This window comes from Clostridium sp. JS66 (assembly GCF_033561535.1).
Lineage (GTDB): Bacteria > Bacillota > Clostridia > Clostridiales > Clostridiaceae > Clostridium_AM > Clostridium_AM carboxidivorans.
In genome coordinates this window covers 5,248,111-5,363,453 of the sequence record NZ_CP131467.1, presented here as the reverse complement: position 1 = coordinate 5,363,453, position 115,343 = coordinate 5,248,111, and the positions used below count along the sequence as shown (strand labels likewise).

Annotated in this window: 108 protein-coding genes (2 of these 108 only partly in view); 106 read left to right on the top strand and 2 right to left on the bottom strand. The window is 28.7% G+C overall.

The window, feature by feature from the left end; all coding sequences use genetic code 11:
- The 79 genes from Q6H37_RS24855 to Q6H37_RS24465 form a co-directional block, all read left to right on the top strand.
- On the top strand, positions 1-573 hold the 3' portion of the coding sequence (locus Q6H37_RS24855) for a chemotaxis response regulator protein-glutamate methylesterase (protein WP_318737416.1). 504 nt of this gene lie to the left of the window's left edge; only the last 573 of its 1,077 coding nucleotides appear in the window; its start codon lies beyond the left edge, outside the window; its stop codon occupies positions 571-573.
- A 5-nt stretch (positions 574-578) separates the two neighbouring features.
- Positions 579-1,346: a protein-glutamate O-methyltransferase CheR gene (locus Q6H37_RS24850; RefSeq protein ID WP_318737414.1), complete on the top strand. Its 768-nt coding sequence runs from the start codon at positions 579-581 to the stop codon at positions 1,344-1,346.
- 12 nt (positions 1,347-1,358) lie between these two features.
- Positions 1,359-3,413, top strand: a complete 2,055-nt coding sequence (locus tag Q6H37_RS24845; protein WP_318737412.1) for a chemotaxis protein CheA — start codon at positions 1,359-1,361, stop codon at positions 3,411-3,413.
- Between the two features lie 16 nt (positions 3,414-3,429).
- On the top strand, positions 3,430-4,032 hold the full coding sequence (locus tag Q6H37_RS24840; RefSeq protein WP_318737411.1) for a chemotaxis protein CheC: 603 nt from the start codon (positions 3,430-3,432) through the stop codon (positions 4,030-4,032).
- A 39-nt stretch (positions 4,033-4,071) separates the two neighbouring features.
- Positions 4,072-4,431, top strand: coding sequence for a response regulator (locus tag Q6H37_RS24835; RefSeq protein ID WP_007059605.1), 360 nt, complete (start codon positions 4,072-4,074; stop codon positions 4,429-4,431).
- A gap of 286 nt (positions 4,432-4,717) precedes the next feature.
- A complete protein-coding gene (locus tag Q6H37_RS24830) occupies positions 4,718-5,116 on the top strand; it encodes a chemotaxis protein CheW (protein WP_034826194.1) in 399 nt (132 codons plus the stop codon).
- 30 nt (positions 5,117-5,146) lie between these two features.
- Positions 5,147-6,145, top strand: a complete 999-nt coding sequence (gene fliM / locus Q6H37_RS24825; RefSeq protein WP_318737409.1) for a flagellar motor switch protein FliM — start codon at positions 5,147-5,149, stop codon at positions 6,143-6,145.
- Complete coding sequence (fliY, locus tag Q6H37_RS24820; protein WP_318737407.1) at positions 6,138-7,361, top strand: flagellar motor switch phosphatase FliY; 1,224 nt, start codon at positions 6,138-6,140, stop codon at positions 7,359-7,361. The genes fliM and fliY overlap by 8 nt, the downstream gene beginning before the upstream one ends.
- Positions 7,362-7,585: 224 nt before the next feature.
- A complete protein-coding gene (locus Q6H37_RS24815; RefSeq protein WP_318737405.1) occupies positions 7,586-7,852 on the top strand; it encodes a flagellar biosynthesis anti-sigma factor FlgM in 267 nt (88 codons plus the stop codon).
- Positions 7,853-7,866: 14 nt separating this feature from the next.
- Positions 7,867-8,277: a flagellar protein FlgN gene (locus Q6H37_RS24810; RefSeq protein ID WP_318737403.1), complete on the top strand. Its 411-nt coding sequence runs from the start codon at positions 7,867-7,869 to the stop codon at positions 8,275-8,277.
- A gap of 12 nt (positions 8,278-8,289) precedes the next feature.
- Entirely contained in the window at positions 8,290-10,248 is a 1,959-nt protein-coding gene (flgK, locus tag Q6H37_RS24805) for a flagellar hook-associated protein FlgK (RefSeq protein ID WP_318737402.1), read from the top strand.
- 19 nt (positions 10,249-10,267) lie between these two features.
- Positions 10,268-11,614 carry a flagellar hook-associated protein FlgL gene (gene flgL / locus Q6H37_RS24800; protein ID WP_318737400.1) on the top strand — a complete coding sequence of 449 codons (1,347 nt, stop codon included), beginning with the start codon at positions 10,268-10,270 and terminating at the stop codon, positions 11,612-11,614.
- 32 nt (positions 11,615-11,646) lie between these two features.
- Positions 11,647-12,072, top strand: a complete 426-nt coding sequence (gene fliW / locus Q6H37_RS24795; RefSeq protein WP_318737399.1) for a flagellar assembly protein FliW — start codon at positions 11,647-11,649, stop codon at positions 12,070-12,072.
- Positions 12,073-12,145: 73 nt separating this feature from the next.
- Entirely contained in the window at positions 12,146-12,364 is a 219-nt protein-coding gene (gene csrA / locus Q6H37_RS24790; RefSeq protein WP_318737397.1) for a carbon storage regulator CsrA, read from the top strand.
- Positions 12,365-12,396: 32 nt separating this feature from the next.
- Complete coding sequence (locus tag Q6H37_RS24785; RefSeq protein ID WP_318737396.1) at positions 12,397-12,777, top strand: flagellar protein FlaG; 381 nt, start codon at positions 12,397-12,399, stop codon at positions 12,775-12,777.
- Positions 12,778-12,812: 35 nt separating this feature from the next.
- Complete coding sequence (locus tag Q6H37_RS24780) at positions 12,813-13,115, top strand: hypothetical protein (RefSeq protein WP_318737394.1); 303 nt, start codon at positions 12,813-12,815, stop codon at positions 13,113-13,115.
- Between the two features lie 113 nt (positions 13,116-13,228).
- Positions 13,229-13,615, top strand: coding sequence for a flagellar export chaperone FliS (gene fliS / locus Q6H37_RS24775; protein WP_318737393.1), 387 nt, complete (start codon positions 13,229-13,231; stop codon positions 13,613-13,615).
- A 65-nt stretch (positions 13,616-13,680) separates the two neighbouring features.
- Complete coding sequence (gene fliD / locus Q6H37_RS24770; protein WP_318737392.1) at positions 13,681-16,203, top strand: flagellar filament capping protein FliD; 2,523 nt, start codon at positions 13,681-13,683, stop codon at positions 16,201-16,203.
- A gap of 6 nt (positions 16,204-16,209) precedes the next feature.
- Entirely contained in the window at positions 16,210-16,554 is a 345-nt protein-coding gene (locus Q6H37_RS24765) for a flagellar protein FliT (protein ID WP_318737390.1), read from the top strand.
- 153 nt (positions 16,555-16,707) lie between these two features.
- Complete coding sequence (locus Q6H37_RS24760; protein WP_318737389.1) at positions 16,708-17,622, top strand: flagellin; 915 nt, start codon at positions 16,708-16,710, stop codon at positions 17,620-17,622.
- A 159-nt stretch (positions 17,623-17,781) separates the two neighbouring features.
- Positions 17,782-19,260, top strand: a complete 1,479-nt coding sequence (locus Q6H37_RS24755; RefSeq protein WP_318737388.1) for a glycosyltransferase — start codon at positions 17,782-17,784, stop codon at positions 19,258-19,260.
- A gap of 15 nt (positions 19,261-19,275) precedes the next feature.
- On the top strand, positions 19,276-21,225 hold the full coding sequence (locus tag Q6H37_RS24750) for a hypothetical protein (RefSeq protein WP_318737386.1): 1,950 nt from the start codon (positions 19,276-19,278) through the stop codon (positions 21,223-21,225).
- Between the two features lies 1 nt (position 21,226).
- A complete protein-coding gene (locus Q6H37_RS24745) occupies positions 21,227-24,289 on the top strand; it encodes a glycosyltransferase family 2 protein (protein WP_318737385.1) in 3,063 nt (1,020 codons plus the stop codon).
- Between the two features lie 189 nt (positions 24,290-24,478).
- Positions 24,479-25,813: a glycosyltransferase gene (locus Q6H37_RS24740; RefSeq protein ID WP_318737383.1), complete on the top strand. Its 1,335-nt coding sequence runs from the start codon at positions 24,479-24,481 to the stop codon at positions 25,811-25,813.
- 94 nt (positions 25,814-25,907) lie between these two features.
- Positions 25,908-27,872 carry a glycosyltransferase gene (locus Q6H37_RS24735; protein WP_318737382.1) on the top strand — a complete coding sequence of 655 codons (1,965 nt, stop codon included), beginning with the start codon at positions 25,908-25,910 and terminating at the stop codon, positions 27,870-27,872.
- Between the two features lie 14 nt (positions 27,873-27,886).
- Entirely contained in the window at positions 27,887-29,035 is a 1,149-nt protein-coding gene (locus Q6H37_RS24730) for a glycosyltransferase (protein WP_318737380.1), read from the top strand.
- A gap of 5 nt (positions 29,036-29,040) precedes the next feature.
- A complete protein-coding gene (locus Q6H37_RS24725; protein WP_318737378.1) occupies positions 29,041-30,081 on the top strand; it encodes a glycosyltransferase in 1,041 nt (346 codons plus the stop codon).
- A gap of 43 nt (positions 30,082-30,124) precedes the next feature.
- Entirely contained in the window at positions 30,125-32,335 is a 2,211-nt protein-coding gene (locus tag Q6H37_RS24720; RefSeq protein ID WP_318737376.1) for a hypothetical protein, read from the top strand.
- 16 nt (positions 32,336-32,351) lie between these two features.
- Positions 32,352-33,230, top strand: coding sequence for a class I SAM-dependent methyltransferase (locus tag Q6H37_RS24715; protein WP_318737375.1), 879 nt, complete (start codon positions 32,352-32,354; stop codon positions 33,228-33,230).
- A 29-nt stretch (positions 33,231-33,259) separates the two neighbouring features.
- Positions 33,260-35,002 (top strand): motility associated factor glycosyltransferase family protein, encoded by a 1,743-nt coding sequence (locus Q6H37_RS24710; RefSeq protein ID WP_318737373.1) that lies wholly within the window; start codon positions 33,260-33,262, stop codon positions 35,000-35,002.
- 137 nt (positions 35,003-35,139) lie between these two features.
- Complete coding sequence (locus Q6H37_RS24705) at positions 35,140-35,520, top strand: hypothetical protein (protein ID WP_318737371.1); 381 nt, start codon at positions 35,140-35,142, stop codon at positions 35,518-35,520.
- 76 nt (positions 35,521-35,596) lie between these two features.
- Positions 35,597-36,637 carry an SDR family NAD(P)-dependent oxidoreductase gene (locus tag Q6H37_RS24700; protein ID WP_318737369.1) on the top strand — a complete coding sequence of 347 codons (1,041 nt, stop codon included), beginning with the start codon at positions 35,597-35,599 and terminating at the stop codon, positions 36,635-36,637.
- Complete coding sequence (locus Q6H37_RS24695; RefSeq protein ID WP_318737367.1) at positions 36,637-37,650, top strand: ATP-grasp domain-containing protein; 1,014 nt, start codon at positions 36,637-36,639, stop codon at positions 37,648-37,650. Before Q6H37_RS24700 ends, Q6H37_RS24695 begins: the two co-directional genes overlap by 1 nt.
- A 67-nt stretch (positions 37,651-37,717) precedes the next feature.
- Positions 37,718-39,358: a glycosyltransferase family 2 protein gene (locus tag Q6H37_RS24690; RefSeq protein WP_318737366.1), complete on the top strand. Its 1,641-nt coding sequence runs from the start codon at positions 37,718-37,720 to the stop codon at positions 39,356-39,358.
- 48 nt (positions 39,359-39,406) lie between these two features.
- The gene (gene rfbF / locus Q6H37_RS24685) at positions 39,407-40,183 is read left to right on the top strand and encodes a glucose-1-phosphate cytidylyltransferase (protein WP_318737364.1); all 777 of its coding nucleotides are present in this window, start codon (positions 39,407-39,409) and stop codon (positions 40,181-40,183) included.
- A 4-nt stretch (positions 40,184-40,187) separates the two neighbouring features.
- Positions 40,188-41,273, top strand: a complete 1,086-nt coding sequence (gene rfbG / locus Q6H37_RS24680) for a CDP-glucose 4,6-dehydratase (protein WP_318737362.1) — start codon at positions 40,188-40,190, stop codon at positions 41,271-41,273.
- Positions 41,254-42,486, top strand: a complete 1,233-nt coding sequence (locus tag Q6H37_RS24675) for a class I SAM-dependent methyltransferase (protein WP_318737360.1) — start codon at positions 41,254-41,256, stop codon at positions 42,484-42,486. The genes rfbG and Q6H37_RS24675 overlap by 20 nt, the downstream gene beginning before the upstream one ends.
- The gene (rfbC, locus tag Q6H37_RS24670; protein WP_318737358.1) at positions 42,487-43,017 is read left to right on the top strand and encodes a dTDP-4-dehydrorhamnose 3,5-epimerase; all 531 of its coding nucleotides are present in this window, start codon (positions 42,487-42,489) and stop codon (positions 43,015-43,017) included.
- Positions 43,014-43,910, top strand: coding sequence for an NAD(P)-dependent oxidoreductase (locus Q6H37_RS24665; protein WP_318737356.1), 897 nt, complete (start codon positions 43,014-43,016; stop codon positions 43,908-43,910). The genes rfbC and Q6H37_RS24665 overlap by 4 nt, the downstream gene beginning before the upstream one ends.
- A gap of 6 nt (positions 43,911-43,916) precedes the next feature.
- Positions 43,917-45,092 (top strand): class I SAM-dependent methyltransferase, encoded by a 1,176-nt coding sequence (locus Q6H37_RS24660; protein ID WP_318737355.1) that lies wholly within the window; start codon positions 43,917-43,919, stop codon positions 45,090-45,092.
- A gap of 80 nt (positions 45,093-45,172) precedes the next feature.
- Entirely contained in the window at positions 45,173-45,835 is a 663-nt protein-coding gene (locus Q6H37_RS24655) for a hypothetical protein (RefSeq protein WP_318737353.1), read from the top strand.
- 71 nt (positions 45,836-45,906) lie between these two features.
- Positions 45,907-46,599 (top strand): HAD family hydrolase, encoded by a 693-nt coding sequence (locus tag Q6H37_RS24650; protein WP_318737352.1) that lies wholly within the window; start codon positions 45,907-45,909, stop codon positions 46,597-46,599.
- Between the two features lie 144 nt (positions 46,600-46,743).
- Positions 46,744-46,893: a hypothetical protein gene (locus tag Q6H37_RS24645; protein ID WP_318737351.1), complete on the top strand. Its 150-nt coding sequence runs from the start codon at positions 46,744-46,746 to the stop codon at positions 46,891-46,893.
- A gap of 15 nt (positions 46,894-46,908) precedes the next feature.
- The gene (locus Q6H37_RS24640; protein ID WP_318737350.1) at positions 46,909-48,201 is read left to right on the top strand and encodes a hypothetical protein; all 1,293 of its coding nucleotides are present in this window, start codon (positions 46,909-46,911) and stop codon (positions 48,199-48,201) included.
- 39 nt (positions 48,202-48,240) lie between these two features.
- A complete protein-coding gene (locus Q6H37_RS24635; protein WP_318737348.1) occupies positions 48,241-48,993 on the top strand; it encodes a glycosyltransferase family protein in 753 nt (250 codons plus the stop codon).
- A gap of 22 nt (positions 48,994-49,015) precedes the next feature.
- Positions 49,016-50,071: a pseudaminic acid synthase gene (gene pseI / locus Q6H37_RS24630; RefSeq protein ID WP_318737347.1), complete on the top strand. Its 1,056-nt coding sequence runs from the start codon at positions 49,016-49,018 to the stop codon at positions 50,069-50,071.
- Positions 50,072-50,182: 111 nt separating this feature from the next.
- The gene (locus tag Q6H37_RS24625; protein ID WP_318737346.1) at positions 50,183-50,998 is read left to right on the top strand and encodes a flagellin; all 816 of its coding nucleotides are present in this window, start codon (positions 50,183-50,185) and stop codon (positions 50,996-50,998) included.
- A 264-nt stretch (positions 50,999-51,262) separates the two neighbouring features.
- Positions 51,263-52,330, top strand: coding sequence for a mannose-1-phosphate guanylyltransferase (locus tag Q6H37_RS24620; RefSeq protein ID WP_318737344.1), 1,068 nt, complete (start codon positions 51,263-51,265; stop codon positions 52,328-52,330).
- Positions 52,331-52,410: 80 nt separating this feature from the next.
- Positions 52,411-53,484 carry a GDP-mannose 4,6-dehydratase gene (gene gmd / locus Q6H37_RS24615; RefSeq protein WP_318737342.1) on the top strand — a complete coding sequence of 358 codons (1,074 nt, stop codon included), beginning with the start codon at positions 52,411-52,413 and terminating at the stop codon, positions 53,482-53,484.
- A gap of 122 nt (positions 53,485-53,606) precedes the next feature.
- Complete coding sequence (gene fcl, locus Q6H37_RS24610) at positions 53,607-54,539, top strand: GDP-L-fucose synthase (protein ID WP_318737340.1); 933 nt, start codon at positions 53,607-53,609, stop codon at positions 54,537-54,539.
- Between the two features lie 14 nt (positions 54,540-54,553).
- On the top strand, positions 54,554-55,636 hold the full coding sequence (locus Q6H37_RS24605) for a nucleotidyltransferase family protein (protein ID WP_318737338.1): 1,083 nt from the start codon (positions 54,554-54,556) through the stop codon (positions 55,634-55,636).
- On the top strand, positions 55,626-56,330 hold the full coding sequence (locus tag Q6H37_RS24600; RefSeq protein WP_318737336.1) for an acylneuraminate cytidylyltransferase family protein: 705 nt from the start codon (positions 55,626-55,628) through the stop codon (positions 56,328-56,330). The genes Q6H37_RS24605 and Q6H37_RS24600 overlap by 11 nt, the downstream gene beginning before the upstream one ends.
- Positions 56,323-57,357, top strand: coding sequence for an N-acetylneuraminate synthase (gene neuB / locus Q6H37_RS24595; protein ID WP_318737334.1), 1,035 nt, complete (start codon positions 56,323-56,325; stop codon positions 57,355-57,357). The genes Q6H37_RS24600 and neuB overlap by 8 nt, the downstream gene beginning before the upstream one ends.
- A gap of 5 nt (positions 57,358-57,362) precedes the next feature.
- Positions 57,363-57,938 carry an HAD family hydrolase gene (locus Q6H37_RS24590; protein ID WP_318737333.1) on the top strand — a complete coding sequence of 192 codons (576 nt, stop codon included), beginning with the start codon at positions 57,363-57,365 and terminating at the stop codon, positions 57,936-57,938.
- Positions 57,938-58,624: a class I SAM-dependent methyltransferase gene (locus Q6H37_RS24585; RefSeq protein ID WP_318737332.1), complete on the top strand. Its 687-nt coding sequence runs from the start codon at positions 57,938-57,940 to the stop codon at positions 58,622-58,624. Before Q6H37_RS24590 ends, Q6H37_RS24585 begins: the two co-directional genes overlap by 1 nt.
- A gap of 147 nt (positions 58,625-58,771) precedes the next feature.
- A complete protein-coding gene (locus tag Q6H37_RS24580; protein ID WP_318737330.1) occupies positions 58,772-59,473 on the top strand; it encodes a TylF/MycF/NovP-related O-methyltransferase in 702 nt (233 codons plus the stop codon).
- A 24-nt stretch (positions 59,474-59,497) separates the two neighbouring features.
- On the top strand, positions 59,498-60,430 hold the full coding sequence (locus tag Q6H37_RS24575) for an ATP-grasp domain-containing protein (RefSeq protein WP_318737328.1): 933 nt from the start codon (positions 59,498-59,500) through the stop codon (positions 60,428-60,430).
- On the top strand, positions 60,427-61,416 hold the full coding sequence (locus Q6H37_RS24570) for a radical SAM protein (protein ID WP_318737326.1): 990 nt from the start codon (positions 60,427-60,429) through the stop codon (positions 61,414-61,416). Before Q6H37_RS24575 ends, Q6H37_RS24570 begins: the two co-directional genes overlap by 4 nt.
- Before the next feature lie 15 nt (positions 61,417-61,431).
- Complete coding sequence (gene neuC, locus Q6H37_RS24565) at positions 61,432-62,583, top strand: UDP-N-acetylglucosamine 2-epimerase (RefSeq protein ID WP_318737325.1); 1,152 nt, start codon at positions 61,432-61,434, stop codon at positions 62,581-62,583.
- A gap of 16 nt (positions 62,584-62,599) precedes the next feature.
- A complete protein-coding gene (locus tag Q6H37_RS24560; RefSeq protein WP_318737323.1) occupies positions 62,600-63,265 on the top strand; it encodes a PIG-L family deacetylase in 666 nt (221 codons plus the stop codon).
- An 11-nt stretch (positions 63,266-63,276) separates the two neighbouring features.
- Complete coding sequence (locus Q6H37_RS24555) at positions 63,277-63,915, top strand: acetyltransferase (protein WP_318737322.1); 639 nt, start codon at positions 63,277-63,279, stop codon at positions 63,913-63,915.
- 6 nt (positions 63,916-63,921) lie between these two features.
- Positions 63,922-64,914 (top strand): NAD-dependent 4,6-dehydratase LegB, encoded by a 993-nt coding sequence (locus Q6H37_RS24550; protein ID WP_318737320.1) that lies wholly within the window; start codon positions 63,922-63,924, stop codon positions 64,912-64,914.
- Positions 64,915-65,059: 145 nt separating this feature from the next.
- Positions 65,060-66,157, top strand: coding sequence for a LegC family aminotransferase (locus Q6H37_RS24545; RefSeq protein WP_318737318.1), 1,098 nt, complete (start codon positions 65,060-65,062; stop codon positions 66,155-66,157).
- A gap of 109 nt (positions 66,158-66,266) precedes the next feature.
- Positions 66,267-67,259 carry a radical SAM protein gene (locus tag Q6H37_RS24540; RefSeq protein WP_318737316.1) on the top strand — a complete coding sequence of 331 codons (993 nt, stop codon included), beginning with the start codon at positions 66,267-66,269 and terminating at the stop codon, positions 67,257-67,259.
- 246 nt (positions 67,260-67,505) lie between these two features.
- Positions 67,506-68,399: a CatB-related O-acetyltransferase gene (locus tag Q6H37_RS24535; RefSeq protein ID WP_318737315.1), complete on the top strand. Its 894-nt coding sequence runs from the start codon at positions 67,506-67,508 to the stop codon at positions 68,397-68,399.
- Positions 68,400-68,483: 84 nt separating this feature from the next.
- Positions 68,484-70,328 (top strand): hypothetical protein, encoded by a 1,845-nt coding sequence (locus tag Q6H37_RS24530; RefSeq protein ID WP_318737313.1) that lies wholly within the window; start codon positions 68,484-68,486, stop codon positions 70,326-70,328.
- Between the two features lie 278 nt (positions 70,329-70,606).
- Positions 70,607-71,533, top strand: a complete 927-nt coding sequence (locus Q6H37_RS24525) for an FkbM family methyltransferase (protein WP_318737311.1) — start codon at positions 70,607-70,609, stop codon at positions 71,531-71,533.
- A 65-nt stretch (positions 71,534-71,598) separates the two neighbouring features.
- Positions 71,599-72,843 carry a glycosyltransferase gene (locus Q6H37_RS24520; RefSeq protein WP_318737309.1) on the top strand — a complete coding sequence of 415 codons (1,245 nt, stop codon included), beginning with the start codon at positions 71,599-71,601 and terminating at the stop codon, positions 72,841-72,843.
- A gap of 41 nt (positions 72,844-72,884) precedes the next feature.
- Positions 72,885-74,357, top strand: coding sequence for a glycosyltransferase (locus Q6H37_RS24515; protein ID WP_318737308.1), 1,473 nt, complete (start codon positions 72,885-72,887; stop codon positions 74,355-74,357).
- A 26-nt stretch (positions 74,358-74,383) separates the two neighbouring features.
- Complete coding sequence (locus tag Q6H37_RS24510) at positions 74,384-75,340, top strand: methyltransferase domain-containing protein (protein WP_318737306.1); 957 nt, start codon at positions 74,384-74,386, stop codon at positions 75,338-75,340.
- A gap of 45 nt (positions 75,341-75,385) precedes the next feature.
- Positions 75,386-76,402: a glycosyltransferase gene (locus tag Q6H37_RS24505; RefSeq protein ID WP_318737304.1), complete on the top strand. Its 1,017-nt coding sequence runs from the start codon at positions 75,386-75,388 to the stop codon at positions 76,400-76,402.
- A gap of 14 nt (positions 76,403-76,416) precedes the next feature.
- Positions 76,417-77,616 carry a glycosyltransferase family 4 protein gene (locus Q6H37_RS24500; RefSeq protein WP_318737303.1) on the top strand — a complete coding sequence of 400 codons (1,200 nt, stop codon included), beginning with the start codon at positions 76,417-76,419 and terminating at the stop codon, positions 77,614-77,616.
- Between the two features lie 14 nt (positions 77,617-77,630).
- Positions 77,631-78,773 (top strand): glycosyltransferase family 4 protein, encoded by a 1,143-nt coding sequence (locus Q6H37_RS24495; protein ID WP_318737302.1) that lies wholly within the window; start codon positions 77,631-77,633, stop codon positions 78,771-78,773.
- Between the two features lie 403 nt (positions 78,774-79,176).
- Positions 79,177-79,377, top strand: coding sequence for a hypothetical protein (locus Q6H37_RS24490; protein WP_318737301.1), 201 nt, complete (start codon positions 79,177-79,179; stop codon positions 79,375-79,377).
- Positions 79,378-79,490: 113 nt separating this feature from the next.
- Positions 79,491-80,297, top strand: a complete 807-nt coding sequence (locus Q6H37_RS24485) for a flagellin (protein WP_318737299.1) — start codon at positions 79,491-79,493, stop codon at positions 80,295-80,297.
- Positions 80,298-80,487: 190 nt separating this feature from the next.
- A complete protein-coding gene (locus Q6H37_RS24480; protein WP_318737298.1) occupies positions 80,488-81,279 on the top strand; it encodes a flagellin in 792 nt (263 codons plus the stop codon).
- A 105-nt stretch (positions 81,280-81,384) separates the two neighbouring features.
- Complete coding sequence (locus Q6H37_RS24475; RefSeq protein WP_318737296.1) at positions 81,385-81,561, top strand: YjfB family protein; 177 nt, start codon at positions 81,385-81,387, stop codon at positions 81,559-81,561.
- Positions 81,562-81,780: 219 nt separating this feature from the next.
- Complete coding sequence (gene pseG, locus Q6H37_RS24470; protein WP_318737294.1) at positions 81,781-82,767, top strand: UDP-2,4-diacetamido-2,4,6-trideoxy-beta-L-altropyranose hydrolase; 987 nt, start codon at positions 81,781-81,783, stop codon at positions 82,765-82,767.
- Between the two features lie 77 nt (positions 82,768-82,844).
- Positions 82,845-83,852, top strand: coding sequence for a dTDP-glucose 4,6-dehydratase (locus tag Q6H37_RS24465; RefSeq protein WP_318737293.1), 1,008 nt, complete (start codon positions 82,845-82,847; stop codon positions 83,850-83,852).
- Positions 83,853-83,909: 57 nt separating this feature from the next.
- Here Q6H37_RS24465 and Q6H37_RS24460 read toward each other — a convergent pair whose 3' ends face one another.
- Complete coding sequence (locus Q6H37_RS24460) at positions 83,910-84,635, bottom strand: hypothetical protein (RefSeq protein WP_318737291.1); 726 nt, start codon at positions 84,633-84,635, stop codon at positions 83,910-83,912.
- A 418-nt stretch (positions 84,636-85,053) separates the two neighbouring features.
- Between Q6H37_RS24460 and Q6H37_RS24455 the strand changes: the two genes are divergently transcribed.
- Positions 85,054-86,115 (top strand): HD-GYP domain-containing protein, encoded by a 1,062-nt coding sequence (locus Q6H37_RS24455; protein ID WP_318737290.1) that lies wholly within the window; start codon positions 85,054-85,056, stop codon positions 86,113-86,115.
- A 76-nt stretch (positions 86,116-86,191) separates the two neighbouring features.
- Here the strand turns inward: Q6H37_RS24455 and Q6H37_RS24450 are convergent, their stop codons facing one another.
- The gene (locus Q6H37_RS24450; RefSeq protein WP_318737289.1) at positions 86,192-86,524 is read right to left on the bottom strand and encodes a single-stranded DNA-binding protein; all 333 of its coding nucleotides are present in this window, start codon (positions 86,522-86,524) and stop codon (positions 86,192-86,194) included.
- A 296-nt stretch (positions 86,525-86,820) separates the two neighbouring features.
- On the opposite strand from Q6H37_RS24450, the gene Q6H37_RS24445 reads away from it, so the two are divergent.
- The 26 genes from Q6H37_RS24445 to flhA all read left to right on the top strand — a co-directional run.
- Complete coding sequence (locus Q6H37_RS24445) at positions 86,821-87,159, top strand: hypothetical protein (protein ID WP_318737288.1); 339 nt, start codon at positions 86,821-86,823, stop codon at positions 87,157-87,159.
- A 184-nt stretch (positions 87,160-87,343) separates the two neighbouring features.
- Complete coding sequence (locus Q6H37_RS24440; protein ID WP_318737286.1) at positions 87,344-90,070, top strand: cell wall-binding repeat-containing protein; 2,727 nt, start codon at positions 87,344-87,346, stop codon at positions 90,068-90,070.
- A gap of 15 nt (positions 90,071-90,085) precedes the next feature.
- On the top strand, positions 90,086-92,329 hold the full coding sequence (locus Q6H37_RS24435; RefSeq protein ID WP_318737285.1) for a cell wall-binding repeat-containing protein: 2,244 nt from the start codon (positions 90,086-90,088) through the stop codon (positions 92,327-92,329).
- Between the two features lie 159 nt (positions 92,330-92,488).
- Positions 92,489-97,669: a DUF5050 domain-containing protein gene (locus tag Q6H37_RS24430; protein ID WP_318737284.1), complete on the top strand. Its 5,181-nt coding sequence runs from the start codon at positions 92,489-92,491 to the stop codon at positions 97,667-97,669.
- A 175-nt stretch (positions 97,670-97,844) separates the two neighbouring features.
- Positions 97,845-98,522 carry a hydrolase gene (locus Q6H37_RS24425; protein ID WP_318737283.1) on the top strand — a complete coding sequence of 226 codons (678 nt, stop codon included), beginning with the start codon at positions 97,845-97,847 and terminating at the stop codon, positions 98,520-98,522.
- Between the two features lie 202 nt (positions 98,523-98,724).
- On the top strand, positions 98,725-99,408 hold the full coding sequence (locus Q6H37_RS24420) for an Ig-like domain-containing protein (RefSeq protein ID WP_318737282.1): 684 nt from the start codon (positions 98,725-98,727) through the stop codon (positions 99,406-99,408).
- Between the two features lie 37 nt (positions 99,409-99,445).
- On the top strand, positions 99,446-100,303 hold the full coding sequence (locus Q6H37_RS24415; protein WP_318737281.1) for a flagellin: 858 nt from the start codon (positions 99,446-99,448) through the stop codon (positions 100,301-100,303).
- A gap of 420 nt (positions 100,304-100,723) precedes the next feature.
- On the top strand, positions 100,724-101,125 hold the full coding sequence (gene flgB / locus Q6H37_RS24410; RefSeq protein ID WP_318737279.1) for a flagellar basal body rod protein FlgB: 402 nt from the start codon (positions 100,724-100,726) through the stop codon (positions 101,123-101,125).
- 28 nt (positions 101,126-101,153) lie between these two features.
- Entirely contained in the window at positions 101,154-101,588 is a 435-nt protein-coding gene (gene flgC, locus Q6H37_RS24405) for a flagellar basal body rod protein FlgC (RefSeq protein ID WP_318737278.1), read from the top strand.
- An 11-nt stretch (positions 101,589-101,599) separates the two neighbouring features.
- Positions 101,600-101,911, top strand: coding sequence for a flagellar hook-basal body complex protein FliE (fliE, locus tag Q6H37_RS24400; RefSeq protein WP_318737277.1), 312 nt, complete (start codon positions 101,600-101,602; stop codon positions 101,909-101,911).
- A gap of 21 nt (positions 101,912-101,932) precedes the next feature.
- A complete protein-coding gene (fliF, locus tag Q6H37_RS24395) occupies positions 101,933-103,522 on the top strand; it encodes a flagellar basal-body MS-ring/collar protein FliF (protein ID WP_318737276.1) in 1,590 nt (529 codons plus the stop codon).
- Between the two features lie 6 nt (positions 103,523-103,528).
- Positions 103,529-104,545: a flagellar motor switch protein FliG gene (fliG, locus tag Q6H37_RS24390; protein ID WP_318737274.1), complete on the top strand. Its 1,017-nt coding sequence runs from the start codon at positions 103,529-103,531 to the stop codon at positions 104,543-104,545.
- The gene (locus Q6H37_RS24385) at positions 104,529-105,296 is read left to right on the top strand and encodes a flagellar assembly protein FliH (RefSeq protein WP_318737272.1); all 768 of its coding nucleotides are present in this window, start codon (positions 104,529-104,531) and stop codon (positions 105,294-105,296) included. The genes fliG and Q6H37_RS24385 overlap by 17 nt, the downstream gene beginning before the upstream one ends.
- 12 nt (positions 105,297-105,308) lie before the next feature.
- Positions 105,309-106,616 (top strand): flagellar protein export ATPase FliI, encoded by a 1,308-nt coding sequence (gene fliI, locus Q6H37_RS24380; protein ID WP_318737271.1) that lies wholly within the window; start codon positions 105,309-105,311, stop codon positions 106,614-106,616.
- 18 nt (positions 106,617-106,634) lie between these two features.
- Positions 106,635-107,072, top strand: coding sequence for a flagellar export protein FliJ (gene fliJ, locus Q6H37_RS24375; protein WP_318737270.1), 438 nt, complete (start codon positions 106,635-106,637; stop codon positions 107,070-107,072).
- Between the two features lie 5 nt (positions 107,073-107,077).
- Entirely contained in the window at positions 107,078-108,547 is a 1,470-nt protein-coding gene (locus Q6H37_RS24370) for a flagellar hook-length control protein FliK (protein ID WP_318737268.1), read from the top strand.
- A gap of 37 nt (positions 108,548-108,584) precedes the next feature.
- Entirely contained in the window at positions 108,585-109,292 is a 708-nt protein-coding gene (locus tag Q6H37_RS24365; protein WP_318737266.1) for a flagellar hook assembly protein FlgD, read from the top strand.
- A 20-nt stretch (positions 109,293-109,312) separates the two neighbouring features.
- On the top strand, positions 109,313-109,702 hold the full coding sequence (locus Q6H37_RS24360; RefSeq protein ID WP_318737265.1) for a TIGR02530 family flagellar biosynthesis protein: 390 nt from the start codon (positions 109,313-109,315) through the stop codon (positions 109,700-109,702).
- 82 nt (positions 109,703-109,784) lie between these two features.
- On the top strand, positions 109,785-110,837 hold the full coding sequence (locus Q6H37_RS24355) for a flagellar hook-basal body complex protein (protein ID WP_318737264.1): 1,053 nt from the start codon (positions 109,785-109,787) through the stop codon (positions 110,835-110,837).
- 120 nt (positions 110,838-110,957) lie between these two features.
- On the top strand, positions 110,958-111,173 hold the full coding sequence (locus Q6H37_RS24350) for a flagellar FlbD family protein (RefSeq protein WP_318737263.1): 216 nt from the start codon (positions 110,958-110,960) through the stop codon (positions 111,171-111,173).
- A 98-nt stretch (positions 111,174-111,271) separates the two neighbouring features.
- On the top strand, positions 111,272-111,793 hold the full coding sequence (fliL, locus tag Q6H37_RS24345) for a flagellar basal body-associated protein FliL (protein WP_318737261.1): 522 nt from the start codon (positions 111,272-111,274) through the stop codon (positions 111,791-111,793).
- Positions 111,794-111,825: 32 nt separating this feature from the next.
- Positions 111,826-112,182, top strand: coding sequence for a flagellar biosynthetic protein FliO (fliO, locus tag Q6H37_RS24340; protein WP_318737260.1), 357 nt, complete (start codon positions 111,826-111,828; stop codon positions 112,180-112,182).
- On the top strand, positions 112,175-112,951 hold the full coding sequence (gene fliP, locus Q6H37_RS24335) for a flagellar type III secretion system pore protein FliP (RefSeq protein WP_318737258.1): 777 nt from the start codon (positions 112,175-112,177) through the stop codon (positions 112,949-112,951). The genes fliO and fliP overlap by 8 nt, the downstream gene beginning before the upstream one ends.
- 10 nt (positions 112,952-112,961) lie before the next feature.
- On the top strand, positions 112,962-113,231 hold the full coding sequence (gene fliQ / locus Q6H37_RS24330; RefSeq protein WP_318737256.1) for a flagellar biosynthesis protein FliQ: 270 nt from the start codon (positions 112,962-112,964) through the stop codon (positions 113,229-113,231).
- 54 nt (positions 113,232-113,285) lie between these two features.
- Positions 113,286-115,115: a fused FliR family export protein/FlhB family type III secretion system protein gene (locus tag Q6H37_RS24325; RefSeq protein ID WP_318737254.1), complete on the top strand. Its 1,830-nt coding sequence runs from the start codon at positions 113,286-113,288 to the stop codon at positions 115,113-115,115.
- Between the two features lie 68 nt (positions 115,116-115,183).
- Positions 115,184-115,343 carry the 5' end (the start) of a flagellar biosynthesis protein FlhA gene (gene flhA, locus Q6H37_RS24320; protein ID WP_412523950.1) on the top strand. It continues 1,856 nt past the right edge of the window, so 160 of the gene's 2,016 nt are visible here — the first part of the coding sequence; it begins with the start codon at positions 115,184-115,186; the stop codon falls past the right edge of the window.

The following is a 115,343-nucleotide window of genomic DNA, read 5'->3' as shown; positions in this document are numbered from 1 at the left end:
AAAATTGAAGCAGTAGTTATAGGAGCATCTACTGGAGGACCAAAGGCAATATATACAGTAATTACAGCTTTGCCGGAAAATTTAGGAGTTCCTGTATTTGTTGTACAACACATGCCTGTGGGGTTTACTAAGGCTTTTTCAGAAAGACTTGATTCAAATAGTAAGATACACGTTGTAGAAGCGTCAGAAGGCATGAATATAAAAAAAGATACAGTATATGTAGCTCAAGGAGGATTTCATATGGAGGTAGGGGGAGATTGTAAAATACATTTAAACACTGAACCTCCTATATGGGGAGTACGCCCAGCAGTAGATAGATTATTTATTTCTGCATCAAAAGTATACGGTTCTCAAATTGTAAGTGTAGTACTTACTGGAATGGGAAAAGACGGTGCTGATGGAACAATAGAAATAAAAAAAGGGGGGGGTATAACTATAGCTGAGGACAAGTCAACTTGTACTATATATGGTATGCCTAAAGCAGCTTATGAAACAGGTATGGTGGATATAGTATTACCAATAGATAATGTAGCACATGAAATAATAACAGCAGTATCAGGAAATAGGAGGTAGATTTTATGGATATGGGCTATTTTGAAAAATGGGTGCTTAAAGAATTTAGTATAAACCTATCTGCCTATAAATCAAACCAGCTTCATAGAAGAATAAATAGTTTAATGTCAAGAGTAGGAGCAAGTTCCATAGAGCAGTACATAGAAATGCTAAAAAAAGATCCAGAACAAAAACAAAAGTTTTTAGACTTTATAACCATAAATGTTTCAGAGTTTTTTAGAAATCCCGAAATATTTGAAGAACTTAAGGATAAGCTTAAAAGTGAACTTTTAAGGAATAGCAGTTCTTTAAAAATATGGAGTGCAGCTTGTTCCATAGGCGCAGAACCTTATTCTATAGCAATGTACTTAGATGAAATTTCACCTACAGGAAGACATAAGATAATAGCAACAGATATAGATAATACTATAATTGAAAGAGCCAAAAGAGGCGAATATGTAGTTTCGGAAATAAAAAATGTAAAAAAGGAATATTTGGATAAATATTTTGCGAATCAGGGCGATAAATATATCATGAGTCCTAAAATAAAAAATATGGTAACTTTTAAAAAACATGATTTAATACTTGAAAACTATGATAGGGATTTTGATTTAATTGTATGTAGAAATGTGGTAATATATTTTAACCAGGATATAAAGGATAAAATATATAAAAAATTTAGCGAATCGTTAAAAAAAGGTGGACTACTATTTGTAGGAGCAACTGAAAGTATATACAATTATAGAGATTATGGATTTGAAAAAGCTTCTACATTTATATATAGAAAGCTGTAAGGAGGGGATAAAATGGACACTTCACAATATATGTCTATGTTTCTTGAAGAATCTATGGACAACTTACAAACATTAAATGAGTCACTACTTCAACTTGAACAGGAGCCAGAAAATATAGATAAACTAAATGAAATATTTAGAGTAGCTCATACAATAAAAGGTATGGCTGCTACTATGGGTTTTAATGAAATGGCAGAGCTCACTCACAAAATGGAGGATGTACTATCAGAATTTAGAGAAGGAAAGCTTAAGGTTACTCAAAAAGTTGTAACTGTGTTATTTAAATGTCTTGACACTTTGGAACAAATGGTTAACAATATATCTGATGGAGTTGAAGATGAAGTTTCAATTGTTGATATAATGAATGAGCTTGAAACAATTAAAGAATTTGCAGATGAAAATCCACAGATGGAAAGCAAACCTGAAGAACCTGTAAAGGAAGAGAGTGCTGCAGGTAAAAAAGTTAATATAGAGCTAAATGAATATGATATTAATGTAGTAAAGCAAGCAGAAGATAAAGGATTTAAATGTTATCAGATAAAAATATTTCTAAGTGAGAATACACTTTTAAAATCTGCTAGAGCTTTCCTTGTATTTAAAAATCTTGAGGATTTTGGAGAGATAATAAAATCTGTACCAAGTACAGAAGATATAGAAAATGAAAATTTTGATTTTGAAATAGATTTAATACTTTTATCTACTAAAGAAAAAGATGATGTAAGTAATAGTTTAATGAATATATCAGAGGTAGATAGGGTTAGCGTTACTGATGTAGATGTAAAACAGGAAAAAGCTAAGAGAATAGAGGAAAAATCTAAAGATGATGAGGTAAAAGCTAAAGCTCATGAACAAAAACCTGCAATACAGCCAAAACCAGCAGCAACAAATACACCAGCAAAGAGCGTAAAAGCACCTCATAAAGAAACAACACATAAAAAAGCTCATCAATCTGTAAGAGTAGATCTTGAAAGATTGGATAAGTTTATGAATATGGTTTCAGAACTAGTTATTCATAGAACAAGATTAGAGCAAATAAGTAGTAATTATAAATTTAATGATTTAAATGAAACTTTAGAGCAGGTAGCTAGAACTACATCAGATCTTCAAGATTTAGTTATGAAGATCAGAATGCTTCCAGTGGATACTGTATTTAATAGATTTCCAAGAATGATAAGAGATCTTTCTGTAGAATTAGATAAGGAAATGGAACTTATTATACAGGGTTCAGAAACTGAATTAGATAGAACCGTAATAGATGAAATAGGAGAACCTTTAATTCATTTATTAAGAAATGCAGCAGATCATGGTATTGAACCAAAGGAAGAGAGATTAGCTAAAGGTAAAAGTGAAGTTGGAAAAATAAAACTTATAGCTTATCAAGAAGGAACTAAAGCTGTAATAAAGGTAGAGGACGATGGATCTGGAGTACCTGTAGATAAAGTAAAAGCTAAAGCAGAAAGATTAGGAATAAATACAGAAGGAATGTCTGATAATGATATAAGAAATTTAATCTTTATGCAGGGCTTTAGTACTAATGAACAGGTTACGGATATTTCTGGTAGAGGAGTTGGTATGGATGTAGTAAAAACTAAGATATCGGCTCTTGGTGGTACCGTAGACTTAATAAGTGAAAAAGATAAAGGATCATCCTTTATAATAAGGCTTCCATTAACTCTTCAAATAATTCAAGCTTTACTTGTTAAGGTTGGAACTGAAACTATGGCTATATCATTAGGATATATAGATAGGGTTATAGATTATAGTGATGACTTAGTTAAAATGACTAATAATAAAGAAGTTATAATACACAATGGCAATGTAACACCTCTTGTAAGATTAAGTAATAGACTTAATTTAACTAAAGAGGATAGTGCTAAAAACTATATAGTAATAGTAAATGTTGGAGAAAAGACTGTAGGACTCATGGTAGATGGATTGTTTGGACAAAAGGAAATAGTTATAAAACCTCTTGGAAAAACACTTCAAGGACTAAAAGAATATATAGGAGCAACAATACTTGGAGACGGGTTAGTAACATTAATACTAGACGTTGCTGCTTTAGTGTAGGGAGGTAAAATAGTATATGAGCTATCAAGACATGACGCCATTACAGCTTGATGCACTAAGGGAAGTAGGAAATATAGGTACAGGAAATGCAGCTACAGCACTGTCACAACTTATAAATAGAAAAGTGGATATGACAGTTCCTGACATAAATATTGTACCTTTTGATGATATTTTTTCAAGTATAGGTGGAGACGAAATAGTTGTAGGAGTTATAGTGAGGGTTTTAGGTGAAGCACCGGGTAATATATTATTTGTATTTGAAAAAGATACTGCACTAAATTTGGTAGAAACTTTAACTGGTGAAAAAGAAGAATATTTAAGTGAAATGGGTAATTCTGTAATATGTGAAATAGGTAATATAATATCTAGTTCATATATGAATGCTATATCAAGATTTACTGGACTAGCTATAATGCCTTCTGTTCCAGCAGTAAGTTATGACATGCTAGGAGCAATACTTTCTACAACATTTATAGAATCAGGACAGTTTGATGATTATGTACTTGATATAGAAACTATGTTTATCCAGGGAGAATCTGAGATGGAAATAAGTGGACACTTTTATTATGTACCAATGCCTGGTTCACTTGAGAAAATGTTAAGTGCATTAGGAGTTTAAATAATAACAACAGGAGTAAATAGATTTGGAGGGAATAAAATGTCAAAAGTATTAATTGTTGATGATGCTGCTTTTATGAGAATGATGATAAAGGATATATTAGAAAAAAATGGATTTGAAGTAATAGGAGAAGGAAATAACGGTCTAAAAGCCGTAGAATTGTATAAAAAGGAAAGACCAGATGTAGTAACTATGGATATAACTATGCCAGATATGGATGGAATAGAAGCTGTAAAAGCAATAAAGGCATTCGATCCATCAGCTAAAATAATAATGTGTTCAGCTATGGGACAGCAGACAATGGTTATGGATGCAATAAAGGCAGGAGCAAAAGATTTTATTGTAAAGCCATTTCAACCAGATAGAGTACTAGAAGCTATCAAAAAAGTAATAGGATAAAAATGTAAATTTTAGTGACAGATGACAAATTAGGTTATCTGTCACTTATAGAATTGAGAATTGGAAATAAAAATTTAGCTAAAATTTATTTATGGCATATAAAGATATTATAAATTTAGACGAGAATTTATTGAGTGATATTAAATTTTATATTAAAGTTTGCATTAGTTCTCCATTCTAAATTTCCCATTCTCAATTGAGTTATGATGGAATTAAAATAAAGGGATGTTAAGAGTGCTGCAGTAAAAACAGTATTTTGCGGCAATTAACATGGAGGTGTTAAATGATGCAGGTTGTTGTATTTAAATTAAATAACGAACAGTTTGCAGTAGAAACTGCAAAGGTTCAAAGTATAAATGATGCTATGGAAATTACAAAAGTTCCAAAGGCACCAGGACATATAAAAGGACTCATAAATTTAAGAGGTAATGTGATATCACTTTTAGATATAAATCTTTTATTAGATGTATCAAAATCTGAAGAAAAACAAAATAATATAATTATCTTAGAAATGGAAGATGAATTAGTAGGAATAACAGTTGATCAAGTGGATGAAGTTTTAGAAGTGGAAGAAGGAATAATAGAAAAAATAAACGATGGTAAAAAAGCCTATATCGAAGGAGTTATAAATTTTAAAGATAGAATTGTAACACTTATAGATATAGATAAACTTCTTTCAAATTAGAAATTCTTTAATAGGAAATGAGGGAAGAGAATGGCAGATGTATTATCGCAGAGCGAGATAGATGCTCTTTTAGCTGCCTTGTCTGCTGGAGAATTAACTCCAGATGAAGTACCAAAAGAAGAAGAAAAGCAAAAGGTTAAGCCTTATGATTTTAGAAGTCCTCAAAAATTTTCAAAAGATCATATAAGGACGCTTGAACTTATTCATGATAACTATGCTAGAATAATTTCAAATTATTTAACTGCACAGGTAAGAAGTAATGTAAAAGTGAAAATAGAGTCTGTACAGCAAATAACTTACGAAGAGTTTATTCACTCTGTGCCAAATCCCACAATCCTTACTGTATTTAAAATGCCGCCTTTAAGTGGATCTGTATTATTTGAAACAAATCCACAGTTTTCTTTTGAAATAATAGATGTGCTTTTAGGTGGAAAAGGAACGGGAAAGTATAAAGCAAGAGAATTTACAGACATTGATAAAAACATTATGATGGTCATAAATACAGGTCTTATATCTAATTTGAAATTAGCCTGGGATGACGTGCTTGAAGTTAATACTGAAATAGAAGGATTAGAAACTAATCCAGCATTAAATCAGACTTTAGCACCAAATGAAGCAGTAGCCTTAATAACTTTTTCTGTAGAAATGGGCAAAAGCAGCACCTTTATTAATATATGTATACCTTATTTAAGTATAGAAAAAGTATTGGATAAGCTTGTAGTACAATATTGGTTCCAAGACAGTAATGATGAAGCAATATTAGAAGAATCTAGAGCAAAATTAAGACAAAGATTAAATATAGTAAATATGAGTCTTACTGCGGTGTTAGGTAATACAAATATTACTGTAGATGATTTCTTGAGATTAGGTGTAGGTGATGTGTTAACCTTGAATGATAAAGCAAATACGCCTATTAAGTTAATGGTGGAAGATAAGCCATATTGCTATGGAAAACCAGGAATATTGGGGAAAAATATGGGGGTTCAGATACTAGATATTATAGATAAGGATGTGGAAAATTATGAGTAATGGGTTTCTTTCACAAGAAGAAATAGATGCACTTTTAAATGGGGGAGGCGAAGACACACCACCTGAACCATCAGAAGAAATAAAAGCTTCAGGGGAAACACCAGAGACATCAGATGAAACAGAATTACCTGCATTAACGGATATAGAAAGAGACTTACTAGGAGAAATTGGTAATATATCTATGGGTTCTGCATCCACAGCACTTTCTACAATAATTAATCAACAGGTAAATATAACTACTCCAATAGTGAGTATAACTAGATTAAAGGATTTAAAAGATCAATTTGAAGTTCCAAATGTTGCTTTGGAAGTTAAGTATGTAAGCGGTATAGTTGGAGAAAATCTTCTTGTTATGAAAATTACAGATGCAGCTGTAATTGCAAACCTCATGATGGGTGGAGATGGAAAGGTAGAAGGTGATCCTAAGGAACTATCTGAAATAGAACTTAGTGCTGTATCGGAGGCCATGAACCAAATGATAGGTTCTGCAGCAACGTCTATGGCTACCATGTTTATGAGAGAAGTAAATATATCCCCACCTGTATCTACAATATGGAATGATTTGAAATCTCCTGTGGCTAAAGGTATATCGGAGGATGAACCAATAATTAAAGTTTCCTTTTCTTTAGCAATAGGTGATTTAGTAGATAGTACTATAATGCAAATATTGCCAATAGCTACGGCAAAAAAGATAGTATCAATAATGATGGGACAGGAATCTCCTGAGGGAGAAGCACCAGCTCAGTCAGAGCCGCAAGCAGCTTCACCACAGCCAGAACCAGTGTCACAACCGCAAGTACAGCAAAGTCAACCACAGCAGCCACAAGCGCAATATCAGGCACCACCACAGCAAACTATATATGAAAAACCTATAGAAGCACCAAGTGCTCCAAAGGTTGAAGTTAAGCAAGCAGCATTTCAGCCTTTAGCTCCTATAGGCCCAAGTGCAGAAATGCCTAAGAACATAGATTTAATATTAGATGTACCTTTAGACATATCTGTAGTACTAGGAAGAACGAAAAAGAATATAAAGGATATATTAAATTTAGGAACAGGATCTCTAATAGAGTTAGATAAATTGGCAGAAGAACCTGTAGAAATACTTGTAAATGGAAAAAGAGTAGCTTATGGTGAAGTAGTTGTAGTAGATGAAAACTTTGGTGTAAGAATTACAAGCATTATAAGTAGTGAAGAAAGAATTAAATCTTTAAAATAAGAGAAGCAGCCTTAAAAAGGCTGTTTTTGTTTTATTTTTAAATTTGAAATTTTAATAAAATTTATGTTCTCATTAAAGTAGTTAAAAAAAGGGATTTTGAAGTAAAAATAAAGGTTTTTCTTTTATTATCAGGTATAAACATTGGATTTTTATACCCGATAATACTATTAGCAATGCATAGAAGAGAAGTTGTTTCACTTGATAAATGTTAGGAGTGTATGATTATGAAAGTGAATGGAATTAATCCGAATAAAGTTATAAGTCTTTATTCAAAGCACAAAAAAACTATAGAAAAAAAGGATCAAGTTCAAAAGAATGATACTGTTCAGATATCCTCAATAGGTAAAAGTTTGAGCTCCTATTCATTAGATGATAAGTTCATAAATTCAAAAGAAAAAATAGACAGATTAACTAATGAAGTAAAAAATGGAACTTATAATATAGATTCAAAATTAGTTGCAGCAAAGATTATTGAAGAAATGAAAATGTAAAATGGAGGTATATGATGAACACATCTGAATTAAATTCAGTAATAAATGAAGAACATAAAGCACTTCAAACACTGCTATCTTGTTTAGATGAACAGTTTCAACATTTAACAAAAAGGGAAGTTTTTGCACTGGATGCTGTAAGAAGCAAGATAGAACAAAGTAGTAAAGTGCTGGCTTCCCTTGAAATGAAAAGAAGAAGTTTAACTCACGGTAAAGACATGAGTGAAATAGTTTTGGAGCTTAAGGATATAGAGCTTGAAAAGAACTATAGAAATATAAAAAAACTTTTGGACATGGTAGTTCTTCAAAAAGATACAAATGATGTTTTAATTAAGCAGCAGCTTGGGTTTACAACTCAAATGCTTAATTTTTTAAATCCTAATAAAGCACCTAAAACTTATAATTCGTATGGAAGAAGAAGATAGGGAGGAAATGTAATGTCTGGTTTATTTGGAACTTTAAATATATCAAAGAGTGGAATGTTTACACAGCAAAGGTGTATAGATGTAACATCGCACAATATAGCTAATGCTAACACAGATGGATATTCAAGACAGAGAGCGGAACTGCAAACTACAAAACCTTTTCCAATGCCTAGTGTAAATAATGCAGTAGGTCCAGGACAGTTAGGAACGGGTGTTCAAGTAATTACAATAGACAGAATAAGGGATAGTTTTCTCGATTATCAAATAAGAGTAGAAAAAGGCGTTGACGGTCAGTATAAAGGAAGAGATAAGTTTTTAAGTCAACTAGAAAATATAATGAATGAGCCTACAGATACTGGTATATCTAAGGATATAGGAAATTTCTTTGATGCATGGAATACGTTAGGAACAAATGCCAAGGAATCCAATTCAAGATCCATAGTAGCACAAAATACATTAACTCTTACTACTGATTTGAACCATACTTATGGTGAATTAGAAAAATTAAAAGAAAATACTCAAACTGTTATAAAGGATGATATTTTTGATATAAACAGTAAATTGAAACAAATAGATCAATTAAATCAAGAAATAATACAGGTTAGAGTGGCAGGAAATAATCCAAATGATTTAATGGATAGAAGAGATTTACTTTTAGATCAGTTGAGTGAAAAATTTGGAATAAATGTAGATAGGAAACAGCTTGAAGGAAACAATATAACAACATCTGATGATGCAAAGGCTAAACAACCAGGAGATGACGGAAGACCACCATTAGCTGCAGATGGTACCACTAATCTTAATCTTGTGCAAGCCACTTTTCCAGAACAAGCATGCAGATTTTCTTATATAGATAGCATACAACCAGCAGATGCAGCAAATGGGCAAAAGGCTGGTGACGCAGGAAAGTACACTGTAACTTATTATAAAAATGGAGATAAAACTAACAGCGATAATGCTGTAACTATAACTGTAGATATACAAGATAGTACAGATGCAAATGGAGTTAAAACTACTGCAGCAGATAAATATAAACAGTTAAATCAATGTAGAGTTTTATGGGCAGATAATAATGGAGTAGCGCTTAGTGTAGATACATCTTCTAAATCCCAAGGAGTAGTATCAGGTAATCTTCCAGCAGGAAGTTCAATAAAATTTGAAAATTTGAAAATGTTTCAGCCTCCTTCAGGAGAACTTAAAGGATATATGTCTGTCCAAAAGGATATAGATACTTATGAAGGACAATTAAATAAGTTTGCAAAAGCATTAGCCTTTGCAGTTAATGGTATAGAAAGTCAGGAAAAAAATGCAGTTGCAGATGCTACTGATAGTAAAGGCAATGTTGTTGAGGTAAATAACTTTTTCGTAAATGCAGATGCTCAAAAAAAGGGAGTATATACTGGCACGGATCTAAGTAAAATAGAAGATGCAGAAGCTGATATTACAGCAGGAAATATTACTATAAATCAAGCTATAATAGATGATCCTATGAAAATAAAGACTGCAGCTAAATATGATGGCAACAATAAGCCTTTAACGGGTGAAAGTGATGGAAATAGGGCTGTGGGGGTTGAAACTTTAAGAGATAGTCTTATGACTATTCAGAATATGGATCCAGATAATTCTACTAAAACTAAAAAATCAGATTTTCTTAATGATATATTTCAACTAAATTCTAAATTAGGGGTAAATACAATAATCAATAAAACTAATGGAATGACTTTAGACAGCTATTTTAAAGACACAGTGGATAGACTTGGAATTCAAGAACAGGAAGCAAAGAAGACTGTAACCAATCAAGCAAGTCTTCTAGCAGGTTTTACACAGTCTAGGGACTCTGTATCAGGAGTATCTCTAGATGAGGAAATGGCAAATTTAGTTCAATTTCAACACTGCTATCAAGCTAATGCCAAGCTTATATCTACTGTAGATCAGCTTCTAGATGTGGTAATAAATGGACTTAAGAAGTAAAAAAAAGAGGTGATATTTAATGAGAGTTACTAATAAAATGCTTGCAAATAATTATTTAACAGATATGACAACTAATTTAAATAATATGCAAACTATTCAACAGCAGTTGTCAACAGGAAAGAATTTCAGAAAACCTTCTGATGATCCTTTCAATGTAGCTAGAGCTATGCAAATGCATACAGCTATAGATGCAAATACACAATATAATAAAAATATAACTAATACTATAAATTGGTTAGACACTACAGATACTGCATTAAACCAATTGGGCAATGTATTTCAGGGTATGAGAGAAAGACTTGTATCATCAGGAGATGCAGCTTATGGTTCTAATGATAGAGCTAAAATAAAAGATGAAATAAATCAAAGAATAGGTCAAATATCTCAAATATTAAATACTACTTTTGCTGGAGAATATATTTTTGGAGGCACAAAGGGTGCCTCTAAACCAGTAGATGCAACTATGGATTCTTCATATGGAGAAGTAACTAATACTGTTGCTGGTGGAAAAGGTACTGTAGGTGGTAAATTTTATGGTTCTGGTAATGCCACATTTAAAATAGAAGTAGCAGAAGTAGATTCTTCAGGCAAAGTAACTAAAGTAAATGTGTCAAAAACTACTGCAAGTGGAACTGCTTCAGCATCTACAGTTTCACTTAATAAAGATAATAAATTTGATATAGGAAATGATTTAACTTTTTCTATAGAGACTAATACCAGTAATAAAGCCCCTACTATAGATCCTACCACCAAAAAGCAAACTGCACCAGGAAGTACATATACTTTTGACTGTACTTCTGTTGGAAATGTTCAGCTTATCTATTGTAAAGCTGATGGAACTGAATTAAATACAGATACTGTTAAATTAGATCCAAATTCTGAAGATGCTTTACAATTTAATATGATAGATACGAAAAGACAAACAGAAATATCTCAAGGAGTTTTAAGTGATTATAACGTTTCAGCTTCAGAAATAATAAAATATGGTGATGGAGATAATGATGATTTAAGAAGTTTGCTTTCTAGAATTGTAAACAATTTAGATGGAAAAGATGAAAATGGCGTTAGCAATGAAGATGCAGCTAATAAAGCGTTAGTTAATGAAGATTTGGCAGATTTAGATAAAGCTATTAAACAGACATTGAAAGTTCGTTCACAGGTAGGTGCAAAGCAAAATAGAATGGATAGTGCTAAAGAACAAAACGTTCAAGGAAACACTGATATGAATGATATACTTTCAAAAACAGAAGATATAGATGAAACACAGAAGGTTATGGAATTTGCTGTAGCACAAACTGTATATTTAGCATCATTGCAAACTAGTGCGAAAATATTACAGCCAACGCTTATGGATTATATGAGATAACATCTTATAACCTAAGAATAAGAGGTGTAAAAATGGAACTATCAACAAAGTATCATGGAATAAGGGAATATGATGAAAGTGATGTCATTACATTTGAAAAAGGAATTCCAGGTTTTGAACATTTAAAAAAATTCATTATTTTCCCGGTGGAAGAAAATGAAATGTTTAATGTACTTCATTCTGTAGAGGATGAAAATGCAGGTTTTATAGTAATTTCACCTTTTCTTTATATTAATGATTATGAATTTAATTTAGATGGTGCACAATTGGAAAGAATGCAAATTGAGAAAGAAAAAGAGGTTTTAGTTTTAAATATAGTAACTTTAAGTAAGAATGTTTCAGATATAACAATAAATTTAAAAGCGCCTATAGTAATAAATATAAAGAAGAAAACAGGAGAACAGATAATATTAGATAATCCTAAGTATAATATTAAGCATTTGTTGTTTGAAAAATAATTTAGATTTAAAATGGCATAATATATTTGAGAATTAACTTGAGAAATTTTAAAACTCCTGGGGAGATGATGCGATGTTAGTTATAAGTAGAAAAAGGGGAGAATCTATTTTAATTGGAGAAGATATAGAAATTACCATTGTAAAATTAGATGATAGTTCAGTTAAGCTCTCTATAGCAGCACCTAAAAATATAACTATTTTAAGAAAAGAATTATACAAGGAAGTAGAGCAAGAAAATAAAGAAGCAATGGTAGTAGACATAAATATACTTAAAAATTTAAAGAAAGAATAATTATATTAATGTAAAAAAAGGAGTGTTCGCACATGGAAGTTAATGTATTAAGTCAAGGAGGACAAAATATTATTACAGCAAACCCTTCAACACAATATCTAAATGATAATGTTAAAGTAGAAAATAGAGATAATATTTCTCAAGTAAATGTTGTTGAAAAAGTTAGTGAAACCAAAGAAACGAGAATAAATGAAGAAAAAGTAAAGAAATCTGTGGAAAGATTGAATAAATTGCTGGAAGATAGAGAAACGCATGTGGAATATGAGTTGATAGGAAAGACAAAACAAATTGGAATAAAGATAGTTAATAATGAAACAAAGGAAGTAATTAAGGAAGTGCCTCCTAAAAAGTTTGTAGAGATGATGGATAAACTATGTGAATTAGCAGGAGTAATGATTGATGAAAGGGGTTAATTCAACTTAAAATTTTATAATTAGGGGTGAGTTTTATGGAATTTAGATTGAATAAAATAGATCCTGAAGTTAGACAAAGAGTTAAAGAAACTACCAGTTCAGGTAAAATTCACAATAAGAGTAGTATATCTATAAGTAAAGATAACAAAGATAAAAAGAATGGAAACAGGAACAATTTTGCATCTGAACTTGAAAAGGAAAAGAAAAAAAAGGAAAAGAAGGTTTTATCAGTTGATGCAGTAAAGTTTGAGGAGGTAGAAGTGCCAGTATATAAAGAAGAACAAGAAGAACAATTAGCAGATGAATTGTCAGGTCATATTTTAGATGTGAGAAAATAATTTTAACTGAATAATTTCGATGAATATACGATAATTAGTTTATAGGATTAATAAATGTAGAAAAATATATAAAAAGTATTTGTTTTATTTTTACTAAAAGGAGTGAATTTTAAATGTATGCACAAAATGCGTATAACACATATAAAACTAATAGTGTGAATTTTGCATCTAAAGAACAATTATTGTTGATGCTTTTGGATGGTGCTGTTAAGTTTTGTAAAATAGCGAGACAAGCTATGGAGGAAAAAGACATACCTAAAGCACATGAGAATATAGTAAAAACTCAAGATATATTTTATGAACTTATGATAACTCTAGATACAACACAAACAGGAAGTTGGGGCGCTAATTTACTTGATATATATGATTTTATAATAAGAAGACTTAGAGATGCAAATACAAAAAAAGATATAACTATAATGGATGAAATTATACCCCTTGTAGAAAATATAAGAGATATGTGGAATGAAGCTTATAAGGTATCTAAAGTGGCAAAATAGGTAAGAACATTAAAATCAATTTTATTAATAATTTGTGTAATAAAAGAAAGGAGAGTGTGTAAAAATTGAGTAATATAAATAGAATAACTGGTCTTTCAGGATTTGACGTAGATGGTACTATACAAAAGCTTATGAAAGCTGAAAATGCTAAGGTAGATAAGGTTAAACAAGATAGGCAGATAATTCAATGGCAGCAGGATTTATATAGAGAACAAATTTCAAATATCAATACCTTTTCAAGTACCTACTTTGATGTTACAAAAGATACATATATTTTATCTCCAAATACCTTTTCTGTATCTTCTGTAACTGGTTCTGATACTACAGGAAAAATAAATGCAACAGCTACATCAGCTGCAAGAACAGGTACTTACAATATGACAGTTAACAATGTTGCAAAAGGAGCTAACATATCAGGTAAAACTGTAAATGTGGAACAAGGTGGTGCTATTGGTTTTTCAATAGTTGTAGATAGCAATAATAAAACTTTTCAAATAGATGGAAGTACAGTTACATTAGATGAAGGAAACTATAGTAATTTATCTCAAATGGCAGCAGCTTTAAATACTAAAATGGGAAGTGTTGCAGTAGGTTCAGGAAAGTTAAGTGATAATGCAGTAGCAGTAGTAAGTGGCGATGGGAAAAATATCCAATTTAATAAAAAGATAAAGATAGATACTACTAATAATACTATGACTCTTAATGTGGATGGTAAGAGCTATAATGCAATATTGCCAAATGGAAATTACTCCACTAGTGATATTGCAGGGATGATAAATGGACAATTATCAAATTTAAAATCTTCAGATGGAAGTAATACACCCTTTCCATCAGGAGTGGTATTGCAATCAACAGATGGACAGAATATAACCTTTATAAATAAATCTGATAATACTGCTCATGCTGGATCAGTAAGCATGGCAGCTGTACCAGCAGTTACAGTTACAAGTGGTGGTAGTAATACTGGAGTAACAGGAACTAAATTAAATTTTGGTACAAATAGCTTTGGATATGATAAGCAAATAATAACTGGTAAAAATGATACTTTCACTATAGGTGGAACTACAATAACTCTTGCTCAGAAGGATTATACAAGTTCGGGAACAAGTGATGCAGATATAACAACAGATTTAATTACACAAATAAATACGCAGCTGACAGCAGCTAGTGCAACTGTATCTGCAAGAGCTGCATTAGATGGTAGCAATGCAATTCAGTTAGTTTCAACTACTTCAGCTCAAATAGGATTGAGTGGTTCTGCTGCTAGTACGTTAGGTTTTGCTAGTGGTTCACAGTTAGCTCAATCTCAAAGTGATAGTATCAATAACCTTTTATCAGGTTCGGCAGATTTTACAATTAATGGTGTTGAATTCAAGTATGATTTTTCAAGAGCAGCAGATCCTTCAGATTCAACTACTGGCATTATAGGAGCTAAAGGTAGGAGCGTATCAAGCATAATGAGTGAAATTTCTACCAAAGCTAATGTGAATATTGGATATAGTGAGCTTACAAGAAACTTTACAATAGCAAGTAGAAACACAGGAGCAGATAAAAACTTTATAGCAAAAGATAACTCAGGGGCATTTATGAGTACTCTTTTTGGAGCTGGAACTGTGGATACAGCTGCCGCAACACCACCAGCTGGGATAACTACACAAAAAGCAGTAGATGGATCTTTTACAATAACAGAACCAGGTGGAGCAGCTACTACTGTTACAGAAGCCTTAAATAACTTTTCCATAGATGGTGTAACTTATAAAATAGACCCTAGTGCTGCTAATGGCGCAACATCAACATTAAATGTAGCACAAAATGTAGATGGCACCCTTAATAAAATAAAGGATTTTGTAAATAAATATAATGATTTGATAGGCAAAATAAATGCAAAGATAGATGAAAAGAGACAGTATAGTTACAAACCTTTAAGTGATGATGAAAAAAAATCTTTAAAGGATAGTGGACAAGAAGACAAGATAACAGAATTAGAAGGCAAGGCAAAAGAAGGTTTGTTAAAAAATGATTTAAGTCTTGAGAATATGGCCTCACAAATGAGAACAGCTTTTTATGATACAGTAAAGGATGCAGGAATAAATCTATACGATATAGGATTATCAACATCTGATGATACAACTCAAAGAGGAAAAATTGTAATTGATGAGGATAAGTTAAAACAAGCTTTGCAAACTGATAGTGATAAAATATCTAAATTATTCACACAAAAATCTACGTCTCAACCTTATTATAGTCCAGTTATGAGCAATAGTGATAGAGCAAAACGATATTCAGAAGAAGGAATATTCCAACGAATAAGCGATATAGTACAAGATAATGTAAGAATGTCAAGAGATGCTCAAGGAAATAAAGGTCTACTTATACAAAAGGCAGGAGTTCAAGGGGATATAACAGATACCAATGGCCTTTTACCTAAGGAATTACAAGAAAAAGATGATCTTATTAAGCAGCTTAATGATAAGCTGTCCGATAAGGAAGATCAATATTATAAGCAGTTTTCAGCTATGGAACAAGCCCTTGAAAAACTAAATTCTCAATCATCATGGTTGGCACAGCAGCTTGGTGGAGGTCAATAAAAATAGATGAATACTGAATTGGAAACTCTTTTAAATGAATATAGAGAGTATACCTTAAAGCTTATAAATATAGTAGAAGCAGAAACTTATGATGATATAGAAGGATTGCTTGAGAAAAGAGAAAATATAATTAATCAAATAAATGGTAATGAACATACAAAAGATGAATTCTCAGAAATAGCAAAAAAATTGCAGATTTTATTTTTACAAAAAAAATTAACAGATTTGATGCATGAAAAGAAAGTAAAAATAAGGAATGAACTTGACTTAATAGCTAAAAATAAGTTTGCAAGAAATAGTTATAATAAAAAATTCAGTGTAGATCCTCTATTTTTTAATAAAAAAATGTAAAAATTGTTTCATTAAGAAGCAAAAACAAAAAATATGAAAATTTTACTTAAAGCTATAAAGATAAAGAAATATAATCCGATATAACTAATGTAATAATTAAAAAATGAGTAAACAAGGATGTTTGCTTAATTTAAAAATCAAGGAGGAATAAAAATGATAATTAATCACAATTTAAACGCAATGAATGCTCACAGAAACATGGTAGCTAATACTACAACTGCAGGAAAATCAATGGAAAAATTAAGCTCAGGTTTAAGAATAAACAGAGCTGGAGATGACGCAGCAGGATTAGCAATATCAGAAAAAATGAGAGGACAAATTAAAGGTTTAGACCAGGCTTCAAGAAACGCTCAAGATGGTATTTCAATGATCCAAACAGCTGAAGGTGGATTAAACGAAACTCACTCAATTCTACAAAGAATGAGAGAATTGGCAACTCAATCAGCAAATGATACAAACGTGTCAATAGATAGAGATGCTATTCAAGGAGAAATTAATCAATTAAGTTCAGAAATAAGCAGAATAGGAAACACAACTGAATTCAATACTCAAAAGATATTAAATGGTGGATCTAATTCGGTTTCAGCTAAGACTTTATCAGCAACATTACAAATAGGAGCTAATGAAAGCCAGACATTTAAGGTTCAAATTAATGATATGAGATCTTTAGCATTAAAAATTACTACAACAACAGCAAGTACATCATTTGCAACAGGAGCAACTAACTTATTAACAGATAAAACAGGTACAGGTAATGAATATGCATTAAATGTAGGAAGTACAGCAGCAGCAGGAAATGCAATTACAGCAATAAATACAGCAATAAACACTGTATCATCAGAAAGAGCTAAACTTGGTGCATATCAAAACAGACTAGAACATACAATAAACAACTTAAATACAGCAAGTGAAAATTTAAGTGCATCAGAATCAAGAATAAGAGACGTAGATATGGCAAGCGAAATGATGAACTACACAAAGACAAATGTGTTAACTCAGGCTGCACAAGCTATGCTAGGTCAAGCAAACCAAACACCAAACCAAGTTCTTCAATTATTAAGAGGTTAATAGTAATAAAAATTATAAAAAAGGACATGCTTTATGCATGTCCTTTTTTATATGAAGTTTATTTAGATATTGATAAAAACATGTGAATAAAGAAAAAATATATAGATACGATACTTATAATGTATTATTAAATTAATTTAATATGAAAGTTGGATAATTATGAAAATAAGTGCATGTATTATAGCTAAAGATGAAGAAAGATATATAGAAAAATGCTTAAAGAGTTTGTATTATCTGGTTGAGAAAGAATTTGGGGAAATAATTTTTGTAGATACAGGTTCAAAAGATAAAACTGTAAAAATAGCAAGAAATTATACGGATAATATTTTTTTTTACCAATGGAATAATGATTTTGCAGCAGCTAGAAATTTCAGTATTACTAAAGCAAAAGGAGAATATGTTTTAATAATAGATGCGGATGAAGAAATAGAAGAGAATTCTTTGAAAAAAATAGTTGAAGTATTTAATGGTGATTATTATAAAAAATTTAATACTTTTACTTTTAAAGAAAAAAATTTTTCAGATGAATCTTTAAAAAACTTTGGAGTTTTTACAAGAAGGTTTATCTTTAAAAACTCAAAGGATTTTTTTTATACAGGAAAAATACATGAGCAGCCAAGCATTATGGAACCACATATGGATTTAGATGTAACTGTATTGCATTATGGATATATAATGGATGAAGAAACAAAAGAAAAGAAGTTTAAAAGAAATTCAGAAATCTTGGAAATGGAACTTCAAGATCACCCTGAAAACCTTTATTATAGATATCAATTAAGTGTGACGTATGAAATGCATGGAGAACTTGAAAAAGCTTTAGAACAGATAAAAATTGTTGTCAGCACAATTAATAATTTAAAATATAATAAATTATTTTTACTTTACTATAACACTGCAGCGAGAATATATAAATCTCTAAAATTATATGATGAGGCTATTGAACTTTGTAACAAAGGTTTAAAACATCAAGAAGATTTTATAGACTTAATCTATTGTTTAGCAGAGATCTTTTATACAGAAAAAAATTATGAAAAAGCTTTACAGTATTCAAATGAGTATATAAAATTACTAAATGAGCTTGAAAAACATCAAATTTTTCATGATACACGATTCTTATTTTATTCATTAGATTGTAAGAAAAAAATTCAAAGTATAACTGCAGTTTCTTCCTATAAATTAAAGAAAAAAGACATATTGTATATGATAGAAAATTGTGAGTTTGAAACTGTAGATAAAACTACAGCACAGTATATAATAGATGATTTAGTCTATTTTGTAGAAAATATTAATTTAAATGAAATAAATATAAGTAATATATATATATTGAAAAAAGCTATAGAGTTTATATTTCAAAGAACCTTAAATTCTAATCAGATAGAATGCTTAGATACAAGCAAATATTTAGAAATAATTGATAAGTATTTATGTTTGGGAAATTTTATGCTTGAAAGAAATCTAAGTTTAGTAAAAGAAGAAAAATCTTTTTTTATAGAAATGAAAAAGGTTTTTGATGCATTGCAAAAATTTGATTTACTTACTATGGTAAAGCTTATAAAAACAGCTGTAGAACTAAATAATAATATGGCTAGACCTATGGAAATATATTTGAAAAAGATACTAGAGGTTATGGGAAAATAGAAGGAGATTTATTTTATGGAAGAAGTAGAAATTTTAGAAAAAAAGTTGCAGCAAAACTCTGTAGATGCTAAAGCTATAGAAAAGTTAGCAGGTATATATTTATTTGATAAAAAGGATTGGAAAAAGGCAATATATTGGTATAAAAAATTAATTTCTATCATTCCAGATTATCCTTATGCAAATTATTACATGGCTGAGTGTTATTTAAATCTTGAAAATATAATTATGGCAAGAGAATATTTTGAAAAAGCCATGAATTTAAAGGAATATAGTGTTTCAGGGTTTAATAATTATGCACACCTTTTGAGTAAAATAGGGGAAAATAAAAAAGCAATTTACTATTTCAAAAAAGCAATTGAAGCTTCGGATAATAAGATTAACATATATAGTAATTTGTTATTAACTTTTAATTATGATTTTTTTTTAGAGGATAAGGAATTGTTTTTACAGCATTTAAATTTTGGAAAGTTATTAGGAGAAAAAGAGATAAGGTTTAATAGCAAAAATAAAAATTTAGATGTGAATAAAAAACTGAAAATAGGTTATGTATCATCAGATTTTAGAAAACATTCGGTTATGTATTTTATGGCAGCTCCGTTAGTTGCACAAGATAAGGATAATTTTGAAGTATACTGTTATTCAGATGTTTTAACGGAAGATAATATAACAGCATCTTTAAAATCTATTGTAAATGGCTGGAGAGAGATATCTTCAATACAAGATGATGAGGTTAAAGAGCTTATATTAAAGGATGATATTGATATATTAGTAGATTTAAATGCACATGCTGGAAGAAATAGATTAGATGTATTTGCCAAAAGAGCAGCACCTATACAAGTTACATGGATAGGATATCCTAATACTACAGGATTAAAAAATATGGATTACAGAATAACGGATAATTATGCAGATCCAGAAGGATTAACAGATGAATATTATAGTGAGAAGTTAATAAGAATGTCAAAAACATTTTTGTGTTATTCAGCAGCACAATGTCCAGATATAAATAAGGATATAGCTGCATTTAGAAATAAGAGGATAACCTTTGGGTGTTTTAATAATATGGCTAAAATAACAGAAGATATTATAAGAATATGGTGTGATATATTAAAAAAGGTGGATAAATCTGTACTAATGCTTAAAAATACTGCTTTTTTAGATGATGAAATAATAAGTTATACTAAAAATAGATTTCTAAGATATGGTGTAAAAGAAGATCAATTAAACTTCATAGAAAGAGATATAAAAGAAAAAGATCATATGAATAGATATAATGATGTTGATATTGCTTTAGATACATATCCTTATAATGGTACAACTACTACCTGTGAAGCTATGTATATGGGAGTTCCAGTTATAACTTTGGCTGGAAAAAGACATGCATCAAGAGTAGGAGTTAGTTTATTAACCAATGTGGGTTTAAGTGAGCTAATAGCATATAACGAAAAAGAATATATTGAAAAAGCTGTTTATCTGGCAAATGATGTAGAAAATTTAAAAAAAATAAAATTAAATTTAAGAAATAATATGAAAGAATCTCTTCTTATGCAAGGCGATAAATTTACAAGAGAATTAGAGAAGATGTATAGAGCTTTATGGAAGAATTACTGTGAAGATGAGAAAAAACAAAAGCTTAGTGAATTGGAAAATTATAAACAAAAGGCAAAGAAAGAAATACAAAAAGTTATAGAAGAAGGAAAAATAGAAGAAGCAAAATTGCTAATAAATGAATATGAAAGCATAGTAAAATATGATATTGAAATTTATTCTATGAAGTCAGTTATAGCTATTATGGAAGGAAAAATAGATTATGCTGAAAGTGTTATAAAAGAAGGACTTGATATAGATAATGAATACTATGATTTATTATGTAATATGGCATACGTTCAAGAGTTAAAAGGCAATGAGGAATTAAGCATTTATTATAAGAAAAAAAGTATCCAAATTGGGAATAATGGAGGATAGTATGGAAAATTTAAGCATAATTGTGAAGGAAGATTTAAAAGAAAATGTCTATAGATATATAGAAATTTTGAAACCACTCTTGGAAGATGGAAACACACAATTAGTTATAATAAATAATGAATATGAAAAATTAGAAATAGACTATGACTATATGATATATGAATTCAAAGAAAATTATAAAAAGTTTTATGAGTTTTGTGATTCAGTTTGTTTTAATAAGAATATAGCAATAATAGAAAGTGGTTTAGATTTAAAAGAAGATTTAATTATAAAAATAAAAAATCTTTTAGTCAAAAATAGTGATTTAAATATAAAGGTTTGTTTAAAAAAATACTATGAAGAAGAAAAATATTATATTCAAGATTTTACTATAATTTATAACATGGAAACATCAAAAGAAGAAAGATTAAATATAGAGATAAAAGATTTTGGACTTATAAATAGTGTAGAGAATTACTTAGAGAATAGTATAGGAAAATTTATAGAAAATAGAAAGTTTGGAGAATTATACTCATGGTATAAGAAGTATATTATAAATGATGAAAATATTACAATTTCTTTTTATAATTATCTAGAGCAGAATAAAGTTTCAATGAGTTCAGAGGATAAATATGAACTTGAAGAATATTTTATTAATGAAAACTTAGATAAAGGATATTGTAGTTATATAAATTTAAAAAACTTAATTGAAAATAATAAAAAAATATCTGCAGAGAATCTGAATTTTATAATTAAAGAAGCTAAATTTAATGAAGAAGATATTTATTTTGCTTATGCTATTTTGGATTTATTTAATAAAAATATATTTATTGAAGAAATATTTGAGATAATAAATTTAAATGTTATTGCAATTTATATGAAAAAGCTATTTGAAGAAGATAAAAGCTTCTATTTAAGAGTGTACGAATTTTTAGTATCTATAGAGTCTGATAAGAAAATTCTTGAAGCTAATAATAAAAATATATTAACATATATGAACATAATAGAGATATATAATGAAAATATATCAGGTGATTCAATTGATAAAGACAAAAAAGAAAAATTAGTACAACTATTTATAGATTATTCAAAGTATGGAGCCTATCTATTAAATGAAAATGTAGATATACCTGCTGATAAAAGAAGATTTTTAACTAAAATAAAAAATGCAACAGATTTTATAAATTTAAATAAAATTAAGGAAGCTATAGCTATTTTAAAAGAAAGTGCAGAAATTTATAATATAATGACTATGTCAACTCGTTATTATGTACAGAAAATAATATATGAAAATCAACTATACTCAAATAAACTTAGTATAACAATGATAGTAAAAAATGAAGAGAAAAATTTAGACCGATGTTTAAAAAGTATAAAACCATTATTAGATAACAATATGGCGGAGCTTATAATAGTAGATACAGGTTCAGAAGATAATACTGTAAAAATAGCTCAAAATTATACAGATAAGATATATTTTCACCAATGGAAGGGGAGTTTTTCAGAATCAAGGAACTGGAGTATTTCATTAGCAAATGGTGAATATGTATTTATTATGGATGCAGATTATGAAATAGATAAAAACAGTTTAAAAAAAATAATTCAATATTTTAATAGTAAATCGTATAAGCAATATAGTACATTTATAGTAAAGATAAAGGATTATAGTGATAATGAATGTGAAAAATTTAGTATATTACCACAGTATTTAATATTTAAAAATGAGTATAATTTCTATTATTTTGGTAAAGTTCACAATCAACCTAATTTTAAAATACCAGTAAGTGAGTTAGATGTGATGATATATCATTATGGATATATTATGAATACTAAAGAAGCAAGTGATAAAAAATTTAATAGAACAGCAAATCTATTAAAAAGAGAACTACAAAAATATCCCCAAAATGTATATTATAGATTTCAATTAACAAATAGTTATTCCATGTATGGAGATCATAAAGAAGCACTAAATCAATCAAAATTGTATATGAAAATTTTAGATAAAGAACCATTAAATTATGATTATATTATGTATTATATTGCTGCGGCCATAACACACTTTTCAAGTAAATTGTATGATAATGTAATAAAAATATGTGATGATATTTTAAGTTTAAATAATGATTTTATTGATGCGGTATTTTTTAAAGCTCAATCTCTTTTTTTGAAGAAAGATTATGAAGATTCAATAATATTTTATAAAAAGTACTTGAGATTACTTTATGATATAGATAAAAATCCTATAATTAATGATACAAAGTTACAAATATACAGCATAGATTCAGAAAATGTAGCGGAGGCAGATTTAGTGGTTTCTTATTTAAAACTTAATATGTATTCTGAGACTTTAAATTATATACTTACTAAGAATAAGGAAAAAGTAGTTCTTTATCAACATGCAGTTATAGAAGCATATATGAAACAAAAAAATTTCAAAGAACTAGCTTTATTTTATAAAAAATATATAAGTACTAATTTAGAAAAAGAAATGTATAATTTTCTTTATTACTTAAAAGAGCATGTTAAAAATATAAGTGATATAGAAAAGAAAGAAATTATAAAAGAATTTAATAAATTAAAAATGCCTAAGGAGCATTTAAGTTTAATTGAATTTGAAATGGAAGGAAAAGAGGAAAATTCATTAAAAGATACTATTAGATTTGTGGGGAATAATAATATAGAGAAAATGAATATTATGTTAGCTCAGAGAGTGTCCCAAGAGATAATTTTAGGTATATTTAATAATAATGTAAATTTAGACAATGAGGAAATAAATAATGTTAGAAAATGTATAAAGTATATACTAGATCAAACTCTTAATAAAAAGACAATTAGCGGATTAAACGAAGAACAGATATTAAATCTTACCTTTAAATATGTAGATTATAGTCTAGTATTATATGAAAAAGATAGAGTGAGATTAAATAAAAAAGAAATAATATTTATAGAAAATATACTTATATCATTTCAGTATATGCAAAATAAAGATTTAGTTGCTGCAGTTAGAGCAATTAAAAGTAGTGTAGAAGTAGAACCTAAGTTAGCAAAAGCTATGAAGTTGTATATTGATAGCATAATACCTTAAATTATTAATATTTTAGCAGAAGGCACAAGCTCAAGCTGTGCTCATGTAGTGAAAAATATAATGGCCAAATTTAAGAACAAATAAATATTAAAAATCATTATTAAAGTACTTTAACAATGCTAAGATTAAATATAATTACAAAAGTAAGTGTTTTGGGTATTGGGAATATTGAAAGGAATGGTGTGACAAATGCAGCAGGATTTTGAAATATTAAAGAAACAAATAAAATCACAGATATCTAATTTAATTAATGACAATAAATTAGAAGAAGCGAATTCTTTAATTAGTGAATATTTTAGCATAGTTAAAGAAGACATTGAAGTTTACTCTATGAAGGCAATAGTATTAATGTTAGAAAATAAGTTCCATGAAGCAGAGAAAGTATTAAAAATTGCAATTGCTATAGATAAATATAATTTTGATATAAACTATAATTTAGCTTATTTAAATGAAAAACTAAAAATGTATGACAAAGCCATATATTATTATGAAATAGCACTTTTGAATTGTAATGATAAAGATATAGAAAAACAAATAAATAATTCTATAAATTATATAAAAGATACTTATAAAATAGATATACATAAGAAAAAGATAGTTTTTTTTGTTAAGCAGGGAATGGATAGTTTTTTAAATGACATTATAAATGGAATATCAGACGAATACGAAACTAGAAAAATCATAGTTACAGAATATAATCATATAGATGAAGGAATGAAGTGGGCTGATATATGTTGGTTTGAATGGTGCGATGAACTTATCGGATATGGAAGTAGATTAGAATTGTCAAAGAAGAAAAAAATAATATGTAGAATTCATGGATATGAAGTATACACTGAGTTTATTAGAAATGTTAACTGGAAAAATGTAAATGAACTTATAATAGTAGCTCCTCATATAAGGAGGATATTTGAAGATAGCACTGAAGACATTGATAAAGGAAAATTAAAAATTAATACAGTTTTTTGTGGAGTTAATTTGGATGCATATCCAATAAATAATAAACAAAAAGGATTTAATCTAGGATACCTAGGATATATTAACTTTAAGAAAAATCTGCCATTAACTCTAGATATATTCAAAAAACTTCATGATATAGATAATAAATATAAATTATATTTTGCTGGGGAGTCTCAAGATGAGAGAACTTTTAGATATATTCAATATTTTGTAAAAGAGAATGAGTTATATAATAGTGTCCAATTTGATGGGTGGAAAGATGCTAAAAGTAAAATTGAATGGTTTAAAAAGATAAATTATATGGTTATATCAAGTATAGATGAAGGTCTATGCTATGCTGCTGCAGAATCAATGAGTAGTGGTGTAAAACCTATTTTACATAACTGCGAAGGTATAAAAGATCATTATCCGCAAAAGTATATTTTTAATAATGTTGAAGAAGCTGTAAGTATGATAATTTCTGATGAGTATAACTCAATAGAATACAGAAAATTTATACAAGATAATTATTCTTTGTCAAGAGAATATAATAACATAAGAGAAATTATTAAGAATTTGAAATAATGAAATAAATAAAAAATTTATATGAAAAGTAGGATAGTATATCAAGTGTTAAAATTAGTAAAATTGGAATAACTTGAAGAAAAGAGTTGAAAATGTGGATAAAAATATTGATGCAATGGAAGAGTACAAAAATAAAATAAAAGGGAAAATAGAACAGAACATAAATAGTGGTGAAATAAACGAGGCAAAACAGTTAATAGATGAATATGAAAAGATAGTAAATGGTGATATTGAACTTTATTCTATGAAAGCAATATTATATATAATGGAAAATAATTTGCTAGATGCAGAAGAAATCTTAAGAGAAGGTCTCTTGATAAACAGTGAATATTATGATTTATTGTGTAATATGTCTTATCTTCAAGAGATTAAAGGTAATAAGTCATTATCAGAGTACTTCAAGAGTGAGGCTGATAGTGTACTAAATAAGGATAAAGTAGATGAAAAGGTGTTAGAAGAATTTCAAATTAAAAAATTTAAATATAATTCAGAAGGAGAAAAAAGAAGTAATGCTCCCAGAGTACTAATTGGAAGTACAGTAAGGCAAAAAAAACTTATACTTAAAGAATTTTTGCAATCTTTATCAGAATTAAATATTCAAAATTATAATGTTGATTTTATGTTTTTTGATGATAATGAAAATGCTGAATCATCCCAATTATTAAGTAATTTCAAAATTGAAAATTGTAAAACTCAAATATTAAAAGGAGAAAAGAAGGGAAGATATGTTTGTAATGATGATACACATCATTGGAAAGAAGAACTAATATGGAAAGTGGCAGCTTATAAGGATAAAATAATCGACTATGCTAAAATGAATAATTATGATTATTTATTCTTAGTGGATTCTGATTTAGTACTTCATCCTGAAACACTAGAAAAGTTGCTTTTGGGTGATAAAGATATAATATCAGAAATTTTTTGGACTAAATGGGATGTAAAAGATGTCAATAAGCCTCAAGTTTGGGTTAGCGGAAATTATAATTTATATTATAAATCAGAGAATGAAATTTTGACTGAAAAAGAAATATACAGTAGAACAAATGGATTTATTAAGTGCATGAGAACTCCAGGAGTTTTTGAAGTTGGAGGATTAGGAGCCTGTACTTTAATTAACAAAAAAGCTTTATCTATGGGAGTATGCTATAAGAAATTAGATGATATAACATACAAAGGTGAAGATAGGCATTTTTGTATTAGGGCATTGAGGATGGGATTAAAGCTATATGTAGAAACCAGTATCCCAGCATATCATATTTATAGAGAAACATATTTAGATGGTGTTGAAGAATATAAGTATAAGAACAGAAAGTCAGCAATTTATAGTTATAATCAGTTCTCTAGAACTGCAGTGAAGTCACAAAATAATACTGTAACATTAGCTATGTTAGTAAAAAATGAGGCACACAGATATTTAGAAGAGGTTCTTACAAAAGCTTCAAAGTATGTTAATAAAGTTGTAATATTAGATGATGGAAGTACAGATAATACTGTGGAGGTATGTAAAAGAATTTTGAAAAATATTCCACATAGTATAGTTTTAAATAAGACATCTAATTTTAATAATGAAATAGTTTTAAGAAAGCAGTTATGGAATCTAGCTGTAGAAAGTAAATGTGATTGGATATTATGCCTTGATGCAGACGAAATGTTTGAAGATAGAGTTAACAAGGGAATAAGAAATCTTATTAATCAACCATATTATGATTATTTTGATTTTAGATTATATGATTTTTGGAATAAAGAGCATTATAGAGAAGATAAGTATTGGAGTGCACATAAACACTATAGAAGTTTTCTTATCAGATATCAACCTAATTTTAAATATATATGGAATGAAACACCTGTACACTGTGGAAGGTTTCCATTGAATATATATAATCTTCCTGGTGCAATAAGTGATTTAAGAATTAAACATTTAGGATGGGCAAATGAAAAAGAGAGAATTGAAAAATATAAAAGATATATGGAACATGATAAGGATTTTAGATATGGCATAAGGGAGCAGTATGAATCAATTCTAGATAAAAGTCCTAACTTAATTAAGTGGAAGGAATAACGAAGGAGGTTTAAATGAAGATATTAGTATTTCAGCATGATACTATTGCTATGGATTGTATAAATAACTTTAAAAATTTAGGTTATCAAGTGGTAGAAGGTCCAATACCTTACAAGTCTAATATAGCAAAAGTAACAGAGAAAATAAAAAATCACAATCCAAATTATGTATTTACTATAAATTTTTATGCTACTATATCAAATATATGTAAGAAATTGAATATAAAATACATATCCTGGACTGTGGATATACCTAATTATGATTTATATACAGAGCCAATTTTTAATGATACAAACAATATATTTATATTTGATGAAACTATAGTAGAAGAAATTAAAGGGTTGGGTGGAAAGAATGTAAGATACCTTCCACAAGCTGCATGTGTATCTAGATTGGACAAGGTATGCATTGATGAGGAAGATTTAAAAAGATATTCTTGTGATGCTAGTTTTGTAGGAGCAACTATTATAAATAATGAATTTAACTATATTAGTAACCTTATAGATGAAGAGCTTAAGGAGGAAATTTTTAAGATTTTTAGCATTCAAAGTATGGATATAAGTGTAGATAGAATAACAAGATTTATGAATGATGAACTAATAGAAAGATTGAAAGAACCTATTAATCATATTTTTAATGTAAAAACTGATTTTCTATCATTAAAAAGAAAAGAATACTTTATACTATCAAGAAAATTTGATGAAATGCAAAGACTTGATATGGCTGACTATTTATCAGATATATATAAATTTAAGGTTTATGGGGATGATGCTTGGGAGAAGGTACTAGGTAAAAAGGTTAACTATATGGGAAGTGCTGAGCATTATATAGAAATGCCTAAAGTTTTTAAAATTTCAAAAGTAAATATAAATCTGATGAGAATAAGCTTTGGAACAGGACTTCCAATGAGGGTTTTTGATATAATGGGAAGTGGTGGCTTTATGGCTACTAATTATAAAAAAGATATTATAAAGTTTTTTGATGATGGAAAAGATTTAGTTATATATAGGGATATAAAAGACTTAAAAGATATTATTCAGTACTATACTAATCATGAAGATGAAAGAAAGGAAATAGCTATGAGAGGGTATGAAAAAGTAAAACAACACCACAATTACGTGATTAGATTAAAGGCTATGATGGATATGGTAGAAGGAGTTTAATGGGGATGATAACTCTTTGTATGATAGTAAAAAATGAAGAAATAAATTTAAGGAAGTCTCTTAAGGCTGTATATCCTTTTATAGATGAAATAATAGTAGTAGACACAGGGTCTACAGATAAAACTAAAGATATAGCGAAAGGATTTACAGATAAAGTTTATGACTTTGAATGGTGTAATGATTTTGCAAAAGCTAGAAATTTTGCAATATCTAAGGCATCAAATGATTGGATATTAGTATTAGATGCAGATGAGGTAATTGTAGAGTTTTATAGTAATAGTATTTTAAAATTTATAGAGGATAAAAATAATTCTAAAGTTGTAGGGAGAATAAAAATTATAAATTTTCTAGATTGCAGCAGTAAAAATAAAACTCAGACAGAAAGATTAAGCAGATTATTCAATAAAAATTATTTTCATTATGAAGGTATTGTTCATGAACAAGTTACTGCATTAAGTGAAAAAGCTTATACTGTGATTCCAGTAGATATTGCTGTTAATCACTTTGGATATACTAAAGATGTGTTAAGGAAAACATCAAAATTACAAAGAAACATAGAACTATTAAAAAAGGCTGTAGAAAATAATCCTAAGGATTCATATTACTTGTATCAACTAGGTAAAAGCTATTATTTAAATAAACAGTACAATATTGCTTTGATAAATTTTAAAAAGGCACTAAAGTTTATAGACAACCCTAATTATGAATATGCAGAAGATTTAGTGGAAACCTATGGGTATTGTTTAGTTAATACAGAACAGTATTCAGAGGCTTTACATATAGAAAAATATAAAACTTATTACTTAAAATCTCCAGACTACAATTTTTTAATGGGACTTATTTATATGAATAATGGAAATTTTAAGGAGGCAATAAATAGTTTTCGCATATGTACAACTTATGAGGAGGGTAAAATAGAAGGAGTTACTTCATATTTACCTTATTATAATATAGGCGTAATATATGAATGTCTTGGAGAAAAAGATAAATCAGAAAATTATTATAAAATGTGTGGAAATTATGAGCTAGCTTTAAAAAGATTATGATTTATAATATTAATTTTACTAGAATCTAAATGGGAGAAATAATATGTGTGAAGTTCAAGATAAATTTGATAAGGCAATTAAATATGAAAAAAATGGGAACTTAGAATATGCAGAAGTTTTATTTAAAGAAATTATTGAAAAGCATAAAGATTATCATAATATAGATTTAGTTTATAATAAATTAGGAGTGTATTCATATAGCAAAAAACAATTTGAAGAAGCTATTAAATATTTAAAAGAATCGCTGAATATAAATCCAGACCTTTGTATAACATATAGACTTATTGGAATTGTTTATAAAAGTACAGAAGAATATGATAAGGCGATTGATAATTTTAAAATATATATTTGTAATGATAAAAAAAGTTTAGAAACAATATATGATATAATGTATTGTTATACAGAAATGTCACATTGGAATGAAGCTGCATATTGGGCCGAAAAGGTAACTAGTTTGGATGCTTCATATAAAAAAATAAATTTATACTTAGGAATCATAAATTACAATTTGGGAAATGTAAATAAAGCAGAGAATTTCTACAAAAATCAATTGAAAAAAGATCCTTGTTGTTTAAATACTCTTGATAAATATGCGGTTCTTTCAGCTAAAAGAGGAAAACATGAATGTGCTATAAAGTTATTAAAAAAGGCAGCTGAAAATGCAGGTGCAGAAAATTATAATTATTTCAGTGATTATTTACTTATGTTAAATTATAATATAGGTTCTAATTATGAGGATATTTATAATGAACATTTAAGATTTAGTAACTTAATAAATGAAAAGGTACGATTAGAATTTTCAAATAAGTTATTAATAAATAAAAAATTGAGAGTAGGGTATGTTTCAGGAGATTTTAAAGTGCATTCAGTAGCATACTTTGTGATTTCTCAATTACTATTATATAATAGAGAAAAATTTCAAGTATATTGCTATTCTGATTTAAAAAAGCCTGATATCGTAACAAATTTAATTCAATCTAATGTAGACTGTTTTAGAAATATTTCAAAACTAACTGATAAAGAAACTATAAGGGTAATAGAAAAAGATGAAATAGATATACTTATTGATATAGCTGGACATACAGGCGACAATAGATTACCAATATTTGCTGCAAAACCATCACCAATTCAGATTACTTGTATAGGCTATCCCAACACTACAGGATTGAAGAATATGGATTATAGATTAACTGATTGGTATTGCGACCCTGAAATATTAAATGATCAATATTATACTGAAAAGCTAATTAGAAAGAATAAAAGTTTCTTATGTTATAATAACTTTACTGATGCGCCAGAAGTACAAAAAGATAAACAAGATAACAATGAAATTATATTTTGCTCATTTAATAATAGTACTAAACTTACTGAAAGAATGATTGAAATTTGGAGTAAAATATTAATTAACGTAAAAAAATCTAAAATTATGCTTAAGTCTGACATCTACAAAGACAAAGAAATAGCAGAAGAAATAAAAGAAAAATTTTTGAAATTTGGTGTAAAAAAAGATAGAGTTGAGTTAATTGGAATTTACCCTGAAAATTATCAGCATTTAAATGCATATAATAAAGTAGATATAGCTCTTGACACTTTTCCTTATAATGGTACTACAACTACCTGTGAGGCTTTATATATGGGAGTACCTGTTATAACCTTAGCAGGAAAAATACATTTATCACGCGTTGGTGTTAGCATTCTTGCTAATATAGGTATGGAAAAATTTATAGCATATAATACAGAGGAATATATAGAAAAAGCTATTAAATTAGCAGAAGACAAAAAAGAATTAAAATATTTAAATGAAAACCTAAGAGGTATAATGATAAAATCTGATTTAATGGATGGAGCAAGATATGTTTCAGAGATAGAAGCAATATTTGCAAATTTATGGACAAAATATGTAAAAGATAAATTAGGAATTGAGACTTTTAAAACAGTAAAAAATATATCAATTACAATAAAAAATATTTTGTCGAAGATAAATAAGATAAAGAAAAATATTAGTGAAGGCTTTGACAGTTTAATACTAATAAATCTAATAAACGATTTACCAGAAAATATGGTGAAGTTAAATGAATATATGACTAATCTTAAAGTAGAAGATAATGAATATTATGAACTGATTGAGGCTATAAGCAAATCAATAATTTTATTGATAAAACTTGTTCAAACAGGAAGCTTTGTAGATGAAGTCAATAAAGTTATAGATAATATGATACTTCCAGCATTAAATAAATTGATTGTAAAGTTTTAGAAATGGGGGCATTTTTATGAATTATTCACAAAACCAATGTGCAAATTTATTATGTGAAATAGATTTAATTTTAAAAAAAATACAGGATTTATGTAGTAGTATAAAAAGCGATTTAGTAGCCAATACAATGAATGAATATAAACTTTTAGTAGATGAAATAGTAAATTTACAGCAAATCTATGAAGAAAAATATTTAAACGATATTTTTGATAATATACTATATAAAAATATTTATAATGTATTCGAAAATATACTAAAAGCTTATGAAGAAAGAAACAGGGAGAAATTATTATATGAATTACAAAATAATTTGGTAAATTGTTTAGTGAATTTAAAGGAAAATATAATTTTAGATCCTGTATTACAAAAAGACAGTAGAAAACTCCATATTGGTGGAAAGGAAAAAAAAGATGGTTGGGAAATTTTTGATGCTATAAAGGAAGAATATGTAGATCATCTTGGAAATGCAAAGGATTTATCAAAATTTAGAGATGATACATTTGATATAATATATGCATCTCATGTGGTGGAACACTTTGACTATAAGGATGAATTATTGCAGGTGCTAAAGGAATGGAAAAGGGTATTGAAACCTAATGGAAAGTTATACATTTCTGTACCTGATCTAGATATATTAGCGCAATTATTTTTATTAAAAGATATAGATATTAATTCACGATTTGAAATTATGAGAATAATATTTGGTGGTCATACAACAGATTATGATTATCACTATACAGGTCTTAATTTTGAATTTTTATACTCTTTTTTATATCAAACAGGATTTAAAAATATAAGAAGAGTAAATAAGTTTAGTATATTTAATGATACCAGTAATATGGAATTGACATCAATACCAATTAGCTTGAATGTTATTGCAGTTAAAGAACTGTAATTGAAAATATCATAATTTTGGAGGGTAAAATGAATAATCAATATTATATAGAAACTTCAAATGACGATAAGAGCATAATTAGAGTTGTGAATGAAGAAAGAAAAGTATATATAGGTAGCAAATATTCAGTAGAGCGAGATATAAATAAATTCATATATGATTTAGACAGTGTAAATGGAAATAATGTAATTATAGTATTTGGATTAGGTGCAGGGGAACATATAAGAGAATTGTTAAAAAATATAACAGATAATAATAAAATTATAATAGTAGAGCCAAGTACAGAAATAGTTAATTTATTTTCCAATATGGACAACTCAAAATATATACTTGAGGATAAAAGAATAAAAATATTTACTTACAATGAAAAAAGTATAGAAAAAGATTTAAATAATAGTATAGAAAGTTATGAAATAGATAATGTTAAATTTATAAGTTTTGCAAATTATGCATCTATATTTCAACATGAATTTAAACAGTTAAATACTTCTTTAAGAAAAATTACTCAAAATAAGAGAATAGGAAGAGATACTATTACTTTCTTTTCCAAAACATTATTTCAAAATTTTATAAAAAACATGAAGCAGTCAACAGGCTGTTGTGTTATAAATTCTTATAAGAATTTATTTCAAGGAAAACCTGCAGTTATTGTTTCAGCAGGACCTTCCTTGGAAAAAAACATACATTTATTAAAGGGGGTACAGGATAAATTTATTATAATATGTGGAGCTAGAACATTAAAAGCTTTAAAAAATGCAGATGTTACTCCAGACTTTGTTTGTGCAATAGATCCTCAAGATATTACTTATACTATTATGAAACATAATTTGGAACAAATGATACCTTTAGTATTTATGGATTCTGCTAATTATAAAATTGTTGAAGAATATAAAGGAAATAAAATATTATTTTGTAATGAGGGAATGGAAACCTATGTAGAAAGTATAGTTGGTAAAAAGGTAGATTCTCTACTTCAAGGTGGATCAGTAGCGCATGTGTGTATGGGATTAGCTGTTTACCTAGGGTGTAATCCTATTATATTCATAGGTCAAGATTTAGCTTATACGGGAGATAAGTTTCATGCACAAAGTGCTAAAGCTATGGAGAACCCACAAGATGTAGCTGTAGCATATTTGGAACAAAATAAGGATCTTTGGCTTAGTAGTGCAGATAGATATGTAAATGACATAAATGGGAAATTAGTACGTACAAGTATTCTTTTAAACTCTTACAGGGAAGAATTTGAGGAGCTTATAGAAAAATATAATAGTATAACATTTATAAATAGCACAGAAGGTGGAGCCCACATGAAAGGAACAGAAGTACTTTCTCTTAAAGATTCTATAGAGAAATATGCTAAGGGAAAAATAGATAAAAATATTAGTTTTGAAGATATAATAAAACATGAAACAGTTGAACATAATTTAAATATAATGAAGAATAATTTGATAAATATAAAAACATCCTGTGGAAAGGGTGTGGATTATGCTGAAAAAATGTACATGTATTACATAGGTAAAAAAGGAATAAACATAAATAAGATATTTGATGAATTAGATAAAGTGGATTTAGTTATAAATGATATACAAAAAATAGGAATTATAGCTTATTTATTAGGACCTTATATAGAAAAAGTTTTAAATGATGAGAGATATTCTGAAAAGATAAATGAGTCTGAAGTAGATGCTGGCAAAAGAATGGCAGAAAAAAGCAAAGCATTATATGATGCGATAATAAAAGCTGCAGAAGAAGCATTACAATATATGGATTAAATAATAAAACTATATAATCAGATGCTTACATTTAATAATAAAATTTATTATTCTAAATTGCTATTATTAATATAAGTTTTTTATAAAAAACTACGATAATTGTAAAAAGACGCTTATGCATTTTAGGAGGAATAAAAATGAATGAAGAATCTATAAGAGCAATAGAAGAGTATAAAGCTGTTCAAAGAGATACAATGCCAGTAGCTTCAGAATATATAGTAAAGCTTAAAAATGGTGTGAATATGGCAATTGAAAAATTTCAAATAGGAGAAAGTGAAGAAGGAATTAACTTATCTTCATATATAGAAGAAGGCTTACAATGGCTTATGAAAGTAGCTAATCTCACTAAGGATGTTCAATATGAAGAAATGAATGAAGTAATTATGTCAAAAAAGTTGGATATGTTTGTAGATGCATATGAAAGTAAAGATTACACTCTAATGGGTGATATTTTAGAATTTGAAATAAAGCCTTTATTGGAAGTATGGGAAAAGGTTATAAATGCTGTTAAGTGTTAGTGTAAAGGCCTCATACATTTTTGATGTGTGAGGTTTTTATTTTCATACAAAATATTTTTAATAAAGGAGAAGAGAAATGACCTATTATACAAACAAAAGAATTTTAATAATAGGTGGTACTGGTACCATAGGGCAAGGACTTGTAAAAGAACTTATAAAGCATAAACCTAAAGTTATAAGAATATTAAGTAGAGATGAATACAAACAATTTATAATGCAGAATGAGTACGGAAACGGTGGAATGTTTAGATTTTTTATTGGAGATGTAAGAGATTATGATAGAGTAGAAAGAGCTATGAGCGGCATTGATATAGTGTTTAATCTTGCGGCCATGAAGCATGTACCATCTTGCGAATATAATCCATCAGAAGCTATAAAAACTAATGTTAATGGTATGGAGAATGTAATAAAAGCAGCAGTATATAATAAAGTTAAGTGTGTTATATTTACTAGTTCAGATAAAGCTATAAATCCAACCAATTCCTATGGAGCTACAAAGCTTTTGGCAGAGAAATTAGTTCAGGCTGCTAATTACAGCAAAGGACCTGTGGAAACAAAATTTGTTGCTGTAAGATTTGGAAATGTAATGGGGTCTAGAGGATCAGTTATTCCATTATTTAAAAGACAAATATTAGAAAAAAGAAAAGTAACAGTTACAGATGAAAACATGAGCAGATTTATGATGACCTTGGAGCAGGCTGTAAAGCTTACTATAAAGGCTGCGGAGATATGTTATGGTGGAGAACTGTTCATATTAAAAATGCCTGTAGTTAGGTTGAAGCATTTGACAGAGATAATTATAGATGAGGTTTGTAAACAGTATAGTATAAATGTTGATAGTATAAAAGTAGAAAGTATAGGCTTGAGGCCAGGGGAAAGAATGTATGAAGAGCTTATGACAGAAGAAGAATCAGAATATGCTTATGATTTAGGAAATATGTATGCTGTAATACCAACCACCTTTAATAAAAGTGAATATGAAAAATTTTATAGGAATTTTAAGCATTCAATTAGAAAAAGTTATACTTCTAATGACATAGAACCGTTAGCAAAGAGTGAAACCAGAAAACTTTTATTGCAGGGATTAGATATAGATATTGAAAGGGGAATGCTGTAGTGAAGTTGCTTATAACAGCCATAGGGAAAAGAGTGCAGCTTATAAAGTATTTAAAGAAAAATTGTACTATAGTTGGGGTTGATGCAGGAGATAGTGCTCCTGCAGCTAACTTTGTAAATAAATTTTATAAGGTGCCTAGATTTAATGACCAAAATTATATGGATTATCTTTTAAATATATGCAAGAAAGAATCCATAGACCTATTAATACCACTTCATGAATATGAATTTGATATATTATGTGAAAATAGAAGTAAGTTAAAAAAGATAGGAACTACTTTGATGTTAAGTCATAAGAAAATAATAGATATATGTCAGAATAAATTAAATACCTATAGATTTTTTATGGAAAATGATATAGGATCACCAAGATCATATTCTGAAAATAAAATTTTAGAGGTTTTAGAAAATCCAAATAGTGAAGATAATGTAAAAAAGTTTTTAGAAAAAGAATTTAAGATGAGGTTTCCATTAATAGTTAAACCTATTAATGGTATGGGAAGTGAAGGAGTATTTAAAGTAAGAAATGTAAAGGAATTAAAATTTTTTATAGATTATATAGAAAATCCTATAATACAACAATACATAGGAGGTACAGAGTATACTATAGATGTACTTTGTGACTTAAAGGGGGATGCTATATCTATAGTACCTAGAGAAAGACTGGAAGTGCGATCAGGAGAAGTTTCTAAAACTAGAACTGTGATGCATAAAGAAATAATAGAAGAAACTTATAGGTTGATTAAAGCTCTGACTAAATCAGTTAGCAATGAGGAGAAGGTATCAGTTATAGGTCCATATACAATACAGTGTAAAGTTACAGAAGATAATAAAATAAAATTTATAGAAATAAACCCACGTTTTGGAGGGGGAGTGCCACTTACCTTTGAGTCAGGGGTGGATTATGGTAAGTATTTTAATATGATGGTAGATGGTGAAAAGATAGAACCTATAATAGGGCAATTTAAGGAGATGACTATGCTTAGATATGATGATGCGATATTTATTGGATAACTTATAATATAAGAAGGGTTAAATAGTCTATAAAAAATAAAGCTAATGAAGGAGAAAAATTGAATTTATGAATAAAGAGTTTACAAAGTATGATATTCAAATAAGAAACGAAATACAGTCTTTAATTAATTCGAGCAAATTGGATGAAGCATTGAAGTTAACTGTGAAATATGAAAACATAGTTGGTAAAAATTCGGAAATTTATTCTTTTAAGTCAATTATAGCCATAATGAAAAATAATCTATTTGAAGCAGAAAAACTATTAGAAGAAGGGTTAAATGAAAATGGTGATAATTTTGATTTGCTGTATAATAGAGCGTATTTATACCAGCGTTGCAATGAAAAATATCCAGCATTAATTTACTATAAGTGGTCATTAGAAAGAACTAATGATGAAGAAATGAAAGAGCAAATTAAGAATATAATATCTGAACTAGAAAATGAACTAATGGAAAATAAGGACTATAAGAATAAAGTAAAAAAAAGTGAAGTTAGATTTAGTGTGGTTATTCCAACAAGGCAAGGACATGAAGTGTTAAAGTATGCCATTCAAACTTGTATAAATCAAGACTTTGATAGTTATGAAATTATTGTTTGTGACAATTTTAGTAGTAGAGAAACAAAAGAAGTAGTGGATAGTTTCAATTGTAAAAGAATAAAATATATTCGTTCGACTAAACCTTTAAGTATGAGTGATAACTGGGAACTAGCTGTATCATACGCAAAAGGAGAATATATAATAGCCATAGGTGATGATGATGGTTTGCTTTTGCATGCATTAAAAGAGATAGATAAAATTATTAAAAGGACAAGTACTAAGGCAGTAAAATGGGATCAAGTCTCTTATTTTTGGTCAAGTTCTTCATTTAATAATAAAAAAGACATACTTAGTATACCATTTTCAAAAGTATTATTTGAACAGAATGCAATAGATGTCTTAAATGATGTAATTAATATAAGAGCTAATTATTCAGATCTTCCTATGATTTACAATTCTGCAATACATAGAGATCTATTAGGCTTATTAATTTATAAAACAGGACGTGTTTTTAAATCGGCAGTACTGGATGCATATTCAGGTTTTACATTTGGATATTTAGTTAAAAAATTTATAAGCACAAAAGTTCCTATGAGTATAGCAGGTGTTTCAGGAAAAAGTAATGGTGTAGCATGTGTTCATTCAACAGAATCCAATACTATAGCAAAAGAATTTATCCAACTTAATAATGAATCAGGATTAACGTTAAATGTTAAAGTGCCTAATTTATATTCATTTCTCACAGCTTGCTATTTAGGCAGTTTTTTTGATGCAAGAGATAACTTGTTCCCTAAGGATGAAATGATTATCTTTGATCCAAAGAAGCATATAATTGCCTATATGAATGAATTAATTGGAAAGACATGCAAAATGAAAGATGAATCTTTACGAAAAAGCAATTGGGAAGAAGGTTTAAAAATTATTCGTAATTTAGTTATAGAAGATAAAGAGCTTTTAGCTTGGTTTGATGACCAATATTATAATTATGCGGAAGAGTTTTTTAAAACAAACATAAAACTAAAGGAAGACGAGGTTGAAGTAACAGGCTTCAATAATATGTGTTTAACTTTGGATACAAAAGAGTTTTGTGTGAAAAATGTTTATGAAGCTGCAGAATTATGCGAGAAGATATTGGGGTACAAAAAATATGGTATTGATTGGTTGGAATAAATCAAATAGAAAAAAGGATGACTTAGTGAAAGGTAGTGTGAATTTATTATGAAAGCTGTTATACTAGCTGGTGGATATGGAACAAGAATTACTGAGGAAACAGAATTAAAACCAAAACCTATGATTGAAATAGGTGGATATCCAATATTGTGGCATATTATGAAGGAATATTCTTATTATGGAATAAATGATTTTATTATTTGTCTTGGATATAAAGGATATGCTATAAAAGAATATTTTGCAAATTATTTTCTTCATCAATCAGATGTAACTTTTGATATGGAAAATAATAAAATGGAAGTTCATAATAATCATTGTGAGCCATGGAAGGTGACACTTGTGGATACTGGAGAAGGTACTATGACTGGTGGTAGATTAAAAAGAGTAAAGGATTATATAGCAAATGAGACTTTTTGTTTTACCTATGGAGATGGAGTAAGTGATGTAAATATAGAAGAACTTATACAGTTTCATAATGAACAGAAAAAGTCTGGTGTAGTAGCAACATTAACAGCTGTTAACCCACCAGGACGTTATGGTGCGCTTGATTTAAAATACAGTAAAGTTAATGAATTTAAAGAAAAACCTCAAGGAGAGGATAGTTGGATTAATGGTGGTTATTTTGTATTAGAACCTGAGGTGATAAATTATATAAAGGGGGATGAAACTGCTTGGGAGTTAGAACCACTTGAAGCCATAGCAAAGGAAGATAAACTTTCAGCATTTAAACATTCTGGATTTTGGCTTCCTATGGATACTTTAAGGGATAAAATGAGGCTTGAAGATTTATGGAATTCAGCGCAAGCTCCATGGAAGGTGTGGTAATTGAATGAATTCATTTTGGAAAAATAAAAAAGTATTGATTACAGGACATACTGGTTTTAAAGGTAGTTGGTTAACTTTGTGGCTTTTAAATTTAGGAGCTAAAGTTATAGGGTATTCCTTAGAGCCACAATCAAAGCCTAATATGTTTCAAGTTATAAAAATGAAAAATGAGATACATTCCATTTATGGAGATATATGTAATGAAGAATATATACACCGTATAATAGAAAATTATGAACCGGACATAGTATTTCATTTAGCAGCGCAGCCTATTGTAAGGAAATCTTATGAACTTCCTATAGAAACATTTAAAGTGAACACAATAGGCACAGCTAATCTTTTAAATGCAGTGAGAAAATCGAGAAATGTAAGAGTAATCGTAAATATTACAAGTGACAAGTGTTATGAAAATAAGGAATGGATATGGGGATATAAGGAAAGTGATAGATTAGGTGGATATGATCCCTATAGTTGTAGTAAAGCATGTTCAGAGCTTATAACAAGTTCTTTTAGAAGTTCTTTTTTTCGAGAGAAAAGAATTGCATTGGCTACTGCAAGAGCTGGTAATGTAATTGGTGGTGGTGATTGGACTGAAGATAGAATCGTTCCAGATATAGTAAGAGCTTTAAGTGTGAATAAGTTACCTGTAATTAGGAATCCATATGCAATAAGACCTTGGCAGCATGTATTGGAACCTTTAAATGGATATATGCTATTAGCAGAAAAAATGTGGAATGAAGAAGATAGGTATACAGAAAGTTGGAATTTTGGGCCAGATGATAATCATATAATAAATGTTTCGGATTTAGTAAAAAAGTTAACACTTTTATGGGGGGATAAAAAAGATATCACTTATACATTTAGCAATAAACAACAACCGCATGAAGCACAAATATTAAAACTTGATAGTTCAAAGGCAAAATTTAAATTAGGCTGGTATCAGAGACTTAGTATGGATCAAACTTTAAATTGGACTATTAATTGGTATAAAGCATTTTATAGTAAAAATGATATGAAACTTTTTAGTATAAGACAAATACATGAATTTGAAAATTTGAGGAGAGATAAATATGATGACGAAAAAATGTAGATTTTGTGCAAATGAATTAAAACATTCTTTTGTAGATTTGGGAATGTCACCACTTTCTAATTCATATATAAAAGCTAGTAACTTGCAAAATAAAGAAAATTTTTATCCACTTCATACATATGTTTGTTCAAATTGCTTTTTAGCACAACTTGAAGAATTTGAATCACCAAAAGAAATTTTTTCGGATTATGCTTACTTTAGTTCTTATTCAAAAATTTGGCTTGAACATGTAGAACAATATACAAAAATGGTTATAGAAAGATTTGATTTAAATAAAAGTTCACAAATTGTTGAAGTAGCAAGTAATGATGGATATTTACTTCAATACTTTAAACAGCAAGGTTTTAATGTCCTGGGAATTGAACCAGCACAAAATGTAGCTGAAGTATCAAGAAATAAAGGAATAGATACTGTATCGAGATTTTTTGATATAAAGCTTGCTGAAGAATTACAAAAAAACAATAAGTTAGCAGATTTGCTTATAGGAAATAATGTGTTAGCACACGTACCAAATATAAATAACTTTGTTCAGGGGATGAAAATAGCGCTTAAACCTTATGGTGTAATAACTATGGAGTTTCCCCATTTATTACGGCTTATTGAACAAAATCAGTTTGATACGATATATCACGAACATTTTTCATATATTTCATTTATTACAGTAAAAAGGATCTTTGAAAGGCACGATTTGCAAATATTCGACGTAGAAGAATTAAAAACTCATGGAGGCTCTTTAAGAATATATGCAAAACACAAAGAAAATGAGGAATTGAAAGTAAGTAAAAGTGTAGATTCATTGTTAAATAAAGAAATCCTTTATGGGCTGAATAATATTGATACATATAACAAGTTTTCAAAAAATGTTATGAAAACAAAGCGAAATATATTAAAATGTTTAATACAATTAAAAGATAGTGGAAGTACTATAGTTGGATATGGTGCTCCAGCAAAGGGAAATACTCTTTTAAATTATTGTGGTATTGGTAATGATTTTCTAGATTATACTGTTGATATAAATCCACACAAACAAGGATTATATCTTCCAGGAACTCATATTCCAATATATCATCCAGAGAAGATAAAAGAAACAAAACCAGATTATGTTGTTATTCTTCCATGGAACTTGAAAGAAGAAATAACATCACAATTAAGTTTTATAAGAGAGTGGAATGGTAAGTTTATTGTTTTAATTCCAGATGTAGAGGTGTTTTAATTGATATTTGCAGAAACAAAATTAAAAGGAGCCTACAGCATTGAAATTGAAACAATAAGAGATGAAAGAGGTTTTTTTGCTCGTTCATGGTGTAAAGAAGAATTTGAAAAATATAATTTGGATAGTAATTTAGTTCAGTGTAATATATCTTTTAATAAGAAAAAAGGGACTCTAAGAGGAATGCATTATCAAAGGGAGCCTTATTCTGAAGTAAAAGTTGTAAGATGCACAAGAGGGGCAATATATGATGTAATCATTGATTTAAGAGAAAGTTCTCCTACATTTAAGAAGTGGTTTTCAATAGAACTTACAGAAGAGAATAGAAAAATGATATATATACCAAAGGGATTTGCTCATGGATTTCAGACTCTTTTTGATAATACAGAGGTGTTCTATCAGATGAGTGAGTTTTATAATTCTGAATTTGCTAGTGGGGTTAGATATAATGATAAAATATTTGATATAAATTGGCCTATAGAAAACATTACTATTTCTGATAAAGATAAAAAGTATGGTGATTTAAAGTTATGAAAAAAGTTTTAGTGACTGGTGCTAGTGGTTTCATAGGGTATAGAACTGTAAAAAGTTTGCTAAATAAGGGGTATGAGGTACATGCTATAGCTATGAATGGTGTTGCCATAGATAAAAGTATAAGATGGTATAATACAAATTTATTGAATAAAGAGGAAGTTTTTAATTTACTTAAAGAAATACAACCAGAGGCGATTATACATTTTGCATGGTATACTGTACCAGGAAAATATAATAATTCAAATGAAAATTTATTGTGGCTACAAGCTAGTATTGAGCTTTTAAAAGTTTTTAAGGAGTTTAATGGAAAAAGATTTATTTTCGCAGGGACGTGTGCTCAATATGATCTTGCGCATGGTTTTATGGATGAAAAGATAACTCCGTCTAAGCCAAATTCATTATATGGAATATGCAAACACAGTTTTGAAAATGTAGCTTTAGAATATTGTAATAAAAATCACTTATCTTTTGTTTCGGGAAGAATATTTTATCTTTATGGGGAAAGAGAATGTGAAGATAGAGTTATTCCTTATGTAATAAATAAACTGATGGATAATGAAATAGCATATTGTTCTCATGGAAATCAAATAAGAGATTTTATGTATATAGAAGACATAGCTAATGCATTTGTGGAAATTTTACATAGCAATGCAGAAGGAATAGTAAATGTAGGATCTGGTAAACCTGTAAGATTAAAAGACATATTTTTTGAAATAGGGAGACAATTAAATAAACCTGAACTTATACATTTAGGAGATGTAAATAGTTCATTTAATGAGCCAATTATGATAGTTGCAAACAATAATAGATTAAAGACAGAAACAAATTGGATTCAACGATATAGTTTACATAAAGGAATAGAGAAAACCATAAGTTGGTGGAAAAAAGGATGATTGAGTATGAATAATGTATGTCCTGTGTGTGGGTCAAGTTCTATCTTAAAGTTTTTAGAACAGGACAATGTACCTGTTCATCAAAACTATATTTTAAGAAATGTAGAAAAAGCTACTAATATCAAAAGAGGAAATCTTAGTATATATATGTGTAATAACTGTGGGTTTATATTTAATAAAGACTTTGATATAAATAAGTTAAATTATGGTTGTAATTATGATAATACTCAGGATTTGTCAGGTTTTTTTAAAGAGTATATAAAGAAAGAAATAGATTTTTTAACTAGCAATTTTGATATTAAAAATAGCACAGTTATAGAAGTTGGTTGTGGTAAAGGTAAGTTTTTAGAACAATTAGTTCAAAAAACAGGTTGTAAAGCCATAGGTTTTGATCCAAGTTATGAAGGAAAAAATAACTTATATGATGGAAAATTAAAATTTATTAAGGAATTTTATGACGGAAGGTTTTGTAATATAAAAGCGGATATTGTCATTTGTAGACATGTTATTGAGCATATACCAAAACCTTTAGAGATTTTAACAAGTATAAAAAAAGCTTTGAGAAATTCACAAAATGCCATAGTTTTTTTTGAAACACCTTCTGTTAAGTGGATATTGGAAGAAAATATTATTTATGATTTCTTTTATGAACATTGTTCCTATTTTGAAGATGTTTCAGTAAAAAAATCTTTAAATTTATCTGGCTTTAAAGTATTGAATGTTGTCAAAGAATTTAAAGGCCAATATATGTGGGTAATTGCTGGTTTAGATGAAAATTCAATGGAAAATAATTCTAAAGAGGGGATAGAAGAATTAAAGAAGTTGACATTTCAATATTCAGAAACTGTAAATAAGAATATTGAAATATTAAAAAATAAGATTGCAAGTTTAAGTATTCAAGGAAAAGTGGCAGTATGGGGAGCAGGTGCTAAGGGTGTTACTTTTATAAACCTAATTGATCCTAATAAAAAGTTAATTGATTCAGCAATTGATATAAATAAAAATAAGCAAGGATGTTATATTCCAGGTTCAGCCCATGAAATTGTAAGTTATGAACAAATAACTAAAAGAAATATTAAATATATTATTGTTATGAACCAGAACTATTATGAAGAGATAGATAACTTATTAATGGCCTCAAATATTAAAGTGAATTTAATTTCAGGTGAAAAGTTAATTTAAAAATAGAATTTTAAATTATATTTAAATTATGAAAATTATTAATGAAAGTTTTGATTTGGATTTATTGAGGAGGTGGTGAAATGATTTTGTCGTTACCTGAAAATGAGATGATTAATTATGTATTTTTACAGTTGAATCATTTTTTTCCAGATGGTAAGGAAATAAATAAACTGGATTATAAAAAGGACTTTACATTGTCTTTATATAGACTGGAAAATTGTTTTAAGCATATAAATAATAAAAATTATTGTATAGATGGAAAGACATATTTTAATTACTTACATTCAGATCAGTATGCTATGTTCATATGGTTTTTATCTAATACTATATGGAATGAAAAAAAGGACAGTATGTTATCCAATAAGCTGTTTTATCTAAACAAGATCTTTCATGGATTTAGCTGCATGTATGATACAAAGCTTCCAGATATTTTTATATTGTTTCATGCTGTAGGAACGGTACTTGGAAAAGCAGAGTATTCTAATTATTTTGTTGCAACACATGGATGTACTGTTGGTGCACATAATAATGTGTATCCTAAGATTGGAGAAAATGTGGCCATGCTAACTAATTCTTCAATAATCGGCGATTGTGTAATTGGTAATAATGTTTCTATTGGTGCACATACCAAGATTTATAATCAAAATATTAAGAATAATATAGTAGCTTTTACTACTGACAAAGGAGAAGTAAATTATAAATATAATAAGCATATTTGTTGGTCAGAGAAAAATTTTATATAGACAAATTAAATTTGTTTACTAAAGAGAGAAGTGTACAAAATACAATTTAGTGTGCGAAGAGTGTGAGGATTATGATAAAAACAATTATTTTTGATTTAGATGACACATTATATATAGAAAGAGATTTTGTATATGGAGCCTTTGAAAAGGTATGTGAATATTTAGCTTTAAAATTCAATAAAGATTACGAAAAGCTTTATAATAGTACTATAGATATTTTGAATATTCATGGTAGAGGAAAAGTTTTCAATATGTTATGTGATAAATATAATATAAAGGAAGATATAAGTGATTTGGTAGAAATCTATCGAAATGCAAAACCAAGCTTACGGCTTTATGAAGATGCATTATATTTTTTAAAAGAATGCAGTTTAGATAATAAAAAAGTCAAATTTAATTTAGGATTAATTACAGATGGAAAAGCTTCTGTTCAGTGGAATAAAATTAAAGCTTTAAAGCTGGAAAATTACATAGACAAAATAATAGTTACAGATGATTATGGAATTGACTATTGGAAGCCTAATGAGTTTGCTTACAGAGAAATGATGAAACATTTTAATTGTACAGCAGAAGAATGTATATATGTTGGAGACAATCCTAATAAAGATTTTATAGGTGCTAGAAAAGTTAATATGCATACCGTACGAATAATTCGAGATATAGGTGATCATATGAATACTTTTTTGGAGAAAACATATGAAGCAGATTTTAAGATTAAAAGTTTATATGAATTGAAAAATGTAATATATAAATGTAATATTTAGAATATAGCAAAACTAAAGATTATAAAGTGAAATATATTTTAAGAAATGTGCAGTTGTTAAATTGCACGTTTTATCTTTATTTAGAAATATTAATTATAAACGATATAATAACTAGCAATAATTTATAATGTTAAGGGGTAAAAAATGGACGAATTTTTTAAAATTGAAATGATGGCTACAGACATAGATATTATTTTAAATATAACAAATGAAGAATGGAAGTGTAATGCTAATTCTGCAGAACTTATAAAAAGTACTAATTCATTAATTAGTGCTTTAGTTAAGTTAAAATAGAATATAAAATTTATTTTGCCACAATATATTCAGAGTAATTTAATAGAATATATAGATGAATTAGTTAAATATTTTAAAAAGATAATTTATTGTTGTGAAATAAATGAAAATAATTTAATCGAAGATATATTTGAAAGTTATTTGATTCCAAGGTTCAGTGAATTTCGTAAAGGCATGGGAAACTCTTTCTTTAATATAACATCAATTAAAAAAGTTGTTATGGACATAGAGTGTCTATTAGCTAACATTGAAGAATTAATGGATTTACAAAGATGCAAAATAGTTGCCATTGTTAGCAACGATAACAAATTTCAAGGAAAGTACGTAAATGACATTCCTGTATTTGGACAAGACGAAATTCATTATGTGAACTATGATTATATGATAGTGTCAAATTGCTCTATGTTTGCACAAGATGAAAAAAGGGTTATTAATATTAATGACTATTTAAAAGACTATTATCACTATGAAGTTTTTAGAGCATATGCTAATTATTTCAACTGTAAAAAACCTTTTGAAGGGTTTATAACAGGGTTATCTTATGCGGAAGTTGGGATAGATGCAGCACAATTGCCTTATAATGTGGCAAATGTGGCTGTTTCGAGTCAAGACCTATTTTATGATTATCAATGGGCTAAGATGATATTAAATAATGATGAAATAGTGGATGATATTAAGTTTGCCATAATAGGATTGGGTTATTATAGCTTTGAATATGATCTTTCGAAAAGTAATTTTAAAAACCTTATATATAATTATTATCCGTTTTTTGGGATTACTAGAAATCATCCTTGTAGCAAGGAGATGGTTGATAATTATGATAAATTTGAACAAATGGCATCACAAATATTTAAAAAAGATTATAATATAATATTGCATAATTTTTTAGATAAACAAAATAAATCTTGGTGGAATAATATGATAAATGGAATTTTAGATGATGAAAAGGCAGAACAGTATAAATGGGTAGTAGAAAAAGATTGTAATAAGGATTATCCAGAAACTGTTAAGGAAAATACTAAGATACTTCAAGATTATATTTCACTACTTAAATCAAAAAAAATTACACCTATTATTGTTGCTTGTCCAACAAGCAGCTATTATTATGAAAAATTTTCTCCTAGAATTAAAGAAGAATTTGAGAAAATTATAAATAAAATAAAAGAAGAGTTTGATGTTGAAATATTGGATTATTTCGATTCTAAAATTTTTTTAAAGGAAGATTTTTATGATGTATCTCACTTAAATAAAAATGGTACTATGAAATTTACAAAATTATTAAAAGATAAATTAGAAAAATTGATTTAATTTATGTAAACAAATTTTATAATGTTGAAGGAGCCTGATATGAAAATATTATGCATAATACAAGCCCGTATGGGATCAGAAAGACTGCCAGGAAAGGTTATAAAACCTATAATGGATAAACCTATGATACTTTATACTTTAAATAGATTAAGTAAAAGTAAATATATAGATAAAGTTATCCTAGCTACATCAACAGAAGGCAGAGAAGAACCATTGGTAGATGTTGCGAAAAAGGATGGATATGAGGTTTTTAGAGGCCATGAAAGTAATGTGCTTAAAAGATATAAAGATGCATCAGATAAGTTTTGTGGAGATATAATCATAAGAGTTACAGGAGATTGTCCATTAATTGATGCTGAAATAGTAGATAATGTGATAACTTATTTTAAAATAAATAATTATGATTATGTAAGATTAGATGTGCCGGATACCTTTGCAAGAGGATTTGACGTGGAAATATTTACCAAATCTGTACTAGATAAAGTTGACAAGACAGTTAATAATATAAATGGAGATAAAACAAAAAATACAGAAGAAATTAATATGTATAAGGAACATGTTACTTATTATATTTATAAACACCCCGAAGAATTTAAAATAGGATATGTAAAGGGTAGTAATTTTTATAATAAAGACTACAGATTATGTGTAGATACAAAAGAAGATTTTAACTTGGTGGAAACTATATATAATAATTTTAAAAATGAATTTGTTTCTGCAAAAGAAATTGTGAAATTTTTGGATAGTAACCCTAAGATAGCTAGAATAAATGAAGATATAAAGCAAAAGTAAAGATATAAGCGGGAGGATCACCATGGATAAGGTCATAAACATAGGAAACAAAATAGTAGGAGAAGGCGGAAAGACTTTTATTATAGCAGAAATGTCAGCTAATCATAATCAGAATTTTAATAAAGCTGTAGAGATAATAAAAAGAGCAAAAGAAGCAGGAGCAGATGCCATAAAGTTACAAACCTATACACCAGATACTATAACTTTAGATTGCGATAATGAATATTTTCAAATAAAGCAAGGAACTATATGGGACGGAACTACTCTTCATAAACTGTACCAGAAAGCTTATACTCCATGGGAGTGGCAGCCAAGACTTAAAGAAGAAGCAGAAAAAGAAGGACTAATATGTTTTTCTTCACCTTTTGATAAAACAGCAGTAGATTTTCTAGAGAAAATGGATGTCCCTGCTTACAAAATAGCTTCCTTCGAAATTACTGATATACCATTTATAGAATATATAGCATCAAAGAACAAGCCTGTTATTATGTCTACAGGTATAGCAACTTTAGCAGATATTGAAGAAGCAATAAATGCTTGTAAAAGGATGGGAAACCAACAAATAATTCTTCTAAAATGCACCAGTGCTTATCCTGCACCCATGGATACAGTAAATTTAAAAACTATACCTAATATGGCAGAAACCTTTGGTGCAGTTGTGGGGTTATCAGATCATACCTTAGGAACTCATGTGTCAGCAGCATCCATAGCACTAGGTGCAAAGGTAATAGAGAAACACTTTACAATAAGTAGAAGCGAAGGAGGACCCGATGCAGCATTTTCCATGGAGCCAGCAGAATTTAAAGAAATGGTAAAAGGTATAAGAGATGTGGAAAAGGCATTAGGTATAGTAACTTATGATTTAACAGAAAAACAAAGGAGAAGTAGAGAACATTCACGTTCTTTATTTGTTGTAAAAGAGGTAAATAAAGGAGAGTTATTTACTGAAGAAAATGTGAAAAGCATAAGACCTGCTTTTGGAATGGAAACAAAATATTTTAAAGATGTCATTGGCAAAAAGGCTTCTATGGATATAAAAAAAGGAACTCCAATGACGTGGAATCTTATAGAAAAATAAAATTTAAGTTGTATGAAATTAACTTATGTGTAACTATATTCTTGAAATTTTATTTGTGATACAATGTAAATAAGTGAAAATGCAAATTTAAGTTAAGGTTAGGTGATTGATATGATAATAAATCATAACTTAAATGCTATGTATGCATTACATTGTATGAATAGAGCATATGAGGCAATTAGTAAAAATATGCTAAGGCTGTCATCAGGACTCAGAATAAATAGTGCAGCAGATGACCCTGCAGGTCTTGTTATTTCGGAGAAAATGAGAGCACAGATAAGAGGATTATCTCAAGCAGGAAGAAACATACAAGATGGCATTTCTATGATAAATACTGCAGATGGAGCGTTAAATGAAGTTCATTCGCTTTTACAAAGAGGAAGAGAGCTGAGTGTACAGGCGGCTAATGGTACTTTGTCTCCTCAAGATAAACAAAATATACAGCTTGAAATTAATGAAATAAATAAAGAGTTAGATAGTATATCTGGTAATACAGACTTTAATACAAATAAGCTTTTAAATGCTCCAGCTGGTGGCAAAAAAGTTATTTTACAGGCAGGAGCAAATGAAGGTCAGGCTATTTCTGTAGATTTGTGTAATGTTGGTAGTATAAACTTAGGTGTAGATTCTGCAGATGTAACGGTAGATGCTCAAGGTGCTATAACAAAATATGATAAAGCTATAGATACTGTTTCAAAATATAGATCTTATTTTGGTGCTATGCAAAATAGGTTGGGATATGCACTTGATGTAGTTAATAATTCAGAAGAAAACTTAACTGCTGCTGAGTCTAGAATAAGAGACCTAGACATTGCAAAAGAAATGATGGATTATGCTAAAAACAGTATTATATTTCAGGCTGCACAGGCAATGTTAGCTCAGGCGAATTTACAAGCTAAATCAGTATTGAAATTATTAGAATTTTAAATATGATTATATAGTAAATATGCAATATATATGTAGTTTAATGTATTGCATATTTTTGTTATTTCTAAAAATATTAATATATGAATTAATTTCTTATACACTATCTTTTTCTTTTATCAATTATAATTTTTCAAAAAATGAATTTAATATACATTCATAAGAAAAATATTATGTAATTTTAATGTAAAGTAACTTGGTTACATAAAGTTTCAAAATATGACTACGATAAAAATAGTAGTATAAATAGAATTATGGAGGGCAAATATGCTTTGTGCATTAATAATGGCAGGTGGCAAGGGAGAAAGATTCTGGCCACTTTCCACAGAAGAAAAACCTAAACAGTTTTTAAAGCTTTTAGGTAAAGATACTATGATACAAATGACTGTGAAAAGACTACAAAAAATACTACCTATAGATAGAATATTTGTAGTTACAGGTGAAAAGTATGTTGAACTATTAAAAGAACAGATTCCACAATTGCCGCAAACTAATATAATAGTGGAACCAGTTGGAAGAAATACAGCTCCTTGTGCAGCTCTTTCGGCCCTTGTAATAAAAAAATATTATGGAGATGCTTCTATAGTAGTAGTTCCTTCAGATCATCTTATAGTAGATGAAGAAAAATATTTAAAAATTATAAATGTAGGTGAGGATTTTGTTAATAAAAATTCAGATTCTATAGTTACGCTAGGAATAACTCCAGATAGAGCAGAAACAGGGTATGGATATATAAAAATTGATAAATATAATAATATAAACAATGTAGAGATCCATGAAGATATAAAAATTCATAAAGTAGAAAAGTTTGTAGAAAAACCTAGTATAGAAGTAGCTCAAGAATATCTCAGGGATGGTGACTACTTATGGAATAGTGGTATGTTTATATGGAAAGCTAACTATATTTTAAAGCTTACAAAAAAGTATTTAAAAAATACATATGAAGTATTAAATAAATTACAAGAAACATCCGGAAGTGAGTTTTATAAAGTATTGTCACAAAAGTATAAGGACGTTGATAATGTTTCTATAGATTATGGTATCATGGAAAATGCTGATAATATACATGTTATTCCAGCAGATTTTGGTTGGGACGATGTAGGTACATGGAAGTCAGTGGAAAGATATAGAGAAAAAGATTTAAATAATAATGTTCAGGTAGGAAATATAAAATATATAGATAGCTGCAATAATATAGTTATGGGAAAAAATAAACCTATTATAGTAGTTGGACTTAGTGATATACTTGTAGCTGAAACAGATGAAGTTATATTCATAGGAAAAAAAGAAAATATAGACAATATAAAAGAGATAAAAAATAAGGTAATTGAGTAGAAAACATATATATAGTTTAAAGGTGGCATATTTTTGTCTTAATAATTGATTCATGCCGCTTTAAATAGGAGGTTCACTGTATGAAAAAAGCTTTGATAACGGGAATAACAGGACAGGATGGGTCCTATTTAACAGAGTTTTTATTGGATAAAGGTTATGAGGTACATGGAATAATAAGAAGAGCCAGTACTTTTAATACTAAAAGGGTAGATCATTTGTTCGAAAATCCGGATATAGGAAATAAAACACTTTTTCTACATCATGGAGATTTAACGGATTCAAGTAATTTAAATAGATTAATAGAAAAAATCAACCCGGATGAAATATACAATCTTGGAGCTCAAAGTCATGTACAAGTTTCCTTCGAAGTACCTGAATATACAGCAGAAACAGATGCTGTAGGAGCTTTAAGAATATTGGATGCTATTAAAGAAATTGGAATTAAAAGTAAATTTTATCAAGCATCTACTTCCGAATTATTTGGAGGAATGCCAGGTACAGAACCTCAAAATGAAAATACTCCATTCTATCCAAGAAGTCCTTATGCAGCAGCTAAGCTTTATGCTTATTGGGTTACAGTAAACTATAGAGAAGCTTATGATATATTTGCATGCAATGGAATACTTTTTAATCATGAATCACCAAGAAGAGGTGAAACCTTTGTTACAAGAAAGATAACAAGAGCTGTGGCAAAAATAATAAAGGGAGTTCAAGACAAAGTATCTCTTGGAAATTTGGATGCAAAACGTGACTGGGGATTTGCTGGGGATTATGTAGAAGGAATGTGGCTTATGCTTCAGCAGAATAAACCAGATGATTATGTTCTTGCTACAGGAGAAACTCATACTGTAAGGGAATTTGCAGAACTTGCTTTTAAAGAAGTAGGAATGGAGATAGAATGGCAGGGAAAAGGTGTATATGAAAAGGGTGTAGATAAAAAAACAGGAAAAACTCTTGTGGATGTAAATCCAAGATACTTTAGACCAACAGAGGTTGAGTTGCTTTTAGGAGATCCAGCTAAAGCAAATGATAAATTAGCATGGGAACCAAGAACAAGCTTTGACGAATTAGTACATATAATGGTTGAAGCAGATGTTAAAGATATATGTGGAATAAATTTAAAACAATATAGAGAAGCAGCAAGTACCAAATAAGCATTACTAAGTATCAGATAAAGTTAAAATTTCATCTGATACTTAGAAATTTGTTTATAAATATTTTTAAATGAATTGGTAGTAAATATATTTAGTACCTTTATATTATTTGGGGGATTGTTATGAATAAAAATAGCAAAATATATGTAGTAGGACACAAAGGACTTGTTGGTTCTGCTATAGTTAGAAATTTACAAAAAAAAGAATGTTTAAATATAATAGGAAGAACTCACAAAGAATTAGATTTGACAAATCAAGCTGATGTGAGAAAGTTTTTTGAAGAAGAAAGACCTGAATATGTATTTTTAGCAGCAGCTAAAGTTGGTGGCATTAATGCAAATAATACATATCCAGCAGATTTTATATATGAAAATTTGATGATTCAAAATAATGTTATAAAAGCAGCTCACGATTTTAAGGTTAAGAAGTTGTTGTTTTTAGGAAGCTCTTGTATATATCCTAAAAATTGTCCTCAACCAATTAAAGAAGAGTACCTTCTATCAGGTTACTTAGAGCCTACAAATGAGGCTTATGCGTTGGCGAAGATTTCAGGACTAAAAATGTGCCAATTCTATAAAAAGCAGTATGGTGATAACTTTATAAGTGTTATGCCTACAAATTTGTACGGACCTAATGATAACTATGATTTAGAAACATCTCATGTATTGCCAGCCCTTATAAGAAAATTTCATGAGGCGAAAGTAAATAACAGTCCTTATGTAAAAGTTTGGGGAACTGGTAGGCCTTTAAGAGAATTTCTTCATGTGAATGATATGGCTGATGCTTGTGTGTTTTTGATGGAGAATTATGATGGAGATGAATTTTTTAATGTGGGTACGGGTAAAGAAGTTAGTATAAAAGAATTGGCCGAGATGATAAAAGAGATTGTGGATTATAAAGGTGAGATTAGATTTGATGAGAGTAAGCCTGATGGGACACCTAGGAAACTTTTGGATGTATCTAGACTAAAGGAAGTTGGATGGAGTTATAAGGTGGAACTTTATGATGGGGTAGAGAACACCTATAAGGATTATTTAAAACATTGTAAAGTATAGAAGGAAATGATGTTATGATAAATGATGTAGAAAAAATATTAGTTTATTCTGATTATTCGATAAACAAGTCTTTACAGATTTTAGATGAAGGGGCAAAAGGGATACTACTTGTAATAGATAATGATAAAAAATTAATAGGTACTATAACAGATGGTGACATAAGACGTGCTATATTAAAAGGAATATCACTAGATGAAAATATAGAAAAAATAATGCACAAAAATCCTATAAAAGTTAGACAAGGAACTCCAAGAGAAGAAGCAAAAGACATCTTAATAAAAAATGCAATAAAAGAACTACCAATAATTGATGAAAATGATAGAGTTACAGACATGATAACAATAAATGATATACTTCTTCCAAATGGAAAAGAAAACTTTGTTATAATAATGGCAGGAGGATTAGGAACAAGATTGCAGAATTTAACTAAAGAATTGCCTAAGCCTATGTTAAAGGTTGGAAATGACCCTATATTACAACATATTATTAACAATTTTAAGCAATATGGGTACAATAAAATTTTGTTATCAGTTAATTATAAATCACAAATAATAGAAAATTATTTTCAGGATGGCTTTGCACATGGAGTTAAAATAAATTATATAAAAGAAGCTAAGAGATTGGGTACAGCAGGAGGAATAAGACTTGCAGAATCTTATGTGAATAGTTCATTTTTTGTAATAAATGGAGATGTTTTTACTAATTTAAATGTAGAAAATATGATGGAATTTCATAAAAAAAATAATTTTCATATAACAATAGGTACTAGACGGCATTCTTTTCAAATACCATATGGTGTTATAGATACTTTAAAAGACAAAGTAATAACTGTTAAAGAAAAGCCCATAATGGATTACTTAATTAATGCTGGAGTTTATTGTTTGAAACCTGATGTGATAGAATTAATTCCTAAAGATGAATATTTTGAAATAACTGATTTAATTAATATATGTATAAAAGAAGGTTTACGGGTTGGAAGTTATGAAATAAAGGAGTATTGGATTGATATTGGGAGAATAGAAGATTACAATAAGGTTAATCAGGATGTGTATAAATTTATGTATGAAGACGAAATAGGTGATAGCTGTGATAAATAATAAAAAAGTATTAGCTATTATTCCAGCTAGGGGAAGTTCTAAAGGAATACCAAGAAAAAATGTTAAGAATATAAGTAGCAAGCCTCTTATAGCGTATACTATAGAAGAAACTTTTAAAAGTAAATATATAGATAAAGTTATAGTATCTACAGAAGATGCGGAAATAGCTAGTATTAGTAAAACTTATGGTGCGGAGATACCATTTTTAAGACCAAAGGACTTAGCTTTAGATACTACTCCAGGAATAGATCCTATAATTCATGCTGTAAATTGGTTTCAAGAAAAAGGTGAAATTTTTAATTTGGTAATGTGCATTCAATGTACTTCACCTTTGAGAAAATTTTGGCAGGTGGATGAAGCTATTGAAAAACTTATTAGGAAAAATGGCGATTCTATTGTTAGTGTATGTGAAAGTGAAGTAAGTCCTTACTGGATGAAAAAAATAGAGAATGGAATAATGAAAGATTTTTTAGATAATGTTCCTTTTTATGCAAGAAGACAAGATATACCTCAAGTTTATAGGCTTAACGGAGCAATATATATTGCTAAAACAGAAGTTTTGCTAAAAAATAAGAATTGGTATACAGAAAATACTTTGCCCTATGTGATGGATAAAAAATCTTCAATTGATATAGATGATATGATAGATTTTAAGTTTGTAGAGTTTCTTATGAGGGAGGGTAATAATGAGTAATGCTAAAATATTTTATGAAGGAACTTCATGTTTTATAATAGCAGAAGCAGGAGTAAATCATAATGGTGATATAAATATAGCACAAAGACTTGTAGATGCTGCTTTTGAAGCTGGGGCAGATGCAATAAAATTTCAAAGCTTTAAAGCAGAAAATCTAGTAACTAAGAATACACCAAAAGCAGGGTATCAAAAGGAAACTACAGGTAGTGGCAACCAATATGAAATGCTTAAGAGGTTAGAGTTATCTTATGAAGATCATATTATTTTAAAAAAATATTGTGAGCAAAAAGAAATAACTTTTATATCAACACCTTTTGATTTTGAAAGCGTAGATCTACTTGAAGAGCTAAATATTCCATTATATAAAATAAGTTCAGGTGATTTAACTAATATTCCTCTTTTAAAATATATAGCAAGATTAAATAAACCTATGATAGTATCAACAGGTATGGCTAATTTGGGAGAGGTGGAAATTGCTGTAGAAGCAATAAGAGAAATTGGAAATAATAAAATTGTCTTATTACATTGTACTTCAAATTATCCAACTGCATACGAAGAAGTAAATCTAAACGCAATGGTTACATTAAAAAATGCTTTTAAATTACCTATAGGATATTCAGACCACACAATAGGAACAGAAGTTCCTATTGGAGCAGTGGCTATGGGGGCGAAGATTATAGAAAAACATTTTACCTTGAACAAAGAAATGGAAGGACCTGACCATAGAGTATCTTTAAATCCAGAAGAACTTAAAGGTATGATAAGTAGTATTAGAAATATTGAAAAAGCTTTTGGCGATGGAATTAAAAAGTGTGGCAAGAATGAACAAAAAAGTAAGTTCGTTTCAAGAAAAAGTATTGTTGCAAGAAAAGATATAGAAGCTGGGCAAATAATTAAGGAAAATATGTTGGATTTTAAAAGGCCTGAGGGTGGAATATTACCCAAATATGTAGATTCAATAATTGGAAAAAAAGCTGTATATGATATACAGGAAGATTCATTAATTGAATGGGATAAAATTAGGTGATATTTGTGAAGAAAAATAAATGTATATTTTTAGACAGAGATGGAACTATAAATGTTTACAAATGTCTACTTAGTAATATAGAAGAGTTTCAACTAATTAAGAGAGCGGCAAAAGCAATAAGGCTTATAAATAGGAGCAAATATTTGTGTATAGTAGTATCAAATCAACCTGTTGTTGCAAGAAATTTGTGCACTTTAGAAGAAATGTGGAAAATTAATGATAAAATGAAAGAGATGCTGGCTAATGAAGGTGCGTACTTAGATGATATATTTATATGTCCTCATCACCCAGATGCAGGATATCCGGGTGAAAACAAGAAATACAAGATTAAATGTAATTGCAGAAAGCCAGATATAGGAATGATAGAAAGTGCAGAAGAAAAGTACAATATAAATTTAGCAAATTCGTACATAGTAGGAGATACTACTATAGATATAAAAACAGGGAAAAACTGTGGAATGAAAAGTATATTACTTAAAACTGGATTAGGTGGTAGAGATAAAGAATATGATATATGTCCACATTATGTTGCAAGTGATTTATATGAAGCAGTAAAAATAATTTTAGAAGGAGAAAAATAATGGAGTTTAAACAAGAAGAATGGAATAATTCGTATAAGAGTAAAGATAATTTTGTATTTTATCCTCATGAGGAGGTGATTAGATTTATATCTAAATACATAAAAAAAAGAGTAGGTATAAATAAATTTGTTACTATTAGTGATGCAAGAAAATGTTTAGACTTGGGATGTGGAATAGGAAGACATGTTATATATTTAGACGAAAATAATTTTGAAGCTTATGGTATAGATTTATCAGATGAAGCTATAAATTTTGCTAAGGAATGGTGTGAAAAGTTAAAAAAATATGAATTAAAAAATAGGATCAAGGTAGGAACTATAACTGATATGCCATATGAAGATGGCTATTTTGATTTTGTAGTTTCTCATGGGGTTTTAGACAGTATGCCATTTGATATTGCAGGAAAAGCTGTTGAGGAAACACATAGAGTTATTAAAAATGAAGGATTATTCTACTTCGATGTAGTATCAGGATGTGATTATGAACATTTTAGAGAATACGATGGTGAAGAAGTAGTAAATACTCAGCATGAAAATGGAACAACTCAATCTTATTTCAATTGGAATAAGATTGAGTTGTTGATTCAAGATAAATTTAAAATTAAAGAAGCCATTTTAATTCAAAGGGAATCTGTGATAAGTAGAAGTAAAAATTCAAGATATCATATCATAGCAGAAAAAATATAATGTTTTATAAATTTGCCTTAAACTGATTGTAACTATAGTTTATATACTAAGCAAATGATCTATAAATAGAAGATATTCTAATATAACATAATATTTATGTTTTTACACAATCTATATTCATGAAAATAATTAATAGGGGTAATGAATATGGATGAGTTGTTTTTAAAGTATGATTGTAAAATAGATATAAAATTGAATAATTTTGAAAAGTATATAAGAAGACAGTCTTTAGCTAGGTTATTAGCTAGATACGAATTATTTAAGTTAATAAAGAATGTTAAAGGATCAATTGTAGAGTGTGGGGTACACTATGGAGGAGGTGTAATGGCTTGGGCTAAATTATCTTCTGCTTTAGAGCCATATGCAATACATAGAAAAGTAATAGGTTTCGATACGTTTGAAGGCTTTCCAGAAGTATCAGTTGAAGATAAGGGTTTATATATAAATAGAAATTTAAAAAAAAATGGTCTAAGTACTGAATATAATGCCTATGATGAACTTTTAGAGATTATTGAAGAATATGATAAAAATAGATTCTTAAATGAATTTAATAAAATAGAATTAATAAAAGGTGATGCTATTGAAACAATATCTGAGTATATTAATAAAAATAAACACTTAATAGTGGCACTTCTATTTTTAGATTTCGATTTATATGAACCAACAAAAATAGCATTAGAAAATTTTCTCCCAAGAGTACCTAAAGGAGGCATAATAGCTTTTGATGAAATAAATAATCAATATTGGCCAGGAGAAACAATGGCTTTATTAGAAAAATTTTTAGGAGTAAATAGTTTACAAATAAAAAAATTTGAATTTGATCCTAATATAGCATATATTCAAATGTAAAATTATAAGAAGAGGAAATATAATATGAATGTATTGGTAGAAGGAATAGGAAGTATGGTGTTTGGAACCCAATTAAAGTTTTATAATGAGATGAAATGGAATTTAGTTGGGATAGATATTACAAATAAGTCTTTTGGCTTATATAAAGGTTTGAAACCATATATTGTACCTAAATATTCTGAAAAAGATTGCTTTAATAAAATAGAAAGCATAATCAAAAATGAAAAAATAGATTTAGTATTTCCAACTGTAAATGAAGGTTTATTAGAATGGAGTAAAAGAAAAAAGTATTTTAAAGATAAGTTTAATACAAATGTAATAATATCTAATGAAAAAGTGATAGATATTTGTACAGATAAATGGAAAACATATAATTTTTTTATTGAAAATAATATACCAACACCTCAAACATCTTTAGATTTAAAATTTCAATTGTTGAAACCTAGAATTGGCAGAGGAAGTTTTGGAATATATAGAAAGCAAGAAGTTAAAAATAATTTTGATATGAAAGAATATATTTCTCAGGAGATAGTTAGTGGAGATGAGTATACTATTGATGTTTTATGTGATTTTGAATCTAATCCTATATACATAATACCAAGAAAAAGAATTGATGTAGAATCAGGGGTTTCAACTAAAGGTGTTACAGTTAAAGACTTAAAAATGATAGATTATGTAAAGAAAATAATTCATTACTTAAAGCCAATAGGTATAATAAATATACAATGTTTTAAAGAAGAAAATAAAATTTGTTTTATAGAAATAAATCCAAGAATCGCTGGTGGAAGTTCATTGTCATTTTATTCATCAGATAATTGGTTTAAAGCAATTGAATGTTTTACAAGTAATAGAAAATATTTAGCGTACAAAATTACATATGATAAATATATGTTTAGATATTATGAAGATGTTATTGTGAACAAATGTAGTCTTATGAAGGGATGTAAAGGGGAATGATAGAATATAATTCAATAGATCAAGTTCCAATTTTTCCAAAGGCAATAAATTTAGAATTAACTAATCAATGTAATTTGAATTGTAAAATGTGTATTAATGGAAGCAAAAAATTTAGAAAAAAAGGATTTATGAGTAATGAACTTATAAATAAAGTATTAGAAGAAGTTATAGAAAATAAAAAAGATGTTATTAATGGAGTGGATATATGTGGAATTGGAGAACCTCTTTTACATAATGAAACGATAAATGTAGTTAATAAACTGAAATATTATGATATTAGAACAATTATGAATACAAATGGCGTTTTGTTAAATAAAGAAAATTCCAAAGAATTATTGAATAGCAATATAGATAAAATAATGATTTCACTAGATTCTATGAATAGAGAAACTTATAAAGAAGTAAAGGGAATAGATAAATTTGATAGTGTAATTGATAATATAACCAATTTATTGTTATTGAAAAAAGAAACTAATAGTAAAACAATTATACAAATCAATATGCTTAATTTAGGTAATAATTTTGACCAGATAAAAGATGCAGTAGTTTATTGGAATAAATTTTTAAACGACGACGATGTAGTATATTCAAGAGAAGTTAAAACTTTAGCAGGACAGGTCGATGATTATAGATGTACTGGAAATATTAGTTTAAAAGAATTTAAAGATAATTTAAGTAAACAAGGAGTTGCTACAAATAAATTTGTAGTGGAAAATTGGATAAATATATTAGAAAATATTAATTTAAATAAAAAATCACCTTGTAGACATTTATGGAATTACACAATGATTTTGTATAATGGTGATTTGAGTTTGTGTTGCATTGATTTTAATGGAAAATTAATTGTTGACAATATGAAAAATAAAACCATAAGAGAAATATGGAATGGTAAAAAGTATAATGATTATAGGAATATATTTATTAATATGAATTATGATAAATTAAAACTTTGTTTCAAGTGTAATGAATGGTATAAATGTACATAGGAAGAAGGTATTTTTATGAAGAAAGTATTAGCTGTTACAGGAATTCGATCTGAATACTTTATATTTCAACCTGTCTTTGAGGAATTATTGAAAATAGGAATAGAATTGAAAATAGTAGTTACTGGAACTCACTTGTCTCCGCTTCATGGTAGTACATATAAGTTTATAGAAAAAGATGATTATAATATAATAAAATTAGAAACACTGTTATCAACTGATTCTCTATCAGGCAGATCTAAGTCTCTTGGAATTCAGATAATGGGACTGACTGATATAGTTAATATAGAAAAACCAGATTGGCTTATGGTTTTGGGTGATAGAGAAGAAAGCATATCTACTGCAATTGTAGGCACATATTTAAATATTCCTGTTGCACATATATGTGGTGGTGATAGAGTTGTAGGTAATATTGATGATTCCATAAGACATGCGGTTACAAAACTTTCTCATTTACATTTTCCAACTACAGTAGAGAATGGTAATAGAATTTTAAAAATGGGTGAAGAACCTTGGAGAGTTAATGTAGTTGGTAACCCAGCACTAGATTCTATAAGAAAGCAACCTGATTTATCATATGAATATATAAATAGTAAGTTAAATACTGATTTAAGAGAAGATAAACCATTCATACTTTTGATAAAGCATCCTTTGAGTTCGGAAATGTCTCAAGCAGGCGAACAGATGGAGATAACTTTAGAGGCTGTTAGTGAATTAGGTTATGATACTATAATAACCTATCCTAATTCTGATGCTGGTGGATTTGAAATGATAAAAGTTATAAAAGAGTATGAAAAAAGGTTTAATTTTATAAAGGCTTTTGAAACATTGCCAAGAGACATATTTGTAAACTTACAAAGAAAAGCTGCTTTACTTTTAGGAAATTCTAGCTGTGGATTATTAGAAGCGCCATTTTTGGGTTTGCCTGTGGTTAATGTCGGAAATAGGCAAAAACAAAGACAGCATTCTGATAATATTATATTTGTTCAACATGATAAAGAACAAATAAAAAAAGCAATAAATAAATGCATTTTGGATAAGAATTATATAAATGCATGTAAGAATTGTAGTAATCCTTATGGAGATGGATTTAGTGGTAAAAGAATAGCTGAAATCATAAGTAAAACAAAAATAGACTATAAATTACTTAATAAACAAATTGTTTATTAAAAGGAGTTAATAAGTAATGAAGATATTAGTTGTATCAGTACATCCAGATGATGAAACTTTAGGATGTGGAGGTACTATGCTAAAACATTTAAAAAATAATGATGAGTTATATTGGATGATAGTTACTAAAGCAGATGAATCAATAGGATTTTCAAAAGAATTTATAAGTAAGAGAAGTAATCAAATAGAAAAAGTTACAAAAGAATATGGCTTTAAAAAGGTATATACACTGAATTATTTAGCAACTAAACTACAAACTATTGATTTTAGTAAACTTATAAATTCAGTTTCAAGAGTTATTAACGATATAAAACCAGAAATAATCTATATGAATAATAGATCAGATGTGCATACTGATCATCAAGTTACGGCTAAAGTTCTTATAAGTTGTACTAAAAGTTTTAGATATCCATTTATAAAGAAAATTCTAATGTATGAATGTATATCTGAAACAGAAATGTCACCTCCATTTTCTGAAAATATATTTATACCTAATGTCTATAGTGATATAACAAATTTTATTGATAAAAAGCTTGAAATTATGAATATTTATGAATCTGAGGTTCAAAAGCCACCACTACCAAGAAGCTTAGATAATATAAAAGCTCTTGCAAGATACAGAGGTGCATCCTGTGGTGTTGATTATGCTGAAGCTTTTATGTTAGTTAGAGAAAGATTTTAATTTGCAATTATATGAAAAAGATAGTTATTATAGGTGCTGGTGGACACTGCAAAGTAATTATAGATATTATAAAGAGTACAAATGAATATCAGATATTTGGTATTACTGATAAAGTTAATATGAAAAGTTTGCTTGATATCCCAATAATAGGTGACGATGATATATTACAAGACATTTATAGTAATGGAGTAGAATATGCGTTTATAGGTTTAGGTGCACTTGAGAATATAGATATAAGAAATTTTATATATACAAAATTAAAAAATATAGGCTTTAAATTGCCAATATTAATTCACAAAAATGCAGTTGTCTCACCTTATACGGAAATAGGTGAAGGAACTTGTGTTATGGCAGGAACCGTAATAAATCCTGGTACAGTTGTAGGTAGAAATTGTATAATAAATACAGGAAGTGTTATAGAACATGATTGCAATATAGGATATAATAGCCATATATCACCTAATGCTTCTATAGCAGGTGGTGTTACAATCGGATGTAATACCCATATAGGTATAGGAAGTTCAATCATACAGACAAAGAGTATAGGGAACAATGTGACTATAGGGGCTGGAACTGTAGTTATTGGTGATATACAGGATAATGCTGTGGCAGTTGGTATACCAGCTAAAGTAATAAGAATTAAGGAGTAATTAAATATGGATTTAAAAGGAAAAAAAGTATTAGTTACAGGTTCAGAAGGATTTATAGGTAGTCATCTAACAGAAAGATTGGTTGAATTAGGTGCGGATGTAACTGCTCTTGTTCAGTATAATTCCTTTAATAATTGGGGCTGGATAGATACTTTTGATAAGAATATAAAGAATAGTATTGAAGTAGTTACAGGAGATGTACGTGAATATGATGGAATGAAAAGAATAGTAAAAGGTCAGCAAGTGGTATTTCATTTAGCAGCACTTATTGCCATTCCATATTCTTATTTATCTCCTATGGCATATGTGAGAACTAATGTAGAAGGGACTACTAATGTGCTTGAGGCTTGTAGAGAATATGATGTAGAAAAGATAGTGCACACTTCAACTTCTGAAACTTATGGTACGGCTTTATATGTTCCTATTGATGAAAAGCATCCTATGCAGGGGCAATCTCCTTATTCTGCATCTAAGATAGGATCAGATAAAATAGCAGAAAGTTTTTATAAAAGTTTCAACTTACCTGTAGTTACTATAAGGCCTTTTAATACATATGGACCAAGACAGTCAGCAAGAGCTGTTATACCAACTATAATATCTCAAATAATATCAGGTAAAAATGAGATCAAACTAGGAAGTTTAACACCAACAAGAGATTTTAATTATGTAAAGGATATTGCAGAGGCATTTATTAAAATTGTAGAAAGTGATAAAACTATTGGAGAAGTTATAAATACAGGTTCTAATCATGAAATATCAATAGGAGATGCAGTAAAAAAAATTGTAAGAATTATAGGCAAAAATATAGAAATAACTTGTGACGAAGAAAGAATTAGGCCAGAAAATAGCGAAGTAAATAGATTATGGGCTGATAACACAAAAATTAAAGAGTTAACAAGCTGGAAGCCACAGTATAGCTTAGATGAAGGATTAAAAGAAACTATTGAGTGGATAGAACATAATATGCATTATTTTAAAACAGATATTTATAATGTTTAGAAGTATATATAGAATTGCTTCTAAACTTTTTGACATTTATTTTATTAAAAAGTAAATGTCGAAAAGTTTAATATGATTTGAAAGTATAATTTTTATAATAAGTATGTAAGTTTAATCAAATAAAACAAAAATTGGAGTTGATCACATGATACCTTTATGTATACCAGAAATCAAAGGAAATGAGTGGAGATATGTAAAAGAATGCTTAGATACCAATTGGGTATCTTCAGTTGGTTCTTATGTAGATAGATTTGAAAATGATTTTGCGAGATATGTAAAAGTAAAGAAAGCAGTAACTACAGTTAATGGAACTGCAGCTTTGGAACTTGCTCTTAGGACCCTTGGTATAGGCATGGGTGATGAGGTTATAGTTTCTTCTTTAACTTTTATAGCTCCTGTGAATAGCATTAGGTATGTTGGAGCAAAACCTGTATTTGTAGATGTTTGTATGGATACTTGGGTTATGGATACAGATAAGATAGAAAAGCTAATTACACCAAGAACAAAAGCTATTCTACCTATACATATTTATGGACATCCAGTAGATATGGATAAAGTTATGGATATAGCTCAAAAATATAATCTATATGTAATAGAGGATGCTACAGAAGCACTTGGCTCATTATATAAAGAAAAATCAGTTGGAACTATAGGTCATATAGGATGTTATTCTTTTAATGGTAATAAACTTATAACTACAGGTGCTGGAGGAATGCTTATAACTAATAATGAAAAGATAGGAGAAAGAGCAAAGTATTTATCAACTCAAACAAAGACTGTTTTAGATAATGGTTCTTTCTATCATGAAGAAATAGGATATAATTTTAGAATGTCTAATTTGCTTGCAGCTATGGGGTGTGCTCAACTTGAAAATATAGACGAATATATAAAAATTAAAATAAAAAATGCAAAATTATATAATGAATTTTTAAGAGATGTAAAAGGGATCACTTTGCCTGTAGAAAAAGAAAATGTTAGAAATGTTTATTGGTTATATTCAATTTTAGTTGAAGATGAGTATTCGTTAACAAGAGATCAATTAATTTCTAAATTGAAAGAAAATGGCATACAGTCTAGAACTTTTTTTATGGAAATACATAAAATGCCACCATACAAAAATTGTAAGTGTGGAGATATGCTAGTTACAAATAAGGTTTCTTTAAGAGGAATTAACCTTCCAAGTTCAGTAAGTTTAAAAGAGGAAGAAATAAAATTAATTTGTAATATTATTAAACAACAGTAGTTTTAAGGTTTTTTAAATATTATTGGTCAATAAATAAACTTAATCACATATGAAAAATTAAATAATATTATAAATACTATATTATTTTAAGTAAAGAGAGGTTCGAATTATGACTTTAAAAAGAATAAATCCTTTTAAACATATATACAAGGAATGTAATGGATTAACCAATTATGAAAAATATAATAATATCCCATATATGCCTAGATATATAGACATAGAATTAACAAATAATTGTAATTATAAATGTTTGATGTGCCCAGTGGGTACCTCTAGTATGATTAGGGAAAAAGGGAATATGAGTGATGAAACTTATAGTAAGATACTAGATGAAATTAAATATGATAAGATACCTTTAAGATTTATTAGGTGGGGAGAACCTTTATTACATCCAAAATTCTTTCAATACTTAAAAATGGCAAAGCAATTAGGAATAATGTGTCACTTAAATACTAATGGAAGTATAGTTAGTGAAGATATAGCAGAAAAAATTATTGATAGTAAATTGGACAGTATAAAGTTTTCATTTCAAGGAGTAGATAGAAAAAGTTATAAAGAAATGAGAAATAAAGATTACTTTAATCAATTGCTACAAAATATAAAAAAACTATATAAAATTAGAGAAAACAGAAAATATCCTTTTATACACATTTCTACAACTATAACATATGAATCAGCTAAACAAGTTGAAAATTTTAAAAATGAAGTTGGAGAATATTGTGATTTGGTTACAGTAGGTAGAACTATGTTGGAACGTATTGATGTTGAAAAAACACATATTAGTGATCAGGAAAAAAGTATGTTATTAGAATTAAAGCAACAAGAATCTTTAAAGAAAGTACATCTAAAATGCTGCCCGGAAGTTTTTGATAAATTATCAATAAATTGGGATGGAACTATTTCCGGGTGTTCTGGTGATTATGATAAAAATATGTTAGTTGGAGATATAAAAGAAAATTCGTTAATAGATATTTGGAATTCTAAATTGATGAATTATTATAGAAGGGTTTTAAGCGAGGGTAAGTATGATAGCTTGACATTATGTAAGAATTGTTACGATTATATGAGTATGCAAACTCCAGGAGTGCAAGATAATATTTGAAAAGATTAAGATAGTTTTGGAGTTGTATTTGGTAAACACTATTAGTTAGGAGTACATAAGAATATAAAAGATTAATTATATAATTGTGAATTTTAATTTTTAGAATTATCATGATCCAATAAACTATAAACTTTAATTGTTGGTGCTGATATTCTAAAAGGAAAATATATAGTAAGAAAATAAGATGTTAGGGAAATTAAGCATATTAAAGAGATTTAAACATTGTATTATTAGGGAGGGGTTCAAGTGTTTGAAGTTATATTAAGGAATATGTTAAAAATAGCAGATACTGTTAGAAACAAAAAAATTATAATATGGGGAACTGGCGAATGTGCTCAAATTACAACATTAATATGTAATATGTTAAAGTTAAATATAGAATACTATGTTGATAATGATAAAAGCAAATGGGATACAAAGCTAAATAATACTTATATAAAATCTCCAAAGTATATTTTGGATGATACAGATTACGTAATATTAATTTGTAGTATGTATTTTAATGAAATCAGTAGTCAAGTCCAGAGGGATTTAAAAAAATGTGATTACTATAGTGTATTTAACATTGAGAAGGTTTATAATAAGTCATATTTTAAAGTTGGGAAATATACATATGGATATAAAAAATGGAATTTTAAAGGAACCTATATTAAAGAAATTGGAGCCTTTTGTTCTATAGCTTGGAATGTTTTGCTAGTGGATAATCATCCCATGGGATGTATAACTACAAGCAATATTTTAAAGATTAGTAAAGAAGAGTATTCTGGGGAAGAAAAAGTTCCTGGAATTGTTAGCAAAGAGAAATTACCCAAAATAGATGAGTTAGGATCAATTGGTGTACCTAATATAATTATAGGAAATGATGTTTGGATAGCAGAGAATGTAATTATTTTTAACAATGTTAAAATTGGCAATGGTGCAATTATAGGGGCAGGCAGCATTGTTAAGAAGGATGTTCCTGACTATGCAATAGTAGTTTCAGCTCCAGCTAGAATAATAAGATATAGATTTAGTAGAGAAGAGATAGATATACTTAATAAAGTACAATGGTGGAATTGGTCTGACGAAAAAATATCAGAAAATATAAACCTGTTAGCAAATAAAGAAATGTTTTTTGAAAAATTTAAAAAGTTTTTATAAGTTTAATAAATGGGTGCAATTGTACATTAAAAGTAAAGTTTGAAAAAATAATATAATTTTAATAATAGAAGTTGGAGTGATATTTTGAAAATATTATTAGTTATGAGTAGGCCAGAACGTGAAGAATTTATAATGCAGAAGATAAAAAGCAGAATACATGAAATTGATAAATATATAGAAGTTAAGATATTATACAGGTTTTCACAAGATTTTTTGTTTAGGGTTTTACAATTTGAACCGAATGTCATAATGAGTCATCCTTTTAATGGACCTCATCATGCAGATATATATTATATAGTGAAATTTATTACTAAATGCAGTGTAATATGTTTCAGAACAGAAGGAATGTTGGATTTTAATTCACCAAATCATATAAAGTTGCATGTTGGAGAAGAAAATGAATATGATGAAAATTTAGTAGATTATGAGGTATTTTGGGGACCTAAAGTCGGGGAAAAATTGGGATCAGAATTGGTAAAACAGAAAAAATTATTATCTAAAAGTAAAATTGTAGTAACAGGATATCCAATGTATGAGAGATACTTTTTAGAAAATAAAGAGGAAGTTTCAGGATTATCTTCTGAAATAAAATCAAAAATACATAAATATAATAAAAAGAATATTCTCTTATTTGTAACGGGATTTCAAGGAATTGATGAAACTGAAGAATGCAAAAAGAATATCTGTAAAACAATTTCTAATTCTGAGGATGAATATAAAAAAGTATATAATGATCTTTTAATGACAATGAAAGAAGCAGAAGTTTGGAGAGAAAAGTTTAAACAAAGTGTAATAAATATTGCAAAAAATAACAAAGATACATTAATAATTGTAAAACTTCATCCTATAGAAATAAATATAATTAGTAGCTTAAATAAAGAACCTTTTAAAGAGTTAGGTGACTATAAAAATATTGTATATATAAAAGAACCATTACCAATGAATGAGTTATTATCTTATTGTGGAGTATTTTTTCATTTTGGTTCAACTTCTTTAATGGAAGCATATCTTTCAAAGGTACCATCAATTTATGTAACTTATAAGGATTTACACTATAGTAAGAAGTTTAACCTATTATTTTTCAAAAAGTTTCCAATTCCATCTACTGAGGAAATAGATGTTACTGAATTAGAAGCATTTTATTATGATTACATGAAAAATGGTATTGATTTTAAAAGATACAATGAGATGGATTTAGCAGCTTATGAATATTTTAATATTAAGAATAATGATAATAACTATAACCCATCTAAAGAAACAGCGAGTTTATTGGTTAATTGCGGAAAGATTAAAGAAAATGATACTATTGATGAAAGTAATAAGTATTTAAAAAGTTCAATAATAAACTGTGGCTTGGATTTTTTGAAAATATATTTTGAACTTTTTTTAAAAAGAATTAATTTGAAAGATTATTATAGTGCTTTAAAATATATCAATAATATAAATGTTATTACTAAATTAGCTAATTTAAATAATCAATACTTAAATTATTTTAAATTGGTTTTAAAAGACAATACAATACAATACAATGATAATGAATTTGAATATAACAAAGAGTGTTTAAATAATTATTTATTATTTAAAAAAGATTTAATTGAGGAGATTACAAGTTATAATAGCTTAAGAGTGCTTATATTTGGAAGTGGTAAATTTGGAAATGATATTTTAAAGTTAATAAAAACAATAAACAAATTTGATAATAAGCAAATAAATATAGTTGGATTTGTGGATAATAATAAAGAAAAGTGGGGAAAAAGTATTGAAAATATAAAAATACTTGAACCAGGTAATTATTTAAATATTATGGCTGATAAAATTATTATTGCATCACAATGGCATAAGGACATTGAGAAGCAATTATTTGAGTTAGGTTTACCAAAACAAAAGGTGTTAACTGCAAATTATAAAAAATCATTGCTAGATAATTAATTAAAATTAGTGAATTTTATTTGGAAGATATTATTTTTGAATAAGATGATATTAATCAAAAAATACTATTACTATGTTTGGAAGTTTCTCTCTTTTTATATTATTTTTGATATAAAAGAGAGAAGTTTTTGTTTAAGTTTAAAGTAATTTGGTTTTCTATTTATGTTTAAGAAAGTATAAAGAATGACGATATAGTTATTAAGGTTTTTTTAAGCCTTTAGAAACTTTTTTATTAGAAAAATTGTTAATATAATTTAATACAAGAGAGGAAAATGTATATGGAAAAAGTAATTTTATTTGGTGCCTCTACACTAGGAAAGGCTGCATATGAAATATTAAAGTACCAATATGACATAGTTGTTTTTTGTGATAATGATAAAGAAAAATGGGGAACTTTATTTTGTAATATATTAGTGGTTTCACCAGAAAAATTAGAACAACAATATTATAATAAAATTATAATAACGAGTATTTATCATGAAAGTATTGCCCGTCAGTTATGTGATAAGGGAATAAATGAGTATGAAATTTTTACGTATTCAGTTAAATCTGTAAATAATGAAGGTTATGACGAAGTATATTCTAATATATCTTACTCACAGGATGGGGAGGATATGATATTAAAATCTTTATTTGAAGGAATAAAGGATGGTTTTTATGTTGATATCGGTGCACATCATCCTGTAAGATTTTCCAACACACTTGTATTTTATAAAATGGGTTGGAATGGTATAAATATTGAGCCAGCTATAGGAAGTAAAAATATATTTGATAGATTAAGACCAAGAGATATAAATTTAGAAATTGGTATAAGTGAAAATGAAGGTGAACTTGACTACTATATATTTGATGAACCTGGATTAAATAGTTTTAATAAAGACTTATCTATCAATAGAGAAGAAACCACAACATATGAATTGTTAGAAATAAAAAAAATAAATGTGTATTCTTTAAAAAAAATATTTGAAAAGTATTTAAATAGAATTATTGACTTTATGAGTATTGATGTTGAAGGGTTGGAACTAGATGTTCTAAAATCAAATGACTGGAAAGAATATAGGCCTAAGATTTTATTAATTGAGGATTTAAATTTTGATTTTTCTAATGTTAGCAAAAATGAATTATATAACTTTATAATTAAGAATGGTTATGAGTTGATTGGAAGAGCCAATAGGACGGTTTTTTATAAAGATTCATTAAAGTAGAAAACATAATTAAGTTTGCATTAAAAAATTCATTCATTTTAGTATTAATAGAGAGGTGAGTTAAATTGGATTTAGCACCAATTATATTATTTTGCTATAATAGGCCTGAACATACGAAAAAAACAATTGAAGCTTTAAAAAAGAATAATCTGGCGAAAAATAGTGATTTACATATTTTCTTAGATGGCCCTAAAAGAGATGAAGATAAAGAAAAAATAAATGAGATTGAAAAATATATTAATGAAATAGAAGGTTTTAATAAATGTTATTTATATAAGTCCAATAATAATAAAGGTTTAGCTAATTCAGTAATAGATGGAGTAACACAAATAATTAATGAATGTGAAAAGGCAATAGTTTTAGAAGATGATATAGTCACATCTAAAAAATTTTTATTATTTATGAACGAAGCACTAAACTTTTATAAAAATGATACAAATATTTACTCTATATCTGGGTATAGTATACCAATTGATATACCAGAAAGTTATAAAGAAAGTGTCTACCTTTCATATAGATCTATGTCCGGGTCATGGTCGACGTGGAAAGATAGATGGAATAAAATTGATTGGGAAATTAAGGATTATGATGAATTTGTGAATAATTTAAGAAATGTAGATAACTTTAAACGTGGTGGAGATGATATGCCACAAATGCTTAAGATGCAAATTGAGGGAAAAATTGATTCATGGGCAATAAGATGGTGCTATAATCAATATAAGAATAGACAGTTTGCAGTTTTGCCAATAAAATCATTAGTAAGTAATATTGGATGGGATGGTTCAGGAACTCATAGTGATAAAACAAACAGATATGATAATGAATTGGATGAAGAGTATACATGGAGTTTTAAAAATGATTTGCAGGTTGATTCTGATATAGCTAATAGATTTAGAAAGTTTTATTCATTACAACTTCCAGAAGAAAAATTAAAAATGCAAAGAGAAGTAAATCTTTTTTTATTAAAATGGATTGATAGCTTAATTGAAAATAAATATATAAGTATGAAAATTAAAGAAAAATACAATGTTAACAGCATTTCAATATATGGATGTGGAACAATAGGTATTAGACTATATAGACAATTAAAAAAAGAAAACATTTTGAAGATTAATTGTTTTATAGATAAAAATACAAATCAAAACTTTAACGATATAAAATGCTTGAATGTAAATGAATATTTAAAAGAGTATACAATGAAAGAATTAATTATTGTTTCACCATTTTATTATTATGATGAGATATTGAAGAATATTATGGTAATTTCAAATAAAGTGAAAGTTGCTTCGATTGAAGAAGTTATTAAATAGTGTTGCAGTAATGTTTCTTGTTTAAAAAGAGGTGTGACAATATGAATAATTATAAAGAAAAAGTGGTAGTTTTTGGAGTGGGAGATTACTTTGTTAAATGTAAAAATATAATAGAAGGGGAATATAATATTATTGCTTTCACTGATAATGACATAAAAAAGCAAGGTGGAGTTTATGAAAATAAAGATATAATAGCACCACAAAAACTATTAGATTATGTATATGATAAGATTGTAATTACTAGTAGCTATGAAACTGAGATTGAACAACAATTAATAAAATTAGGAATAGAAAGTAAAAATATTGTTACTTCAGAAACAATATTAAAAAGAAATTTATTAAAAAATGAAAACTATATTATTATGGGGAAAGAAGTGGATAATTTTATTAAACGGATAAAATTATTATTTTGCATAGATACATTAAATGGTGGTGGGGCAGAGAAAGTAACTGTAAATTTACTAAATAATATAGACTATAATAAATATGAAGTAGAACTATTCGTTGTATTTCAAAATGGAATATATTTTAATGAAATAAATAAGCATGTAAAAATAAAGGTACTTATTGATGAAAGTGTTCCTATATGTTTGGCAGAAAATTTTATAAAGAGAACTAGTAACAAAGAACTATATAAGTACTTTATTAATAAAAGCTATGATGTTGAAGTTGCAAGTATAGAAGGAATAGCGACTAAAATAATATCAGGTTCTACAAATAAAAATTCAAGAAAAATAGCATGGTTACATTCTGACATAAAAAATTATAATATCACTTTAAAAAGATTCTTAAATATCAGAGAACAAGAAGAATGTTATAAGAAATTTAACACAATAGTAGTAGATTCCAAAGGTTGTAAAAAAAGTTTGTTAGATGTCTTCAATTTAAATGAAAATAACGTAAAGGTAGTTCCCACAATTATAGAAAGTGAAAATATAATAAGGTTAAGCAATGAACAAAATATAAGTTTTAATAAATTTACGTTTTGTTCAGTAGGGGCACTTACTCCAGTAAAAGGATTTGATAGATTAATTAATATTATTTATAGATTAGTTAAAGAAGGATTTGATTGTAACTTATTAATATTAGGGCAAGGAGAAGATGAAAATAAACTAAAAGAAATGGTAGGAAAATTGAATATAAAAGATAATGTGAGTTTTTTAGGTTTTGTGAGTAATCCGTATATTTATATAAAAGCTTGCAATGTATTTGTTTTATCCTCACTATCAGAAGGATTATCATCAGTTGTATGTGAAGCTTTGATATTAGGAAAGACAGTTATATCAACAGATTGTAGTGGTACAAGAGAATTACTTGGAGAGAGCTCTTATGGAATTGTAGCTGACAATTCTGAAGAAGGTTTATATGCCAATATGAAAAGAGTAATGAATGATAGCAGTGTAATAAGGTATTATGAAGAAATGGCTAAAGTGAGAACTGAACTATTTAAAAAAGAAAAAATTATAGCTGAAGTTGAGAAGATTATAGATAATGATAGAAAATTAAAAGCTTAATTAGTGAATTGTAGAGGAGGATTATTATGTATATAAATAATGGAATCGATTATATTAAATTTTTAAAAAAGAAGAATGTAATTATTTTTGGTGCAGGTGGACAGGGAAAGAGAATACAACATTCATTAGATATTAATGGAATTAAAGTCTTGAGCTTTTGTGATAATGACAAAGGTAAGGTGAATACAAAATTAAATGGCATAAATATTATAGATTTTAATCAATTAAGTTCTTTAGACTTAACGAATAAAATGATTGTTATCGCAAGCATATTCAGAAAAGAAATTGAAGAACAACTTATGGAAAATAATATTTTTAATTATATAGATTGGACTGAAATAGATTTTAGTGGAGTAAATGAATCATATTATGATGAAAATTATTTTAATTGGCAAAAAAGTATTGGTGAATTATCGGCGAAAGTAAGTGATTTGAAAAAGTATATTGGAGTAAATGATTGTGTATTAGATTTTGGCAGTGGTGGAGGATATTTTTTAAATAATATACAAGCTAAAGCGAAGATAGGAATAGAAATTAATGATTATGCACGAAAATTTGCTGAAGAAATGGGTGTAAATAGTGTAAAATATATTGAGAACATTGAAGATGATTTTGCGGATGTAATAATTTCGACAAGCACTTTGGGACATTTGGAGAATCCTCTAGGAATTTTAAAGGCCTTAAAAAATAAATTAAAAGCTGGTGGAAAAATAATAGTTCAAGTGCCACATCATTGTACGAATGAAAAATACCAAAAAAACGCTATAAATAATCAATTTTTTACATGGAATGAGTTAACTTTAGGAAATTTATTTAAACAAGCTGGATACTTTATATATCAAGTCGAAACAATATATTCAAAATGGCCAGATAACTACTTAGAAATGTATGAAAGAATGGGAAAAGAAGAATTCAATCAATTAAGCAAGTTAGTAGGAACTGTAGAAAAAGTAGCTAGTATTAGAATTATAGCATATAAATAAAAAGTTCTAAAATAAAGGAATGATTAAAATGAAGGTGATACAAGTTTGAATAAAGTTTTTTCTATAATAATTCCAACATATAATTGTTCAGAATTACTAAGAGTAACATTGGCATCTATTTTATCTCAAAGAAAAGAATTATTTGAATGCATAATAGTGGATGGAAAATCTACAAACAGCACTATGGATGTAATTTTAGAGTATAGTAATATGTATCCTGGTATAATTAAATTTATATCTGAGACTGATAATGGGATATATGATGCAATGAATAAAGGTATTGATTTAGCAACAGGTGAATACCTTTATTTTATAGGTGCAGGAGATATCTTAGTTGAAAATTGTCTTGAAAAGGTTAAAAATAAATTGAATTATAAATTAGAAATGATATATGGAAAAGTGTATTTTAATGATAAAGATAGAATCTATGGGCAAGAACTAGAAAAGCACCATATTATAAACTTTAATATATGCCACCAAGCTATTTTTTACAATAGGAATATATTTAGAATTCTTGGAAAATATAATTTGAGATATTCAGTCTATTCAGATGCGGAATTTAATCTGAGATGTTTTTCAAACAGTAGTATAAAGAAAGAATATATAAATGTTTTGATATGTAAGTATCTAGGTAATGGATTTAGTGAAAAAAATACAGATATAAGCTTCAAACAGGACTTTAATAAAATTATTTATAACTATTTTGGAAAAGGATATTTAAAAGAAGAATTTAATGATTTAATAAACATCAATCGAATAAATAAGAAGATAATTGGATGGAGTGCAAGTACAGGATATTATGAACTTGCTAGTAAATACAAATTAAATATTAATTATTTTGTAGATTCAGATATAAAAAAAAGGAATAATTGTGTAAATGGCATACCTATATATTCACCAGAAAAGTTAAAATTAGAAAATAAAGATGAAGTTTATATTTTAATTTTTAGTAATACATATTATTTTGAGATTAAGGCTTGGTTAGAATGTAATGGATTTAAGGAAAATGTTAATTATGTATATTGTTCTAAAAATTTTTTGGATTTGGTGCATTCAATATAAAGGAGGTGATTTAGTTGAAAATAGCTATGTTATTAGATAATCCGTTTACAGAGAAGTTACCGTATCCTAAAAGAGTTTACTATGAAGCAAAAAGCTTAGTTAATTTAGGACATGATGTAACAATATATTGTAAAAATGAGTTAGACCTGAATTTACCAAAAGATGAAGTTATGGATGGAATAGTTATAAGAAGATATTTTGATTATTTTTTAGGAACAAGTGTTTTAATTGATAAATACTTAGATGCACATATAAAGTTATATAATAGCATAAAAGAAGAATATGATGTTTATCATTGTCATGATACTAATACATGGCCTATAGGATACATATTAAGTAAAAGAGATAACGCAAAATTTATATGTGAAACTCATGAGTATTTTCCAGATTTTATTTGTAAGGAATGGCATATTGAAAACATACTTAAATATGAATTAAGCAAAAAACTTGTATTAGCTAGAGGAAATTATATTAGAATGGCAGATAAGGTAGTAGTAGTGAGCCAACCAACGGGTGATAAATTAAAAGAATTATATAAGTTACAGAATGAACCAGTAATAATATATAATACAAGACCACTAAAACATAAAGTTCATTCTGACAAAAACTATGAAATAGACAATATTGTTAGGAAAAAATATAGTATACAGGATAATGTGAAGATATTAATGTTCCAAGGTATTGTTGAGGTATCGAGGGGCATAGATGTGTTAGTTAAAATTATGAAATATATAAATAATGCAGTATTAATTATAGCTGGTGTTGACAGAAATAATTATGCAGATGAATTGAAGAATATAGCTATAAACGAGGGTATACTAGATAAGGTTATTTTTACAGGCTTTATGCCATCAGATGAACTATTGGAATATTCTATGTGTGCAGATGTGCTTTTATATTTTGGAAAACCTTTAGTGGAAAATATGGAATTAACTATACCAAATAAATTTTTTGACTATATTTTGGTTGGGAAACCAATGATTGTATCAGATTTGTATTCATTAAAGCAAATTGTTGAGAAATATGAAATAGGAGAAATAATAGATATACATAATGTTAATATACAAAATATTTCTTCTGTAGTGAATAATTTTTTAAATAATGATGAGAAGATAAAAGAATATAAATGTAATTTAGAATATGCTAGAAAAGTTTTTTCATGGGAAGAACAAGAAAAGAAGCTATTTAAAATGTATGATGAACTTAATTTATAAAAAGGTGGATGGATATGAATATATTACATATAACTACATTTTTACAAGGAGGAGCAGGTAGGATAGTAAGAGATTTAGCATGTCATCAAAAAACGAAAAATAATAATGTTTTTATAGTATCAAGTGAAACAGAAGAATCAGGATATTGTAATTATAAGGAATATATAGAAGAACTTTTAAATGCGGATATAAGTGTATTTAAATTTGATTCTACATTTAAAAGAGATATATACTTAAATCTAAATGTGGTAGAAAATGTTAGGAGAATTATAAAGGATAATGATATAGAAATAATTCATGCGCATGCAGCAGTACCTGCGTTTGTAGGTATTAATGCAAGACTAGGGACGAGCAAATATATACCAGTAGTACAGACTATGCATGGATGGGGGATAAATAAAAGTCCAGAACAAGAAAAAATGGATATAACAATTATGAATAGTCTTGATAAGGTGATTACAGTTTCAAAATCAGATAGAGAGAGGATTATAAGGAAAGGTGTTATTCCTAGTTTAATCAGTACGATATATAATGGCATAAATGATGAGTGTATAGATATAGAAGATGATTTGTCCAAAATATTTAGGAAACTAAAAAAATCAGGATACAAAATAGTAGGGTGTATAGGAACTATTTATAATAGAAAAAACCAAAAAATATTAATTGATGCAATAAGAATACTAAAAGATAATGGATATTCTAATGTTATAGGGGTATTTATAGGAGATGGAAGCGAAATAGAAAAATTAAATAAATTAGCTAGTGAATATAATATTAAAGAAAATATTATATTTTGTGGATATAGACCTAAAGCTGCAAATTATATAAAGTTCTTTGATTGTCTTTCATTACCATCTTTGAGTGAAGGATTTGGGTTAGTTATAATTGAAAGTTTTCGTGAAAAGACGCCTGTTATAGTAAGCGATATTGATGTATTCAAGGAAATTGTTAGGAATAAGGTTAATGGATATATGTTTAGCAGTAATAATGCTTATTCATTATATAATTATTTAAAATATGTCATTTTTGAAGCAACATTTGAGGAAAAAGACAGTATAATTAAACAGGCTTATAAGGATTTTGAGAATAAGTATAAAAAAGACGTTATGCTTAATGAGTATTTAAAATTATACATAGAATTGACGAGTTATAGCTAGAAAATAAATATTATATTAATCAGTTATAGTGTTGTAGATTACTCCTACATGACTTGCAGATGCTCGTAACAGTGTATATAAAAGTATAGATTATTATTATGATGTACCTATTATTGATATACAGGATTATGTGCATAGATATATAGGTAAAGAAAAATTTGCATATAATTAACAAAATAACTATTAAAAAGCAGATACAATAATAACAGGGTGTGAGTTTAATAATCCAGGTATTATAAGCTATGAAAAGGCAACTTTTTATGGTAACTGGAGAGAAGAAAATACAAATATATCGCAAATAGAGGTAGCAGCAGTTTCTGATACTGTTGGAGATTGCTTAGAGTTTAGCTTTAGTGGAAAATGTATTGCAATAACTACTTTCCTTTCACAGGAAAGTGGATGTATGGAAATAAATATAGATGGAGTAAATTATTTTCTAGATTTATATACTAATTTGCCACCTTATTTTTCTTCTGCAATAAATTTATTTAACTTAAAAGAAGGAAATCATAATATGATAATCAAAGTAAGCGATAGAAAGAATTCTGCTAGCAAAGGAAATAAAGTAACAGTAGGATCTTTTTTGGTAGATATGAGCTATTGAAATATAAAAAATAAGTTGCATTTTATAATGTAACTTATTTTTATTTATAAAGAACATGAAGATTTTACCGATAATAAGAATATATTGGTCAGATATGGAAAGAAGGTGAGTTAGTGTTTGTTGGAACTTTGAATGCTTTAGACTATGTTCATAGGTTAAATAAAAATAGTAAAAGGACTGGTGAGGTTTCAGAAAAGGTATCCTCAGGAAAAAGATTAAACAAGGCTGCTGATGATGCTGCAGGCGTTACTATTAGTGAAGGAATGAGGGCACAGATAAGAGGCTTGTCACAAGGTCAAAGAAATACTCAGGATGGAGTTTCTTTACTCCAAACTGCAGATGGTGCAATGCAGGAAATAAGTGATCAGATGAAAAGAATGAAGGAAATTTCTGTAGAAGCTGCTAATGGCACTTGTGTTGATGAGGATAGACAAAATATAGGAAAAGAGTTTGATGAATTAAAAAATGCTATACAGGGAATCGTAGATACTACTGAGTTTAATGGTATAAAGTTGTTAGATAAAAATAAGTCTTTAATTATTCAGACCAAGGATAATCCTTATATGGAGTATACTGTTAAATTGTATGATACTAATAATTCTACTACAGGTATAAATACTTTAAGTGTAAATACACAGGCAGGTGCATTTAATTCTATTTCTGAATTGGATAAGGCTATGGATATGGTAGCAAGTAATAGAGTGAAAGTTGGTATTGATCTTAACAACCTTCAGCATGAAATAAATGGTGCTAGTAATACGGAAATCAATACTACATCATCATTATCTATTATTGAAGATGCTAATATGGCAACATCTTTAATGGATTTAGTTAAGAATGAGGTTATTACAAATTACAGTCAATCCATGTTTACAACTGCAAATTCAAGTCCTAAGTATATAGCTCAACTTTTAAGCTAACTATAGTTAATTAAGATATATAACGTGCCAATTTTGTTCTTTTATAAAATTATATAAGAGAAAGTTTGTATGAATATTAGTTTGACATATAAAAGTAAGGTAATCCGTTATATAAAATATATTGTTAATAATTTTGTAAAATGCTATTATATAAAGTATAAATTAAAATAGTTTTAAGGTGGTGATTTATATGCAAATACAATCATACTCGACATCATACTACAATCAATCTATTGCTAATATGCAAAAAGCTATGCTGCGAATATCTACGGCTAGTAAGCTTAATAGTGCTGCTGATAATGCTGCTAATCTTGCTATATCGGAAAGTTTGCAGAGCCAAAGCAGAGGGTTGGATCAGGCAGTTAGAAATACTCAAGATTCTATTTCTTTATTAGATACAGCTGAAGGTTCAATGGGTAATAGTTCAGATGTTTTACAGCGAATGAGAGAATTAAGTGTACAAGCTAGTAATGGTACTTTAACTGATGAAGATCGTTCCAATATTCAACAGGAAATGGATCAATTGAAGGATCAATTAGATTCAAATGCAAAGAATACTCAGTTTAATGGTATATACACTAATAATGGAACATTGAGTAACTTTACAACACAAACAGGAGCAAATAATAAAGAAAATTTATCCATGTCTATAGGTAATGTTTCTAGTTCTGCATTAGGTGTCAATGCTAATGTTTCAACACAATCAGCAGCTTCAGATAGTTTGAAGAGTATTGATGATGCTATCAATAAACTTTCATCTTCACGTGGTGAAATTGGAGCAGTGACTAATAATCTTAGCTACAGTATGGACAATGCATCTCAAACATCACTAAATTATCAATCAGCTAATTCCAATTATAAAGATGCTGATATTGCCAAGGAAATAAGCTTATTTAATCAATCAAATATAGGATTATACTCCAACATAATGGCATTATCAAGTGGAATTCAGCAGCAAAATTTTATATCTACATTAGTATAGAAGAAAATTAAAGTGGAAAACTACTAATTTTAAATGTGAATTTTACAATTGTACAATACTTATAGTAAGGTATATGACAAAATAACTATAAGGGGAGGTATATTTATGGATATAGCATCATTATCAACAGTAATGAGTCAATCTAAAGCTATGGAGCAAGCAAGCATTTCAGTTATGAAAATTGCTATGAATACTAGCCAAGAAAATTTGCAAGGTGTGACAGATATGATTGAAGAAGCAGCTATTCCTGATTTAGGACAAAACCTAGATATAAGAGGGTAATATAATAAATAAAATTAATATGAGCTTATAGTGTTTTTATTTTCAAGCTCAGTATTGTAAATTTTTAATCAACTGCAGAACTAAGGTTTTGCAGTTTCTTTTATAGTATGCAGGAAAAATAACAAAGTAAAAAGGTTATATATTAAAAGTTAACATATGCTAGAATATATTAGTACATATAATTAAATTTAAAATGCCCGAGGTTGGTAGGTGAAACACATGAGAATTTGTATCAGAGCCGATGGTGGAAGTAATATAGGTATGGGACATATAATAAGGACCATTGTTTTAGCACAGGAGTTTAAAAATAGGGGTAATGAGGTGTTTTATGCATGTAAGGTAGACAAAACTTTAAGTGAAAAATATAAAGCTGGTATTGAAAAAATAAAAGAAGAGGGCTTTGAAGTTATAGAGCTAAATGAAAAAAGTTTAAAGAATGATATAAGAAATATAAATGCAGATTGCATAATTACAGATAGCTATGATGTAGATGAAGAATACTTTGATATTGTTAAAGAAAGCTTTAAAGTAAGTGGATGTTTAGATGATGAAAATATTTGCAAGTATTTTAATGTGGATTTTTTGATAAATCAAAATCCTTATGCTGAGACTTTAAACTATAAAGTTAATAGCTGTACAAAAATGTTATTGGGTACTAAATATGCTATTTTAAGAGATGAGTTTAGAAATGTTAAGAAAAAAAATATTAATAAATATATAAGAGATATAATGATTACTGTAGGTGGAAGTGATAACAATAATTTGAGTGAGAAAATTATAAAAAGCTTTAAAAATTTAAAAGAATGTAATATCCATCTAGTAGTTGGTAGCGGATTTAAATATAAGGATGAGTTAAAAAAATACGAAAGTAATAATATAAAGTTATATGAAAATGTAATTATGTCGAAATTAATGAAGAGATGTGATGTAGCTGTTTCTTCATGTGGAAGTACTTTGTATGAATTAGCTGCTTGTGGTACTCCTACTATAGGCATAGTTGTGGCAGATAACCAAGTTATGGCTGCAAAAGCTATGGATAAATTAGGAATAATAAAATATGAATCTATAGAGAATATAGATAAAACTTTAAAAACCTTAACAGAAGAAAAAAGAAAACAAATGAGTTCAATAGCTGTGAAGTTAGTTGATGTAAATGGATATAAAAATATAGTTAATAATATTCAAGAAATATTCCATACAATATAATACTTATAGCTTTTTAATAAATAAAAAGTGAAAAGATATTGTTTTTAATTGTGAATTCTAGAAAGGGGATTTAGTATATGAACATATTAGTTACAGGAGGAGCAGGCTTTATTGGACGCTGGGTGGTAAAAAAATTATTAGAAGATGAACACAATGTTATAGTGTTAGATAATTTATCCAATGGAAGAATGGAAAACATACATGAGTTTCAAGAAAATAAAAATTTTAAATTTATAAAAGGCGATATAAAGGATCAGGAAACTTTAAATGAGGTTTTCAAGGAAAAGTTTGATATAATATATCATCTTGCTGCATCTATAAATGTTCAAGATAGTATAGATGATCCAAGAACAACTTTTTTTAATGATACAGTAGGAACTTTTAACATACTTGAAAAAGCTAAAATACAGATGTTTGGAAAAAACGGAAAAATGGATGGAGCTGGTTGGGTATTGGATTCTAATGAAGATACATACCCTTGTAAAGTGGTATTTATGAGTACCTGCATGGTATATGATGTAGCCGGAGAAGCTGGGATAGATGAAAAGCATCCAGTAAAGCCAGTATCACCCTATGGAGGAAGTAAAATAGCAGCAGAAAATATGGTGCTTTCCTATTACAATGCATATAAGTTACCAACTGTAGTTATAAGACCATTTAATACATATGGACCATTCCAGAAAACTGGTGGAGAAGGTGGAGTAGTGGCCATATTTATAAATAATTCAATACATGGCAGGGATATTAATATATACGGATCTGGTGAACAGACAAGGGATCTTTTATATGTAAAAGATTGTGCAAGATTTATAGTAATGTCAGGTTATTTGGAGAAAGTTAATGGAGAAGTTGTTAATGCTGGAACTGGAAGAGATGTTACTATAAATGAATTGGCAAGAATTATTACAAAGGATAGAGTTAAAGTAAATCATATTAAACATATTCACCCTCAAAGTGAAATTATGAAGCTAAAATGTAAATATGATAAAGCTAAACAACTTATACATTGGGAGCCAGAGTATACCTTAGAGCAAGGAATAAAAGAGACTGAAATGTGGATAAAAGGTACTAAACTCTTAAAATAATAAATATAGAATAGAATTTAATAATTTATTTAAATTCTATTCTATAAATAGTAAAAGTTATACATAGGCATCTACTTTAGAGTTTTTAGAATCTTTTTTGTCAGCTTTTTCCTTAGAAACAATGCTTTTACTATTCTCTGATGTATTATCAGTTTCATTAGAAGATTTAGTTATTTTGTTTTGTGTAGTAGCTTTTGAGCCATTACTAATTTCTTTCATTTTAGATGAAATTTTTTCATCTAGTCCGTCTATGTTTATTGACAATTTATTCATTGTATTTATCTGACTTTTAGAATAAGTTCCTGTTTTTGGATCAGGTTCACTTAAAATAACATTAATTTGTTGAGACATATTAGACTTAATATTTCTCATTTTTGATAGCTCAGAAATGTTAGAAAAAATGTTTATTAATTTATTTGTTTGTTCTGAAGTTTCGTTATATTTATCATCATTTTTTGTTTCAGATGGATTCGCATCTTTTTTTTGTTCCTTGTCTTTTTCTTTCTTGTGAGTTAATTTTTCCATTTTAATTTTGGAAATTTCAGTATTTAGATCATTAAGTTGTTTATTTAAATCATTAATAGTAGATTGTTTGGTTTTATCATCTGTACCGTCAGCTTCAAGTTTTTTAATTCGATCCATTAATGTTTCCTTTTGTTTTTCCAAAGCTTCCATTACTTTATCGTTAGCACTAAGACTATTCTTTGGATTTTTTTTATTTAATTTGTTATTAGCCAATACACTATAATTTAGTGGTTTCGTTTGATTTGAAACTATATTCATTTAATCATCTCCAAAATAGTTTTTAATTATCATTATTTCCTTAAATTACTTATCGTTAAAAATATGGAAAACTTAAGGAGATTTAAGATGGTAAAATGTTTTATTGTAACTAGATTTATTAATATTTGATAGAAATTTATATATTGAATTTTTAACAATGAAATGTTAAACTCATAAAAATATGATAAACTTGAAGGTTATAAAATAAATGAGAAGATTTTGGAAACTATGGAATTAGTATTTTATAGTTTATTTTTGTTTAAATATGGTAAAATGTATATTGATAACAAAGCTTATATACGAGATTACTCTGTAAGTATTTTAGAAATATGTAATATTAATTTTGAATAGAGTTAAAGTTTTAGATGAGGTAGAGTATTATTTAATTTATTATAATTTAAACTTAGGAGTGAGTTGAATGAAGTTACAGCCTATTACTAAATTAAATGGTGATGAAATATTAGGAAAAAATATATTTACCAATGATGGTAGAATATTGCTTAAAGCAGGTGTTAAGCTCAATGGTGTCTATGTAAGAAAAATGTTGGAAATGGGAATTTTCTATGTATATGTTGAGGATGAAAGATTGTCAGATGTTAATGTAGAAGATGAAAAAATAAGCCGTTTAAAGCAAACGACTTTAGAAAATATGTCTAGGATAATGAAAAATACATCTATGGTATCAGATAAAAGGGTGATGAATGAGTATATAAAAGTTGTAGAAGATCTTATAAGTTACATACAAAGAGATGCAGATGTAAATCAGAGCTTGTATGATATTCAAACGTACAGCAATATTACTTATGTACACAGTATAGATGTATGTATTATGTCTACTTTTATAGGCACTGCCATGAAGCTGGATTCAAATTCCATTAAGGAATTAGGGGTTGCAGCTATTCTTCATGATATTGGAAAAATTGCATTACCTAAAAGTATATCAAATAAGGAAGGAAATTTTACAGAAGAAGAATTAAAACAATTTAAGGAACATCCTTATTTGGGAGCAACTATTTTAAAAAAGAATTTGAGAATATCAGATACTATAGTAAAAGCTGTTCAACAGCACCATGAGAGAATGGATGGTAAAGGATATCCTTATGGAATGGAAGGAAAATCTATATCAAAATTTGCACGCATAATTACTATAAGTGATGTTTACGATACTATAACTAATAGCAGGGAGTATAAAAAATCATTTACACCTAATGATGCTTATGAATTGATATTAGCAGGCAGTGGCACTATTTTTGATAAGGATATAGTAAAAATATTTAAAAAATCCTTTTCAGTATATCCACTTGGATGTTGTGTAAAATTGTCTGATGGTGTGGAAGGATATGTAGTAAGACAAAATGAAAATTTTCCGGATCGTCCTGTAATTAGAGTTATTTATGATAGCCAAACTAAAGAAGATATAGAACCTTATGAAATAGATTTGGTAAAAAATATAAGTTTGGTAATAAAGAGTATTGTATAAACTGCAATTCGCAGTTTAAGCAAATTGTGAAGTAATGTGCTCAAACTGCGAAAGCTAAATTAGTCATTAATTTTTATTACATGGCTTTATCTTTTTTACTTTCTAAGAATCTAATTGTATCTGCTTGAACCATGGTAAAAAATTTTTTTTCATTATTATTATCAGTATAACTTCCAGTGGTTATTTTTCCACTTATGCCCACCAATTTTCCTTTAGTAAGGTATGAATACATTTTATCAGGATGATCGCTCCAATAGGCTATATCAATGAAATCTGCATTATTTTCTTTATCCTTTGAAAAACTTCTGTTCACAGCTAATGTGAATTTTACAGCACCTCTTGAACTATTTTGTAATTTTATGATTTTAGAATCTCTAGTGAGTCTTCCTATAAGCATTACTTTATTCAATTTTTAAACCTCCCTATTACCTTTCTTGTAAATAATTATGTCCATGTATGGAAAGGTTAATCATAAGTGCAATATTATAAGAATGTATTTTATATAAATTTTGTGGAATATATGTAAAAATATTTATTAGATTACATTAATATGCATGACTTATTGAAAATAAATAAAATTTTTATTAAATAAATTATATTTATTTGACACATTTAATTGACATAGAGGTAAATTAGTTGATAAAATGAAATTAATAAAGTTTACTATTATATACTAAGTTAAGAATATAAAGGTGGTAATGGAATTTGGGTAATGAAGAAAAAATGTACATAGATAAACAACTTGTAGAGAAGGTAAGGAATGGTTTAAATACTATAAAAATGACAAGTAGAGAGAAGAGTATAAAAAAAGAAGCAGAAAGATTATTTAATATTTTAGAAGAAGAGTTAAGTATAAACACTCTATCTCTTGAAGAGAGAATATTGAAGAAAATGAGAGAAACTAAAACTACTGATCCGGATATGAATGCCAATTTGTATATTTTACATAGAAAGCTGGTAAATCACCAAATAACTGAAAAACAAGCTTTAGAGATGTTTGAGACATATGTTAAAATAGAACCTTATGATACTAAGATATTTTAAATAAAAAGTTTAAATCTAGGAGAAAATGCTGTGCATATTCCTAGATTTTTTTGATGGAATTTGTAACATGTGGTATAATTATCCTCTAAATAGTGATTAAGGATAATTAAACATTGTTCGATAATAATATAAACAAAGTATGTTTTTTACTATGAATTTATATTTTACATTTGGAGGAAAAAAAGTGATTAGGAGAAGGAAGAATATAGCCATTTTAATAATAACATTTGTTTTAGGTACTGCATTTCCGCATACAGTACAAGCATCATTCCCTACCATAAAAAGATTAGGAGGAACAGATAGATATGATACTTGTATTAAAGTAGCACAAGATGGATGGTCATCTTCTTATTATGCGGTAGTTGCCTGTGGAGAAAATTATCCAGATGCATTAAGTTCAGTTCCTCTTGCTAAAAAATATGATGCTCCGATACTTTTAACTTATAATAATTTTATGCCATCAAATGTTATGGATGAAATTAAACAGCTTCATGTTGGAAAAGTTTTTTTGATAGGTGGACAAGGGTCCATAAGCAGTTCTATAGAAACACAATTGCAAAATCAAGGAATACAAACTGAAAGATTAGCAGGGGCTGATAGATATGAAACTTCCGTAAAGGTAGCCGAAAAGTTTGGTAAAGTAGAAGCGCTTACAGTGGCTACAGGTGAAGATTATGCAGATGCTTTATCTATAGGACCTGCTGCTGCTGCTATGGGGATTCCTGTACTTTTAGTTCCTAAGAATTATGTTCCTGATGTAACAAAAAAGTACATAAGGAACTTAAATACAATAAAAAATAGTGAATATGACAATAGTACAAGTAGTAGTACTACTAAAAATTCAGGAACCTTTAGAGATTATCATGTTTTTGTAATGGGAGACAGTAGTGTAGTAACTGATAATGTAGTTAGTGAATTTGAAGGTGAAGGAAATAATGTGGAAAGAATTGAAGGAAAGGACAAATATTATAGAAACATAAATGCTATAGCTAGGTTTGTTCAAAAAGCAAGTAGTACAAGCACACAAAATAGAGATGACGATGATGATAATAATAAACAATCTCAATATTTTGTTAAAGGTGATATGCTAAGTCTTAATAATTTGTACTTAGCCTCAGGAGAAGGTTTTGCAGATGCACTATCTGGAGCGGCACTTGCAGCAAAGACAAAGTCTCCCATAATACTTTCTGGTTCTTCTAATTCAGCTTTAGTAAAAGATTTTATCTTAAGTAAAATTCCTAATTATGGAAGTGATTCTGTAAATCCTGAATATCTTACAGTTCTTGGAGGTGAAGGAGTAATGCCAGGAACTAAAGTGAGTGAAATATTTGGGAACATAGCTTTTGACAATGCAGTAGGATTTAAATCAGATTCCGATGCAGTTAAATTTCCAGATAAGGCTTTTGAAAAAGTTATAAGGGACAAACTAAATATCCATGATAGAAATATATATTTTTCAGATGTAAAAGGGATAACTTCTTTAGATCTTACTAATCAGAATATAGTAAGTATTTCAGGACTTGAAAACCTAGTTCATCTTAAAAGTTTAAATCTGAGCTATAACCAAATAAAAGATATAAGTCCTATTGTAAGATTAGATGAACTTGAAAATCTTAATTTAAGTCATAACAATATAGAAGATGTATCTTATATTTCAAATTTAGTAAATCTTAAAGAACTCAATTTGAGTGATAATAAGATATCTGATCTTGATCATTCAAGAAATATGTATAAAGAGGAAAATGAAACTGAATATGATGAAACTAGTGATAATGTTTTTAAGAAGTTAAATCATATTGTTTCTTTAGATTTAAGTAATAGCATTTTAGATGATTATTCTGGAAACAGAAATCAAATAACAAGCATTAGTAATTTAAAAGATATGACAAGTTTAGTATCTTTGAATTTAAATGGTAACGATGTTGGTAGTTTAAGTAGCCTGGAGAATCTAACTAATCTAACTACATTAAAATTAAGTTATGCTGATTTATCTGATTTGGATTTTATAGAAAAGCTGACAGGAATAACTTATTTAGATGTAAGTTATAATAGATCCATAACTAGTGATGATTTAAAGCCTTTGAAGAATTTAACTAATTTAAAGTATTTAAATATTAGTAACGATAGAATAGATGATGTGTCATCACTTAGTGGCCTTACTCATTTAACTACTCTTTATCTGGAGGATAATCCTATAAAAGACTATACTCCTATATTAGATATCTCAAAATCCTTATATTATAAAGATTTTGATGTGATGTCAGTTGTGGGAAGTACTTCTTATGACAAAGACACTACAATAGATGCTCAAATTAAAGATGAAATTTCAAATTTTCAAAGTATGTATAGCTATGGAGATTATACTAAGCTTAGGTATAGAAAACTTTATCGTGCATATGACTTAGGCACATATGATAGTCAATTGCAGGATCTCTACAGAAATAGAGATTGGATTACTTATGAAATATCTTTAGGTGGTATGAGTCAAGGAAATGTAGATAGTCTTAAAAATGAATTGGATAGCATTAGCTATAATGTAGAAGAAATGAGTAAGAAAGAGGCTATGAATAAAAAGGTTAAGGATTTGGAAGCACAACTTTCATCTACATCTAAACCTATAGAAAAAGAAAAACTGATAGGAAAAATAAATTATGCTTATGCAGATTACAGATATGACTATTATAGAAATTTAGTACAAAAATATAATAATGATATGGAAAAAATTAAAGAACAACTTCAAGAGACATCATATGAAACGCCAAATTATTCAAGTAACAAGGATATAAAAAATCTTCAACATTCACTTGATGAAATTCAAAAAGATAATGATTTGGCTTCAGAAAAAATAACAATGTATCAAAACTATAAAGATTTCTTTAATGCTGTAGATGCAGTCTTAGAAGAGATTTAGAGAGGAGTAGTAATATTGAAAAGCAAGAGATTGACTTTTATTGTAGCAGTTCTAGTAGCCGGTTTATGTTTTTCAGCTTTTAAGGTTAAAGCTGAGACTATAACAACCAGATATAATGGAATAGATAGATATGAGACTGCAGCTAAAGTTTGTCAGGATGGTTGGAAAAGTTCTCAGAATGTAGTTATAGTAAATGGAGAAAACTTTCCAGATGCTTTGGCAGCAGCTCCTTTAGCCAAAAAGAATGATGCACCCATTTTACTTACATCTAAAGATGTATTAAATCCTTATACTTCTGTAGAGATAAATAGATTAGGTGTGAAAAATGCATTTATAATTGGAGGCAGAGGAGTTATATCTCAAGCTATAGAAGATTCTTTAAAATCAAGAGGAATAAAAATTACAAGGTTAGGCGGCGTTGATAGATATGATACAGCAATACAGATAGCTGGAAAGCTTGGTAAATCTAATGAGGTTGCACTTATAAACAGCAATGATTTTAGAGATGGAATGTCTATTTCAGCTATAGCAGCAGCTAAGGGAATGGCAGTAATTCCTGTAGATACTTATAGTATGCCGGCTTCTGTAAGTAAATATCTTCAAGGATATAAAAAGGCAGATCAGATATATGTAGTAGGTGGACAAGATAAAATAAGTGATTCTGTAATATCAGGACTTCCTAATATAAAAAGAATAGGGGGTGGTGATATTTATAGTTCTAATATAGGTGTAGTAAATGCTTTTTTAGGAGAATTAAAGACAGATACTATATATATTTCATCCGCTAAAGATTTTCCAGATTCGTTAGGAGCTTCAGCACTTGCTCCAAAAACTACTTCGCCAATTATATTTGTGGATTCTCCTATGTCTTATGCTACACAGAGCTTTTTAAAATCTCATATAGTTAATAATATAAAAGTTCTAGGTGGACCAGGAGCAGTTAGCTATGAATCAGAGCAAATTGCTAAAAATTTACCAAGTGCAGTAGCTAGTATTGATAATATTACAGATACTATAGTTCAGAATGAAAAATATACACCAAAACCAACTATGATTATAACTGCTAGTGATGGAAGTAAAAAAGAAGTTAATGTGGATTGGAATCTTACTAAAATAAATACTTCTAAACCAGGAATATATACTTTTACAGGGACTATTCATGGTACTGATAAGACTGTGATTGCTACTCTTAGGGTTAAGCCAATACCTTATAAGATTGATGATTTAACAATGACAGCAAGCAGTAGACAGTTCTTTAATGTTCCGAGTACTATACAAGCTCAAATGACTGATGGAACAAAAACTCAAGTACCTGTTACATGGGATTATGGAAGCCAAAGTGGAAATAAACCAGGAGTATATATTTTTTATGGTACTGTTGATAACTATAGTAAAAAAGTTAAGCTTACTTTAACAGTTACTGATAATGGTACAAATTCAAAAGTTATAAAAACTATAAATAATATAAAGAGAACTGTAAGTGTTAAATCTAGCTTTACGTTACCATCAACGGTAACAGCTATAATGACTGATAATTCAACCCAAAGTGTGCCGGTAACCTGGGGAGCTGAAAATAAGTATGCTACTGGAGTGTATACTTATGAAGGAACTGTAAATGGATACAGCGGAAAAGTAGGTCTTATGCTGATAGTTACAGGAGAAGGAGGACAAGATCCAAATGATCCGAATTATCCTGATAATCCACCAGATCCTAATAATCCAGATGTAGCTGATTTAGGTGAATTAGAACCTATTATGCAGGATGAAAGCTATCCAACAGCAGTAAAAGATCCAACTACTGGGAAACAAGCAGCGGTAACCTGGACAGATGGAGTTGCTATTAATTCCACATTTGAAGATAAAGAATATTTAGATGATTGTAGAGTGGCTGAATTCACTTTAAATGGAGTTATTAATGGTGGCAAAAAAGTTAAGGCAACTATAGGGGTAATTCCAAGAATTCTTGCTATTAATGGAGATGGAACTACAGGTATAGATGGAAATAATACCAATTTGACCAGGGTAACTATAAATATTCAAAAAAGTAACTATCCAAATGGCGTATTTAATATGAATGATTTATCGACAAATATATATGCTGTTATAAATGGACCAAATGGAACAAGAGAACCAAAGAAATTACATGTTCTTCTTTGGAATCCGCCAGTTATAGACTTAACTAGTGCTAGTACTTATCATGTTACAGCAACTATAAAACATCTGAAGTCACCAGTGCAAGTTACAATAAAAGTTCAATAAAGGTTTAAAATTAATAAAAGAGCAGTTTTCTGCTCTTTTATACTAAAAATTTTATGATTTGTTACGAGTATAATAATATGGATATTTTGTTAGATACTTTCTGCTTTTTACATAATTCACTTAATATAAAACACAATGATGTATGGAGGTAATAAATATATGAAAAGGACTAAAATGTTGGTAATGACGGCAGCAATTGTGCTTGGACTAGGCACCAGTGTTTATGCTGCGCTGCCAGGTAATTCTATAGTAGTAGGAAATAATGTTTATGACGTAAGTTATTTTACAAATGATACCAGTGGTACTCATACAGCTCAAATAAATGATCAATTGGCTAATAATTTAGACAGAATATATTATGTAGATTCAACAGGTATAGCAAAAGATATATTTACAAATTCAACTGTTACTGATAGTCAAATAGCAGATAAAGTTGGAAATACATTAACTTATTATCCAGGAAATGGAACTACGGAAAAGATAGTTAGAGATGCAAGTGGTAATTTTACAACACCTGCTACAGCAAATGGAGGTTATGCTATAACACATGTTACTTATAAGTCGTTAGCTGGAGGATTGTATTTGTTTACCTGTCAGGTAAATCAGCTATCTGGAGTAACTGGTGCAGCATATTTCCAAGTTGGAAACAGTACTGTAACGCCACTAACAGATTTAGTTAGTTACATGGGGCAGCTTTCAGGTGGATCTAATGGATTGATACACATATATGCTAGTGATGGTACTACAGAGTTAGCAAATGGATATTTAAATTTGGTTACTAATGGAAGTGCATCAGGAGATGTAAATTTAACAATTAACTTGCAGTTGACTGGAAATTCAACAAATCTAGACGATTCAACTCAAGGAAGTAAACCTTACAATATAACAAATAATGGTTTTGCTGCTATGGATAAGGATGGAAAATGGATTTATTATAGTAATTCAGCTGATGGAAATAAACTTTACAGAAAAAGCGTAACTGGTACAAGTGATTTTTTAATTAGCAATGATAGTGTAAAGTTTATAAATGTAGTTGGAGATTGGGTGTATTATAGTAACTATAATGATGGTGGAAGAATTTATAAGGTACAAAAGGACGGAACTCAAAGACAAAAAGTTTCAAACGATATGGCAGCATATATAAATGTTGTAGGAGATTCAATATATTATATAAACCATAGTGATAGAGATAGAATATATGTACAGGATTCACAAGGAAAAAAACTACTTATAAATGACAAGGCATCTTATTTAAGCCTTGCAGACAGCTATTTGTTTTATGTTAATGCAGGAGATTCAAATAAACTATATAGTTATTATTTAAAAACTAATGGAACTAATTCAAAAGCATTGATAAGTACAATAAATACTAGATTTGTTAATGCTTGTAATGATTATTTAGTATTTTATACTGGATATAATGGAATACTGTACAGATCAACAAATGCACAGGGACAAATTCCAGTACCTATGACTGTAACTACAAATGTAGCTACAAAAAGTTCAAAAACTAGCGCGTATAAAGCATTAACAGAAAAACCTACAATTATATGTGCTACTGATGACAACAATATATACTATATAAGTAATGTTGATGGTAAAAAAATATATAAATTAGATACTACAGGAAATGGATATAAGGTTGTTGATGATTCAGCAGATTATATTAATATAATAGGTGATAGCCTGTATTATATGAAGGCTTCAAAAGTTTACGTTGCAGATAAAAATGGAGATGGAACTCAAAAGGGAGTTGCTATAACAAAGCCTAAGCTGGATAGTAAAGTAGTAACTATTAATCCTATACCAACTTTTACAACAGATGATATAACAAAGTTTAACTTCCCTGAAACTGTGTCATGCATAATGAGTGATGGAAGTCAGCAAACTTTAGTAGTTTCTTGGAATAAAACAATACCTAAGCCAGCAAAGGGAATTTATACTTTTAAAGGAACTATATTAGGATATGGAAATGCTGTTACATTAAGTGTAGCATTGGGTTCTGGAGCTATTGATGCTAGCAATGTAACAATTGTGAATAATATAGGAAGTAAAGATACAATTAGTATTAAAGGATTAACTGCTGGTGATGTAATAAATGTTTACAATAATGTTACTGATACAAAATCATTAAAAACTGCTACAGCAGATGCAAATGGAAATGTAAATATGACAGGGTTAAATCTTTCTCCTGATGGTGGAAATGTATATATTAGTTTGACTAAGGCAGGAAGATTAGAGGGAGATAAGATATCTGTTCAATATCAAGCAGAAGCGCCAGCAGGTTTTGCAGTAAATGCAGCTGATCAAAATGTAACTGGTTTAAAACCTGGAAAACAATATAAGGTTTATGTACAAGATGAAAATTCAGATGGAACTACACCTGCATTAAATGGGTTACAGATTACTGGTTATGCGGACAGCAATGGAAATCTAAACGTTCCTACTATGATAACTAAGATAGATGGAAATGCAAATTTGAAGCAGATGCTTAGAGTAGTTGCTTCTGGAACTGTAGATAGTGCGCCTTCGGCACCAATTGAAATAAGCAGAGCAGTAGTACCTGATTATGTGGCTATTGACTTAAATCTTGGAAGAATTACAGGAACTACTACCAACATGGTATTTACTTACAAGGATCCATCTACTGCAACAGCAGCTGATTGGAATAATCCTTGTCAAGCAGGATCTACACCAATTTCTTTGACTAGATCCTTACTGGTTGGAGTTAAAGTTTTAGCTAATGGCCCAGCACTTGAAAGTAAACCTGTATCTTATGGATTGTTCCCATTGCCTGTAATAACAGGAATAGAAAATGGAAAGACTTATACTACTAAGAATGATCCAGCAACTGGTGCTTCTTTATTCCCAACTGTAACTTGGAATAGTAATACTACAGATCCAAGTACTGGAAGTACGTTAAACTATACTGCAACTTTGACAAAAGATGGAGTTACACTTACTGCTCCAACACAATCTACTTTGGCAGATATAATAAAAGCAGCAGGAGATGGAAATTATGTTCTAAAAGTAACAGGAACAAAAACTGTTTCAACAATGAATCCATCTTCAGCAACAAATACCACTACCATTAAATTTACAGTAAGCTCAGCAGTACCTCAAACAGTAGATATAAGCTTTATTGAAAAAGGCGGAACTAATAGATGGACTGATGCTAGCCAAAATGCAGTAACTGCAGTAACATCAAGTGATATACCAACACTTTATCAGGCGACACCAACTTGGACAAACTTAGCAGGAACTACTGTTACTACAACTTTACAAAGATTGCCTTCCATACCTGCATCTGCAACTATGACAACAATTGATTGGAGTGGTGCTGCTAATGTAGCCTTCGTTCAAAATTCTACTATACAGCAGGATGGATACTATAAACTGACAGTTGTATCTAAGAGTACTGAAAATGGAGCAACTAATATGTCAACAAAGATATTTAGAGTTGATACAACGGATGTAGCAACTTTACCAACAGTTTCCAATATAACAGATGGTGCAGTTTATAACGGAACGAGTAAGATAGCAACAGAGGGAATCAAAATATCTGATTCATTACCTAATAGTACAGTAGCTACCTTAATGAAGGATGGTTATAAGACACCATATACTTCAGGTAAAGAAATAACTGTTAACGGAAATTACCAGTTAATATTGGATACAACAAACACTATAAATGGTGCAATTACGCATAAGCAGATAAACTTCAAGGTAGATGGAGCCAATACTGATCCAACACAAACTCCACCACAAGCACCAACTGGAGTAACATTTACATTTAATCCTGATGGTACTGCACAGCTTGGAGGTGTTGATACTAGTGAAGAGTACAGTGTAAACAATGGACAGAGCTGGACACCAGTAACATCATCGACTACACAATTAATTACATCAACTAGTGAATTGAATTCTCTGAACAATGCAAGTACTACTAGTGTACAGGTAAGGTATAAAGTAAATGGAAGTACACCAGCTTCTAATGCAAAGGTTATTAATTTAAATTCTTCACCATCAACACCAACATTTGCTTTTGCATTTACAAATGATTATGCAAATCATAAACTAGTTGGAACATTGTCCGGAACTGGTATTGAAAATGCACAATATAGTATAGATGGTGGATTAACATGGAAGACTTTGGATACAGGAAATGTTCTCAAATCAGGAGATGCAGAGCTTGTAAATACTACTAATGGAGTGTGGGTTAGAACAAAGGCTACTGGTACAACAAAGGCTTCTAATATTGAGAAGATAGCTGTAAGTCAGGCTTCAGCACCAATTGTAAATTCAACAGTTACATCTACAGCAACACAGACTACAGTTAAGTTAAGCAGTCTTCAGACAGGTCTGGAATACAGAGTTAAAACTGCTAATACAACAGGTAACTGGACTGCTTTTGATGTCGATAAAACAGCTTCAGTACTAGTAACACAAGCTGGTTCTATAGAAGTAAGAAACCAAGCAGTAGGTACTGCAGCACCAGGATACTCAACAACTATAGCAATACAGGCAGCGCCAGGTGCAGCAATAGATTATAACAGTGAACAGATAACAGGTGTTAATACAAGCATGCAGTGGTCAGCAGATGGAAATACATGGACACCAGTTACTGGTACTACTCTAGATCTTAAGGCTAACAGCTTGATACCAGATTATGGTTCACCAGCTAAAGATGTGTATATAACCTATGTACCAACAGGAGCGGCTGTAGGATTAACGCAGCATTTAGTAATTAATCCACGTCAGCAGGATATAGTTACTACTAATATAAAAGCATCTTTAAATACATCAACTAATATAGTTTCAATTTCTGGCTTAAATGCTAGTCAGGTAAATGCATATGATGTATTAACTTCAACAGATTCAGGAACTACTTTCTCAACTTCAAGTATTCCAATAACTACTACTAATGCAGGTGGAGTTGGAAATATAGGTATAACAGGTACAGTAAATAGAATCGAAATAAGACTAAAGGCTACAGGCACTGCTTCAGCAAGTAAATATACAGCTCCTATTACTGTTACCACAGCATCAGCTCAAGCAACAGGAACTATAACTCTTGGTTCTATAGTTGATAATGATACTGTAACAGTTGCTGGTATACAGTTTAAAAAAGCAGCAGCTAATAGTGGGACTAATTTTCTTGATGCATCAGGATTAGCTACGGCTATTAATAACAATGTATCTACTGTTACTGCAACTGTTTCAGGATCAACAATAACAATAACAGCAAAAACAGCAGGTGCAGATGGAAATGGTATAACCTTATCAACTTCAACATCAGCAGTAACTTTATCAGGAGCAAACTTAACAGGAGGACAATAATTTTTAAAGGCTTATATAGTTTGAGTTATAAAAAGTAAAACTATAAAGTGTTTTAGATGTAAAGATCAAACTATAACTAAGGACAAGAGGAGGAGGGAAATACCTTCCTCCTTGATTTTAAAATTTAAATAGTAAAATAAAGTTTGAGTTTATCTATAAGAAGGAGGAAACTAAATTGATAAAAAAACTTAAAAAGTATATGTTAATACTTTTTTCCATGTTTATATTAATAGCTTTTAATAGTAATGGAGTTTTAGCTGCTGGGGATAATGTTTTAGATATGGGAACTAGAACAATAACTGATACAAATAAAACTTGGACAATTACCTTTAATAACACTATAGATTTCAATTCTACAGAAGGTAACATACAAATAAAGGATCTTACTAGTGGTAATAATCTTTCAATAAATCCGGTACAGGGAGATAATGCAGCAATTGTTAAAGTTGGTGCTCCTTCCGGAGGTTATACAGTAGGACATACTTATCAAATAAGTTTAAATAAAAATATAAAATTAGCTAATGGAGGTTTGTTAGCGAGAAATATTACACTTAATTTTATAGTTGCATCAAAAGGTACTAGTGAATGTACTATATCTGCAAATGTCATGGTATCACCAGCTATTAGTATTTTTAAACAAGTAACTATAACTTCTACAAACTTGCCAAATGCAAAAAAATATAAAGTTGAGGGTAACAATAATTTAGTTGATATAGGTAAATCTATGTTTTCCGTAATAGGTAAAAATACTGTTAAAGTTTATATATGTGATTCCACAGGAAACGTACTTGGAACAGCAGATATGGATGTTTCAAGTACTAAAAGTAATATGAGTTTAAACTTGCAGCAGTAAAGATATATGATAGGTAAAGTTTATTTGAAAGTTGATAGTTAAAGATGATTTTTGTAATTCATTAAACAAAAAAACAGTTGTAGGTTAGAATAAAAATTCTTGCCTACTATTTTTTATTGATTTGTAAATATAGTAATGCTATAAAGAAATAACTATATATTAACGATAATAAATAAGTAGTACTTAAAAGGAGGAAGAAAAATTGAAAAAGATTATGAAAAGGGTCGTTTTAGTTTTGTCTTTTGTGATGATCTGTTATGTTTCTTATGGTGCTTTAAGTGTTTCAGCAGCAGAAGATTTTAATGATATGGGAAATAGAGCTATAAGTGATGTAAACAAAGTTTGGACATTAAAATTTAGAACGCCAGTAGATATTAGTTCCTTAAATAATAGCATTAGAGTTGAAGATCTTACAGATGGAAGTGCTGTTAGCGTAAGTATTTCAGCAGGAGAGGATGAGAACTCAGCAAAGGTTAATCCACCTTCTGTAGGTTATAAAGTGGCACATAGTTATAAGTTAACTATAGATAAAAATGTTAAATCTAAAAAGGGAGAAAATTTGCCAAGATCTGCTGTGTTGGAATTTAATTTAACATCTAAGGATAATAATAATTATAATGTTTTATCAAATGTTGAGGTTGCATCGGGTTTTTCCATGATAAAAAAAATAACTATAGTTGATACAAATTTGCCTTCTGTTTCTAAATGTAAAATTGAAGGTAGCAACAATTTTTTTGATGTTGGAAAAACTGTAGGTTTATTTACAGCACAAAATACTGTAAAAGTTTATTTATATGATAATAAGGAGAATTTACTTGGAACTTCTATATTAAATGTAGACTCTACACAAAATAACATTAATATAAAGGTAACATTAGCAAACTAAAAATAAAAATTAATTTATATGATTTGGAGTGAATGGTATGAGATTAAATCATAATTCAGCATCGCTAAATGTGTATACAACTTATTCAAAATCGTTAAAGGATCAAAGTGTTGCGTTAGGGAGAATATCTTCAGGATACAAGGTAAATAATGCTAAGGATAGTCCTAATGGTATTGCTGATAGTGAAAGAATTAGGATGCAAATTAGAGGGCTTCAAGCAGCATCAAAAAACTCTCAAGATGGTATTAGTATGCTTCAAACAGCTGAGAGTGGATTAGATAATATGGGTTCAATAATTCAAAGAGTAAGGGAACTTGTAATACAATCTGGAAGCGCAAATACTCCACAAGACAGACAAATTATGCAAAATGAAATTGATCAGATGATAGATGGGATGGATAACATATCTAATAATACTGAATTTAATGGAAATAAGCTTTTGAGTCAGGAGAAAGATTTAGAAATGGTTGTTGGTGCTAATGTAGGAGAGAATATAATTATACCACAAAAAGATTTAACTTCTAATAATTTAAAAACTTTAGATGGCAAAAGTTTATCACAATTGAAATCTGGAGAATTATACAACATAACAGATGGTAATCACATTAATGATGCTTTAAATATTCTAGACGAGTCTTTGAATAGTATACTTTCTGTAAGAAGTCAGTATGGAGCACTAGAGAATAGATTTCAAGAAAGTTTTAGTGATGCAACCGAAATATCTGATAAGCTTGAGTCTGCAGATAGTGGGATTCGTGATGCTGATGTTGCAGAGGAAATGATTAATTATACCAAGTCAAGTATATTGGTTCAAGCAGGAAATGCTATGATGGTTCAAACAAATAAGTTACCACAAGATGCATTAAGGATACTTGAAAATGTACGAAGCAGATAGTACAAGAAACAGTACCAAATTTAGATGAAATTAAATTTGGTACTGTTTTTTTGTTAAAAACTGAGTATTAATGCTATTTATTTTGAAAATTTTACAAAATTAAACTTACATAAAGTTGTATTTAAAATCATATAGTAAAACATACCTTGATATTGTATAATAATAAGGACAAAATAGTATTATTTAAATTAAATTTTTAAATTTTAGGATAAATGATAAAAAACATTAATGTGTTTTTAAATGGAATTAAAACATTATGCTAAAAATAATAAAAAAATTACAAGAAATTTTTAAAAAATTAACATTTTTTTTTAATTTTATGGTAAAATAGTTTATATTGAGTTGGTTTTAATGTAAAATAAAATTATATTAAAATTATAGGAAGTTTGCAGAAATTTATATGAAAATGGGGGATTGAAGTTGAACATAGGGAGTATTTCTAAGGATCAGGAAGTTTATAATTTGATAAAAAAAGGGCTAGATGCTTCCACAGAAAGAAGTAAGGCAATATCTGATAATATTGCCAACATAAATACAAAAGGATATAAAAGAAAATATGTAACTTTTGAAGAATCTTTGCAAAGCAATATGGATGATTTAGATTTGAAAACTACAGATGATAAACATATTAAGTTACAAGAAAATTATGGAGAAATAAATACAAAGACAGATAACTCTACTAGCATGAATGAAGATGGAAATAATGTGGATATAGAAAACGAAAAAACTAATCAGGCTGCAAATACACTTATGTATATGGCTTTATTAAATCAGGCTAATAATAGATTAACTTCAGAAAGATATGTTATCAGTGGAAAATAATTTTAATAGCTAAGAAAGGAGAATTTTTATGATTAAAGCATTTAATAACTTAAGGATAAGTGCCAGTGGACTTTCAGCAGAAAGACTTAGGATGGATACGATAGCTTCTAATATAGCTAATGTAGATACTACTAGAGGTGCTAATGGACAACCTTATAGAAGAAAAATTGCGGTTTTTCAAGAAAATTTAAATACTCAACTAAATAAGCAGAATGGACAGTATGAACAAACTCCTCTTGGAGTAAAAGCTGTTGGAATTGTGGATGATCAGTCTCCGCTTAGAAGAGTTTATGATCCATCTAATCCTGATGCGGATGCTCAAGGATATGTATCTAAACCTAATGTAAATGTACTAAATGAAATGGCAGATATGATGGTAGCTACAAGAGCTTATGAAGCTAATATAGATGCTATTAGTTCTGAAAAGACTATGTTTTCAAAAGCTCTAGAAATTGGAAGGTAGGGTAAATTATTATGAGAATAAATGAATTTGTTCCTGATAGTAAAATTTTTCAGGGAATTGGAATTGCCAATAATGATAAAAACGGAAATACAGAAAACCAATCAATTGGATTTGGAGAATTTTTAAAAGGAAAATTGGATGAAGTAAATGCTCAGCAAATAAAATCAGAAAATACTACTGAAAGCTTTATAAAAGGTGATGAAACAAATATACATAAAGTTATGTTGGATACTGAAGAAGCAAAGATGTCATTAGAACTTGCAGTCCAGATTAGGAATAAGTTCGTGGAGGCCTATCAGGAATTAAATAGGACACAGTTATAGTAGGTAAGGAGTGCTAAGTTAATGGGTAAGCTATCACAAATTTTTAAAAATTTAATAGAAAAATGGAAGGGCTTGAGTAAAAAAAAGAAGATAGCTTTTGGAATAATTTTCACAGCAGTTATAGGTGCTTTAATATATCTAGGCATATACTTTGGTTCAACAAAATATGATGTTTTATTTTCTAATATGAGTTCTACAGATTCTGCAGCAGTTTATAAACAACTGCAAGCTGATAAGGTTGATGCAAAAGTTCAAGGCAATTCTATATTAGTACCTAAGGGTCAAGTTGATAAATTAAGAATGCAGATGTTGTCAGAAGTTAATATGACTAATGGAAGCCAAGGGTTTGAACTTTTAGATAAAACAAAATTAGGATCTACAGATGCGGAAATGAAAATAAATTATCAAAGAGCACTTCAAGGAGAGCTAGAGAGAACCATAAAAGGTCTTCCAGAAATACAAAATGCTAGAGTAAGTCTCGTACTTCCAGATGATACACAATTTGTTAAAGACACTCAGCCAGGAAGTGCTTCTGTAACTTTGCAGATGAAACAAGGACAAAAGTTAAATTCTGATCAAGTAAAAGCTTTAGTGGCTTTAATATCAGGAAGTGTTAAGAATGTACCTAAGGAAAATGTACAAATAATTGATGATAAGTTAACTTTACTTTCAAAAGATCTTTTTAATGATAAAAAGGATATAACTACTGATTCTACCACTTCGGCAGAAAAGCAACAGGAGCTACAACAGCAATATGAAAAAGAATTAGAAAAGAAACTTTCCAATATGCTGGAAGCTGTGTATGGTAAGGATAAGGTTAAAGTTAAAGTTAATGCTGATTTGGATTTCGATGCTGTACAGCAGGATTCCACTACATATGATCCCAAAAGTGTTGTAGTAAGCGAACATAATGTAAAAGATACATCTACAGGTGGACAAGGAACTGCAGCATCAAGTAGTCCTGTAGACAATAATATGAGTAATACTACAACTACTAATACTGGAAATGGTTCATCAACACATGATGAAAGTACTAAAAATTATGATGTATCAGAAGTAAAACAAAAAACTATAAAGGCACCAGGTGCAGTTAAAAGATTAACAGCATCAGTAGCTTTAGATGGAAATGTAGATCCTACTACTAAAACTTCTATAAGTAATCTGGCAGTATCAGCTATAGGTTATGATGCTAAAAGAGGAGATACTATAAATGTAGAGGGTATTCCTTTTGATACTACATTAAAGGATCAAGCTAAAAAAGATTTGGATGCTATGAGTAAAGCAGCTGATCAAGCTAAGAAAACTAAAACTTATATAATGTTTGGAATTTTAGCAGCAGTAATTCTTGGTGCAGCAGTAGCTCTATTCTTATGGAGAAGAAAGAAAAGAGAAGAGGAAGAGGATTTATTTGATGATGAAACTGGCGGAATTGATGTAATTGTAGGAGATGAAATGGAACCTACAAAACAACAATTTAAATTTAAGCCTGTAGATTTTGAAGAAGAAAATGAACAAACACATATGGAAAATGAAATAAAGAATTATGCAAAGGAAAAGCCAGAGCAAGTTGCAGATATTGTAAAATCATGGCTAGCAGAAGATGAGAGGTGATAAAATTTGGCTAAAGAAAATGAAAAGTTAACAGGTGTTCAAAAAGCAGCCATATTATTTATAACCCTTGGTCCAGAGGCTTCTGCAGGAATAATTAAGAAATTACCAGAGTCGGAAATACAAAAAATAACCTATGAAATAGCTAATATAGCATCAGTTAAGTCCGAACAGAAACAGGATATACTTGCAGAGTTTATAGAAATGAATAAGGCTAAAGATTACCTGACTGAAGGTGGAATGGATTATGCTAAAAACCTTTTATCCAAAGCGTTAGGTAGTCAAAGGGCTATGGAAATATTGGACAAGGTTACAGAAGCTACACAGCAATTTAGGCCTTTTGCAATAGCTAGAAAGGCAGATGCTCATCAACTTTTAAATATAATAACTAATGAGCATCCGCAAACTATTGCTCTTATACTATGTTATCTTCAATCAGATAAATCAGGGCAAATACTATCTGCATTGCCAGAAGATGTACAAGCAGAGGTTGCTTATAGAATAGCTACAATGAGTAATACATCTCCAGTAGTGGTAAAGGAAATTGAAAAAGTTTTGGATGGTAAGTTATCTTCAGTAGTTAAATCTGATATGAAGGTAATTGGTGGAGTTCAAACTATAGTAGATATACTTAACCAAGTTGATAGAACTACAGAGAAAAATATTACTGAAGGTCTTGAGAAAGAAGATGCTGAATTGGCAGAAAAAGTTAAAGAGTCTATGTTTGTATTTGAAGACATTATTACTCTTGATGATGTTTCTATCCAAAGAGTTCTTAGAGAAGTTGAAAATAAAGAACTTGGATTGGCACTTAAGGGTTGTTCAGAGGAAGTTGCAGATGCTATTTTTAGAAATCAATCTAAGAGGGCAGCAGCTGCTTTAAAAGAAGATATAGAATTCCTTGGACCAGTAAGACTTATGGATGTGGAAAAAGCTCAGCAGAGAATTGTAAGCATTATAAGAAGATTAGACGAAGCTGGAGAGATAGTAATATCAAGAGGTGGAGAAGATGCAATCATCGTATAGGATTATTAAAAATACCAGCGTAGATGAAGAAGGCTTAAAAAAAATAGTAACAGAGTTTGAAACAAAAGAAGAAGTTGAACAAAGAAATTTGGCAGAAACTAATGCTAAAACATTTATAGATAGTTATGAAAATTTGGCTAGAACTATGTTGGAAAATGCTAGAAAACAAAGCGAGGATCTACTTTCAAATGCTTTTATAGAAGCAGAAAGGTTAGAAAAAGAAGCTTACGAGAAAGGCTATAATGAAGGAATAAAAAAGGGATATGATGATGGATTTAATAAGTCTTATGAAGATGGTTACAAAAAAAATTTAGAAAAAGCTCAAGCAGAAGGACAATTGATAAAGAATAATGCTGATAATATATTAAGGACTTGTAAAGAAGAAAAAGATATATATTTAAAAGAAAAAGAACAAGAAATAAGAAATTTGATAGTAAATTGTGTAGAAGCTGTTTTAAAGAGAGAAACTAAAGAAAAAACAGCATTAAATGATGTAATCTTCGAGGCTTTATCCACAGTAAAAAATACCAAAACTTTCATAATAAAAAGTAATGAAATCTATTGTGAAGAGTTAAAAAATAAAGTAGAATTATGGAAAGAGCAACTTCCATTTAGAGGCGATATTTTCATTATTCCAGATAAAGATGTAGAAATTGGCAAAGCCATTATTGAAAGAGAAAATGGGAAAATTGTGGTTGATGTGAGTATAGCTATGGAAAAGATAAAAGAAATAGTGCTTAAAGACCAGTAGGTGGGTGTTTTTATGATTGATATAAACTTTAATTCCTTGAACAAAAAATTGGAAGAAACGGATTTTAATTATTCAGAGGGAATTGTAAGTAAGGTTATAGGACTTACAATAGAGGTAGAAGGAATAAAGTCATTTGTTGGTGAAGTTTGCACAATATATAATGAAAAAAACCGTCCTGTTACTTGTGAGGTTGTTGGCTTTAGAGAAAAAAATGTTATATTAATGCCTTTAGGAGAGTTGATAGGGATTGCACCTGGATGTAGAGTTGTACCTGAAGGAATACCTTTAAGTGTGAAATGTTCAGATGAACTTTTTGGAAAAGTTTTAGATGGACTTGGACAACCTTTAGATGGAGAAGAGATAGGTATAGGAACTGTATATCCCCTAGATACTGAACCACCTGATCCTTTAAAAAGAAGAAGAATAAAGGATGTTATACCTACGGGAATTCGTGCTATTGATGGCTTTATAACTTGTGGGGAAGGACAAAGAATTGGTATTTTTGCAGGTAGTGGTGTAGGAAAAAGTACAACTCTTGGTATGATTGCAAGGTATGCAGAAGCTGATGTCAATGTAATTGCTCTTATAGGTGAAAGAGGAAGAGAAGTTAAAGACTTTATAGAAAAAGACTTAGGTGAAGAAGGTATGAAAAAATCTATAATTGTATGTGCAACTTCGGACAAGCCTGCTTTAGTAAGACTTAAAGGCGCTTTTACTGCTACAGCCATTGCAGAGTATTTCAGGGATAGAGGTAACAAAGTAATACTTATGATGGATTCTGTAACCAGATTTGCTATGGCGCAAAGAGAAATAGGACTTGCTATAGGAGAGCCACCAGCAACAAAGGGATATACACCTTCTGTTTTTGCAATGCTTCCTAGACTTATGGAGAGAGCAGGAATGTCAGATAAGGGTTCAATTACTGCTTTTTATACAGTACTAGTAGATGGTGACGATTTCAATGAACCTATAGCAGATGCTGTAAGAGGTATATTAGATGGGCATATTGTGCTATCTCGTGCTTTAGCTGCTAAAAACCATTATCCGGCTATAGATATACTCAGTAGTATAAGTAGACTTATGTCTGAAGTGGCAGAGGATGAGCATAAAAAAGCAGCATCCTTTGCTAGAGACCTTCTTGCAACTTATAAGAATTCTGAGGATTTGATAAATATTGGAGCTTATGTAAAAGGTAGTAATAAAAAAGTAGATACTTCAATTCAGTATTATGATGACATAATAGGCTACTTAAAACAGGGGATGAAAGAACATACAACCTTTTCAGAAAGTGTAGAAAGTTTAAAAAATATTTTTCAATAAAGGCTAAGGGGGGATTTTATGAGTAAGTACAATTTTAGATTACAAAAGCTTTTAGATATCAGGCTGGATAAGGAAGAAGAAAGTAAAAGAAATTTTACTGAAGCTCAAAATGAGAAATTAAAAGTTGAGTCAAAATTAGAAGAGCTTAATGCAAACTATGAAAAGTATAGGAATATTCACAGCAGTGAATCAGCTATAAAACGTAGAATAACTCATATATATTTAAATGCGATAAACTATAGTATTAATGAAGCTTCAGAAGAGCTTAAACAAAAGGAAAAAGTTTTAGAAGATAAAAGGTATGACTTAAAGCAAAAGCAGATTGACAGAAAGACAGTCGAAATACTTAAAGAAAAGGGTGAAACAGCATTTTTAAGAGAGCAAAATCTTATAGAGCAGAGAAACAATGATGAATTTGCACTATATGGATTTATAAGAAATCATGAAAGGAGGTGAAAAAAATGAATACAAGTATGAATGTTTTGAGTGTGGTAAGCAATACTAATAGCGCTAGTAATAACGTTAATTACAAAAGTGATACTTCAAATGGCAATAACACATTTAATGATGTCTTATCTAAAACAAATTCAGTAAGACAGGATACTCAAACTTCCAATAAAAATGATAAGTCTCAGGATTTAAAAGATTCTAAATTTGAAATTTCTGAGGAAACTAAAAGTGCTTTAAAGGAAGCAGGTTTGTCTGATAAAGATATAGAAAATATTAAGTCACCAGATGATTTGAAAAATGTTATAGTAGAAAAAATACTAAACAAAGATTCAAATAGTAAAATAGATTCAGATAAGTTACTAATGCTTTTAGCATCCCTTTTAAAAATAGATACCAAAGATTTGCAAAATTTAAAAGAAAGTACTATATCTGACATAAAAGATGCTGTAAATTCTGCTATTAAAGCAATAGGAAATGAAGGTAAAAATCTTACTGGAGATAAGCTTTCACAAATTTTAAATTCTGTTGGAGATAAATTTAAGGAAGCTTTGGATAAAAATCTTTCAAAAGTGCAAGATCCAACAGTAAAATTACTTTTAACAAAGGAAGTAATGTCTCAAGTAGAAAAAGAAGTAATACCACAAATAACCGAAAATTTAAGTAAAACTAGCGTGTCTACAGCTTCACAAGATATTGTAAGTAAACTTCAACAAGAGCTAAAAGCTGCTTTAAATGCAAGCTTAAATGGTGTAAATTCGCAAAAAAATGTAAATAAGAACAGTGAAATTAATACTTCAGATTTTAAAGAAACTTATAAAGAAATTTCAAATGATAAAAATGCTTATCAAACATCTGTTAGCAGTAAGGAGCAAAATCAAAACACTGATGAAAATTATTCTTCTTCAAATAAGGAAGCATCAAAAGAAGATAACTTTTTAAAATCTCTTACTAGTGATGGAAACAAAGAAGATAAAATTTCAAAAGCTACAAATTTTATGACTCAATTTAATAATATAAATAAAAATATTAAAGTAGAAGATGTAGCTGACATGGTAATAAACAAAAATAATATGGCTAATGATGTAATAAAAACTATAAAATACATGGAAACTAATAATATAAAGAATTTAACAGTAAAAATTGCACCGAAGGAATTGGGTGAAGTTATTATAAAGCTTACTATGGAAGGCGGAGTTATGAAAGCATCCATTGGTGCTTCAAATAAGGAAGCCTTTAACATATTAAATTCAAATATGTCAGATATGACACAAAAACTTCAAAATAATGATACAAAAATTAATAGTCTTTCTTTAAATATTTATAATGAAGATACTACTTTCTTTAAAGATGGTTCAAATCAAGGCAATAATGGAAATGGTAAAAACCATAAAAAGTCTAAGAGTATAAGTGGTATAGAAGAAATAGCAAATGAAGTAGAAGATCAAAATGAAATAGACAGCAATTTAAATATTTTAGCATAGTAAAGGCTTAATTTTTTAAAAGTTAGGAGGTAAAGTTATGGCTGGAGTAAATACTGCTACAAATTCTAGTGATGTTAATAAAGCTAGTGATAGTAATGCTACTAAAACTTCAAAAGGCACTAGAATAGTAAAAAAAGGTCAGGATATGGATAAAAATGCATTTTTTAAAATATTGGCTGCAGAATTATCAAATCAGGACCCTTCAAATGCTAAAGATGGTACTGAATATGTATCACAAATGGCACAGTTTTCAAGCTTGGAACAAATGGTTAATTTAAACACTACTATGAAGCTTACAGGAGCTAATAATTTAATAGGTAAAACTGTAAATTTAAATAAACTTGATCCAAATGGTAAGTTTTATACTGGATTAGTAACAAGTGTAGTCAAAAGTGGAGATACTGTACAGTTAAATGTATTAGTAGGAAAAACAAAGGATAAAGACGGAAACGAAGTTCCTGACATCGAAAAATTTGATATTGAAAATGTGACTGAAATAGATGATGCAGGTAGTATAAATAATTATACAAACACTATAAACAACACTAATGAATTTTTAGGGGCATCAGCTTTAATAGGTAAAACAGTAGAACTAAGCGAAAAAGATAGTAATAGTAAAAATTATGTTGGAGTAGTAAAAGCAGTATCAAGAGCTGATGGTGGAATAAAGGTAACTGTAGATATAGGAAATAATCAAACAAAAGATTTTCAGTATGATGAAATAACTGATGTAAAGTCAAGCTAGCTTTTAGGAAGAGTGATATTATGGGATATAGAGTTATTAATGGTAAGCTTTGTCTAATTCAGGATTTTCAAAGTTATAACAGCAGCAATAAAAAAGTTAAAGAAAATAGTAATACTTCTTTTAAAGATTTATTAAATAACAAAATAGACAATAAGGAAAGCTTTGTTATATCCAATCACGCAGCTGAAAGGCTTAAGGAAAGAAACATAAATTTTGATGAAAATGATATGAAAAATATAAATGAAGGTATTAATAAGGCAGAACAAAAAGGAAGCAAGGAAACTCTAATTCTTTATAAGGATACAGCTCTTATAACTTCAATAAAAAATAGAACTATTATTACAGCAATGGCTAAGGAAAATAGTAAAAACAATGTTTTTACAAATATTGATAGTGTAGTTATATTATAAAGGCAGGACCTTAATAAGGATGTCTAACTTTGTGGAATGACTGAAGCAAAGTAAAATAAATAAATTTAGGAGGTAGAAATTTATGTTACCATCCATGTTCTCAGGAATAAGTGGATTAAAAGTTAATCAAAGAAAATTAGATGTAATAGGTAATAATATAGCAAATTCAAGTACTACAGCGTATAAAGGCCAAAGAGCAAGATTTGAAGATATGGTAAGCCAGAATATGGCAGCAGCTACAGGAGCAAGTTCAAAGTTAGGTGGTACTAATCCAAGACAGGTTGGTCTTGGCGTTCAATTGGCAGGCATAGATACTTCTACTTCTCAAGGAAGTATGCAGCCAACTTCAAATCCTCTTGATGCAGCAATAGATGGAGAGGGATATTTTATTGTAGGAACAGGTGCTGTACCTGATGGTGATACTAGTGGAGCAGCAGCGGCTGCACCAGGTACGATTACTGTTACTGATGATGCAAACCATGCTATGTCAGGTACTGGAGTTACTGCCAGTTTTACAAGAGATGGTTCATTTACATTAGATACCCAAGGAAGTTTGTTAACATCTGATGGATTAAGAGTATATGGATATGCAAACAATAATGTTACTATAAATTATGCTGATGGTAAAGCAAATCCTAAAGTCCCATTTACAGGTACGTATACTCCAGATTCTACTACAGGGCAAACAGTTACAGAAATCAAAGGTGATGTATTAGTTCCATTAGTTATACCAGAGTCTTTGACAGATGATAGTGGTGCTAGTCATAGAATAAAGTCATATTCTATAGGATCAGATGGAACAATTACTGCTACATTAGATACTGGTACAGCAGTTCTTGGGCAAATAGCTATGGCTTCTTTTAAAAATCCTGCTGGACTTTCAAAGCTAGGTAAAAATCTATATCAAACATCACCAAATTCAGGAGATCCAGTTGTAAGAAGTTTTTTGGGTTCAACTAATGATAATAGTGCAGGTTATGGAGATGTGCGTCAAGGAATGCTTGAAATGTCAAATGTAGATTTAGCAGAAGAATTCACTAATATGATAATAGCTAACAGAGCTTTTCAAGCTAATGGAAAAATAATAACTACTGGAGATGAAATATTACAAGATTTAGTTAATTTGAAGAGATAGCTTTTATTTAGTTGAGAATGGATAATTGAGAGTTGAGAGTTTAATAATAATTTAGAATAAAAAAATCATTAACTCTCAACTTTCCACTTTCAACTCTCAATTTAAAAGAGGAGGTTTTATATGATAAAGCTTACAGGACTTGATAATAAACCTTTTGTTGTTAATGCCGATCAAATAGAAAAACTAGATCAAATACCAGAAAGTGTCATAACATTAGTTAATGGTAGGAAATACTTGGTTAAAGAATCTAATGATGAGATTATTGAAAAGGTTATTCAATATAAAAGAAAAATATTTTTAGGTGATGTGAAACAACCTTCTGAAAAAATATTCTAATTTACGTAGGTAGTTAAACTAGGCTTCACTTCACGTTTATTGGTTAACATTATAAATTTTAAAAGTTGACTAATATGTAGCGAAAAGGAGAAAGTAAAATGGAAAACAAAACAGAAAAAAAAGGTGGAAACAAGATAAAACTTATAGCAATAGGATTAGTAGCATTAATAATTGTAGGTGCAGGTGGATACTTTGGATACGCTAAGTTTGCAAAGGATAAAGGAACACAAAAATCAGTAACACCAGCAGTTCAAACAACACAAACAACAGCACAGGCAAAGACAACACAAAATCAAAGTTATTTAGAGCAAATAGTTTCAGAAAAAAATATAGGACTAGATGAATGTTTGGTTAATTTGGCAGATGAAGATGGGAAAAGATATGTAAAGACTAAGATTTTTGTGGGATATGATAAAAATTCAAGTTTGGAAACTGAACTAACAGAGAAAAAGCCATTAATAAGAGATGCAGTTATAAGTGTACTTAGAAGCAAAAAAGCGGCTGAAATAACACCAAAAAATATGGATAGTCTAAAAATGGAACTTATTCAAAAAATAAATCCTTTGCTTAAAAAAGGTCAGATTAACAATGTTTACTTTAGTGATCTTTTGGTTCAATAGGTTTTGTAAAGTTTTAAAGAATGGAGAATTATATGGATTTACAATTTTGGGTAATGCTTTTTAAAATAATAATATGTTTACCTTTTGTGCTTATACTTATATACATATCTGCTAAATTTGGAGGGAATAAGCTCCAAAATATTCAAAATGGAAAATATATAAAAATTTTAGAAAGAACACCTATATCAAAAGAAAATTCTCTATTGGTGGTTAAGATTGGAGATAAAGGTTATGTATTGTCGTCTACTGTAGGTAAGATAAGTATAATTTCAGAGCTTAATAAAGATGAAATTTCAAATATAGAAGCCTCAAAAACTATACCTCAGTATGCTGATTTTAAGGATTTTTATAGAAAACTTAAATTTAAAAAGGAAGATAAAGATGAATAAAAACAGAAGTAAAGTTATAATAAGTGCTTTAGTTTTAGGATTTATATTTTTGATATTTGCTGCATCTAAGGTTTATGCAGCTCCAGAGGCTTTTCCTATACCAAAGGTAAATATTTCAGTAGATAATGCAAGTACCCCTCAACAGTATGTTGGAAATATAAAATTGCTTATAATGCTTACAATTCTTACAATTTTACCTTCTTTTGTTATGATGATGACAAGCTTTGTAAGAATTATAGTAGTATTTGGATTTTTAAGAGGCGCTATGGGAACACAGCAAGCTCCTCCAAATCAAATATTAATAGGACTAGCACTATTTTTAACAGTATTTATTATGCAGCCAGTTTACAGTAAAGTTAATAATAATGCTATTCAACCATATATGCAGAATAAAATAACACAGGAACAAGCTATAGATGAAGGGGCAAAACCTTTAAGAGAATTTATGCTTAAATATACTTACAAGAAAGACTTTCAACTATTTATAGATACAGCAAAGGTAAATTATAAGGTTACAAAAGATAATGCACCACTTTATGTAGTAGTACCTGCTTTTATGATAAGTGAGCTTAAAACTGCTTTTCAAATAGGATTTATGATCTATATACCATTTATGATAATAGATTTAGTTGTAGCTAGTATTCTTATGTCAATGGGTATGCTTATGCTTCCTCCAGTTATGGTATCGCTGCCTTTTAAGCTATTACTATTTGTAATGGTAGATGGGTGGTATTTGTTGGTAAAATCTTTGGTTTCGAGTTTTTCGTGAGGTGAGCTAAATGAGTGAAAATATGGTAATAGGTATTATAAAGGATGCAATACAGACAGGACTTATAGTATCAGCACCTATTTTAATAATTTCAATAATAGTAGGACTTATTATAAGTATATTTCAGGCTACTACTCAGATACAGGAACAAACATTGACTTTTGTACCAAAGCTTATTGCAGTAGCAGTAGTTGGACTTCTTACAGGAAGCTGGATGCTTCATCAATTAATTAATTTTACAGAAAGAATATTTACATATATAGCACATATTACACAATAAAATTAAAAGTTATTTATAGTAAAGAATCTCAGTTAAAAATGTTGGGAGGAGATTTTGGTAGATACTTTATATTTTACGGCATTAATACTTATAAGTATTAGAATGTTTTGTTTTTTTGTGGTAGTTCCCATATTTTTTCCAAGTGGAACTCCACCTACGGTTAAGGTGGGTATAACCTTAATTATGGCATACATATTGATACCTGGTGTTGATTATACAGGGATCAACAATATAAATAATAATTTACCGTTTATTATAAACTGTATGAATGAAGCAGTTGCAGGATTTACATTGGGTTTTATAACAAATATATGCTTTAATAGTGTTCGTTTTGCTGGCAGTATCATGGATATGCAGGTTGGATTTTCAATGATGTCAATGTTTGACCCAACATCAAGCAGCAACACTACCTTTATAGAACATGTATTATATTGGTTTAGTATGGTAGTTTTTTTTATAGTAGATGGACACCATATGCTTATAAAAGCTTTAATGGAAAGCTTTAAAGTTATAAAGTTAGGAAATTTTTTCTTAAATCAAAATTCAATAAACTTGATAATAAGAGTGTTTATTGAGTATTTTGAAATAGCAGTGAAAATAGCAATACCTATAGTATTGATAATTCTTATAACAGATATAACCATGGGACTTGTTTCTAGAACAGTTCCACAGTTGAACGTAATGATACTTGGAGTACCAATAAAAATACTTGTAGGACTTGGAGCATTTTGCTTTGCACTTCCTATATTTTTAAAAATGATAGAAAACTCTTTTTATGGAATTCAAGATGCTATAAATGGATTTTATAAAACTATACCTCTACTTATAATATTCGCATCTGATGATAAAACTGAAGAAGCTACACCGAGAAAAAAGAGTGATGCTAGAAAAAAAGGACAAGTGGCTAAAAGTAAAGAAATAGCCTTAGCACTTACTTTACTTACTTGTACTATAGTTATGGCAGCTTTAGGTGGTTATGTTGGTAATGGCCTTAAAAGTACATTGATAGTTTTTTTAAATAATTATTTAACTATGTCATTAAGTTATGATAGTGTACAAAAAATATTTTTTATAGTTGTATGGAGAATAGGAATAATATTTCTTCCGGTAGTGCTTCCAATTATGCTTATGGGAGTATTAGCAAATTTTCTTCAAACAGGAGCTCTTATTACCTCAGAACCATTAAAGCCTGATTTTTCAAAGCTAAATCCTATAAATGGATTTAAAAGAATGTTTTCTATGAGGACAGTTATGGAACTTTTTAAGGATTTAGCTATGGTATCAATAGTGGGTTTTGTAGGTTATAAATTTGTAAAGGATAATTATGGATACATACTTACTTTAGGAAGTCTTAATTCACAAGCGGTAGCAGGTGCAGTAAGTAAACTTACAATTAATATATTTTTTAGAATAACTATATTAATGATTATTATTGCAATAATAGATTATGTTTATCAGAAATTTCAATATAATAAGGACTTAAAAATGTCAAAACAGGAAGTAAAGGAAGAATATAAACAAGATGAAGGAGATCCTCAAATTAAAGGAAAAATAAAGCAAAAGCAGAGGGAAATGGCTACTAGAAGAATGATGCAGGAGATTCCTAAGGCTACAGTAGTTGTTACAAACCCTACACACATAGCTGTAGCACTTAAATATGAGGAAGGATTAAATGCTCCAGTGGTAGCTGCCAAGGGAGTAGATAGAGTTGCATTAAAAATAAAAGAAATAGCTAAAGAAAATGATGTTCCCATAATTGAAAATAAACCGCTTGCAAGGCTTATGTACAGTGAAGTTGAATTAGATGAGGAAATTCCAATGGACATGTATGAAGCTGTAGCAGAAATATTAGCATTAGTATATAAAATTAAAGAACGTAAGTAAAACACAGGGGTGGTATTTTGGAAAATAGTAAAAAAAGATTTAATATAAAAGACAACGTAGATATAATAATGGCTTTTGTAGTTATATCTGTGGTAATGATGATCATAATACCATTACCTGCAGGAGTACTAGATATACTTATAGCATTTAATATTACTGTATCCGTAGTAATTATACTTTTAACAATGTTTACCACAGAGGTTTTACAGTTTTCTGTATTTCCAACAT

What these genes read in the sequence shown, in the direction of transcription:
- Q6H37_RS24850 (WP_318737414.1), top strand. Translation starts at nt 579, where the DNA reads ATGGATATGGGCTATTTTGAAAAATGGGTGCTTAAAGAATTTAGTATA.
- Q6H37_RS24845 (WP_318737412.1), top strand. Translation starts at nt 1,359, where the DNA reads ATGGACACTTCACAATATATGTCTATGTTTCTTGAAGAATCTATGGAC.
- Q6H37_RS24840 (WP_318737411.1), top strand. Translation starts at nt 3,430, where the DNA reads ATGAGCTATCAAGACATGACGCCATTACAGCTTGATGCACTAAGGGAA.
- Q6H37_RS24835 (WP_007059605.1), top strand. Translation starts at nt 4,072, where the DNA reads ATGTCAAAAGTATTAATTGTTGATGATGCTGCTTTTATGAGAATGATG.
- Q6H37_RS24830 (WP_034826194.1), top strand. Translation starts at nt 4,718, where the DNA reads ATGCAGGTTGTTGTATTTAAATTAAATAACGAACAGTTTGCAGTAGAA.
- fliM (WP_318737409.1), top strand. Translation starts at nt 5,147, where the DNA reads ATGGCAGATGTATTATCGCAGAGCGAGATAGATGCTCTTTTAGCTGCC.
- fliY (WP_318737407.1), top strand. Translation starts at nt 6,138, where the DNA reads ATGAGTAATGGGTTTCTTTCACAAGAAGAAATAGATGCACTTTTAAAT.
- Q6H37_RS24815 (WP_318737405.1), top strand. Translation starts at nt 7,586, where the DNA reads ATGAAAGTGAATGGAATTAATCCGAATAAAGTTATAAGTCTTTATTCA.
- Q6H37_RS24810 (WP_318737403.1), top strand. Translation starts at nt 7,867, where the DNA reads ATGAACACATCTGAATTAAATTCAGTAATAAATGAAGAACATAAAGCA.
- flgK (WP_318737402.1), top strand. Translation starts at nt 8,290, where the DNA reads ATGTCTGGTTTATTTGGAACTTTAAATATATCAAAGAGTGGAATGTTT.
- flgL (WP_318737400.1), top strand. Translation starts at nt 10,268, where the DNA reads ATGAGAGTTACTAATAAAATGCTTGCAAATAATTATTTAACAGATATG.
- fliW (WP_318737399.1), top strand. Translation starts at nt 11,647, where the DNA reads ATGGAACTATCAACAAAGTATCATGGAATAAGGGAATATGATGAAAGT.
- csrA (WP_318737397.1), top strand. Translation starts at nt 12,146, where the DNA reads ATGTTAGTTATAAGTAGAAAAAGGGGAGAATCTATTTTAATTGGAGAA.
- Q6H37_RS24785 (WP_318737396.1), top strand. Translation starts at nt 12,397, where the DNA reads ATGGAAGTTAATGTATTAAGTCAAGGAGGACAAAATATTATTACAGCA.
- Q6H37_RS24780 (WP_318737394.1), top strand. Translation starts at nt 12,813, where the DNA reads ATGGAATTTAGATTGAATAAAATAGATCCTGAAGTTAGACAAAGAGTT.
- fliS (WP_318737393.1), top strand. Translation starts at nt 13,229, where the DNA reads ATGTATGCACAAAATGCGTATAACACATATAAAACTAATAGTGTGAAT.
- Q6H37_RS24765 (WP_318737390.1), top strand. Translation starts at nt 16,210, where the DNA reads ATGAATACTGAATTGGAAACTCTTTTAAATGAATATAGAGAGTATACC.
- Q6H37_RS24760 (WP_318737389.1), top strand. Translation starts at nt 16,708, where the DNA reads ATGATAATTAATCACAATTTAAACGCAATGAATGCTCACAGAAACATG.
- Q6H37_RS24755 (WP_318737388.1), top strand. Translation starts at nt 17,782, where the DNA reads ATGAAAATAAGTGCATGTATTATAGCTAAAGATGAAGAAAGATATATA.
- Q6H37_RS24750 (WP_318737386.1), top strand. Translation starts at nt 19,276, where the DNA reads ATGGAAGAAGTAGAAATTTTAGAAAAAAAGTTGCAGCAAAACTCTGTA.
- Q6H37_RS24745 (WP_318737385.1), top strand. Translation starts at nt 21,227, where the DNA reads ATGGAAAATTTAAGCATAATTGTGAAGGAAGATTTAAAAGAAAATGTC.
- Q6H37_RS24740 (WP_318737383.1), top strand. Translation starts at nt 24,479, where the DNA reads ATGCAGCAGGATTTTGAAATATTAAAGAAACAAATAAAATCACAGATA.
- Q6H37_RS24730 (WP_318737380.1), top strand. Translation starts at nt 27,887, where the DNA reads ATGAAGATATTAGTATTTCAGCATGATACTATTGCTATGGATTGTATA.
- Q6H37_RS24725 (WP_318737378.1), top strand. Translation starts at nt 29,041, where the DNA reads ATGATAACTCTTTGTATGATAGTAAAAAATGAAGAAATAAATTTAAGG.
- Q6H37_RS24720 (WP_318737376.1), top strand. Translation starts at nt 30,125, where the DNA reads ATGTGTGAAGTTCAAGATAAATTTGATAAGGCAATTAAATATGAAAAA.
- Q6H37_RS24715 (WP_318737375.1), top strand. Translation starts at nt 32,352, where the DNA reads ATGAATTATTCACAAAACCAATGTGCAAATTTATTATGTGAAATAGAT.
- Q6H37_RS24710 (WP_318737373.1), top strand. Translation starts at nt 33,260, where the DNA reads ATGAATAATCAATATTATATAGAAACTTCAAATGACGATAAGAGCATA.
- Q6H37_RS24705 (WP_318737371.1), top strand. Translation starts at nt 35,140, where the DNA reads ATGAATGAAGAATCTATAAGAGCAATAGAAGAGTATAAAGCTGTTCAA.
- Q6H37_RS24700 (WP_318737369.1), top strand. Translation starts at nt 35,597, where the DNA reads ATGACCTATTATACAAACAAAAGAATTTTAATAATAGGTGGTACTGGT.
- Q6H37_RS24690 (WP_318737366.1), top strand. Translation starts at nt 37,718, where the DNA reads ATGAATAAAGAGTTTACAAAGTATGATATTCAAATAAGAAACGAAATA.
- rfbF (WP_318737364.1), top strand. Translation starts at nt 39,407, where the DNA reads ATGAAAGCTGTTATACTAGCTGGTGGATATGGAACAAGAATTACTGAG.
- rfbG (WP_318737362.1), top strand. Translation starts at nt 40,188, where the DNA reads ATGAATTCATTTTGGAAAAATAAAAAAGTATTGATTACAGGACATACT.
- Q6H37_RS24675 (WP_318737360.1), top strand. Translation starts at nt 41,254, where the DNA reads ATGATGACGAAAAAATGTAGATTTTGTGCAAATGAATTAAAACATTCT.
- Q6H37_RS24665 (WP_318737356.1), top strand. Translation starts at nt 43,014, where the DNA reads ATGAAAAAAGTTTTAGTGACTGGTGCTAGTGGTTTCATAGGGTATAGA.
- Q6H37_RS24660 (WP_318737355.1), top strand. Translation starts at nt 43,917, where the DNA reads ATGAATAATGTATGTCCTGTGTGTGGGTCAAGTTCTATCTTAAAGTTT.
- Q6H37_RS24655 (WP_318737353.1), top strand. Translation starts at nt 45,173, where the DNA reads ATGATTTTGTCGTTACCTGAAAATGAGATGATTAATTATGTATTTTTA.
- Q6H37_RS24650 (WP_318737352.1), top strand. Translation starts at nt 45,907, where the DNA reads ATGATAAAAACAATTATTTTTGATTTAGATGACACATTATATATAGAA.
- Q6H37_RS24645 (WP_318737351.1), top strand. Translation starts at nt 46,744, where the DNA reads ATGGACGAATTTTTTAAAATTGAAATGATGGCTACAGACATAGATATT.
- Q6H37_RS24635 (WP_318737348.1), top strand. Translation starts at nt 48,241, where the DNA reads ATGAAAATATTATGCATAATACAAGCCCGTATGGGATCAGAAAGACTG.
- pseI (WP_318737347.1), top strand. Translation starts at nt 49,016, where the DNA reads ATGGATAAGGTCATAAACATAGGAAACAAAATAGTAGGAGAAGGCGGA.
- Q6H37_RS24625 (WP_318737346.1), top strand. Translation starts at nt 50,183, where the DNA reads ATGATAATAAATCATAACTTAAATGCTATGTATGCATTACATTGTATG.
- Q6H37_RS24620 (WP_318737344.1), top strand. Translation starts at nt 51,263, where the DNA reads ATGCTTTGTGCATTAATAATGGCAGGTGGCAAGGGAGAAAGATTCTGG.
- gmd (WP_318737342.1), top strand. Translation starts at nt 52,411, where the DNA reads ATGAAAAAAGCTTTGATAACGGGAATAACAGGACAGGATGGGTCCTAT.
- fcl (WP_318737340.1), top strand. Translation starts at nt 53,607, where the DNA reads ATGAATAAAAATAGCAAAATATATGTAGTAGGACACAAAGGACTTGTT.
- Q6H37_RS24605 (WP_318737338.1), top strand. Translation starts at nt 54,554, where the DNA reads ATGATAAATGATGTAGAAAAAATATTAGTTTATTCTGATTATTCGATA.
- neuB (WP_318737334.1), top strand. Translation starts at nt 56,323, where the DNA reads ATGAGTAATGCTAAAATATTTTATGAAGGAACTTCATGTTTTATAATA.
- Q6H37_RS24585 (WP_318737332.1), top strand. Translation starts at nt 57,938, where the DNA reads ATGGAGTTTAAACAAGAAGAATGGAATAATTCGTATAAGAGTAAAGAT.
- Q6H37_RS24580 (WP_318737330.1), top strand. Translation starts at nt 58,772, where the DNA reads ATGGATGAGTTGTTTTTAAAGTATGATTGTAAAATAGATATAAAATTG.
- Q6H37_RS24575 (WP_318737328.1), top strand. Translation starts at nt 59,498, where the DNA reads ATGAATGTATTGGTAGAAGGAATAGGAAGTATGGTGTTTGGAACCCAA.
- Q6H37_RS24570 (WP_318737326.1), top strand. Translation starts at nt 60,427, where the DNA reads ATGATAGAATATAATTCAATAGATCAAGTTCCAATTTTTCCAAAGGCA.
- neuC (WP_318737325.1), top strand. Translation starts at nt 61,432, where the DNA reads ATGAAGAAAGTATTAGCTGTTACAGGAATTCGATCTGAATACTTTATA.
- Q6H37_RS24560 (WP_318737323.1), top strand. Translation starts at nt 62,600, where the DNA reads ATGAAGATATTAGTTGTATCAGTACATCCAGATGATGAAACTTTAGGA.
- Q6H37_RS24555 (WP_318737322.1), top strand. Translation starts at nt 63,277, where the DNA reads ATGAAAAAGATAGTTATTATAGGTGCTGGTGGACACTGCAAAGTAATT.
- Q6H37_RS24550 (WP_318737320.1), top strand. Translation starts at nt 63,922, where the DNA reads ATGGATTTAAAAGGAAAAAAAGTATTAGTTACAGGTTCAGAAGGATTT.
- Q6H37_RS24545 (WP_318737318.1), top strand. Translation starts at nt 65,060, where the DNA reads ATGATACCTTTATGTATACCAGAAATCAAAGGAAATGAGTGGAGATAT.
- Q6H37_RS24540 (WP_318737316.1), top strand. Translation starts at nt 66,267, where the DNA reads ATGACTTTAAAAAGAATAAATCCTTTTAAACATATATACAAGGAATGT.
- Q6H37_RS24525 (WP_318737311.1), top strand. Translation starts at nt 70,607, where the DNA reads ATGGAAAAAGTAATTTTATTTGGTGCCTCTACACTAGGAAAGGCTGCA.
- Q6H37_RS24515 (WP_318737308.1), top strand. Translation starts at nt 72,885, where the DNA reads ATGAATAATTATAAAGAAAAAGTGGTAGTTTTTGGAGTGGGAGATTAC.
- Q6H37_RS24510 (WP_318737306.1), top strand. Translation starts at nt 74,384, where the DNA reads ATGTATATAAATAATGGAATCGATTATATTAAATTTTTAAAAAAGAAG.
- Q6H37_RS24495 (WP_318737302.1), top strand. Translation starts at nt 77,631, where the DNA reads ATGAATATATTACATATAACTACATTTTTACAAGGAGGAGCAGGTAGG.
- Q6H37_RS24490 (WP_318737301.1), top strand. Translation starts at nt 79,177, where the DNA reads ATGGAAATAAATATAGATGGAGTAAATTATTTTCTAGATTTATATACT.
- Q6H37_RS24480 (WP_318737298.1), top strand. Translation starts at nt 80,488, where the DNA reads ATGCAAATACAATCATACTCGACATCATACTACAATCAATCTATTGCT.
- Q6H37_RS24475 (WP_318737296.1), top strand. Translation starts at nt 81,385, where the DNA reads ATGGATATAGCATCATTATCAACAGTAATGAGTCAATCTAAAGCTATG.
- pseG (WP_318737294.1), top strand. Translation starts at nt 81,781, where the DNA reads ATGAGAATTTGTATCAGAGCCGATGGTGGAAGTAATATAGGTATGGGA.
- Q6H37_RS24465 (WP_318737293.1), top strand. Translation starts at nt 82,845, where the DNA reads ATGAACATATTAGTTACAGGAGGAGCAGGCTTTATTGGACGCTGGGTG.
- Q6H37_RS24460 (WP_318737291.1), bottom strand. Translation starts at nt 84,635, where the DNA reads ATGAATATAGTTTCAAATCAAACGAAACCACTAAATTATAGTGTATTG.
- Q6H37_RS24455 (WP_318737290.1), top strand. Translation starts at nt 85,054, where the DNA reads ATGAAGTTACAGCCTATTACTAAATTAAATGGTGATGAAATATTAGGA.
- Q6H37_RS24430 (WP_318737284.1), top strand. Translation starts at nt 92,489, where the DNA reads ATGAAAAGGACTAAAATGTTGGTAATGACGGCAGCAATTGTGCTTGGA.
- Q6H37_RS24415 (WP_318737281.1), top strand. Translation starts at nt 99,446, where the DNA reads ATGAGATTAAATCATAATTCAGCATCGCTAAATGTGTATACAACTTAT.
- flgC (WP_318737278.1), top strand. Translation starts at nt 101,154, where the DNA reads ATGATTAAAGCATTTAATAACTTAAGGATAAGTGCCAGTGGACTTTCA.
- fliE (WP_318737277.1), top strand. Translation starts at nt 101,600, where the DNA reads ATGAGAATAAATGAATTTGTTCCTGATAGTAAAATTTTTCAGGGAATT.
- fliF (WP_318737276.1), top strand. Translation starts at nt 101,933, where the DNA reads ATGGGTAAGCTATCACAAATTTTTAAAAATTTAATAGAAAAATGGAAG.
- Q6H37_RS24385 (WP_318737272.1), top strand. Translation starts at nt 104,529, where the DNA reads ATGCAATCATCGTATAGGATTATTAAAAATACCAGCGTAGATGAAGAA.
- fliI (WP_318737271.1), top strand. Translation starts at nt 105,309, where the DNA reads ATGATTGATATAAACTTTAATTCCTTGAACAAAAAATTGGAAGAAACG.
- fliJ (WP_318737270.1), top strand. Translation starts at nt 106,635, where the DNA reads ATGAGTAAGTACAATTTTAGATTACAAAAGCTTTTAGATATCAGGCTG.
- Q6H37_RS24370 (WP_318737268.1), top strand. Translation starts at nt 107,078, where the DNA reads ATGAATACAAGTATGAATGTTTTGAGTGTGGTAAGCAATACTAATAGC.
- Q6H37_RS24365 (WP_318737266.1), top strand. Translation starts at nt 108,585, where the DNA reads ATGGCTGGAGTAAATACTGCTACAAATTCTAGTGATGTTAATAAAGCT.
- Q6H37_RS24360 (WP_318737265.1), top strand. Translation starts at nt 109,313, where the DNA reads ATGGGATATAGAGTTATTAATGGTAAGCTTTGTCTAATTCAGGATTTT.
- Q6H37_RS24355 (WP_318737264.1), top strand. Translation starts at nt 109,785, where the DNA reads ATGTTACCATCCATGTTCTCAGGAATAAGTGGATTAAAAGTTAATCAA.
- Q6H37_RS24350 (WP_318737263.1), top strand. Translation starts at nt 110,958, where the DNA reads ATGATAAAGCTTACAGGACTTGATAATAAACCTTTTGTTGTTAATGCC.
- fliL (WP_318737261.1), top strand. Translation starts at nt 111,272, where the DNA reads ATGGAAAACAAAACAGAAAAAAAAGGTGGAAACAAGATAAAACTTATA.
- fliO (WP_318737260.1), top strand. Translation starts at nt 111,826, where the DNA reads ATGGATTTACAATTTTGGGTAATGCTTTTTAAAATAATAATATGTTTA.
- fliP (WP_318737258.1), top strand. Translation starts at nt 112,175, where the DNA reads ATGAATAAAAACAGAAGTAAAGTTATAATAAGTGCTTTAGTTTTAGGA.
- fliQ (WP_318737256.1), top strand. Translation starts at nt 112,962, where the DNA reads ATGAGTGAAAATATGGTAATAGGTATTATAAAGGATGCAATACAGACA.